The organism is Providencia sp. PROV024 (assembly GCF_032709665.1).
GTDB classification, from domain to species: domain Bacteria; phylum Pseudomonadota; class Gammaproteobacteria; order Enterobacterales; family Enterobacteriaceae; genus Providencia; species Providencia huashanensis.
In genome coordinates, this window is the sequence record NZ_CP120545.1 from 1,211,101 (window position 1) to 1,326,443 (window position 115,343).

At 40.3% G+C, this 115,343-nt stretch carries 107 protein-coding genes, 2 tRNA genes and 1 riboswitch (2 of these 110 only partly in view); of the genes, 70 read left to right on the plus strand and 39 right to left on the minus strand.

Annotated elements, in window-relative coordinates:
- From glnS to P3L56_RS05555, 7 genes are all read left to right on the plus strand, one after another.
- Positions 1-691 carry the 3' end of a glutamine--tRNA ligase gene (gene glnS, locus P3L56_RS05525; RefSeq protein ID WP_042848325.1) on the plus strand. 977 nt of this gene lie to the left of the window's left edge, so the window shows 691 of its 1,668 coding nt (coding positions 978-1,668); its start codon lies off the left edge, out of view; the stop codon is at positions 689-691.
- Between the two features lie 616 nt (positions 692-1,307).
- A complete protein-coding gene (locus tag P3L56_RS05530; protein ID WP_042848324.1) occupies positions 1,308-2,102 on the plus strand; it encodes a class I fructose-bisphosphate aldolase in 795 nt (264 codons plus the stop codon).
- 13 nt (positions 2,103-2,115) lie between these two features.
- Positions 2,116-2,673, plus strand: coding sequence for a glycerol-3-phosphate responsive antiterminator (locus tag P3L56_RS05535; RefSeq protein WP_042848322.1), 558 nt, complete (start codon positions 2,116-2,118; stop codon positions 2,671-2,673).
- A 38-nt stretch (positions 2,674-2,711) separates the two neighbouring features.
- The gene (locus tag P3L56_RS05540) at positions 2,712-4,265 is read left to right on the plus strand and encodes an FGGY-family carbohydrate kinase (RefSeq protein WP_166687358.1); all 1,554 of its coding nucleotides are present in this window, start codon (positions 2,712-2,714) and stop codon (positions 4,263-4,265) included.
- A gap of 15 nt (positions 4,266-4,280) precedes the next feature.
- Positions 4,281-5,042 carry an SDR family NAD(P)-dependent oxidoreductase gene (locus tag P3L56_RS05545; RefSeq protein WP_042848319.1) on the plus strand — a complete coding sequence of 254 codons (762 nt, stop codon included), beginning with the start codon at positions 4,281-4,283 and terminating at the stop codon, positions 5,040-5,042.
- A gap of 17 nt (positions 5,043-5,059) precedes the next feature.
- Positions 5,060-6,055, plus strand: coding sequence for a 2-hydroxyacid dehydrogenase (locus tag P3L56_RS05550; protein WP_272686251.1), 996 nt, complete (start codon positions 5,060-5,062; stop codon positions 6,053-6,055).
- A gap of 95 nt (positions 6,056-6,150) precedes the next feature.
- On the plus strand, positions 6,151-7,407 hold the full coding sequence (locus P3L56_RS05555; RefSeq protein WP_042848317.1) for a PTS galactitol transporter subunit IIC: 1,257 nt from the start codon (positions 6,151-6,153) through the stop codon (positions 7,405-7,407).
- A gap of 54 nt (positions 7,408-7,461) precedes the next feature.
- Here the strand turns inward: P3L56_RS05555 and P3L56_RS05560 are convergent, their stop codons facing one another.
- The 7 genes from P3L56_RS05560 to kdpF form a co-directional block, all read right to left on the minus strand.
- On the minus strand, positions 7,462-7,851 hold the full coding sequence (locus P3L56_RS05560; RefSeq protein ID WP_071547830.1) for a DUF5329 family protein: 390 nt from the start codon (positions 7,849-7,851) through the stop codon (positions 7,462-7,464).
- Between the two features lie 83 nt (positions 7,852-7,934).
- Positions 7,935-8,618: a two-component system response regulator KdpE gene (gene kdpE / locus P3L56_RS05565; RefSeq protein ID WP_071547831.1), complete on the minus strand. Its 684-nt coding sequence runs from the start codon at positions 8,616-8,618 to the stop codon at positions 7,935-7,937.
- A gap of 16 nt (positions 8,619-8,634) precedes the next feature.
- A complete protein-coding gene (gene kdpD, locus P3L56_RS05570) occupies positions 8,635-11,322 on the minus strand; it encodes a two-component system sensor histidine kinase KdpD (protein WP_042848311.1) in 2,688 nt (895 codons plus the stop codon).
- Positions 11,323-11,330: 8 nt separating this feature from the next.
- A complete protein-coding gene (gene kdpC, locus P3L56_RS05575) occupies positions 11,331-11,924 on the minus strand; it encodes a potassium-transporting ATPase subunit KdpC (protein ID WP_042848309.1) in 594 nt (197 codons plus the stop codon).
- A 10-nt stretch (positions 11,925-11,934) separates the two neighbouring features.
- Positions 11,935-13,998: a potassium-transporting ATPase subunit KdpB gene (kdpB, locus tag P3L56_RS05580; RefSeq protein WP_071547833.1), complete on the minus strand. Its 2,064-nt coding sequence runs from the start codon at positions 13,996-13,998 to the stop codon at positions 11,935-11,937.
- A gap of 13 nt (positions 13,999-14,011) precedes the next feature.
- On the minus strand, positions 14,012-15,715 hold the full coding sequence (gene kdpA / locus P3L56_RS05585) for a potassium-transporting ATPase subunit KdpA (RefSeq protein WP_042848305.1): 1,704 nt from the start codon (positions 15,713-15,715) through the stop codon (positions 14,012-14,014).
- Between the two features lies 1 nt (position 15,716).
- Entirely contained in the window at positions 15,717-15,806 is a 90-nt protein-coding gene (gene kdpF, locus P3L56_RS22625) for a K(+)-transporting ATPase subunit F (protein WP_042848304.1), read from the minus strand.
- Between the two features lie 422 nt (positions 15,807-16,228).
- Between kdpF and P3L56_RS05590 the strand changes: the two genes are divergently transcribed.
- Both P3L56_RS05590 and P3L56_RS05595 read left to right on the plus strand, forming a co-directional pair.
- The gene (locus P3L56_RS05590; RefSeq protein WP_042848302.1) at positions 16,229-16,435 is read left to right on the plus strand and encodes a YbfA family protein; all 207 of its coding nucleotides are present in this window, start codon (positions 16,229-16,231) and stop codon (positions 16,433-16,435) included.
- A 257-nt stretch (positions 16,436-16,692) separates the two neighbouring features.
- Positions 16,693-17,436, plus strand: a complete 744-nt coding sequence (locus P3L56_RS05595; protein WP_042848301.1) for a type 2 GTP cyclohydrolase I — start codon at positions 16,693-16,695, stop codon at positions 17,434-17,436.
- Between the two features lie 1,093 nt (positions 17,437-18,529).
- On the opposite strand, the gene P3L56_RS05600 is transcribed toward P3L56_RS05595, so the two are convergent.
- Complete coding sequence (locus P3L56_RS05600; protein ID WP_166687363.1) at positions 18,530-19,663, minus strand: multidrug effflux MFS transporter; 1,134 nt, start codon at positions 19,661-19,663, stop codon at positions 18,530-18,532.
- A gap of 134 nt (positions 19,664-19,797) precedes the next feature.
- Here P3L56_RS05600 and P3L56_RS05605 point away from each other — a divergent pair, with 134 nt between their 5' ends.
- Positions 19,798-20,556 (plus strand): AraC family transcriptional regulator, encoded by a 759-nt coding sequence (locus P3L56_RS05605; protein ID WP_129466784.1) that lies wholly within the window; start codon positions 19,798-19,800, stop codon positions 20,554-20,556.
- 63 nt (positions 20,557-20,619) lie between these two features.
- Here the strand turns inward: P3L56_RS05605 and P3L56_RS05610 are convergent, their stop codons facing one another.
- Entirely contained in the window at positions 20,620-21,906 is a 1,287-nt protein-coding gene (locus P3L56_RS05610; protein WP_042848298.1) for a citrate synthase, read from the minus strand.
- 672 nt (positions 21,907-22,578) lie between these two features.
- On the opposite strand from P3L56_RS05610, the gene sdhC reads away from it, so the two are divergent.
- The 21 genes from sdhC to P3L56_RS05715 all read left to right on the plus strand — a co-directional run bounded on the left by sdhC (position 22,579) and on the right by P3L56_RS05715 (position 42,594).
- Positions 22,579-22,968, plus strand: a complete 390-nt coding sequence (sdhC, locus tag P3L56_RS05615; RefSeq protein ID WP_004909059.1) for a succinate dehydrogenase cytochrome b556 subunit — start codon at positions 22,579-22,581, stop codon at positions 22,966-22,968.
- Complete coding sequence (gene sdhD, locus P3L56_RS05620) at positions 22,962-23,306, plus strand: succinate dehydrogenase membrane anchor subunit (RefSeq protein ID WP_042848297.1); 345 nt, start codon at positions 22,962-22,964, stop codon at positions 23,304-23,306. The genes sdhC and sdhD overlap by 7 nt, the downstream gene beginning before the upstream one ends.
- The gene (sdhA, locus tag P3L56_RS05625; RefSeq protein WP_042848296.1) at positions 23,307-25,073 is read left to right on the plus strand and encodes a succinate dehydrogenase flavoprotein subunit; all 1,767 of its coding nucleotides are present in this window, start codon (positions 23,307-23,309) and stop codon (positions 25,071-25,073) included.
- A 35-nt stretch (positions 25,074-25,108) separates the two neighbouring features.
- Positions 25,109-25,825 carry a succinate dehydrogenase iron-sulfur subunit gene (locus P3L56_RS05630; protein ID WP_042848294.1) on the plus strand — a complete coding sequence of 239 codons (717 nt, stop codon included), beginning with the start codon at positions 25,109-25,111 and terminating at the stop codon, positions 25,823-25,825.
- Between the two features lie 500 nt (positions 25,826-26,325).
- Entirely contained in the window at positions 26,326-29,139 is a 2,814-nt protein-coding gene (gene sucA, locus P3L56_RS05635) for a 2-oxoglutarate dehydrogenase E1 component (protein WP_042848293.1), read from the plus strand.
- 14 nt (positions 29,140-29,153) lie between these two features.
- Positions 29,154-30,365 carry a 2-oxoglutarate dehydrogenase complex dihydrolipoyllysine-residue succinyltransferase gene (gene odhB, locus P3L56_RS05640; RefSeq protein ID WP_042848291.1) on the plus strand — a complete coding sequence of 404 codons (1,212 nt, stop codon included), beginning with the start codon at positions 29,154-29,156 and terminating at the stop codon, positions 30,363-30,365.
- Positions 30,366-30,496: 131 nt separating this feature from the next.
- The gene (gene sucC / locus P3L56_RS05645) at positions 30,497-31,663 is read left to right on the plus strand and encodes an ADP-forming succinate--CoA ligase subunit beta (protein WP_042848289.1); all 1,167 of its coding nucleotides are present in this window, start codon (positions 30,497-30,499) and stop codon (positions 31,661-31,663) included.
- Complete coding sequence (gene sucD, locus P3L56_RS05650) at positions 31,663-32,535, plus strand: succinate--CoA ligase subunit alpha (protein ID WP_042848287.1); 873 nt, start codon at positions 31,663-31,665, stop codon at positions 32,533-32,535. Before sucC ends, sucD begins: the two co-directional genes overlap by 1 nt.
- A gap of 840 nt (positions 32,536-33,375) precedes the next feature.
- A complete protein-coding gene (gene cydA, locus P3L56_RS05655; RefSeq protein WP_042848286.1) occupies positions 33,376-34,944 on the plus strand; it encodes a cytochrome ubiquinol oxidase subunit I in 1,569 nt (522 codons plus the stop codon).
- A gap of 13 nt (positions 34,945-34,957) precedes the next feature.
- The gene (cydB, locus tag P3L56_RS05660) at positions 34,958-36,097 is read left to right on the plus strand and encodes a cytochrome d ubiquinol oxidase subunit II (protein WP_042848285.1); all 1,140 of its coding nucleotides are present in this window, start codon (positions 34,958-34,960) and stop codon (positions 36,095-36,097) included.
- Positions 36,098-36,108: 11 nt separating this feature from the next.
- Positions 36,109-36,222 (plus strand): cytochrome bd-I oxidase subunit CydX, encoded by a 114-nt coding sequence (gene cydX / locus P3L56_RS05665; protein ID WP_004909083.1) that lies wholly within the window; start codon positions 36,109-36,111, stop codon positions 36,220-36,222.
- Positions 36,223-36,227: 5 nt separating this feature from the next.
- Positions 36,228-36,515 (plus strand): cyd operon protein YbgE, encoded by a 288-nt coding sequence (gene ybgE, locus P3L56_RS05670; RefSeq protein WP_042848283.1) that lies wholly within the window; start codon positions 36,228-36,230, stop codon positions 36,513-36,515.
- 134 nt (positions 36,516-36,649) lie between these two features.
- Positions 36,650-37,045, plus strand: coding sequence for a tol-pal system-associated acyl-CoA thioesterase (ybgC, locus tag P3L56_RS05675; protein WP_042848281.1), 396 nt, complete (start codon positions 36,650-36,652; stop codon positions 37,043-37,045).
- Complete coding sequence (gene tolQ / locus P3L56_RS05680) at positions 37,042-37,725, plus strand: Tol-Pal system protein TolQ (RefSeq protein WP_042848280.1); 684 nt, start codon at positions 37,042-37,044, stop codon at positions 37,723-37,725. The genes ybgC and tolQ overlap by 4 nt, the downstream gene beginning before the upstream one ends.
- Positions 37,726-37,742: 17 nt before the next feature.
- Positions 37,743-38,165 (plus strand): colicin uptake protein TolR, encoded by a 423-nt coding sequence (gene tolR, locus P3L56_RS05685; RefSeq protein ID WP_004256786.1) that lies wholly within the window; start codon positions 37,743-37,745, stop codon positions 38,163-38,165.
- A gap of 51 nt (positions 38,166-38,216) precedes the next feature.
- Positions 38,217-39,335: a cell envelope integrity protein TolA gene (gene tolA / locus P3L56_RS05690; protein WP_042848278.1), complete on the plus strand. Its 1,119-nt coding sequence runs from the start codon at positions 38,217-38,219 to the stop codon at positions 39,333-39,335.
- A gap of 145 nt (positions 39,336-39,480) precedes the next feature.
- Positions 39,481-40,773 carry a Tol-Pal system beta propeller repeat protein TolB gene (gene tolB / locus P3L56_RS05695; protein ID WP_042848275.1) on the plus strand — a complete coding sequence of 431 codons (1,293 nt, stop codon included), beginning with the start codon at positions 39,481-39,483 and terminating at the stop codon, positions 40,771-40,773.
- Between the two features lie 45 nt (positions 40,774-40,818).
- On the plus strand, positions 40,819-41,316 hold the full coding sequence (gene pal / locus P3L56_RS05700) for a peptidoglycan-associated lipoprotein Pal (protein ID WP_004909091.1): 498 nt from the start codon (positions 40,819-40,821) through the stop codon (positions 41,314-41,316).
- Positions 41,317-41,338: 22 nt separating this feature from the next.
- Positions 41,339-42,121, plus strand: a complete 783-nt coding sequence (gene cpoB, locus P3L56_RS05705) for a cell division protein CpoB (protein WP_042848272.1) — start codon at positions 41,339-41,341, stop codon at positions 42,119-42,121.
- A 287-nt stretch (positions 42,122-42,408) separates the two neighbouring features.
- A tRNA-Lys gene (locus tag P3L56_RS05710) sits at positions 42,409-42,484 on the plus strand.
- 34 nt (positions 42,485-42,518) lie between these two features.
- Positions 42,519-42,594 (plus strand) — tRNA-Lys (locus tag P3L56_RS05715).
- A gap of 722 nt (positions 42,595-43,316) precedes the next feature.
- On the opposite strand, the gene P3L56_RS05720 is transcribed toward P3L56_RS05715, so the two are convergent.
- Positions 43,317-44,186 (minus strand): aminoglycoside 6-adenylyltransferase, encoded by an 870-nt coding sequence (locus tag P3L56_RS05720; protein ID WP_129466779.1) that lies wholly within the window; start codon positions 44,184-44,186, stop codon positions 43,317-43,319.
- 401 nt (positions 44,187-44,587) lie between these two features.
- Here P3L56_RS05720 and P3L56_RS05725 point away from each other — a divergent pair, with 401 nt between their 5' ends.
- From P3L56_RS05725 to P3L56_RS05745, 5 genes are all read left to right on the plus strand, one after another.
- On the plus strand, positions 44,588-45,427 hold the full coding sequence (locus tag P3L56_RS05725) for a hypothetical protein (RefSeq protein WP_166685370.1): 840 nt from the start codon (positions 44,588-44,590) through the stop codon (positions 45,425-45,427).
- A gap of 675 nt (positions 45,428-46,102) precedes the next feature.
- Positions 46,103-47,143 (plus strand): quinolinate synthase NadA, encoded by a 1,041-nt coding sequence (gene nadA, locus P3L56_RS05730; RefSeq protein ID WP_042846632.1) that lies wholly within the window; start codon positions 46,103-46,105, stop codon positions 47,141-47,143.
- A gap of 85 nt (positions 47,144-47,228) precedes the next feature.
- Positions 47,229-47,951, plus strand: a complete 723-nt coding sequence (pnuC, locus tag P3L56_RS05735; RefSeq protein WP_042846630.1) for a nicotinamide riboside transporter PnuC — start codon at positions 47,229-47,231, stop codon at positions 47,949-47,951.
- Between the two features lie 366 nt (positions 47,952-48,317).
- Entirely contained in the window at positions 48,318-49,373 is a 1,056-nt protein-coding gene (aroG, locus tag P3L56_RS05740) for a 3-deoxy-7-phosphoheptulonate synthase AroG (RefSeq protein WP_042846629.1), read from the plus strand.
- A gap of 361 nt (positions 49,374-49,734) precedes the next feature.
- Positions 49,735-50,757 (plus strand): hypothetical protein, encoded by a 1,023-nt coding sequence (locus tag P3L56_RS05745; RefSeq protein WP_198861178.1) that lies wholly within the window; start codon positions 49,735-49,737, stop codon positions 50,755-50,757.
- A 63-nt stretch (positions 50,758-50,820) separates the two neighbouring features.
- On the opposite strand, the gene P3L56_RS05750 is transcribed toward P3L56_RS05745, so the two are convergent.
- The 5 genes from P3L56_RS05750 to modE all read right to left on the minus strand — a co-directional run bounded on the left by P3L56_RS05750 (position 50,821) and on the right by modE (position 56,106).
- Complete coding sequence (locus tag P3L56_RS05750) at positions 50,821-51,561, minus strand: hypothetical protein (protein WP_042846627.1); 741 nt, start codon at positions 51,559-51,561, stop codon at positions 50,821-50,823.
- A gap of 178 nt (positions 51,562-51,739) precedes the next feature.
- On the minus strand, positions 51,740-52,492 hold the full coding sequence (gpmA, locus tag P3L56_RS05755; protein ID WP_042846626.1) for a 2,3-diphosphoglycerate-dependent phosphoglycerate mutase: 753 nt from the start codon (positions 52,490-52,492) through the stop codon (positions 51,740-51,742).
- Positions 52,493-52,673: 181 nt separating this feature from the next.
- Positions 52,674-53,501, minus strand: coding sequence for a CPBP family intramembrane glutamic endopeptidase (locus tag P3L56_RS05760; protein ID WP_042846625.1), 828 nt, complete (start codon positions 53,499-53,501; stop codon positions 52,674-52,676).
- A gap of 207 nt (positions 53,502-53,708) precedes the next feature.
- On the minus strand, positions 53,709-55,178 hold the full coding sequence (gene modF, locus P3L56_RS05765; RefSeq protein WP_210831617.1) for a molybdate ABC transporter ATP-binding protein ModF: 1,470 nt from the start codon (positions 55,176-55,178) through the stop codon (positions 53,709-53,711).
- Positions 55,179-55,317: 139 nt separating this feature from the next.
- Complete coding sequence (modE, locus tag P3L56_RS05770; RefSeq protein ID WP_129466774.1) at positions 55,318-56,106, minus strand: molybdenum-dependent transcriptional regulator; 789 nt, start codon at positions 56,104-56,106, stop codon at positions 55,318-55,320.
- A 215-nt stretch (positions 56,107-56,321) separates the two neighbouring features.
- Here modE and P3L56_RS05775 point away from each other — a divergent pair, with 215 nt between their 5' ends.
- Positions 56,322-56,474: an AcrZ family multidrug efflux pump-associated protein gene (locus P3L56_RS05775; protein WP_004256731.1), complete on the plus strand. Its 153-nt coding sequence runs from the start codon at positions 56,322-56,324 to the stop codon at positions 56,472-56,474.
- A gap of 90 nt (positions 56,475-56,564) precedes the next feature.
- Here P3L56_RS05775 and P3L56_RS05780 read toward each other — a convergent pair whose 3' ends face one another.
- Complete coding sequence (locus P3L56_RS05780) at positions 56,565-57,596, minus strand: ElaD/SseL family deubiquitinase (RefSeq protein WP_210831616.1); 1,032 nt, start codon at positions 57,594-57,596, stop codon at positions 56,565-56,567.
- 278 nt (positions 57,597-57,874) lie between these two features.
- On the opposite strand from P3L56_RS05780, the gene modA reads away from it, so the two are divergent.
- From modA to P3L56_RS05800, 4 genes are read left to right on the plus strand one after another with little or no spacing between them, the layout of a single operon-like run.
- Entirely contained in the window at positions 57,875-58,651 is a 777-nt protein-coding gene (gene modA / locus P3L56_RS05785) for a molybdate ABC transporter substrate-binding protein (protein WP_042846621.1), read from the plus strand.
- Positions 58,652-58,676: 25 nt separating this feature from the next.
- A complete protein-coding gene (gene modB / locus P3L56_RS05790; protein WP_042846620.1) occupies positions 58,677-59,366 on the plus strand; it encodes a molybdate ABC transporter permease subunit in 690 nt (229 codons plus the stop codon).
- Between the two features lies 1 nt (position 59,367).
- Complete coding sequence (gene modC / locus P3L56_RS05795; protein ID WP_166685367.1) at positions 59,368-60,435, plus strand: molybdenum ABC transporter ATP-binding protein ModC; 1,068 nt, start codon at positions 59,368-59,370, stop codon at positions 60,433-60,435.
- Positions 60,410-60,718: a hypothetical protein gene (locus P3L56_RS05800; RefSeq protein WP_129466772.1), complete on the plus strand. Its 309-nt coding sequence runs from the start codon at positions 60,410-60,412 to the stop codon at positions 60,716-60,718. The genes modC and P3L56_RS05800 overlap by 26 nt, the downstream gene beginning before the upstream one ends.
- 65 nt (positions 60,719-60,783) lie before the next feature.
- Here P3L56_RS05800 and P3L56_RS05805 read toward each other — a convergent pair whose 3' ends face one another.
- Positions 60,784-61,602, minus strand: coding sequence for a pyridoxal phosphatase (locus P3L56_RS05805; RefSeq protein ID WP_042846614.1), 819 nt, complete (start codon positions 61,600-61,602; stop codon positions 60,784-60,786).
- 287 nt (positions 61,603-61,889) lie between these two features.
- Here P3L56_RS05805 and pgl point away from each other — a divergent pair, with 287 nt between their 5' ends.
- Positions 61,890-62,876, plus strand: a complete 987-nt coding sequence (pgl, locus tag P3L56_RS05810) for a 6-phosphogluconolactonase (RefSeq protein ID WP_042846613.1) — start codon at positions 61,890-61,892, stop codon at positions 62,874-62,876.
- 180 nt (positions 62,877-63,056) lie between these two features.
- Here the strand turns inward: pgl and bioA are convergent, their stop codons facing one another.
- Entirely contained in the window at positions 63,057-64,325 is a 1,269-nt protein-coding gene (gene bioA / locus P3L56_RS05815; protein WP_198861181.1) for an adenosylmethionine--8-amino-7-oxononanoate transaminase, read from the minus strand.
- Between the two features lie 92 nt (positions 64,326-64,417).
- Here bioA and bioB point away from each other — a divergent pair, with 92 nt between their 5' ends.
- From bioB to uvrB, 5 genes are all read left to right on the plus strand, one after another.
- Entirely contained in the window at positions 64,418-65,455 is a 1,038-nt protein-coding gene (gene bioB / locus P3L56_RS05820; protein WP_198861182.1) for a biotin synthase BioB, read from the plus strand.
- Positions 65,455-66,612, plus strand: coding sequence for an 8-amino-7-oxononanoate synthase (bioF, locus tag P3L56_RS05825; RefSeq protein WP_129466770.1), 1,158 nt, complete (start codon positions 65,455-65,457; stop codon positions 66,610-66,612). The genes bioB and bioF overlap by 1 nt, the downstream gene beginning before the upstream one ends.
- A complete protein-coding gene (gene bioC, locus P3L56_RS05830) occupies positions 66,590-67,375 on the plus strand; it encodes a malonyl-ACP O-methyltransferase BioC (RefSeq protein ID WP_129466769.1) in 786 nt (261 codons plus the stop codon). Before bioF ends, bioC begins: the two co-directional genes overlap by 23 nt.
- The gene (gene bioD, locus P3L56_RS05835; RefSeq protein ID WP_210831615.1) at positions 67,368-68,048 is read left to right on the plus strand and encodes a dethiobiotin synthase; all 681 of its coding nucleotides are present in this window, start codon (positions 67,368-67,370) and stop codon (positions 68,046-68,048) included. The genes bioC and bioD overlap by 8 nt, the downstream gene beginning before the upstream one ends.
- Positions 68,049-68,676: 628 nt before the next feature.
- Positions 68,677-70,695: an excinuclease ABC subunit UvrB gene (gene uvrB / locus P3L56_RS05840; protein WP_048606492.1), complete on the plus strand. Its 2,019-nt coding sequence runs from the start codon at positions 68,677-68,679 to the stop codon at positions 70,693-70,695.
- A gap of 82 nt (positions 70,696-70,777) precedes the next feature.
- Here the strand turns inward: uvrB and glsA are convergent, their stop codons facing one another.
- From glsA to P3L56_RS05855, 3 genes are all read right to left on the minus strand, one after another.
- The gene (glsA, locus tag P3L56_RS05845) at positions 70,778-71,713 is read right to left on the minus strand and encodes a glutaminase A (RefSeq protein WP_048606494.1); all 936 of its coding nucleotides are present in this window, start codon (positions 71,711-71,713) and stop codon (positions 70,778-70,780) included.
- A gap of 43 nt (positions 71,714-71,756) precedes the next feature.
- On the minus strand, positions 71,757-72,689 hold the full coding sequence (locus P3L56_RS05850; RefSeq protein ID WP_129466766.1) for an AEC family transporter: 933 nt from the start codon (positions 72,687-72,689) through the stop codon (positions 71,757-71,759).
- A gap of 188 nt (positions 72,690-72,877) precedes the next feature.
- On the minus strand, positions 72,878-73,786 hold the full coding sequence (locus P3L56_RS05855; RefSeq protein WP_042846604.1) for a uridine diphosphate-N-acetylglucosamine-binding protein YvcK: 909 nt from the start codon (positions 73,784-73,786) through the stop codon (positions 72,878-72,880).
- A gap of 651 nt (positions 73,787-74,437) precedes the next feature.
- A riboswitch (molybdenum cofactor riboswitch) is annotated at positions 74,438-74,577 on the plus strand.
- On the opposite strand from P3L56_RS05855, the gene moaA reads away from it, so the two are divergent.
- From moaA to P3L56_RS05880, 5 genes are all read left to right on the plus strand, one after another.
- Complete coding sequence (gene moaA / locus P3L56_RS05860) at positions 74,567-75,547, plus strand: GTP 3',8-cyclase MoaA (protein ID WP_042846603.1); 981 nt, start codon at positions 74,567-74,569, stop codon at positions 75,545-75,547. (Overlaps the previous riboswitch by 11 nt.)
- A 24-nt stretch (positions 75,548-75,571) precedes the next feature.
- Entirely contained in the window at positions 75,572-76,048 is a 477-nt protein-coding gene (gene moaC / locus P3L56_RS05865; protein ID WP_042846602.1) for a cyclic pyranopterin monophosphate synthase MoaC, read from the plus strand.
- Positions 76,048-76,293: a molybdopterin synthase sulfur carrier subunit gene (gene moaD / locus P3L56_RS05870; protein ID WP_042846601.1), complete on the plus strand. Its 246-nt coding sequence runs from the start codon at positions 76,048-76,050 to the stop codon at positions 76,291-76,293. Before moaC ends, moaD begins: the two co-directional genes overlap by 1 nt.
- Before the next feature lies 1 nt (position 76,294).
- A complete protein-coding gene (gene moaE, locus P3L56_RS05875; protein ID WP_042846600.1) occupies positions 76,295-76,747 on the plus strand; it encodes a molybdopterin synthase catalytic subunit MoaE in 453 nt (150 codons plus the stop codon).
- Positions 76,748-76,881: 134 nt separating this feature from the next.
- Entirely contained in the window at positions 76,882-77,589 is a 708-nt protein-coding gene (locus P3L56_RS05880) for a Bax inhibitor-1/YccA family protein (RefSeq protein ID WP_048606499.1), read from the plus strand.
- Between the two features lie 208 nt (positions 77,590-77,797).
- On the opposite strand, the gene P3L56_RS05885 is transcribed toward P3L56_RS05880, so the two are convergent.
- The 5 genes from P3L56_RS05885 to cecR form a co-directional block, all read right to left on the minus strand.
- On the minus strand, positions 77,798-78,904 hold the full coding sequence (locus P3L56_RS05885) for an ABC transporter permease (protein WP_042846598.1): 1,107 nt from the start codon (positions 78,902-78,904) through the stop codon (positions 77,798-77,800).
- A 9-nt stretch (positions 78,905-78,913) separates the two neighbouring features.
- Positions 78,914-80,053 (minus strand): ABC transporter permease, encoded by a 1,140-nt coding sequence (locus P3L56_RS05890; RefSeq protein WP_042846597.1) that lies wholly within the window; start codon positions 80,051-80,053, stop codon positions 78,914-78,916.
- Positions 80,050-81,789 carry an ATP-binding cassette domain-containing protein gene (locus P3L56_RS05895; RefSeq protein ID WP_048606502.1) on the minus strand — a complete coding sequence of 580 codons (1,740 nt, stop codon included), beginning with the start codon at positions 81,787-81,789 and terminating at the stop codon, positions 80,050-80,052. Before P3L56_RS05895 ends, P3L56_RS05890 begins: the two co-directional genes overlap by 4 nt.
- A gap of 9 nt (positions 81,790-81,798) precedes the next feature.
- Entirely contained in the window at positions 81,799-82,794 is a 996-nt protein-coding gene (gene hlyD, locus P3L56_RS05900; RefSeq protein WP_042846595.1) for a secretion protein HlyD, read from the minus strand.
- A 151-nt stretch (positions 82,795-82,945) separates the two neighbouring features.
- Entirely contained in the window at positions 82,946-83,644 is a 699-nt protein-coding gene (gene cecR, locus P3L56_RS05905) for a transcriptional regulator CecR (protein WP_173424819.1), read from the minus strand.
- A gap of 283 nt (positions 83,645-83,927) precedes the next feature.
- On the opposite strand from cecR, the gene rhlE reads away from it, so the two are divergent.
- The 3 genes from rhlE to P3L56_RS05920 all read left to right on the plus strand — a co-directional run bounded on the left by rhlE (position 83,928) and on the right by P3L56_RS05920 (position 86,903).
- A complete protein-coding gene (rhlE, locus tag P3L56_RS05910; RefSeq protein WP_210832004.1) occupies positions 83,928-85,253 on the plus strand; it encodes an ATP-dependent RNA helicase RhlE in 1,326 nt (441 codons plus the stop codon).
- Between the two features lie 301 nt (positions 85,254-85,554).
- Entirely contained in the window at positions 85,555-86,496 is a 942-nt protein-coding gene (dusC, locus tag P3L56_RS05915) for a tRNA dihydrouridine(16) synthase DusC (RefSeq protein ID WP_048606503.1), read from the plus strand.
- Positions 86,497-86,654: 158 nt separating this feature from the next.
- On the plus strand, positions 86,655-86,903 hold the full coding sequence (locus tag P3L56_RS05920) for a GlsB/YeaQ/YmgE family stress response membrane protein (protein WP_042846591.1): 249 nt from the start codon (positions 86,655-86,657) through the stop codon (positions 86,901-86,903).
- 91 nt (positions 86,904-86,994) lie between these two features.
- Here P3L56_RS05920 and sseA read toward each other — a convergent pair whose 3' ends face one another.
- Together sseA and P3L56_RS05930 are read right to left on the minus strand one after the other, a co-directional pair.
- Entirely contained in the window at positions 86,995-87,834 is an 840-nt protein-coding gene (gene sseA / locus P3L56_RS05925) for a 3-mercaptopyruvate sulfurtransferase (RefSeq protein WP_042846590.1), read from the minus strand.
- Between the two features lie 37 nt (positions 87,835-87,871).
- Complete coding sequence (locus tag P3L56_RS05930; RefSeq protein WP_164975526.1) at positions 87,872-88,033, minus strand: hypothetical protein; 162 nt, start codon at positions 88,031-88,033, stop codon at positions 87,872-87,874.
- A gap of 249 nt (positions 88,034-88,282) precedes the next feature.
- Between P3L56_RS05930 and dinG the strand changes: the two genes are divergently transcribed.
- The gene (dinG, locus tag P3L56_RS05935; RefSeq protein ID WP_042846589.1) at positions 88,283-90,391 is read left to right on the plus strand and encodes an ATP-dependent DNA helicase DinG; all 2,109 of its coding nucleotides are present in this window, start codon (positions 88,283-88,285) and stop codon (positions 90,389-90,391) included.
- Positions 90,392-90,539: 148 nt separating this feature from the next.
- Here dinG and dps read toward each other — a convergent pair whose 3' ends face one another.
- Positions 90,540-91,043 (minus strand): DNA starvation/stationary phase protection protein Dps, encoded by a 504-nt coding sequence (dps, locus tag P3L56_RS05940; RefSeq protein WP_042846588.1) that lies wholly within the window; start codon positions 91,041-91,043, stop codon positions 90,540-90,542.
- A 326-nt stretch (positions 91,044-91,369) separates the two neighbouring features.
- Positions 91,370-92,257, minus strand: coding sequence for a threonine/homoserine exporter RhtA (gene rhtA / locus P3L56_RS05945; protein WP_042846587.1), 888 nt, complete (start codon positions 92,255-92,257; stop codon positions 91,370-91,372).
- A gap of 311 nt (positions 92,258-92,568) precedes the next feature.
- Between rhtA and P3L56_RS05950 the strand changes: the two genes are divergently transcribed.
- The 3 genes from P3L56_RS05950 to P3L56_RS05960 all read left to right on the plus strand — a co-directional run bounded on the left by P3L56_RS05950 (position 92,569) and on the right by P3L56_RS05960 (position 95,485).
- Positions 92,569-93,144, plus strand: a complete 576-nt coding sequence (locus P3L56_RS05950) for a TIGR00730 family Rossman fold protein (protein WP_210831671.1) — start codon at positions 92,569-92,571, stop codon at positions 93,142-93,144.
- Positions 93,145-93,177: 33 nt separating this feature from the next.
- The gene (locus P3L56_RS05955) at positions 93,178-93,636 is read left to right on the plus strand and encodes a GNAT family N-acetyltransferase (RefSeq protein ID WP_042846585.1); all 459 of its coding nucleotides are present in this window, start codon (positions 93,178-93,180) and stop codon (positions 93,634-93,636) included.
- Between the two features lie 250 nt (positions 93,637-93,886).
- Positions 93,887-95,485 carry an ABC-F family ATPase gene (locus P3L56_RS05960; protein ID WP_042846584.1) on the plus strand — a complete coding sequence of 533 codons (1,599 nt, stop codon included), beginning with the start codon at positions 93,887-93,889 and terminating at the stop codon, positions 95,483-95,485.
- 111 nt (positions 95,486-95,596) lie between these two features.
- Here P3L56_RS05960 and P3L56_RS05965 read toward each other — a convergent pair whose 3' ends face one another.
- The 3 genes from P3L56_RS05965 to moeA all read right to left on the minus strand — a co-directional run bounded on the left by P3L56_RS05965 (position 95,597) and on the right by moeA (position 98,118).
- Positions 95,597-95,932, minus strand: a complete 336-nt coding sequence (locus P3L56_RS05965) for a zinc ribbon domain-containing protein YjdM (protein ID WP_042846644.1) — start codon at positions 95,930-95,932, stop codon at positions 95,597-95,599.
- 186 nt (positions 95,933-96,118) lie between these two features.
- Positions 96,119-96,871, minus strand: a complete 753-nt coding sequence (gene moeB / locus P3L56_RS05970) for a molybdopterin-synthase adenylyltransferase MoeB (protein ID WP_370661212.1) — start codon at positions 96,869-96,871, stop codon at positions 96,119-96,121.
- 5 nt (positions 96,872-96,876) lie between these two features.
- Positions 96,877-98,118, minus strand: a complete 1,242-nt coding sequence (moeA, locus tag P3L56_RS05975; protein ID WP_042846582.1) for a molybdopterin molybdotransferase MoeA — start codon at positions 98,116-98,118, stop codon at positions 96,877-96,879.
- A gap of 261 nt (positions 98,119-98,379) precedes the next feature.
- Between moeA and P3L56_RS05980 the strand changes: the two genes are divergently transcribed.
- The 3 genes from P3L56_RS05980 to yeiB all read left to right on the plus strand — a co-directional run bounded on the left by P3L56_RS05980 (position 98,380) and on the right by yeiB (position 101,568).
- Entirely contained in the window at positions 98,380-99,561 is a 1,182-nt protein-coding gene (locus P3L56_RS05980) for a YbfB/YjiJ family MFS transporter (RefSeq protein WP_048606549.1), read from the plus strand.
- Between the two features lie 201 nt (positions 99,562-99,762).
- Positions 99,763-100,422, plus strand: a complete 660-nt coding sequence (gene folE, locus P3L56_RS05985) for a GTP cyclohydrolase I FolE (RefSeq protein ID WP_042846580.1) — start codon at positions 99,763-99,765, stop codon at positions 100,420-100,422.
- A 3-nt stretch (positions 100,423-100,425) separates the two neighbouring features.
- The gene (gene yeiB, locus P3L56_RS05990; protein WP_166686724.1) at positions 100,426-101,568 is read left to right on the plus strand and encodes a DUF418 domain-containing protein YeiB; all 1,143 of its coding nucleotides are present in this window, start codon (positions 100,426-100,428) and stop codon (positions 101,566-101,568) included.
- A gap of 41 nt (positions 101,569-101,609) precedes the next feature.
- On the opposite strand, the gene sanA is transcribed toward yeiB, so the two are convergent.
- Positions 101,610-102,314 carry an outer membrane permeability protein SanA gene (gene sanA / locus P3L56_RS05995; protein WP_042846578.1) on the minus strand — a complete coding sequence of 235 codons (705 nt, stop codon included), beginning with the start codon at positions 102,312-102,314 and terminating at the stop codon, positions 101,610-101,612.
- Between the two features lie 368 nt (positions 102,315-102,682).
- On the opposite strand from sanA, the gene P3L56_RS06000 reads away from it, so the two are divergent.
- From P3L56_RS06000 to P3L56_RS06020, 5 genes are all read left to right on the plus strand, one after another.
- The gene (locus tag P3L56_RS06000; protein WP_166685358.1) at positions 102,683-103,378 is read left to right on the plus strand and encodes a carbohydrate-binding family 9-like protein; all 696 of its coding nucleotides are present in this window, start codon (positions 102,683-102,685) and stop codon (positions 103,376-103,378) included.
- Between the two features lie 176 nt (positions 103,379-103,554).
- Positions 103,555-104,472 carry an N-acetylmuramic acid 6-phosphate etherase gene (murQ, locus tag P3L56_RS06005; protein WP_042846576.1) on the plus strand — a complete coding sequence of 306 codons (918 nt, stop codon included), beginning with the start codon at positions 103,555-103,557 and terminating at the stop codon, positions 104,470-104,472.
- Between the two features lie 61 nt (positions 104,473-104,533).
- On the plus strand, positions 104,534-105,892 hold the full coding sequence (locus P3L56_RS06010) for a PTS transporter subunit EIIC (protein WP_272686157.1): 1,359 nt from the start codon (positions 104,534-104,536) through the stop codon (positions 105,890-105,892).
- Positions 105,893-105,907: 15 nt separating this feature from the next.
- The gene (locus tag P3L56_RS06015; protein ID WP_042846574.1) at positions 105,908-106,753 is read left to right on the plus strand and encodes a MurR/RpiR family transcriptional regulator; all 846 of its coding nucleotides are present in this window, start codon (positions 105,908-105,910) and stop codon (positions 106,751-106,753) included.
- Positions 106,753-107,535, plus strand: coding sequence for a sulfite exporter TauE/SafE family protein (locus P3L56_RS06020; protein WP_042846573.1), 783 nt, complete (start codon positions 106,753-106,755; stop codon positions 107,533-107,535). The genes P3L56_RS06015 and P3L56_RS06020 overlap by 1 nt, the downstream gene beginning before the upstream one ends.
- A 17-nt stretch (positions 107,536-107,552) precedes the next feature.
- Here P3L56_RS06020 and P3L56_RS06025 read toward each other — a convergent pair whose 3' ends face one another.
- Together P3L56_RS06025 and P3L56_RS06030 are read right to left on the minus strand one after the other, a co-directional pair.
- Positions 107,553-108,440 carry a rhomboid family intramembrane serine protease gene (locus P3L56_RS06025; RefSeq protein ID WP_198861187.1) on the minus strand — a complete coding sequence of 296 codons (888 nt, stop codon included), beginning with the start codon at positions 108,438-108,440 and terminating at the stop codon, positions 107,553-107,555.
- 154 nt (positions 108,441-108,594) lie between these two features.
- Positions 108,595-110,292, minus strand: a complete 1,698-nt coding sequence (locus P3L56_RS06030) for an NAD-dependent malic enzyme (RefSeq protein WP_129466758.1) — start codon at positions 110,290-110,292, stop codon at positions 108,595-108,597.
- 428 nt (positions 110,293-110,720) lie between these two features.
- On the opposite strand from P3L56_RS06030, the gene P3L56_RS06035 reads away from it, so the two are divergent.
- Genes P3L56_RS06035 through P3L56_RS06045 form a run of 3 tightly spaced genes read left to right on the plus strand, consistent with a single transcriptional unit; the run spans position 110,721 to position 113,191 of the window.
- Positions 110,721-111,344, plus strand: a complete 624-nt coding sequence (locus tag P3L56_RS06035; protein ID WP_131680504.1) for a hypothetical protein — start codon at positions 110,721-110,723, stop codon at positions 111,342-111,344.
- Positions 111,345-111,403: 59 nt separating this feature from the next.
- Positions 111,404-112,096, plus strand: coding sequence for a hypothetical protein (locus tag P3L56_RS06040; protein WP_272686156.1), 693 nt, complete (start codon positions 111,404-111,406; stop codon positions 112,094-112,096).
- A 3-nt stretch (positions 112,097-112,099) separates the two neighbouring features.
- A complete protein-coding gene (locus P3L56_RS06045; protein ID WP_071547868.1) occupies positions 112,100-113,191 on the plus strand; it encodes a serine protease in 1,092 nt (363 codons plus the stop codon).
- A 110-nt stretch (positions 113,192-113,301) separates the two neighbouring features.
- On the opposite strand, the gene cdd is transcribed toward P3L56_RS06045, so the two are convergent.
- From cdd to P3L56_RS06060, 3 genes are all read right to left on the minus strand, one after another.
- Positions 113,302-114,189 (minus strand): cytidine deaminase, encoded by an 888-nt coding sequence (gene cdd, locus P3L56_RS06050; protein WP_129466752.1) that lies wholly within the window; start codon positions 114,187-114,189, stop codon positions 113,302-113,304.
- Between the two features lie 204 nt (positions 114,190-114,393).
- Complete coding sequence (locus P3L56_RS06055) at positions 114,394-115,089, minus strand: CidB/LrgB family autolysis modulator (RefSeq protein ID WP_042846566.1); 696 nt, start codon at positions 115,087-115,089, stop codon at positions 114,394-114,396.
- On the minus strand, positions 115,089-115,343 hold the 3' portion of the coding sequence (locus tag P3L56_RS06060; RefSeq protein WP_042846565.1) for a CidA/LrgA family protein. The gene runs 213 nt beyond the window's last position; only the last 255 of its 468 coding nucleotides appear in the window; its start codon lies off the right edge, out of view; its stop codon occupies positions 115,089-115,091. The genes P3L56_RS06055 and P3L56_RS06060 overlap by 1 nt, the downstream gene beginning before the upstream one ends.

A 115,343-nucleotide genomic window follows, 5' to 3' on the forward strand; every position in this document is an offset into this window, starting at 1 on the left:
ATCATTAGAGTCCTGTATTCGTGATGACCTGAATGAGTCAGCTCCGCGTGCAATGGCGGTTATTGATCCAGTGCGTGTGGTGATTGAAAACATGCCTGCTGGTGAAGAAATCTTAACGGCACCAAATCACCCAAATAAACCTGAGATGGGCACTCGCCAAGTGCCATTTAGCAATGAAATTTATATTGACCGTGCAGATTTCCGCGAGGAAGCAAATCGTCAATATAAACGTTTAGTTTTAGGTAAAGAAGTTCGCTTACGTAACGCTTATATCATCAAAGCTGAGCGTGTTGAGAAAGACGCAGAGGGCAATATCACGACTATTTATTGTACATACGATGCAGGTACATTAAATAAAGACCCTGCGGATGGGCGTAAAGTCAGAGGGGTTATTCACTGGGTTAGCGTAGCACACGCACTGCCAGCGGAAATTCGTTTGTACGACCGCTTATTTACAGTACCAAACCCGGGTGCAGAAGAGGATTTCCTGTCGGTAATCAACCCAGAGTCATTGGTTATTCGCCAAGGGTTTGTTGAACCAAGCTTAAAAGATGCTGCCCCTGAAAAAGCATATCAGTTTGAGCGTGAAGGGTATTTTTGTGCAGATAACCGTTTAAGTAGCGCGGATAACTTGGTCTTTAATAGGACGGTAGGGCTGCGTGATACTTGGGCTAAAATAGAGTCCAACTAAAAAATGTTGTAAGCCAATGCACATTAGGTGCATTGGCTTTACCCTCTAACCCTAGTCACATACATATGTATATTTCTAGGGGGGATTTTTTGTTTTCTCTGTGATATTGAATAGAGAATAATAAAAAATAATCAACAGAAAATGAGGTTATTTAATCAGTTATTACCCTTGTAAATAAAGTGGTTTATTACTGTATAGAAAGAACTACGCTAAATTAATTATGGTTTCTTGTGGTTATTAACCAATAATATCTGAAAATACTGAAATCAAAAATTGATTACGGGATTTAAATCACAAAACAATAAAATCGATTAGACAGTTTGAAAGATTGTATGATAAAGATATACTCCAGTTAAGATTAATAAAGATATATAACACACAAAGTGATTAATTTGTTTTTATTAATCTTAATAACTAATGTTTTTTCAGGTTAAATTGAAAAACCATTAGTTAGGTTAAATATAAATTAAATTTATATTTTTAAAAAAGATCAAATAATCTATTACTTGGTTTTAATAATTAAAAATATAAATAACAGGGTCAGTGAACTGAAAGCCCTCAGAGATCTTAATCAGATCTCTGAGGGCTTTTTTTGTTTTTATTCTAAGGAAATATTATGTCAAAACAACGTCGTTTATCTAAGATTTTTGCTCAGGATGGGAAATCCGTTACGCTAGCATTAGATGGTTATTTTTTCTCGACAAAAACAGAAGGTATCGATAATACAATAAAACAAATGCCAGAATTAGTCGCTAATGGGTTGGATTGTGCGCTGGTAACTTACGGTATGGCAAGGAATTACCAGAAGGAGTTTAAAGACATTTCGATTGTGCTGCGTGTTGATTCAACGGTGAATGTATATGATAACAGTGTACCTGACACGCAACAGGTATTTACGACAGAGGACGCACTAAAAATAGATGCTGATGGCATGGTTTGTATGACCTTTCCTGGCGCATTTAATGAAGAAAAAACCCACGCTATGGTCGCTAGATTGGTAAAAGAAGCAGAACAATGGAATATGCCTTTCATTGTAGAATCATTGCCTTATGGTTACCCAGTGACTAGTCCAGAATCCAATGAAGCCAAAGTTATTGCGGATGCCGCCCGTATTGCCGTAGAGCTGGGTGCTGATGTGATCAAAACGCGTTTTTCAGGTACCGAAGACGACTATCTGATTGTTGAAGCTTCGATGGTCCCTGTTTTAGCTTTGGGTGGACCAAAAACAGATACACTTGGCTACTTTAAATTTGTAGAGCATTGCATGAATATGGGGGCTAAAGGTGTTGCGGTTGGGCGTAACATTACACAAGACCCTAAACCTATCGCAATGGTTGCAGGTTTAAATGCCATTATTCACCAAGGGGCATCACCTGAAGAAGCTTATGCTCTATATCAAAATACAAAATAATTGGAATTAAATAATGAATTTAAATAACACCGTTATTCCATCAGTCAGAAATTACAAATATTTTGAGAAGGCATTAAATTGTCGTTCTGAATATATTTTATTACCAGATGCCGATATTGGTAATTTGCAATCTATGATTGGAAAATGCCATAAGGCAGGGAAAAAAGTTTTAGTCCATTTAGAATTATTAGGTGGATTTAAACCTGACCAATCAGGTATTACGGTGCTTAAAAACTTTTATAAAGTTGACGGTGTTATTTCTTCAAATTTTACAGCTCTACGTTATGCAAAAAAAGAAGGGTTAGACACAATATTCAGAGTATTACTAGTGGATTCTCGTTCATTAGAGCAAGCAAGTAATATGGTTAAAAACAATTCAGTTGATGTTGATGCTATTGAATTATTACCAGCTGAATATGCCTGTAGTTGTTTTGATTTATTAAAAAGAAGCTTTAATCAAAGTAATAAACCATTCATTGCAGGTGGATTTGTAAAAAGAAAATATATTGTCGATAAAATTTTCTATACCGGCTTTAACGGAATTACAACCAGTGAACATACCCTTTGGTAAACAACAATTATAAAAATCCGATTACAAAGAGGCTCATAATGAAAACACAATATGTCATGGGCATTGATAATGGTGGAACCGTCACCAAAGCAGCTATCTATAACCTAGAAGGCCAGGTCGTCTCTATTGCTTCAAATACGACACGAATGATCACTCCAAAACCTTTTTTCACTGAAAGGGATATTGCAGAACTTTGGCAATCAAATCTTTTAGTTATTAAAGAGGTGCTAAAAAAATCCGCTATAGATGCTGAGGATATTATTGGTATATCTGTGACAGGTCACGGAAATGGGTTGTACCTCGTTGATGAACAGGGAAATGCGACGCGTAATGGTATCGTATCCACAGATAATCGAGCAAAACAATATGTCGAAAACTGGTATCGGTCACCTCGATTTGAAAGTGATATTTTGCCAAAAACGATGCAGTCCATCTGGGCAGGGCAGCCTGTTGCGTTGCTTGCATGGTTGCGTGATCATGAACCTGAGAGCTTACAAAAAGCCCGTTATATTTTTATGGTCAAAGACCTGATCCGTTTTTATTTAACAGGTGAGGCATACCAAGAGCTGACAGATATTTCAGGGACTAACTTAATTAATGTACGTGACCGTTGTTATGACGATGAAATTCTTGAATTTTGGGGCGGTTTAGAGTGGAAAGACAAGCTGCCACCAATCAAATTATCAACGGATTGTTGTGGGTATATCACCCCCGAAATTGCTGAGTTGACGGGGCTAAGTGCGGGTACTCCTGTATCAGGGGGGATATTTGATATTTCAGCATCATCTTTAGCATCGGGTGTTAACCAAATTAATAAATTAGCGATTGTGGCGGGGACGTGGAGTATTAATGAATACGTAACAGACAAGCCAGTCGTTGATAAAAACCTATTTATGACATCTATTTATCCAATGGAAAATAGATGGCAAATTACAGAAGCCAGCCCAACCTCTGCCAGTAATTTAGAGTGGTTTATTACACATTTTATGGCAGCGGACAAACAACTCGAAGAATCGAAGGGCGGTTCAGTTTATGAGCTTTGTAATCAACTCGTTGCTGCAACAACACCAAGCGAAAGCCAACTCATGTTTTTTCCTTTTGTTTTTGGTTCCAATACCATTCCAGATGCAACAGCAGGGTTTGTTGGTGTCACTAGTTTTCATCATCGTGGGCACTTTTTGCGTGCTATCTATGAAGGGGTCGCGTTTAGTCATCTTTATCACGTTGAAAGGTTAAGAAAGATTAACCCACAACTCAGTGATGTGGTTCGTATTGCTGGAGGGATAACGCATTCCCCAGTTTGGCTACAAATTTTTGCTGATATCTTCCAGTGCCAGCTTGAAATTGTAGATGTTCAAGAACACGGCACACTGGGTGCGGCCATGACAGCGGCCGTGATGGAAGGGCATTTCCCAGATGTATTTGCTGCCTGTGAAGTGATGGTCAAAGTAGCCGATATCATCAAGCCGGATACAGCGAATAAAACCGTTTATCAGCAAAAGTACGCACTGTATAAACGCATGCTTGATGATATGCAAGCTACATGGAAATCCCATAGTCGTTCACCAATGCATATGCTAGCTACTGAATAATAAAAGGAATTAATTATGAAACTTCACTTACAAGGAAAAAACGCATTAGTGACAGGTGGGGCGACAGGGCTTGGACGTGAGTTTGTTCGTTCATTAGCACAAGAAGGCGTTAATGTCTGTTTTACTTACCGCAGTCATCCTGACGATGCAGAGTCATTAGTGAAAGAAATCAATGGGAAAAGTGGTGTAAAAGTCCAAGCCATTAGAACCGACTTAAGTGATAGCGAAGCTATCGATACCCTATTCGATAGTGGGTTAAGTGAGTTCGGGCAGTTTGATATTTTGGTCAATAACGCGGCTGTCTGGCTATCAGGTAAAGTGAGCGAAATCTCATTGGAGGATTGGGATAAGGTGATGAATGTGAATTTGAAATCAGTTTTTCATCTAAGCAAGTTATTTGTTAACCAATGTTTAGCTAAGGAAATAACAGGTTCGATTTTGAATATCACCTCACAAGCAGCTTTTCACGGTTCAACAACTGGGCATTCTCATTATGCGGCCAGTAAAGCAGGGTTAGTGGCTTTTTCAATCTCATTAGCTAGAGAAGTGGCAAAACAAAATATTAATGTGAATAACATTGCAGTAGGCATTATGGATACGGAGATGATCCGTGAGAATTTGCGCAATAATGCGGAATATTATCTTAATCGTATACCAAATGGTCGCGTCGCTTCTCCATCCGAAATTGCAGATATCGGGGTATTTTTAGTTTCACAAAAAGCGAGTTATATGACTGGTGCAACCATTGATGTGACCGGTGGCATGTTAATGCGTTAAGTAAAAGGGGAAAGAAAATGAAATGCCTTGCGATTGCCGATTTATTCATTAAAAAGAATACGATGGATTTAGGCTTAGAGAAATTACGTAATAATGGTATTGATGTGACGGTTAATCAGTGGACACACAGCTCCATCGAAAAGCTTCAAGAAGATAACTTACAAATTGAGCAGCATGGTTCAGAAGCGGTAATTTTACCCGTTGAACTGTATATAAGTGCACAAGATGCTGAATTAGTGGTCACCCAATTTGCGCCAATAAATAAAGCGGTGATTGATAGTTTGCCAAAACTAAAATATATCGGGGTACTGCGTGGCGGTATTGAAAATATTAATGTTGAATATGCGAAAAGCAAGGGAATTAAGGTGTTCAATACACCAGGGCGTAATGCGCGTAGTGTCGCTGAGTTTACTGTCGGGTTAATGTTATCTGAGACGCGTAATATTGCCCGAGCACATGACGCACTTAAAGATAAGCATTGGCGTAAAGATTTTCCTAATGCAGATGTTATTCCCGAAATAGGCGGGAAAATAATAGGGTTAGTCGGTTTTGGGCATATTGCACAGTTAGTTGCTAAATTTTTATCCGGTTTTGGGTGTACAGTTTTATATTATGATAAATATGTGAGCGATATTGCTGGGTTTACTAAAGTTGAAATCTTAGAAGAATTAGTTTCCCAAGCGGATATTATTTCCTTACATGCAAGGCTATCCAGCGAAACACAAAATTTAATTAATAAAAAACATTTTGATTTAATGAAAAAGACCACCACTATTATTAATACGGCGCGGTCAGGTTTAATTAATGAAAGTGATTTGATTGAAGCATTAAAGAATGGAAGAATCATGGGGGCGGCAATTGATACCTTTGATGATGAACCACTAAAAGATAATAGTGAATTTTATTTATTAGACAATATCACTATCACACCTCATATGGCGGGGAGTACTCTTGATGCATTTAGCAATACACCAAAATTATTTTCAGAGTTATTTCTGAAGAAAATAAAATAGAGTTATTAAATTAAAATAAAAATTTAATATTAAACGATAGAATGCGTGCTATTACCATGCATTCTATTTCAAATCCTTTTACGTGAGAAAATGCTATGGATATTATCAATAGTATTATAGGCCTTGGTGCATCTGTCATGATGCCCATTATTTTCTTTATTATTGCATTATGTTTTGGCGTAAGAGTAGGTACAGCATTTAAAGCAGGAATGCTTGTGGGAATTGGCTTCGTCGGCGTTGGATTGGTAATTAATTTATTATTATCTAATCTTGGCCCTGCATCGCAATCAATGGTAGAGAAAATGGGATTAAACCTAACGGTTGTTGATACAGGTTGGCCTACGGCATCAACGATTGGGTGGGGCTCTCCGATTATGTTACCGGTAGTCGTAGGCTTTATTGTGATAAACCTATTAATGGTTGTTTTTAAAATGACAAAAACCATTAATATCGATATTTTTAATTATTGGATCTTCTTACTTGTTGGTTCAGTCGTTTACGCAGGTACTGAAAGTTATTGGCTCTCAATTGGTATCACCTATGTTATTTTTATTTTAACATTAGTTGCTGCGGATATTACTGCGCCTTATTTACAGCGAAACTATAATTTAAAAGGAATTTCGTTTCCGCATTTAACTTGTATCATGTATGTTCCCTTTGGAATTGCAACTAACTATATTATTGAAAAAATACCGGGGGTTTCTAAAATTAATTTAGAACCCGAAACGATCAATAAAAAATTTGGTGTTTTTGGCGAGCCATTAACACTCGGGTTTATTCTTGGTTTAGTTTTAGCATTAATGGCAGGTTATAGCATTAGTGAGTCTGTTGCGTTGGCCGTTACTGTATCTGCTGCAATGTTATTGCTACCTAAAATGATCGAAATATTAGTTCAAGGTTTATTAATTGTACGAGATGCCGTTGAAGCTAAATTGAAAAAAGTATTTCCTAATCGAGACTTCTATATAGGAATGGATACCGCTTTATTAATTGGGGAGCCATCAGTATTAGCGACAGGGCTTTTACTCATCCCAATGGCAATTGTGCTCGCATTTATTTTACCGGGTAATAAAGTATTACCTTTCGTTGACCTTGCTTCATTAATGTTTTTATTAGCAATGGTTACGCCTTTCTGTAAGCGTAATATGTTTAGAATGTTTATTTGTGGAACACTTGTCCTTACATCTATTTATTATGTTGGGACAGATATTTCTAAAGAGTATACACAGGCGGCAGTTAATTCAAATATCCCTGTCCCAGAAGGTATTTCTGAAATGACAAACATTGTCGGTGGGGCAACAACACCAGCAGGTTGGGTGGCTGTTAAAGTCGGGGAGATGATAGCAAACTAGTCAATCATCCAGTAGGTGTTTTTATTTATGGTTAAAAACACCTACTGTGACTTCTTAATTTTTATCCACACTGTTTTTCAATAAATCATGTAAATATTGATTGGCAGGGAAAACATTACCTTGTGCATCCTTGACTTGGTATTCTTCCCCTGTAACCGATGATTTTGAAGCAACGTTATCGATAAATTGTTCAGTAGTATTGAGGCGTTTCTCAGTTTTACGCAGTTTTAATCTCAAGTGAGATTCAGCATCAGTTGCAGAATGCTCCGTACCATTACGAGTAAAAGTCAGGTTTTGTTGTTTACCGAGTTCTGCTAATAATGATTCAGTACGAATTTTTTCTTCAGGGCTTAATGCTAGAGCTTGAGTGGTGACAAAAACACTTAAAAAAAGCACTAAAGCAGAGGAAAAGCGGTTTGATAGTTGGGCTGTAAGTGATTGCACGAATTTCTCTCCATAGAAAAAAGGTGAGTAAATTATAAGCAGCCGTTTAATTTAAACTATCGGTAAGATTCCTAGAATTCAATTTAAGGCATAAAGCGATAACCAATGCCTGTTTCTGTAAGTAAATGAATTGGGCGAGTTGGGTCATTTTCTAATTTTTGCCGCAAATGGCCCATATAAATTCGCAAATAATGGTTATGCTCAATATAGCTCGGCCCCCATACTTGTAATAATAAATGCCGTTGGGTTAATACTTTGCCGCTGTTAGCAACTAACTCGCTGAGCAAGCGGAATTCAATGGGAGTAAGGTGTAATTCTTCATTTTGCTTAGTGACAACCCGATTAATAAAATCGACCGTAATATCACCAAATTGAAATTGTGAGTTTTCTTGTGCCGCTTTGCCAAAACGACGCAAGGCGACACGGACTCGTGCGAGTAATTCGCTGATGCCAAAAGGCTTAGTCAGATAATCATCAGCACCTGCATCAAGGGCGGCAACCTTTTGAGATTCGTCTTCTCGAGCGGATAAAACGATGATAGGAATACTGCTCCATTTGCGTAAATCACGAATTAAATCAAGCCCATCGCCATCAGGCAACCCAAGGTCTAAGATAAGCAAGTCGGGTTGCCGTGTCCCAGATTCAATCAACCCGCGTTGGTAGTTTTCTGCTTCAAAAACTTTCCAGCCTTCACCTTCCAGCGCAAGGCGAACAAAGCGGCGGATCTCTTTTTCATCTTCAACGATCAGGATTTGATGAGTACTCACAATAGTGGTTGTTCTCCTAAATTTCGGTTTCAATATCAGGTAGTTGTTTTAAAGGTAAAACAAAGTGGAAGCTGGCTCCACCTTTATTATTGTTCTGAGCCCATATTTCCCCTTCATGTAATTGAATAATGGCACGACAAATAGCAAGGCCTAAGCCAACTCCGGGAATGGCTGATTCTTTTTGCGCTCGAGAGAATTTATCGAAAATAGTTTTTTCTTGTCCATCAGGGATTGCATTGCTGGCATCCCAAATTTCAATATGAATTTTTTGCCCTTCAACCCTCGCCTTAATACCAATTGGGGTATCTTCATGGCTATATTTTACGGCATTTTCTAATAGGTTGATAAGCACCCGCTCTATCAAATTGGCATCACAATAGAGTAATAAATCAGCTGGGATATCAATATCTAAAGGATGACTATGTAAAGTATAGTCTAATGTTCTGACAGCGCTACTGGTAATTTCTTGTAGTGATTGCCACTCTAAATTAGGTTGAATGCCACCAGATTGCAGCCGTGCCATATCAAGTAAATTATTGACTAATCGCGAAGTACTCAGAACTTGTTGGCGCATTTTATTAACTTGCTCAGTAAGTGGCGAGTTTTCAGCAGACAAATTCAACATTAATATTTCAGTTTGCCCAAATAAAACGGTTAATGGTGTTTTTAGGTCGTGTGAAAGGGCCGCGAGTAATGAATTACGCAATTGCTCACGTTCAATATCTAATTTTGCGGATTCGGCTTGTTTGGTTAGCTCTAACCGAGCAAGGGCACTGGCAATTAACCCAGTGAAGGTTTGTAACATACGTTGTTGTTCTGGGATCAACAACTGGCGCATATTTCTAGGTTCAATCGCTAAGACGGCAAGTGTTTGATCTGCGGTTGTTATAGGTTGCAATTGATAGGGGACGCTGGGAAGAGTATCGGTGCCAGCTCCTGCGGGTTGGCGTTTATCAAAGCTCCATTTGGCAATTGCATTATCAATTTGCATTGCACTGTGCCCCTCACATTTTAAGGGCAATAATTGCCCCTCAGCATTGGGTATTAATAAACAGCTTTTGGCTTGGAACGCGTTATTAAGGAAGTGATAGCCTGTTCTGCCGATGTCATCGGTGCTGAGTGCTTGCCCTAATTCTTTTGTCATTTCATATAAATGTCGCGTTCGTTGTTCACGATAACGGGCAATTCGGGCTTGATAGCGCATGCCAGCAGTTAAATTCCCCACAACGACGCCAACAATTAGCATAACCGTAAAGGTGACTAAATATTGCATATCCATGATAGCAAGGGAAAAATGGGGCTGAACAAAGAATAAATCAAAGCTAATAACATTAATTAGTGCCGCAAAGACAGAAGGGCGCCTGCCATAAAATAGCGCGATAAGTACCACGCCGAGTAGATAGAGCGTGACTAAGTTGGCTTTATCTAACGCTAACAAAAATGTGCGTGAGAACACGGTAATTGCAGCACACATCACAATCGCCATCAAATAACCGTTCATGTCTGAACGCCATTTTTCAGAGAAAGGTTTTCTCTCTGGTTCTTTATCCCATTCGCTTTTTTCTTCTAGCGCGACGATCACCAAGTCAAGGTCTGGCCCTAATTTGCCAAGACGGTCAGCAAAGCCAGGACGTAAATTAAATATGGGCCATTTACGTTGCTTATCGCGACGACCAATCAGTATTTTGCCCAAATTATGTTCTCGAGCATAACGTAATATGGCTTTTTCTTCAGAAGGGTCAGATAACGTGGCGGTTTCAGCGCCTAAATCTTGAGCAAGACGTAATGCCTTTAAAATGGCTCTGCGCCGAGCCTCGGGTAATTGATGGAGCGCAGGAGTTTCCACATATACAGCATGCCATACACTGCCAAACTTTGCGGCAAGGCGAGCCGCGGTGCGAACCAACTTTTCATTACCCATATTATGACCAATACATAATAGAAGGCCATCCCGGGTATGCCAGACAGGGGCTTGCCCCTTGCCATCACGAAATTCCCGCATCTGGTCATCAACGCGATCGGCAGTTCGACGTAGAGCCAGCTCACGTAGCGCGATGAGATTCCCTTTACGGAAAAAATGTTCGATTGCTCGCTCTGCTTGCCCAGAGATATAAACTTTGCCTTCTTTTAGGCGTTGCCGTAAGTCATCAGGAGGCAAGTCAACTAATACGACTTCATCTGCGGCATCAAAAATATGATCAGGAACCGTTTCACGCACTCGAATACCAGTAATGCTTCCGACGATATCATTTAAACTTTCAATATGTTGAACGTTAATGGTCGTAAGGACATCAATACCAGCATTTAATAGCTCTTCGACATCCTGCCAGCGTTTAGGGTGTAGGCTGCCATTAGGATTACTAAATGCTAATTCATCCATTAAAATAATGGCTGGGTGCCTAGCAATTGCGGCGTCAATATCAAAAGCAGTTAAACGGCGTCCCCTATGTTGGATACGCTTTGGTGGTAACTGTGAGAGACCTTCAAGTAACGCAGCTGTTTCTTCGCGTTCATGGGTTTCTACTACACCAATAAGCACATCTAATCCTTGTGACCTTAGTCTTTGGGCTTCTTGAAGCATGGCATAGGTTTTCCCGACGCCAGCACAGGCGCCGAAAAAAATTTTTAATTTGCCACGGCCTGTTTCATTGGCCTTTACCAATAAATCGTCGGGATTAGGGCGACTAGGTTCCTGATTTTTCATAATAGGCCTTAGTGAGTTTGGCTATTGGCTTGTTGCTGATATTCATCAAGAGCAAGGTTTAACTTTAAGACATTAATAACAGGCTCACCTAAAAAAGCGAATACACTATTTTCAGTATGAGTATTAATTAATGATTTTACCTCTTCTAGTGGGATCTGTCTGTGTTTAGCAATTCGCGGGGCTTGATATAACGCCGCATCAACAGAAATATTGGGGTCTAATCCACTGGCAGAGGCTGTTAATAAATCAACAGGGATGCTCTTGTCAGCCGCTGGGTTTTCTGAGCGAAGTTGGGCACTTCGTTGTTCCATTGTTTGTAATAGTAATGGGTTGCTAACGGCTAAATTACTACCGCCAGATGCTAATGTATTATAAGGGGCTTCAGCGGTTGCAGAGGGCCGCCCATGAAAGTAATTTTCACTTTGTATATTTTGTCCAATCAGTTCAGAACCGATAACCTGATCATCTTGAGTGAGTAAGGAGCCATGAGCTTGCCAAGGGAAAAAGACATTAGCAAGCCCTGTCACCATCAATGGGTAGGCGATCCCTGTGAATAAAGTGAGAATTATTAACATAATAATAGAAGAGCGGATCATGTTCATTATCAATTCCTTATATCCCAAATAAGCGAATAAACATATCAATTAATTTAATCCCAACAAATGGCACTATTAACCCACCTAAACCATAGAGGCTTAAGTTACGTTGCAACAATGATTGGGAGCTCATAGGGCGATAATTGACCCCTTTAATCGCCAATGGGATCAAGAAAATGATAATTAAAGCGTTAAAGATCACCGCTGAGAGAATCGCAGATGCAGGTGAATGTAACTGCATAATATTTAATGCATTAAGTTGAGGCCAAGTGACAGCAAAAGCGGCTGGAATGATGGCAAAGTATTTTGCAATATCATTGGCTATACTAAAGGTTGTTAATGAGCCTCGTGTCATCAACATTTGTTTACCAATATGGACGACCTCAATTAATTTGGTTGGGTTAGAGTCTAAATCAACCATGTTACCTGCTTCTTTGGCCGCTTGTGTCCCTGAGTTCATCGCTACAGCCACATCCGCTTGCGCTAATGCTGGGGCATCGTTGGTACCATCACCCGTCATGGCAACTAGTCGGCCTTCTGATTGATATTGGCGGATTAATGCGAGCTTGGCTTCGGGGGTTGCCTCAGCGAGGAAGTCATCGACACCGGCTTCTGCAGCAATAGCGGCGGCTGTTAAGTGGTTATCTCCGGTGATCATAACTGTTTTGATCCCCATGCTACGCATTTGAGCAAATCGCTCTTTCATTCCCCCTTTAACAATATCTTTTAATGCTACAACACCGAGTACTGTTTGGTCGTCCACAACAACAAGAGGGGTTCCCCCTAAATGAGCGACTTTTTCAACTAATTGGTCGGCTTCTATCGGGAATTTACTGTGGTTTGCTTCAACGTAGCGGCGTATCGCATCCGCAGAACCTTTGCGGATCATTCTTTCTCCAATGTTGACACCGCTCATACGAGTCATTGCAGAGAACGGAACAAAGGTAGCATTCAGGCCATGAATATCTCTTTCACGTAAATTAAACTTTTGTTTCGCCAACACGACAATACTACGCCCTTCAGGGGTTTCATCGGCTAAAGAAGAAAGTTGAGCTGCATCTGCTAGTTGCTGTTCAGTCACACCCGTTAAAGGCAAAAACTCAGATGCTTGTCGGTTACCAAGGGTGATAGTACCGGTTTTATCGAGTAATAAGACGTCGACATCACCCGCAGCCTCCACTGCACGACCGCTGGTGGCAATCACATTTGCACCTAACATACGGCTCATCCCTGCCACACCAATAGAAGAGAGTAACCCGCCAATAGTGGTTGGAATTAAGCAAATTAATAAAGCAATAAGGACTAGAATAGAGACCGCACTACCTGCGCCTGCATAATCGGCAGCAAAAACCGTGAATGGGTACAAGGTGGCGCATACCAACACGAAAATAATCGTCAGGGCGGTTAACAGGATCGTTAAAGCGATTTCATTGGGGGTTTTACGACGTTGTGCACCTTCAACCATTGAAATCATTCGGTCTAAGAATGTTTCACCGGGGTTTACGGTACATTCAACAATTAACCAATCAGAAAGAACGCGAGTCCCTCCGGTGACTGAGGAAAAGTCACCACCGGATTCACGGATCACAGGAGCTGACTCACCAGTAATTGCACTTTCATCGACAGATGCACCACCTTCAAGCACTTCACCATCGCAAGGGATTGTTTCTCCAGCATGGATAAGCACGATATCCCCTTTACGTAACTGGCTTGAAACCACGATTTCTTGAGCCGCATCCATTGATGCAGAAGCCAAACGAGTTGCGTTACTTTGCTGTTTTACCCCTTTTAAACTTTGGGCTTGTGCCTTACTTCGCCCTTCAGCTAGCGCCTCGGCAAAATTAGCAAAGAGCAGTGTAAACCATAGCCATAGTGTCACCATTCCACTAAACCAAGCGTTACCCTCAGTGTAATGAGTTACCATTGCTAACCATAAAAGGGTGGTGATAATACTGCCGATATACACCACGAACATCACGGGATTTCGCCATTGTGCTTGCGGTGTGCATTTTTTGAATGCTTCAAAGATAGATTGTTTGATTAATTTATTATCAAATAATTTGATGTTATTACTTTTCATTTTCTTCCCCTCATTATCCCGCGAAACCGATGTGTAGTTGCTCTGCAATTGGACCTAACGCAAGGGCAGGTACAAAGGTCAGCGCACCAATGAGAAGTACAGTGAATACAAGCAGACCAATAAATAACGGACCTGTTGTGGGTAATGTTGCATTACTTTGCGCTTGAGGTTTCTTGCTTGCCATCGAACCTGCAATGGCGAGAACTGGCAGAATGACGCCAAAACGTCCTAAGAACATGGTGACCGCCAATAGCAGGTTGTAAAACGGTGTATTTGCGCTAAGTCCAGCAAACGCGCTACCGTTATTATTCGCTGCGGAGGAAAAAGCGTATAACACTTCACTAAACCCGTGAGCACCTGGGTTTAAGATCCCTGCACGCCCAGCTTCAGTCATTAATGAAAGTGTGGTACCCAGTAGTACTAAAGTGGGAGTCACTAAAATAGCCAGTGCAACCATTTTCATTTCGCGCACCTCGATTTTTTTACCGAGATATTCAGGAGTACGACCAATCATTAGCCCAGCAAGGAATACGGCGAGTAAAACAAATAGCAACATGCCATATAAGCCAGATCCCACACCGCCGAAAACCACTTCACCGATTTGCATTAACCACATCGGCACCATGCCACCCATCGCAGTAAAGGAATCATGCATTGCATTAACAGCACCGCAAGAGGCAGCTGTTGTTACAACAGCGAATAATGCGGAGCCTAAGATACCAAAGCGGCTTTCTTTTCCTTCCATATTGGCAGTGGTAGTCGCATGGAATTCACTTAAAAATGGATTACCAACATACTCTGCTTTGATAACCGCTATGGCAGCAACGACAAAAATAATCCCCATCACCCATAGCAGAGTGTGACCTTGTTTGTTGTTGCCAACGACACGCCCAAAAGCAAAACATAACGCTGTTGGAATTAGAAAAATGGCTAACATTTGTACGAAATTGCTTAATGCCGTTGGGTTTTCAAATGGGTGTGAAGAATTAGCTCCAAAGAAACCGCCTCCGTTAGTACCGAGTAGCTTAATTGCTTCTTGAGAGGCGACAGGCCCCATTGGTAATAACTGGTTGCTATTATTTAGGTTATTAACTAATAGGTAATCTGAGAAGTTTTGGATAACACCTTGGCTAACAAAAAATAGAGCAAAAATAATCGCTAATGGGAAAAGTAGATACACAGTAATACGGTAGATATCCACCCATGCATTACCAACCGTTTTACGACCATGGCGTGAAAATGCTCGGATAAGGGCGAAAACAACGGCAATCCCTGTTGCAGCGGAAAGGAAATTTTGTACTGTTAACCCAGACATCTGGCTTAGATAACTTAATGTGTTTTCACCGCTATAGGATTGCCAATTAGTATTTGTGACAAAGCTAATTGCGGTGTTAAAGGCTAAATCCCAACTCATTCCCGGAAATTGTTGTGGGTTAAGGGGCAAATGACCTTGGAATATTAATATAGAAAACAGCAATATAAAGCCTAAAATATTGAACAGTAAAATCGATAAGGCATATTGTAGCCAAGTCATTTCCGCCATTTCTCGCCCTGGCTTTTTTACGCCGCCTAAGCGCCAAAGAAGGGCTTCGCTTTTTATTAGCGTACTCGGTATATCGCTATCAATTAACCGAGCAATACCATTGCCTAATGGTTTTGCCAAAATAAACAGCACGAGTAAAAAGCTACCGATAATTAAAATTGTGGTAGTGGTCATATTAAAAATCCTCCGCGCTTAGCAGGGCATAGACCAGATAAACCAGCAGTAACACAACGAGAACTGCCCCAATAATGGAAAGTAATGACACAGTATTTTCTCCTTATTATTTCCATGCAATAAGGCTAAAACTTCCGTTGTAAAGAAGCTGATAAAAAATAGACCTTCGGTGTAAAAAAAGTATAAAAATGTATTTTTATACGAGGGAATAAAATAAAACAGGGATGGCGAGTTAAAGTGAATAATTGTTATGTAAATGTTGCTGGTTTGTTTGTTTTTGACGCAACCAGGTTAAATAATGTAATAAAACAACGGAATTTATCATTTTATTATGTAAATTTTAATTTATAGTGGTCAGATGAGTAGTTTTATTACACAGTTTGCGCTATGATATTGACAGTTAATTTTTATATTATCTGTTCGGTTTTAGTCGCTCTTCTAAACAGTCATTATTTGGGGTTTTAGAGCAATTCTGGAATCGACAAATAGAGTGGCAACTGAAGGAGGATACCGATGTCCACATATCGCGAATATTCCCGTAATCAGGTACTTGCACGCCGCACTGCTGCTGTTACAGCTGGCATTATTGCGTTTCCGGTTATGGTTTTTCATCCGCAACGAGCAAAATTTTATAGCCATTTACACAAAGTATGGGCTAAAACCAGCGATAAGCCCGTTTGGTTAGAGCGTTCAGAAGCCACGTTTGAAAGCCATCATTAATAATTGCTTTGCTTTTAAGTGGTAATGCCATATCCCTGCAATGACCTATTGTGGGGATATTGTTTTTTTTATCCCTCATCCTGTTTTTCTTTTCCTTATTGCCTTTCTTTATTACCTTTCTTTTTGGTTAGCATCCTTATTTACAGCAAATAACACAGAAAAAAAGCATGTTTCCGTTTATGCTTATTGATTATCAGTAAATTACATTCAAAATGATGGGGTTGACCCTATAGCGGTGTAGTAAAAAGGACCACATAATGCATAATTTAAGATTAGAAGAAATCATTAATGATGAGCTGAAAATTAGTGAATTCCAAGATTTTGCACCAAATGGATTGCAGGTTGAGGGGCGCCCTCATGTGCATAAAATCATCACCGGTGTAACAGCCTGCCAAGCACTACTGGACGTGGCAGTTGAAAAGAAAGCGGATGCTGTGATTGTTCACCATGGCTATTTTTGGAAAAATGAGCCCGCAATTATTAAAGGTATGAAAAAAAATCGCTTAAAAACATTATTAGCGAATGATATTAACCTTTATGGTTACCATCTTCCTTTAGATGCTCATCATCAATTAGGTAATAATACTCAGCTTGCGTATATCATGGGTGTGCAAGTAAATGGCCAAATTGATCCATTAATGCCATTCGGTTTCTTTGATCAACCGATTACACCACAGGAATTAACCCAGCGCTTAGAGTCCCGCCTTGGTCGCAAAGTGTTGCATTGTGGTGACAATGCTAAAGATGAAATTCGCCAAATTGCATGGTGCACAGGGGGCGGACAAGGCTTTATCTTACAAGCCGCCGAGTTTGGCGTAGATGCATTTGTGACAGGTGAAGTTTCAGAGCAAACAATCCATATAGCAAGAGAAATGGGGATCCATTTCTACAGTGCAGGGCATCATGCGACAGAGCGTTATGGGATTAAAGCGCTGACTAAGTGGCTAGTTGATCACCATGGGTTAGACGCAGAGTTTATCGATATCGATAACCCAGCCTAATTCTCGTCATATTTCGAGCTGTGGCGGTGTTGGCTACACTCGCGACCCCCTAGTCACATACTTGTGTATGCTCCTAGGGAGTCGCTCATTTGCCGCCTAGCCACAACTCGAACTATTTAGAGAATTAAATTTTCAAGCTAATCTTCATTGATTTTCTAAATCTAACCTCGGCGGTGTTGGCTACACTCGCGACCCCTAGTCACATACTTGTGTATGCTCCTAGGGAGTCGCTCATTTGCCGCCTAGCCACAACTCGAACTATTTAGAGAATTAAATTTTCAAGCTAATCTTCATTGAGTTTCTAATTCTAACCTCGGCAGTGTTGGCTATGCTCTTAGGGAGTCGCTCATTTGCCGCCTAGCTACAACTCGAACTATTTAGAGAATTAAATTTTCAAGCTAATCTTCATTGATTTTCTAATTCTAACCTCGGCGGTGTTGGCTATGCTCCTAGGGAGTCGTTCATTTGTCGCCTAGCCACAACTCGAACTATTTAGAGAATTAAATTTTCAAGCTAATCTTCATTGATTTTCTAATTCTAACCTTGGCGGTGTTGGCTATGCTCTTAGGGAGTCGCTCATTTGCCGCCTAGCTACAACTCGAACTATTTAGAGAATTAAATTTTCAAGCTAATCTTCATTGATTTTCTAATTCTAACCTCGGCAGTGTTGGCTATGCTCTTAGGGAGTCGCTCATTTGCCGCCTAGCCACAACTCGAACTATTTAGAGAATTAAATTTTCAAGCTAATCTTCATTGATTTTCTAATTCTAACCTCGGCAGTGTTGGCTATGCTCTTAGGGAGTCGCTCATTTGCCGCCTAGCCACAACTCGAACTATTTAGAGAATTAAATTTTCAAGCTAATCTTCATTGATTTTCTAATTCTAACCTCGGCAGTGTTGGCTATGCTCTTAGGGAGTCGCTCATTTGCCGCCTAGCCACAACTCGAACTATTTAGATAATTAAATTTTCAAGCTAATCTTCATTGAGTTTCTAATTCTAACCTTGGCGGTGTTGGCTACACTCGCGACCCCTAGTCACATACTTGTGATGTAAAATGCGTAGAAAATTATGTGTAATTAGTAAAATAAAAAGTTAACTCGTATAAATTCGATAGCGTAATGATGAAAGAACAAGAACCAACCCTGAAATGGTTAATACCAAGCCTAAGTGTTGGCTCCAGCCTGCGACCATCAAACCAATGGCGAGTCCGATATAGTAAAACAAACCTAAAATAGCCCCAGCAGTACCTTTTCTATCACTATAGCGATTTAAAGCATGTGCAAGGATATTAGGAATAGCAATTCCATATCCAATAACTACACCAATCACCGGTAAAATGAACCAAATAGAATCCATCAGAGCAAAAACCAAGCAACCACTTATCAAAGATATGATGCTAGAGAGCTTAACAAGTTGCTCAGATGTGTGTTTTTTAGCCAATAAATGACGATTAATGATTGACCCTAAGCCCACTCCAAGTGCTAATAAAATTCCAGTTAAACCAAATTGTTGCTGAGTGAGCATTAATCGTTCAAAACTGAAAGGTGCCAGCTGATAATAGCTAAATAAATTAATGTTGAAAAATGCTATCAAGATCACATTTCTAACAATTTCTTTATCTGTGATCATTCGTAAAAATGTCGCCATAAATGGGACTTTGATCACATTTTCAGGGCGTGTTTCTGGTAAACGGCAAGTAGACCAAATAAAAAGCACGACCGCGAGAAATGCCAAGCCAGTAAAAACGGCGAGATATCCGCCAAAACTAACTAACCCCGCACCGAATAACATCCCTAATGCAGGACTAATGGCTAGGGCAATACCCATAATTGAAAAAACTTTAGCTAATTCATGCCCTTGATAGCTATCACGCATTGCGGTTTGTGTTCCAATTGAACCGACGGCGGCACCAAATGCGGCAAGCATTCTCATTAACAGTAATAAATAAAAGTGTGTGATAAACAACGCGCAGATAGAGGCGATACCGTAGATCAACAGACCTGCCAGGATAGTCGGGCGGCGGCCTAGCGTGTCACACATTCTTCCCCAAAATACGACACCTAGCGCAAAAGCAAAGAAATAGAATGATAATGTTTGTGATGCTTGTTCAGCATCGACATTAAATGCGCTAGCAATGTTGGTCAATGCTGGGCTGTATATGGTTTCCACGATTTGTGGAAACATCATTAAGGCAACAGCAAGCCATAATGAAAGAGGGTGTTTCATACCAATTATCCTGCTTATATTAATAAAAAATAGATGGTGAAGATGAATACAACTATTCAATGACAAGCAGTTTAATGGTATTTTTAGTGTCCCATTACAAAAATAAAGACTATAAATATCAAAAAAGGGACATTATGGCTTGGCTAGAACAAACAGATGAATTTCAAACTCACTGGTATACAGCGCCAGTATTGGGAATAGCAGCTCAAATGGGGCAACATGATTCTGGTTTACATAGCCATGAAATGGGGCAGCTTTTGTTTACACAACAAGGGTGTATACGAATTTCACTTGAGAACCGAATTTCTCTATTACCTCCTGGAAGGGTGGCATGGATACCTCCATTTGTTTGTCACCGAGCACAAATGCGCGCATCTGTGGGCTATCGTTCGGTGTATTTAAGTGAACAATATGCTAAAAAAATAGCGAATGAAGTCGTCATTTTGAGCATTTCACCTCTGCTAAGAGAGGTACTTGAACGGATTGCAATTGCCCCGTTTGACAGTGATTGGCAACAAGGGCGCTTAGCAAATTTATTACCAGTATTTATCGATGAACTACAAAGTGCAACGACTGAGCCAACATTACTTGCACTTCCTCAAGATAGGCGCTTTAAAGGCCTCGATATCGAGCAATTACCACCTAATTTAAACCAACTTGCTCAAACGATTGGCGCAAGTGAAAAAACCATTACACGGGTTTTCTTAAAAGAAACCGGAATGACTTATCAAACATGGCGGCAACAATGGCGGTTTATTAAAGCGATTGAGTTATTGGCACAAAATCACCCATATCACTTTATTACTCAAGAGCTTGGCTTAGCCAGTGATAGTGCTTTTATCAGTTTTTTTCGCAAAATGAGTGGGGTAACACCGCGGGAATATCAACAGTAAAAGAGAAAAAGCCTCGATAAACCGAGGCTTGAGTATTTGTAGGGGGATAGATTTAATTGAATATTATTTTTTTGCTAATCCAGAGTTGAATTTACGTTGGCTGTAACCCGTATACAGCTGACGAGGACGAGCAATTTTCAGACCGTCATCATGCATTTCATTCCAATGGGCTATCCAACCAATTGTACGTGCAATAGCAAAAATAACAGTAAACATTGAAGATGGAATTCCCATTGCCTTCAATATGATGCCTGAATAGAAGTCAACGTTTGGATACAGTTTTTTCTCAATGAAGTACGGGTCATTCAGGGCAATACGTTCTAGCTCCATAGCGACTTCGAGTAAGCTATCGTTTAAGCCCAACTCATTAAGTACTTCGTGGCAAGTTTCACGCATCACAGTTGCACGTGGGTCATGGTTTTTATAAACACGGTGACCAAAGCCCATTAAGCGGAAAGAGTCATTTTTGTCTTTCGCACGTTCGATAAATGCAGGGATATGCTCAACGGTTTGAATTTCTTCCAACATGCGTAAACAGGCTTCGTTAGCCCCACCGTGAGCTGGCCCCCACAGAGACGCAATACCCGCAGCAATACAAGCAAATGGGTTTGCACCTGATGACCCAGCAGTACGTACGGTTGATGTTGAAGCGTTCTGTTCGTGGTCAGCATGTAGGATTAAAATCCGATCCATTGCACGTTCGAGAACTGGATTTACCACATATTCTTCACATGGTGTAGAGAACATCATATGCAAGAAGTTACCCGCGTACGACAGTTCATTACGTGGATAAACAAAAGGCTGGCCAATGGAGTATTTATAACACATTGCCGCAACAGTTGGCATTTTTGACAGCAGACGATAAGCTGTAATTTCACGGTGGCGCGGGTTGTTCACGTCCAATGCATCATGGTAGAACGCAGCCAGTGCACCTGTTACACCACATAACACTGCCATTGGGTGTGAGTCACGACGGAAGCCATTCAGCATGCGAGTGATTTGCTCGTGGATCATCGTGTGGCGAGTTACCGTATTTTTAAATGTGTCGTATTGCTCTTGAGTCGGTGCTTCGCCGTATAACAGGATATAACAAACTTCGAGGTAAGAAGCTTCGGTAGCGAGTTGATCGATCGGGAAACCACGATGCAGCAGAATGCCTTCATCACCATCGATATAGGTGATTTTTGATTCACAGGATGCAGTAGAAGTAAAACCAGGGTCATAGGTAAAGAACCCTTTTGAACCTAAAGTTCGGACATCGATAACGTCTTGACCAATGGTAGGGCTTAAAATATCGAGGTCAATATCACCCTTACTACCAGTCGTTAGCTTAGCTTTGTTATCAGCCATTTACGGTCTCCTTAGCGCTTGATAATCGACACCCAACAACCCAGAAGCTCAGCGTTATACTGTTTCTTCGTGCATTGTTCTACCGGTATGATTAGAAAATCAGCTAGCTATCACATAAAACCTGAAATCTGACGACCGACGACAATGTAATTAGGTTGTTTATGAGTGTGTAGATGTTATGTTCTTTTTGTTGTTTTACTTACAATATCATTATTTGTGGTAAGAGGAACAACTTTCATAACTTTTGTTAGTAATACCTGTCACAGTTCAAATTGGAAGGTACTTAACATTGCAACATTCATGTTTTTTATTTTTCAGTGAGGGAACGCCCACACCTTAAGATAATTCTGCTAGACCTATATGTAAGATAAATGTTGAATCATTGTCAAATAAGATAAGCACATTTATACAAAATGTTTAAATCGTGATCCTTCTCACTGTTCGGGCTAAATGTCCCCAAACATTTTGTGTGGGAATTGTAATGGCATTGTGAAGACTTTATACTAGCGGCAGGTCTCCGGATTACCCTGTAGTAGGAGTTCCCAGCGTGATCAGTATGCAACTTTATTTAAACATGATGGATTAGAGTTTGTGTTAAGTTGCATTTTGTACCCCCTGTCGCTGTCTGATTTCCACCCCAGGTCCGGAGGATGGAAAATAATAAAGAGCTGTGTGGGCAAAATTGTGAAAAAACAAAGACCTGTCAACCTTGATTTGCAGACGATTCATTTCCCGATCACTGCAATATCTTCGATCTTGCACCGTGTCTCTGGCGTCATTACTCTCATCGCAGTTGGTATTCTGCTTTGGTTGCTAGGGACATCTCTCTCCTCTCCAGAAGGTTTTCAATACGCGTCTGAAATAATGACTGGCTTTTTTGCTAAGTTCATTCTTTGGGGCATTCTAACGGCATTGGCTTACCACATTTGTGGTGGTATTCGTCATATGCTGATGGATTTTGGCTGTGTTGATGAAACCCTTGCTGCTGGTAACTCATCTGCAAAAATTACATTTGTTATCACCGTAATTCTGGCAATTCTGGCGGGGATCTTAGTATGGTAAGTAATGCTTCTGCTTTAGGCCGTACTGGTATCCAGGACTGGCTGTTAATCCGTGCTTCTGCGATTATTATCGTATTATACGTAATCTACATTGTTGGTTTTGTTGCTATCAATGATATTACTTATGAAGTATGGCGTGGTTTCTTCGCTTCTTCTGTGACGAAAGTATTTACTATCCTCACATTGTTCTCGATTCTTGTGCATGCGTGGATTGGCATGTGGCAAGTGCTAACTGACTATGTCAAGCCGCTAGCAATTCGTTTAGTGCTGCAGCTGGCTATCGTTGTTGGTCTGTTGGCTTATTTAATTTACGGAACAATTGTTGTGTGGGGTGCATAAATGAATCTGCCAATCAGAGAGTTTGACGCTATCGTTATTGGTGCTGGTGGCGCAGGTATGCGTGCAGCACTTCAAATTTCACAGTTGGGCCTGTCTTGTGCTCTGCTGTCAAAAGTATTTCCAACCCGTTCTCATACAGTATCAGCGCAAGGTGGTATCACTGTTGCTTTAGGCAACACTCACCCTGATAACTGGGAATGGCATATGTATGATACCGTGAAAGGTTCCGACTATATCGGTGACCAAGATGCAATCGAATACATGTGTAAAACAGGGCCCGAGGCTATCCTAGAATTAGAGCATATGGGGTTACCTTTTTCTCGCTTAGACGATGGCAGTATTTATCAGCGTCCATTTGGTGGTCAGTCTAAGAATTTCGGTGGCGAGCAAGCGGCACGTACTGCGGCTGCGGCTGACCGGACTGGTCACGCACTGTTACATACTTTGTATCAGCAAAACTTAAAAAATCACACAACCATCTTTTCAGAGTGGTATGCCCTTGATTTAGTTAAAAATCAAGACGGCGATGTGGTGGGCTGTACTGCAATTTGTATGGAAACTGGCGAATTAGTTTACTTCAAAGCTAAAGCGACCATTTTAGCTACGGGTGGTGCAGGGCGTATTTATCAATCGACCACCAATGCGCATATCAATACCGGTGATGGTGTTGGGATGGCAGCTCGTGCTGGTGTTCCTTTACAAGATATGGAAATGTGGCAATTCCACCCGACGGGTATCGCTGGCGCAGGGGTTCTTGTGACAGAAGGTTGCCGTGGTGAAGGTGGTTATTTGCTGAATAAAGACGGTGAGCGCTTCATGGAACGTTATGCGCCAAATGCGAAAGATTTGGCAGGTCGTGATGTTGTTGCACGTTCAATCATGATTGAAATCCGTGAAGGCCGTGGTTGTGATGGTCCTTGGGGTCCGCATGCCAAACTGAAATTGGATCATTTAGGGAAAGAAGTTCTCGAGTCTCGTTTACCGGGTATCCTTGAATTATCCCGTACCTTTGCTCACGTTGACCCAATCAAAGAGCCAATCCCAGTTATTCCAACTTGTCACTATATGATGGGTGGTATTCCAACAAAAGTGACTGGCCAAGCGATTCGCTATAACGAAAAAGGCGAAGACGAAGTTATCCCAGGTCTGTTTGCTGTGGGTGAAATTGCGTGTGTATCTGTACACGGCGCTAACCGTTTAGGCGGTAACTCATTGCTCGACTTAGTCGTATTTGGTCGTTCTGCGGGTCTACACCTAAAAGAGTCCATCATGGAACAAGGTTCAATGCGTGATGCTTCTGAATCCGATATTGATGCGGCGATGACACGCTTTAACCGTTGGGAAGGGGCTCGTACTGGCGAAGATCCAACTGAGATCCGCAAGGCACTGCAAACCTGTATGCAGCATAACTTCTCGGTATTCCGTGAAGGTGATGCGATGGCGAAAGGTCTGGAAGAGCTAAAAGTGATCCGTGAACGCCTGCAAAATGCACGTCTTGATGATACCTCAACAGAGTTCAACACTCAGCGTATTGAGTGTTTAGAACTGGATAACCTGATGGAAACCGCTTATGCGACAGCACAAGCAGCGAACTTCCGTACAGAAAGTCGTGGGGCGCATAGCCGCTTTGACTATCCAGAGCGTGATGATGCGAATTGGTTATGTCACTCATTATATTTACCGCAATCTGAAACGATGACGCGTCGTGAAGTCAACATGCAGCCAAAATTGCGTGAAGCCTTCCCACCGAAAATTCGTACCTACTAATGCGTGGTGTTAATCCAGTTGCGGAGAAATAAACTATGAAACTACAATTTTCGATTTATCGTTATAATCCAGATGTGGACAACGCCCCACGCATGCAAGATTACACCCTCGAAGTGCCAGAAGGGCGTGACATGATGCTGTTGGATGCGTTGATCCAAATTAAAGAACAGGACCCAACACTGTCATTCCGTCGTTCTTGTCGTGAAGGTGTCTGTGGTTCTGATGGTGTCAATATGAACGGTAAAAACGGGCTGGCGTGTATCACACCATTGTCCGCTTTAATCCGTGGTGGGAAAAAAATTGTTATCCGTCCGTTACCAGGTTTGCCTGTTGTGCGCGACCTGATTATCGACATGACTCAGTTTTATACCCAATACGAGAAAATCCGCCCATATCTTATTAATGATAATAAGAACCCACCTGCTCGTGAGAATTTACAAACTCCTGCACAACGTGAAAAACTTGATGGTTTATACGAGTGTATCTTATGTGCTTGTTGTTCGACTTCTTGCCCATCTTTCTGGTGGAATCCAGATAAGTTTATTGGGCCTGCGGGCTTGCTGGCAGCATACCGCTTCCTGATCGATAGCCGCGATACTGAAACGGATTCAAGATTAGATGATCTGAACGACGCTTTTAGTGTTTTCCGCTGTCATAGCATCATGAATTGTGTCAATGTATGCCCTAAAGGGCTAAATCCAACAAAAGCTATCGGTCATATTAAATCTATGTTGCTAAAACATACTGCCTGATAGTGAATATTTAACCCGTAGTGCTTAAGTGCTACGGGTTAAAATGGGAATAGCACAAAATAAATACATAACTTAAAAATAGGGCGTAAAGTAAAGTAGGGTTTTTAATTTAAATAGCGCTTAAGGTCACAAAAGCGCGAAAACGAAATACCCACAACGAGCATCAGAAAGTAACATTGTCATATATAAAATGTAGCACTTAATAAAACGTTGTCATAACAAAAGCGCAAAAAAGTGAAAGCAAAGAAAGTAACAGTAAAAAGTAGAAAAAATAGCCAACTGCAAAAAAAGATGAAGACGACAGCCCAAGCATAGGGGCCTTTAAAAACCGTAGCCAGTTTTTAAAGGTTCCTTAAAAGGGAAACCCTTACTGATAAAGGGCCTCCCAAAGAGAGAACATGCATAAAGCACGTCCAAGAGAACCTTTATCGAGGCCGCTTAAATGCGGTAATTAGTTAACCACGGCGAAAACTAAAGCTTTTAAAGCTTAAGGGATCACAATGCAGAACGGCGTAATGAAGGACTGGCTGGATTCAAGCTTTCTGGCAGGCGCGAACCAGACATATATAGAACAGCTTTATGAAGATTATCTGACTGACCCTAACTCTGTAGATGCCGAGTGGAAAGCCATTTTTGAGCAACTTCCTGGTGCTACTTTAGGTACTAGTGGTGAACAATTCCACTCCCAAGCGCGCGATTACTTCCGCCGCTTAGCAAAAGACTCTACGCGTTATCACACTTCTGTTAGCGATCCAGCTATCGATGCAAAACAAGTCAAAGTTTTGCAGTTAATAAATGCATTCCGCTTCCGCGGGCACCAGAATGCGAATCTTGACCCGTTAGGGCTTTGGAAACGCGAATCTGTTCCAGATTTAGACCCAGCATTCCATAATCTGACGAAAGAAGATTTCGACGAAACCTTTAACGTGGGTTCATTTGCTATTGGCAAAGAAACCATGAAACTCAGTGAGCTATATGAGCACTTGAAACGCATTTATTGCGGTTCGATTGGTGCTGAATATATGCATATCACAAATACTGAAGAAAAACGTTGGATTCAACAACGTCTTGAGTCAGTTGATGTTGCAAAAGTTTTCTCTAAAGAAGAAAAATTACGTTTCTTAGCGGAACTCACCGCCGCTGAAGGCCTTGAGCGCTATATCGGGGCTAAATTCCCAGGGGCTAAACGTTTCTCATTGGAAGGCGGTGATGCCCTGATCCCAATGCTGAAAGATTTAATTCACCACGCAGGCAAACAGGATACTCGTGAAGTTGTTCTGGGGATGGCTCACCGTGGTCGTTTAAACGTTCTTGTGAATATCCTAGGTAAAAAACCTGGTGAATTATTCGATGAATTCGCGGGTAAACATAAAGACCATTCAAGTGCGGGTGACGTTAAATATCACCAAGGTTTCTCGTCTGACTTTGAAACCGCCGGTTCTCGTGTTCACTTAGCGTTAGCATTTAACCCATCTCACCTTGAAATTGTTAGCCCTGTGGTAATTGGTTCAGTGCGTGCTCGTCGTGATCGCTTGGACGAAGGTCGCAGCAACATGGTGTTACCAATCACTATTCATGGTGACTCCGCAGTTACCGGTCAGGGTGTTGTTCAAGAAACACTGAACATGTCTCAGGCTCGTGGTTATGAAGTTGGCGGTACTGTACGTATCGTTATTAACAACCAAATTGGTTTTACTACTTCAAATCCGAAAGATACCCGTTCAACTGAATACTGTACTGATATCGTGAAAATGGTGCAGGCGCCTATTTTCCACGTGAATGCTGATGATCCTGAAGCCGTTTCATTTGTGACTCGCTTAGCGCTAGATTTCCGTAATACATTTAAACGTGATGTGATGATCGATTTAGTGTGTTATCGCCGTCATGGTCATAACGAAGCGGATGAGCCAAGTGCAACTCAGCCTGTGATGTATCAAAAAATCAAACAGCATCCAACACCACGTAAAATTTATGCGGATCGTTTAATTGCAGAGAACGTGTTGAGTGCTAATGATGTGACTGAAATGGTCAATCTGTACCGTGATGCCTTAGATGCAGGTAATTGTGTGGTTGAAGAGTACCGTGAAATGGGACTCAATTCTTATACATGGGCTCCGTATTTGAACCATGAATGGGATGAATCATACAAATCGACCGTTGATATCAAACGTTTAACTGAATTGGCAACTAAAGTTAGCACTATTCCTGAAGGTGTTGTTGCTCAGTCTCGTGTTGAGAAAATTTATGCAGATCGCGCTGAAATGGCGAAAGGCGAAAAATTACTCGACTGGGGTGCGGCTGAAACTTTAGCTTATGCAACATTGGTTGATGAAGGTGTTCCTGTTCGTTTGTCAGGTGAAGATGCGGGTCGTGGTACATTCTTCCACCGCCATGCGGTTATTCATAACCAAACTAACGGTTCTGTCTATGTTCCATTACAAAATATTCATAACGGTCAAGGCGTATTCAACGTTTGGGACTCTGTCCTAACAGAAAACGCAGTATTGGCATTTGAATATGGTTATGCGACGACTGAACCACGTGCTCTGACGATTTGGGAAGCGCAATTTGGTGACTTCGCAAACTGTGCTCAGGTTGTTATCGACCAATTCATTAGCTCTGGTGAGCAAAAATGGGGTCGTATGTGTGGCCTTGTAATGTTACTGCCACATGGATATGAAGGTCAGGGGCCAGAACACTCATCTGCACGTTTAGAGCGTTATCTCCAACTGTGTGCTGATCAAAACATGCAAGTATGTGTTCCATCAACACCAGCTCAGGTTTACCACATGTTACGTCGTCAGGCCTTACGTGGCATGCGTCGTCCTCTGATTGTGATGTCACCGAAGTCTCTGCTCCGTCACCCATTAGCAGTATCTAGTATGGATGAACTGGCGAATGGCAAATTCGAACCAGTTATCGGTGAAATCGATGAAATCAATCCGAAAAATGTGAAACGCGTCGTTCTGTGTTCAGGGAAAGTCTATTACGATCTGTTAGAACAACGTCGTAAGAATGAACAAACTGACGTTGCTATCGTGCGTATTGAGCAGTTGTATCCGTTCCCACACGATGATATCCAAAAAGCGTTGGCGCAATTTACTGATGTTAAAGACTTTGTATGGTGTCAAGAAGAGCCATTAAACCAAGGTGCTTGGTATTGCAGTCAACATAATTTCCGTGAAGCTATCCCAGCAGGGGCTACTTTACGTTATGCAGGTCGAGCTGCTTCTTCATCACCAGCAGTTGGCTATACGTCCGTTCACCAGGAACAACAAAAAGCCCTGGTTAATGACGCTTTGAACATTGAATAATTAAAGGATAGAAAATGAGTAGCGTAGAAATTCTTGTTCCCGATCTTCCTGAGTCCGTTGCAGATGCCACGGTTGCCACATGGCATAAAAAACCAGGTGATAGTGTTCAGCGTGACGAAGTCCTGGTTGAGATCGAAACAGATAAAGTGGTGTTAGAAGTGCCTGCAAGTGAAGCTGGTGTGTTAGAAGCTATCGTTGAAGAAGAAGGCGCGACGGTATTATCTAAACAACTGTTAGGTCGTATTCGTTTAGGTGATAGCTCAGGTATTCCTGCTGAAGTTAAAGATGCACAGGAAGCAACGCCAGCACAACGCCAAACTGCAAGCCTAGAGACTGAAAGTAATGACGCTCTGAGCCCAGCTATTCGTCGCTTGATTGCAGAACATAGCCTGAACCCAGCTGACATTAAAGGGACGGGTGTTGGTGGTCGTTTGACTCGTGAAGATGTTGAAAAACATTTAGCAGCAAATAAATCAGCAGCTCCAGCAGCAACAGCACCTGCTGCACCACAAGCGCCGTTAGCACACCGTAGCGAGAAACGTGTACCAATGACACGTTTACGTAAACGTATCGCAGAGCGCCTGTTAGAAGCGAAAAACACCACTGCAATGTTGACAACATTTAATGAAGTTAACATGCAACCAATTAAAGACTTACGGAAACAATATGGCGAAGCATTCGAAAAACGCCACGGTGTACGTTTAGGCTTTATGTCCTTCTATGTTAAAGCTGCGGTAGAAGCACTGAAACGCTATCCAGAAGTTAACGCTTCTATTGATGGCAGCGATGTGGTTTATCACAACTATTTTGATATCAGCATTGCCGTCTCTACGCCTCGTGGTCTGGTAACTCCAGTTCTACGTGATGTTGATGCAATGAGCATGGCAGATATCGAGAAAAAAATTAAAGAACTGGCTGTTAAAGGTCGCGATGGTAAATTAACTGTTGAAGACTTAAGTGGTGGTAACTTCACTATCACTAACGGTGGCGTATTTGGTTCTCTGATGTCTACACCTATCATTAACCCACCACAGAGCGCAATTTTAGGCATGCATGCCATTAAAGACCGCCCTATGGCTGTAAATGGTAAGGTAGAGATTCTTCCTATGATGTATTTAGCGCTGTCTTATGACCACCGTTTAATCGATGGTAGTGAGTCAGTGGGCTTCTTAGTCGCTATCAAAGATATGCTGGAAGATCCAACTCGTTTACTGCTGGACGTATAGCAACATAACAGGGTAGGAACAACCTGCCCGGTCTGAAGTAACCGATGCAACCCGCTTGCGGGTTGCTAAATCAGTAACAATTGCAGGAGGCGAATAAACGCCTCTTCAGACTCAATTATGGATAGAACATCATGAATTTACACGAGTACCAGGCAAAACAGTTGTTTGCACGTTATGGGATGCCTGCACCAACAGGTTATGCCTGTTCATCAGTCGCTGAAACCGTAGACGCTGCTAAAAAAATTGGCAATGGCCCATGGGTAATTAAATGCCAAGTACATGCAGGCGGACGTGGTAAAGCAGGTGGCGTTAAAGTCACTAGCGATATTAACGAAGTTAAAGCATTTGCAGAAAACTGGTTAGGTAAAAACTTAGTGACTTATCAAACAGACGCTAACGGCCAACCAGTAAACCAGATTCTTGTTGAAACAGCGACTGACATTGATAAAGAGTTGTATTTAGGTGCGGTTGTTGACCGTAGCACTCGTCGTGTTGTTTTCATGGCATCGACTGAAGGTGGTGTGGAAATTGAAAAAGTTGCTGAAGAAACGCCTGAATTAATTCATAAAGCAATTATCGACCCACTGACTGGCCCAATGCCTTTCCAAGGCCGTGAATTGGCATTTAAATTAGGCTTAACAGGTAAACAAGTTAGCCAATTTGCTAAAATTTTTATGGGTCTAGCAACTTTATTCCTTGAGCGTGACTTAGCTTTAGCAGAAATTAACCCTCTGGTTATCAGTACTGCGGGTGATTTAGTTTGCTTAGATGGCAAATTAGGCATCGACAGTAATGCGCTATATCGTCAGCCAGAAATCCGTGAACTACGTGATGAATCTCAAGAAGATGCGCGCGAAGCTCAAGCAGCGCAGTGGGAACTCAACTATGTTGCATTAGATGGTAACATTGGTTGTATGGTTAACGGTGCAGGCTTAGCAATGGGAACTATGGACATTGTTAAACTTCACGGTGGCGCACCTGCAAACTTCTTAGATGTTGGTGGCGGCGCAACTAAAGAGCGTGTAACTGAAGCATTTAAAATCATTCTTTCTGATGAAAACGTGAAAGCCGTTTTTGTTAACATCTTTGGTGGTATCGTTCGTTGCGACCTGATTGCAGACGGCATCATTGGTGCAGTTGAAGAAGTTGGCGTAAATGTACCAGTAGTTGTGCGTTTAGAAGGTAACAATGCTGAATTAGGTGCTAAGAAACTGGCAGACAGCGGCTTGAACATTATCGCTGCTAACAGCTTGACTGACGCAGCTAAAAAAGCAGTAGCAGCAGCGGAGGCTAAATAATGTCTATTTTAATCGATAAAAACACCAAAGTGATTTGCCAAGGTTTTACTGGTGGTCAAGGTACATTCCATTCAGAACAAGCGATTGCTTATGGTACAAAAATGGTCGGTGGTGTTACACCAGGCAAAGGTGGTACAACACACTTAGGTCTGCCGGTGTTCAATACAGTTCGCGAAGCGGTTGAAGCGACAGGTGCAACTGCGTCTGTTATCTATGTGCCAGCGCCATTTTGTAAAGACTCTATCTTAGAAGCTATCGATGCAGGCATTAAACTGATTATCACCATCACTGAAGGTATTCCAACTCTGGACATGCTGACTGTGAAAGTGAAGCTGGATGAAGCTGGCGTTCGCATGATCGGCCCTAACTGCCCAGGCGTTATCACTCCAGGTGAATGTAAGATTGGTATCCAACCTGGTCACATTCATATGCCAGGTAAAGTCGGTATCGTTTCACGTTCAGGTACGCTGACTTATGAAGCGGTAAAACAAACTACTGATGCAGGTTTAGGCCAATCAACTTGTGTTGGTATCGGTGGTGACCCAATCCCAGGTTCAAACTTTATTGATATCCTGAAAATGTTCCAAGCTGACCCACAAACTGAAGCGATTGTCATGATCGGTGAAATTGGTGGTAACGCGGAAGAAGAAGCTGCGGCTTATATTAAAGAGCATGTAACTAAACCAGTAGTTGGTTATATCGCTGGTGTAACGGCACCGAAAGGTAAACGTATGGGCCATGCTGGTGCAATCATTGCTGGCGGTAAAGGTACTGCGGATGAGAAATTTGCTGCATTAGAAGCTGCGGGCGTGAAAACCGTTCGTAGCCTTGCAGACATCGGCGATGCCGTGAAATCATTACTGAATAAGTAAATGATCCGCTAGGTAACTAGCAGCCGTAAGAGACGAAAGCCCGTGCTTATTTGAGTACGGGTTTTTTTATGGCTTTAAAAGCCGTTAGTGTAATTTCTGGAGAGAGGATAAGGATTTCTGGCAAAGAGTGTCTATACTTAAAAATATTAAAAGATACGAGTACAGGTACGGCTATCTGTGAAAATGCTCCATAGCTTTGGTGGGCTACAAAGCCCATTTTAAGCAAAAAACGAGAAAGTTGTGTCAGGTCAATTTTATAATTATTGGGGAAAGTTAATTAACCGAATATATGATTTTAGTTGAGATAAGTTCGTATATTAATAAAATTCATAATAGCTTTGAAATAAGATACTATTAGAAATTAAATATTCTTTTTTAGACTTCTTAATAAAAAGGTTATATTTTTTTGTTAATCTTTAGAAAAAATAAGAACATTTATATCAATACCAATAACAGTGCATTAACAAGTGAATAACTATTAATTGACTGGTATGCAAATCAATTAACAATAGGAAAAAAATTGACGTAAATCAATTTATTACCTCTAGCTTTATTTGTCGAAATTGCTTAAATTGGTGCACGATCAAATACTCTATTTTCTATTAAAGGGTATAATTATTGATGTAAATTCAGAATTCAAATCTGAGTCACGTAAAAGAAGTTTATTGTATGTGAAGATAGGCGTACTATTATTATAGTATTGTTCTTTCTTTTGGTTTTGTTAATTATTTGTTGTTTTGAGGCATTTTTTGCTGGTAGTTAAGAGGCTTTCTTCGAAATTTAATCTGGAAGCTGGGTTGCCGCAAGTCGGTGTCTTCCTGCTAGGAGCAAGGAGTCAAGATGTTTGATATTGTCGAACTGTCACGATTACAGTTTGCCTTAACTGCAATGTATCACTTCCTGTTCGTGCCATTAACGCTCGGTATGGCGTTTTTGCTTGCGATCATGGAAACGGTATATGTGCTGTCTGGCAAGCAAATTTATAAAGATATGACTAAGTTCTGGGGTAAGTTATTTGGTATTAACTTCGCCCTAGGTGTTGCAACGGGTCTGACCATGGAATTCCAATTCGGGACTAACTGGTCTTACTATGCTCATTACGTTGGAGATATCTTCGGTGCGCCTCTGGCAATCGAAGGTTTGATGGCGTTCTTCTTAGAATCTACTTTTGTTGGTTTATTCTTCTTTGGTTGGGATCGTTTAAGCAAAACTCAACACCTTGCTGTAACATGGTTAGTTGCTTTAGGTTCTAACTTCTCTGCTTTGTGGATTTTAGTGGCGAATGGTTGGATGCAAAACCCGATCGCAGCTGACTTCAACTTTGAAACAATGCGTATGGAAATGGTTAGCTTCTCTGAGCTAGTCTTAAACCCAGTTGCGCAAGTTAAGTTTGTCCACACAGTGGCTGCAGGTTATTGTACTGGTGCAATGTTTATCTTAGGTATCAGCTCTTACTACCTACTTAAAGGTCGTGATGTTGCTTTTGCTAAGCGTTCTTTTGCAATTGCTGCTAGTTTTGGTATTGCTGCGGTTCTATCTGTTATCGTTCTTGGTGATGAATCAGGTTACGAAATGGGTGACGTTCAGAAAACTAAACTCGCTGCGGTTGAAGCTGAGTGGGAAACCCATGCGCCTCCAGCTGCATTTAACTTAATCGCTTGGCCAGATACTGAGAAGCAAGAAAACAAGTTTGCTATCTCAATTCCTTGGGCGATGGGTATCATTGCAACTCGTTCTGTTGATACGCCAGTATTAGGTCTGAAAGATCTAATGAAACAACACGAAGTTCGTATCCGTAACGGTATGGTTGCATATGGTCAATTACAAGAACTGTTAGCTGGAAATAAAGATCCTGAATTGCGTGCTGCATTTGAAGCTAGCAAAAAAGATCTCGGTTATGGTCTTCTGTTAAAACAATACGCACCAAATGTTGTTGATGCGACAGAAGCGCAAATTCAAAAAGCAGTAAAAGACAGTATTCCTAACGTAGGGCCTCTGTTCTGGGCATTCCGTATCATGGTTGGTGTTGGCTTCCTGTTGTTATTAATTATTGGCTGGGCATTCCTGTCAGTAGTCCGTAACAAAATTGGTCAAAGCAAACTGCTGTTACGTATTGCACTGTTTGGTATTCCACTACCATGGATTGCAATTGAATCAGGTTGGTTCGTTGCAGAGTATGGTCGTCAGCCTTGGGCAATTGGTGAAGTATTACCGGTGTCGGTTGCTCATTCTAATTTAACGACCCATGACCTGATCTTCTCTATGGTATTGATCTGTGGTCTGTACACACTGTTCTTAATTGCTGAAATGTTCTTAATGTTCAAATTCGCTCGTAAAGGGCCTAGTAGCCTGAAAACTGGTCGCTACCACTTTGAACAGAAAAACACTTCTGCACACGACGTTCAGTAAATAGGAGCCACTTATGTTTGATTATGAAGTTCTTCGGTTTGTGTGGTGGATCCTTATCGGTGTATTACTGATTGGGTTTGCTGTCACGGATGGCTTTGACATGGGCGTTGGCTTCTTATTACCTATTTTAGGTAAAACAGATACCGAACGCCGTATCATGATTAATGCCGTTGCACCGCACTGGGATGGTAACCAAGTTTGGTTAATCACTGCGGGTGGTGCGATGTTTGCTGCATGGCCACAAGTCTATGCGGCATCATTCTCCGGTTTCTATATCGCGATGATTTTAGTGTTAGCTGCTTTGTTCTTCCGTCCGGTGGGTTTCGACTACCGTTCAAAACTGGAGAACCCAAAATGGCGTAACATGTGGGACTGGGGTCTGTTCATCGGTGGTTTCGTTCCACCATTAGTTATCGGTGTTGCATTTGGTAACCTATTATTAGGTGTCCCACTGCAAATTGATAACCAACAGTACTTAACCTATACAGGTAACCTGTTTGGTCTGCTGAACCCATATGGTCTGTTAGCGGGTGTGGTTGGTTTAATGATGATTGTTACCCAAGGTGCAACTTATCTGCAAATGCGTACCACTGGCGAGCTGTACCTACGTGTACGTAAAGCAACCTATATCTGTGCGTTAGTCACACTGTTAGCGTTTGCGGGTGCTGGTGTTTGGTTAGTAATGGGTATCGATGGCTATGTTATCACTTCAGCGATTGATCACCATGCGGTATCAAACCCACTGAATAAAACCGTAGAGGTTGTTTCAGGGGCTTGGTTGACTAACTTCAATACTTACCCAATCCTGTGGGCTCTGCCTGCACTGGGTTTAGCGCTGCCACTACTGACTATGCTGTTCAGTAAAGCAGACAAAAATGGTTGGGCGTTTGTGAGTTCTTCATTAACTATCGCTTGTATCATTTTAACTTGTGGTGTAGCAATGTTCCCATTCATCATGCCTTCAAGCATTATGCCAAATGCAAGCTTGACCATGTGGGATGCAACATCTAGCTTGTTCACACTGCAAGTCATGACAGTTGTCGCGGCTATCTTTGTTCCAATCGTACTGGCATACACCGCATGGTGTTACTACAAAATGTTTGGTCGTCTGGACAAAAACTTCATCGAAGGCAACAAGCATTCACTGTATTAAGGAGCATAACTATGTGGTATTTCGCCTGGATTCTCGGCACGCTGTTAGCTTGTAGTTTTGCAGTGATTGCAGCACTAGCATTAGAGCACTCTGAAGACTCTAAAGCAGCTAAAGATGGTGAGTAAATAAAATGCTGGTGGATAAAACCTATCAGCTATTGGATAAGGGGCCGTTAAGGGCCCTTATCCTTATTTTAGCTTTAGTTACAGCTGGTGCAGTGATGTGGGACCCATCTCTATTTGCTGCAAAAACCAGTTCATTCCAAATTTGGCAAGGGCTGTTATTAATTTGGGCAACTTGCAGTGCGATGATTTTTGGTGTTGGTTTCAAACCCCAAAAAGTCATTTGGCGTGCGATTTTCCATCCATTACCTGCTGCCATCATTCTTATTTGGGGACTTTTACAAGTCTTTAGATAATTCTAATTGCTAATTGTGGGTCAATGGACCCATAATTATTTTTGATATCTTTACTTTCAAAGTGATTCCAAACTGGCACTGTCTTGCGTATAGTGGCACCGTTAGTTAATTTAACCTAAGACGGAGTGGTTGTTATGTTATTTCGCTGGCCAGTTCGCGTGTACTATGAAGATACAGACGCGGGCGGCGTAGTTTATCATGCACGTTATTTAGCATTTTTTGAGCGAGCAAGAACCGAAATGTTGCGAAATAAAGGAATCAACCAACAAAGTATGCTTGCTGATAACCTTGGTTTTGTTGTGCGTAGCATGACAATTGATTTTGTAAAAGGGGCAAAGCTAGATGATCTGTTGGAGGTTGAGACGCAAATTGTTGAAATGAAACGTGCCTCATTAACTTTTCATCAAAGGTTAGTTGATTCACAAGGTAACCTGCTTTGTGGGGCTAATGCCCTAATTGCTTGTGTGGACACATCAAAAATGAAGCCGATTGCGCTTCCTAAGTCTATTGTCGCGGAGTTTAAACAGTGACTGACATGAATATCCTGGATTTATTCCTTAAAGCGAGCCTTTTGGTTCAGCTCATTATGTTCGTTTTGATCGGTTTTTCTATTGCATCATGGGCCATTATTATTCAAAGAACGAAAATTTTAAATGCTGCAACCCGTGAGGCGGAGGCATTTGAGGATAAGTTTTGGTCAGGTATTGAGCTATCGCGCTTATATAAAGAAAGCCAAGCTCGCCGTGATGAATTGAGCGGAGCTGAACAAATTTTCCACTCCGGTTTTAAAGAGTTCGTTCGTTTACATCAGGCAAATATTCACGCACCAGATGCGGTGGTTACTGGTGCATCACGCGCGATGCGTATATCAATGAATCGTGAATTAGAGTCAGTAGAAGCACATATCCCATTTTTAGGTACTGTTGGTTCGATTAGCCCATATATTGGTTTATTCGGGACAGTATGGGGAATTATGCATGCGTTTATTGCTTTGGGTGCGGTAAAACAAGCAACATTACAGATGGTTGCTCCGGGGATCGCCGAAGCACTTATCGCAACCGCGATAGGTTTGTTTGCAGCGATTCCTGCGGTTATGGCTTTCAACCGCTTGAACTTACGAGTCAATAAGTTAGAGCAAACTTACGATAACTTTATGGAAGAGTTTTTAGCCATCTTGCATCGTCAAGCATTCTCTGCTGATAAGAAATAAGTTGAGGAGATAAGCGAATGGCGCGCACTAGTCGCAGACGTGAGCTGAAATCCGAAATCAACATCGTTCCACTGCTGGACGTTTTGTTGGTGCTGTTACTGATATTTATGGCAACGGCACCCATTATTTCCCAGAGTGTGGAAGTTGAATTACCGGATGCAACAGATACACAAACCGTATCATCAAGTGACAACCCACCTATAATTTTAGAGGTGTCGGGTGTTGGGCAGTATAATATGCGGCTCGATGGTGAGGTATTAGAATTGCTTCCACCAGAACAGATTGCTGCTGAAGCGAAATCACAATTAGAGAAAAACCCAAAAGCGATTTTCTTAATTGGTGGTGCAAAAGAGGTGCCTTATGAAGAAGTTATTAAGGCTCTGAATATTTTGCACAGTGCAGGGATAAAATCTGTCGGCTTGATGACTCAGCCTATCTAGGCTGGGTTGTTGTGGTTTGAATAAGTCACAATTCTTTTTTTGGATACCAGAGTGGGAAAGTCAAAAGAGAAAAAAGATAACCTAAACCGTTCATTAGTGATGTCTGTTGTATTGCACATCATATTGATTGGCTTGATTGTTATAGGCTCTTTAGTTTCCGTCGTCAAACTTGGTGGTGGCGGGGAAGAAGGGACTGTCATCGATGCGGTGATGGTCGACCCTGGCGTGGTTGTTGAGCAATATGAACAAATGCAAAAACAACAAAACATGGTCAGACAAGCAGCTAAAGAGCGTAAAGAGCAAGAACAAAAACAAGAGGCTGAGCTAAGAGAGCAGCAAGAAAAGGAACAAAAACGTCTGCAACAGCTTGAACAAGAGCGTATCAAAACTGAACGAGATACCGCTAAGCAACAAAAACAAGCTGAAGAGCAACAGAAAAAAGCATTAGAAGCCGCTAAAAAAGCCAAGGAAGAGCAAAAAATAGCGGAAGAAGCTGCCGCGAAAGCGAAAGCTGAAAAGGAAAAATTAGTTAAAGAGCAGGCAGCTGAAAAAGCGAAAGCTGAAGCTCAAGCTAAAAAAGAAGCCGAAGCGGCTAAAGCTAAAGCAGAGAAAGAAGCTCAAGAAAAAGCAGAAAAAGAAGCCAAAGAAAAGGCTGATAAAGAAGCTAAAATAAAAGCAGACAAGGAAGCTAAGGCTAAAGCGGATAAAGAAGCGAAAGAGAAAGCAGATAAAGAAGCGAAAGCTAAAGCAGCGAAAGCGAAAGCGGAGGCGGCAAAAAATGCGGCTTCTGTAGATGATTTACTCGGCGATTTAACTGCTTCAGGGCCAAGTAAACAGGGCGGCCAAGCTTCTGCTGGAACTGGTGGCGGTAAAAAATCAGGGGCCTCAAACGCAGATGTTGATAACTATGCAGGTAAGGTAAAAGCGGCAATCCAAAGTAAGTTCTATGATTCAGATACTTATCGTGGGCGGACTTGCGAATTGCAATTGGTGCTCGCACGGGATGGCGCTTTGATGGGGATTAAACCTAAAAATAACCCGACGAACGACGCTGCGTTATGTGATGCGGCAATTCGAGCTGCGAAGTTAGCTTCGATGCCAAGACCCGATTCAGATAAAATTTTTGAAAGGGTTAAGAGGGAAGGTATCGTCGTTGATTTTAAACCTTGATTTAAGTAAGTCAGAGCTATCTGTATTGAAAAATCTATCGCATTAGAATAAATAGTTTGTGTGGTATCTAGTTTTGTTATTATACCTTTGTTAAAATTCAGCGAATTATTGCGGTGGTAAACAATCCGTAGTAAGGGAGACAAGAATGAAGCAGGCTTTTAAAGTAGTTTTAGGGTTCCTAATGCTATGGGCGACAGTGGCTCAGGCTGAAATACGTATTGAGATCACTGAAGGTGTTAATTCAGCTCAACCGATTGGTGTCGTACCCTTTAAATGGACAGGTGCTGGAGCACCCCCACAGGAAGTAGGCCAAATCGTAGGTTCTGATTTACGTAATAGCGGGAAATTTAACCCTATTGAACCAAGTCGTATGCCTCAGCAACCCGGTACAGCCTCTGAAGTAACTCCAGAAGCATGGACTGCATTGGGTATTAATGCAGTGGTTGTAGGGCAAGTGCAGCCAGCCGCAGATGGTAGCTTTGTTGTCAGCTATCAACTGGTTGATGTTGCAGCTAACCCAGGTGCTGTTTTATCTCAGAACCAATATAAAGTCACTAAAGAATGGTTACGTTATGCAGCTCATACTGCAAGTGACGAAGTCTTTGAAAAACTAACCGGTATTCGTGGTGCATTCCGCACGCGTATTGCTTATATTGTGGTTAACAAAGGCGGTCAGTATCCATATGAATTACGAGTTTCTGACTACGATGGGTTTAACCAGTTTACAGTTCATCGTTCACCAGAACCTTTAATGTCGCCAGCATGGTCACCAGATGGCGAAAAACTCGCGTATGTCACTTTTGAAAGCGGTAGTTCAGCGCTTGTTATTCAAACTCTTTCTACAGGAGCAGTCCGTCAGGTTGCATCATTCCCACGTCACAATGGGGCACCTGCATTCTCTCCTGATGGGACAAAACTGGCATTCGCACTGTCTAAAACAGGCAGCTTGAATTTATATGTTATGGACTTAGCGAGTGGGCAAATTCGTCAAGTAACAGATGGTCGTAGCAACAATACTGAACCAAGCTGGATGCCGGATAGCCAAACTTTAGTCTATACTTCAGATCAGGCGGGACGTCCGCAGATTTATAAAATGAATATTAATGGTGGCAGCCCTGAACGTGTTTCTTGGGAAGGAACACAAAATCAGGACGCTGATGTTAGTCCGGATGGTACTTTCTTAGTGATGGTCAGCTCCGGCGGCGGTCAGCAACATGTCGCCAAACAAGATCTGGCAACGAACAACGTTGAATTTTTAACGAAAACGTTCCTAGATGAAACGCCGAGTATCGCACCTAACGGCACTATGGTAATTTATAGCTCCTCTCAAGGCTTGGGGACTATATTGCAGCTAGTTTCGACCGACGGGCGTTTCAAAGCGCGTCTTCCGGCTACCGATGGACAGGTAAAATTCCCTGCCTGGTCGCCGTATCTGTGATGCATAATAATAATGTGTGGCAAAAAAATATTAAGGATCAAAACGATGCAACTGAATAAAGTGCTTAAAGGGCTGATGATCGCATTACCAATCATGGCAGTCGCAGCTTGTAGCTCTAACAAAAACAATGACCAAGATGGCGTAGATACTTCTACTAACCAAACTAACACTGGTCTGTCTGCGGAAGAGCTGGCACGTCAGCAAATGGAACAGCTGCAACAAAACAACACTGTTTACTTTGGTTTCGATAAATACAACGTATCTCCAGAGTATGCGGAAATGTTAGATGCGCATGCAGCATTCCTACGTAGCAACCCATCTGTACGTGTTGTTGTTGAAGGTCATGCGGATGAGCGCGGTACTCCAGAATATAACATCGCGCTGGGCGAGCGTCGTGCTAATGCAGTTAAAATGTATCTGCAAAGCAAAGGTGTTTCTGGTGACCAAGTTTCACTGGTTTCTTACGGTAAAGAAAAACCAGCTGTGTTAGGTCACACTGAAGCAGACTACGCGAAAAACCGTCGTGCAGTCATTGCATACTAATAGATAAGAGAAATTATCTATTATGAACAGTAACTTCAGACATCTAATTGTAGGTCTGTCGTTATTGGTTGGCGTAGCGGCCCCTTGGGCCGCTATTGCCCAAGCGCCAATCAACAATGTCGGATCTGGTTCAACAACAGACCGTCTTACCCAACTTGAGACTGCGGTTAATTCTCAAGGCCAAATCATGTATCAAATCCAGCAACAGCTTGCCGATAACCAACGCGACATAGATATGTTACGTGGTCAGATTCAAGAAAGTGAATATAAATTGAATCAAGTTATTGAGCGTCAAAAAGATTTGTATATGCAATTAAATGGCTCGGGTGACGGCAATTCTGCCAATACAGGTGAAACACCTGACACTAGTGCATCAAATGCATCTTCTTCAACTACACCTGCTGCATCAGCTAATACAGGTGGAAATGAGAAAGATGATTATAATGCGGCAGTTAAGCTTGCAATGGAAAGCAAATCAAAAGCCCAAATTGATGGGGCTATTAATGCGCTTCAAGGGTTTATCAAAACCTACCCTAAGTCTGGGTATCAATCTAACGCCAACTATTGGTTGGGGCAGTTAAACTACAATAAAGGCAGCAAAGATGACGCGGCTTTTTACTTTGCAACTGTAGTTAAGCAATATCCTAAATCTCAGAAAAGCAGTGAAGCTTTATATAAAGTTGGGCTGATCATGCAAGACAAAGGGCAAAAGGATAAAGCAAAGGCTGTTTACCAACAGGTGTTAAAGCAATATCCAAACAGTGCAGGCTCAAAATTAGCAGAAAAAAAGTTGAGTACACTTTAATTACTAACCCCGAAGCAATATTGCCGAATATTTCGGGGTTATCAGTATGATAAGTGCGCATTCAATCTATTTTAGTAAAAAAAACATTGCACCATCGTCAGAAATCAGTAATATAAGCCGCCGTTGATACGAGAATACGGTTAGCCGAAAACCTCGAGATACCAAAAATAAATATAGTTTTAGATGGGTCGTTAGCTCAGTCGGTAGATGATTGAGTTTTATTAAGATGGTTGCAGGTTCAACCCGAAGGGTAAGAAGCTGTGATTAGTTAGAAAAGTTATATAGATGGGTCGTTAGCTCAGTCGGTAGAGCAGTTGACTTTTAATCAATTGGTCGCAGGTTCGAATCCTGCACGACCCACCATCTAAAAGAAACAAACAATTCAAGCAATTCAGATGGGTCGTTAGCTCAGTCGGTAGAGCAGTTGACTTTTAATCAATTGGTCGCAGGTTCGAATCCTGCACGACCCACCATCTTAACAGCAGTTCAAGCCAATTCACTACCCCGTAAATACTCAGTCGGCTATCCATACCTCGGCAAGCTGGTTGCAGGTTCAGGCCGCAGGCTAAATTCGCAGAATTTAAATCCTGCACGACCCACCATCTCAACAGCAGTTCAAGCCAATTCATTACCCCGTAAATACTCAGTCGGCAATCCATACCTCGGCAAGCTGGTTGCAGGTTCAGGCCGCAGGCTAAATTCGCAGAATTTAAATCCTGCACGACCCACCATCTCAACAGCAGTTCAAGCCAATTCACTACCCCGTAAATACTCAGTCGCCAATCCATACCTCGGCAAGCTGGTTGCAGGTTCAGGCCGCAGGCTAAATTCGCAGAATTTAAATCCTGCACGACCCACCATCTCAACAGCAGTTCAAGCCAATTCACCGCCCCGTAAATACTCAGTCGGCAATCCATACCTCGGCAAGCGCGCAATGGTTCTAAGCATACCTTTAAAAAATGCATGAATTAGTTAGTGACTTAAATATGACTGAGATAAACTGAAAAGTGACAAGATAAAAAAATAGCCCCTGGTGTTGGGGCTCAAAAGGGATGGTTTATTTAACTGAGGGTAACTCTTGTATACAGTTATACCGTTAAATGAGTCATCTTTTGAAAGTCAAAATAAAAGAACTCATTGTTTTGTAAAGATAGTCATTAAATCGCCTTTTTTTGCTGTACTCTACGCTAATTAATTATAATCCTTCAGGTAGCAAGCCATTATCTTGTAAAAAGCCAATGACTAACATTTGCATTTTTTTTGCTAAATTATGCGCAGGAGAAAAGCCCTGTAACTTGGCAAGGTCGATACTCACCTCATCAAAACAACGCATTAAACATTGCAATGACAAGGCAGCTTTTTCTGAGGTACTGCAATTAAAAATGATTTCTAGTGCCTGTATGTACTTTTGTGGCATCCATTCATGGTACTTACGGCCATTATACCAAACATGCTTACCTTGTATGGTTACAAGGTGCTCAAGTAGCGTTAAGAAATAGTGCTTCATATCGGCACTTCTTGACCATGCCACCCATAATTCTTCACGGGTTAGTGCTATGGCGACTTGATGGGCTTCGTGCCAAAAGTCTGTGACAGTTTGTGAAAACTCAGTCTCTGTTAACGGTGTTGGTGCTAAAGATAGCAAATTGGCATCTTTTGGTAGCCCTTCAGTGATCCCAGTTTTATCTAACAAAACAATAAACCCGCGAGAGAATGTCGCATCTAACCCCTCACGTTTCATTTTATATAAGCGTTCAGGCTCAGCAAATGTGAAATCAACTTTGCGACCTTCCTCGTATATAACTAAACATGTCGGCCAATCTGGTGCGTCCTCTTCTTGATTGAGTAAATGTAGAACTGCTAAAGAGGAGCCAAAATGGTCAACCCAATGTTTTTGGTTAAATATTTCTGTCACACCGTGACCGATTAACTCAATGTCAATGTCGGAGTAATTATCAACATCTTGTTCTCTTCCTCGTGAGCCTGTGAGTACCACAGCTTCGATTCTTGGGTCGAGTAATGAAATGGATATAATTTTATTTATAATAGATACAGGTAATTCCATAACTGGCCTAATTAAATTTGATAAGAATGGCTACGATACCGATAAAATGAGTGAAAAGCTAAAGGACAAACGTAAAAAGTGTAGAAAAGGCACGAAAATGATTAAAGTCTATGCTTAGTAAGTGAAAAGCGAAGGTTATAGAGCAAAGTAGAGGAGACCTTATTGTATAGTCATCTCAAGTATTAATGTGGACTTTTGAAAAAGTGATATGGTTTTTCTCGACTATTCGCATTTTTACGAGAAAAATTTACATTAGGATAATGCATGACTTAAATTGAATTTAAGTCATGCATATAATTTAAAATTATTCTTCTTTATTTAACATAATAAAATAAAATTTGTATTTTATTTTAGGTTAATATAATTTAATCAGTATCATGTTTTTTTAAAAAGGAATTGAAATGAATGCTATTTTTCAGGGGAGCAATACTCAGGAAGATCGTAAAGAGGGTATTCGTGGAAGGAATAAAAGTTATTTAGAATTGAAGGAGAATTTTGAATATATCTATGAAAAAATACCAGCTTATTATAAAGAACTAAAATCATTAACTGAAGAAATATCAAATCTAAAAGAAACAATCGATAAACATGATGTAGCTAATGAATATATTGATAGGGTTAATGAATATATTGATAGAGTTAAGGGGGGATTGGACACATATATGGAACTAAAAGGTAAGTTGGAACCTTATCTTGATGAACCAGTGAAAATAAAAAATATTCCATCAGAGATAACAGGAATCTATAGTAATGTGGCATTAAGTATTCGTAATTATCCTACTATTAACTATTCTTTGTATAGGTTGCCATCTAAGTTTAAACAAAACTCCCCAAAAAAAACAAATCAAGCTAAAGATTATACATTAGATTTCCATACCTCTTTGGCCAAAATAAGAGAGCCAGTAGCATTAATATCTAGAAAAATAAATGAAATAAAAGATTATGAAGAAACAGGAGGGGAAGTTGGTGAGTTTGTTGAATATAAGCCTAAAATAATGACTGAAAATTTGGGTAATACTGATACGCCAAATGATAGTTTAAAAAAAGAATCATTAAAACAAGACAAATCAATCAAAGATAAAGATATGGAGAATTTAGGTTTTTATAATGAAGGAATTAAATTGATAGAAAATATTGTTAGTTTATATAGCAGTGAACAAGCATTGTTAAATAAAATAAGTGATAATATAAATATTAGTAATGGTGCTAAAGTACTAATTTCATTTCTACCTACAATGTAACTCGGCGGGTGGTGAAAATAAATTTTTACTCTACTTGTCGTGGTATTGAAGTCACATAGCTAATTTAGCCACCTGAATAGAGGAGGTATTATACACCTAAGGGTTTATAAGTAATATTATGGCAAAGTAAATTAAAACTTAAAGCCGCCTAACTAATCATTACCACAACTTTCTGCGGTTGATTTGCCTGTGCTCATAACATCAGCGTTGGTAAATCAATCACAGATAAATGGGGATGGCAGCCCTGAACCATTCTAGATATCCCAAAAATGCGTCAGTATCATCATATTAGAGCATCAAGTGAAGCAATGAGTTCTAGTTACTTCAATATAATGGCAGTTTAAAACTGATGAATCAGAACGATTATTTTGCGATATGCTAAAACTGTAGTCGAATTTTATAGTTCACTGCAATTCTTACCAAAAGTACAAGTGTAATGACCAATCAAGTAGGGCGTTATCGGCTTCTATCTAATTAAAGAATAATTTTCACTTTTATATCTTTTAAAGAAAAGCAACCGTAAGGGGAAAATGATGCTTGATAACTGAAAAAGGGTGGAGACTTCTTTCGTAAAGTGGGGTATCTTGTTTAGTATATAAAACAAAAAGCGGCTAATTTTGCGGTCTTAACTTATTTGAAGCATTAAAATCGCTTTATGCTAAACAGAGGCAAGAAATGAGCGTGTTTATCGATTTTGATCAGTCAGTATATCCATTTCCAGCAAAACCGGCACTATTAAGCTCGGATGAAAAAGCATTTTATCGCCAACGGATCAAATCTCTTTTGGTTGAAAAAAATGCAGTTATTGTTGCGCACTACTATACAGACCCAGAAATCCAGGCGTTAGCGGAAGAAACGGGGGGCTGCGTTGCTGATTCATTAGAAATGGCACGTTTTGGGGCTAAGCACCCAGCTTCAACTTTAGTCGTGGCTGGGGTAAAGTTTATGGGGGAAACCGCTAAAATACTCAGCCCTGAAAAACACGTATTAATGCCAACTCTAGATGCCCAATGTTCTCTTGATATTGGCTGCCCAGAAGAAGAGTTTATTCGTTTTTGTGATGCACATCCGGACAGAACTGTTGTCGTTTATGCAAATACTTCAGCAGCGGTCAAAGCGCGTGCCGATTGGGTGGTTACATCCAGTATTGCGGTAGAATTGATTGAGCATCTTGATAGCTTAGGTGAAAAAATAATTTGGGCTCCAGATCGTCATTTAGGTCGCTATGTACAGCAACAAACAGGGGCTGATATTTTGTGCTGGCAAGGTGCGTGTATTGTTCATGATGAATTTAAAACACAGTCATTGGAAAAAATGAAAGCGCTTTACCCAGAAGCAGCAGTGTTAGTTCATCCTGAGTCCCCACAAGCTATTGTTGACCTTGCTGATGCCGTCGGGTCAACAAGTCAATTAATCAAAGCGGCACAAGCACTACCTAACCCTTCAATGATTGTAGCGACGGATAAAGGCATTTTTTATAAAATGCAGCAAGCATGCCCTGATAAAGCGCTATATATTGCTCCAACTGCTGGTGAGGGCGCAACATGTCGTACTTGTGCACACTGTCCATGGATGGCGATGAACGGGTTACAGGCAATTGCAGAGGCTCTAGAAGGCCATACTCAAAATCATCAAATTGAGGTAAGTGCAAGTTTACGCGAAAAAGCATTGCTGCCTTTGAATAAGATGCTAGAGTTTGCCGAGAGTCTAAAATAAAAATAAGTTAGCGTGATATGTTAGCTATATTCTAATTCAGTACTGAGCAATACAACATTAACTATCAATCATAAAGGGTTTTGGGATGGATTTCTTTAGTACAGCCAATACATTAGTGCAAATCCCACTTTGGGGTTCTGTTTATGATTTGTCTTATATTGAAGCGGTGGGGACGGTTGCAGGGCTGCTCTGTATCTTACTGGCTAGTTTTGAAAAAACGATTAACTATCTATTTGGTTTAATTAATGTTTCATTGTTTGCTGTCATATTTTTTCAAATCCAATTATATGCAAACCTGCTCTTACAGATATTTTTCTTTGTTGCGAATATTTATGGTTGGTACGCATGGACCCGAGTGACCAGCTCACAACAAGCGGAGTTAAAAATTCGCTGGTTGAGCTTCCCAAAAGCCATGGTCACACTCGTGGTTTCTATTTTAGCTATCGTTTACTTAACATTTAATATTGATGCTGTATTTGGTGTGTTAGCGATATGGGCCGTTGAATTATTGAATTTATTTGGCGCAAACTTAGCAATGCCAGCCATAGAACCAGATGCATTTCCATTTTGGGATTCTGCAATGACAGTACTTTCCGTTGTAGCAATGATCTTGATGACGCGTAAGTATGTTGAAAACTGGTTATTGTGGGTCATTATTAACGTGATTAGTATCGTGATTTTCTTTATTCAGGGTGTTTATGCAATGTCTTTAGAATACTTAATTTTATTAGGTATCGCGGTTAATGGCTCTAGGCTTTGGATAAAATCAGCCAAAGAGAACGGCTCCTCACCAATATCACGAACTTAACCAGAAAAAATCGCTTAAAGCGGCTAAAGTGACATTATCGTCGTTTAGCCGTTTTAGTTATTTTTTGCTCTGTAAAATCGGTATTTAACCTATTTATCGTGCTAAATATCAACATTAAACCTCATTTTATAATCAGCCTACGGTAAAACCATGGTTTTATCGTGCGTTTGCCTGTTTACAGACGTCGGTTGAACAGTTAGATTAAAAATTCGATGCTAATTATCTTTTCAATTTTCAGTTAACTTTTGAAGCGCAGTGAAGGCTTTCATCTGCTTGCTTAATGCTTTGCTCTAGCGCGGGTAACTTGAAGAAACTTGGCATGCAAATCAACGACAGTAAAAAATAATAAACATTGGATATACGGGTATGAACTATCAGAACGATGACGTCAGAATTAAACAAATAAAAGAATTATTACCACCAATTGCTTTACTTGAAAAATTTCCAGCAACTGATAAAGCTGCGTTTACCGTTCATGAAGCACGACTTGCAATCCACAATATTTTAGCGGGTAAAGATGATCGTTTAGTGGTGGTGATTGGCCCTTGTTCTATTCATGATACTAAAGCGGCTTTAGAGTATGCAGAGCGTTTAGGTAAGCTACGCGAAGAATTAAAAGATTCACTTGAGATTGTCATGCGAGTGTATTTTGAAAAGCCGCGTACAACTGTGGGTTGGAAAGGGCTAATTAATGACCCTAAAATGGACCATAGCTTTGATATTAACGAAGGTTTACGTATAGCTCGTGAATTATTATTAACGATCAATAACCAAGGTTTACCTACCGCAGGTGAATTTTTGGATGTGATTAGCCCTCAGTACGTTGCTGATTTAATGAGTTGGGGAGCGATTGGTGCTCGCACCACTGAATCACAAATTCACCGTGAATTAGCATCAGGTTTATCCTGTCCTGTTGGCTTCAAAAACGGGACAGATGGGACGATTAAAATTGCGATTGATGCAATAAACTCTGCCCGTTCAGCCCACTGTTTCTTATCAGTCACCAAATGGGGGCACTCTGCGATAGTCAATACGAGTGGTAACCCTGATTGCCATATTATTTTGCGTGGCGGGAAAGAACCCAACTACAGTGCTAAGCATGTAAAAGAAGTCTGTGAAGGTTTAGAAAAAGCCGGCTTAGCACCCAGTATTATGATCGATTTTAGCCATGCGAATAGCTGTAAACAATTTGAAAAACAGATGGAAGTGGCTACCAATGTAAGTGAACAAATTAGTCATGGTGACCGCTCAATTACAGGTGTTATGATTGAAAGTAACCTTGTAGAGGGTAATCAAAATTTAGAGTCCGGTGAGCCATTAATTTATGGTAAAAGTGTCACTGATGCTTGTATTGGATGGGATGATACAGAAAAAGTATTACGCCAATTAGCAGATGCAGTGATTACCCGTCGTAACAAGTAATCAAGACCACGTTCACTCAATAAAGTTAAAGCGAGTTTATTTATTAAACTCGCTTTTTTTATGATATCAATCCATTTAAGTTGGGTTAGCACCTTAAATAAAAACTATCGGTTTTGCAGATAGAATCAAAGGGTTGTACCAAAAAACACCTTACCATTACAATATAGATGTTTTTATTAATATAATTTTATATTAATTCATTGTTTAATGTTTTTTTCCTTTTTTTAATTTTAAGTGATTTTTCTGTTGAATTCTTTTATTTATATAAAATAAAAATTTGTTTTTTTTATAGTAAAGTAATAGCTTGTTATTTTATGGATGCAAGGATATCACCTGTAAAACTAACATAATGGAGTATGAAATGATTATTAAGAAAGAAATTAGAGAAGAATTAAAATATCAAACGACTAAGTATAAAAAATCAGATGGTATCACGGTTGATCTTGGTTATTCTAATTCTAAGAATTTTATGGAGAAAGTAAATTATGAAATTAACTTAAATTATCAATTGTTAAAATCACTAAAAAAATCAGATTCACTCTATGAGTCCATTAAAGAAAGAAAATATAAAATAGGGTTAATGATAAAAAAATATGAGATTAAAAATAAAAATTCTCAGGGTAATGCTAAAGAATTGGAATCAAAACTAAATACGTTAAAAGTTGTTTATAAACATATAGAGAAACTTAAATCGGCTCATGGGTATTATCAGAGTATGATTTATGCAATGAAGGAATATATTGTAGAAAAGGATAATAGAGTTGATATGTATAAACAGTTAATGGAGGTCGATGAGATAATTAAAAAAGAGCCAATTTGTGTAGTTGATGAACTAGATAAAAATTTGGTTGGTGAGTTTAACTCAACTCTACCTAATGAAAATATAAAAGGGTTAGAATATAGTGAAGTTAATTTATTAACTAACACATATAAAGAGCTAGTTGATAACTTAAATGAGTTTTTGAATAATATTCAATCGTTTGAAGAAAATGAAATATATGATGGTGTTGATTTTATCAGTGACCTAGATGGCACCAGAAAAATGATTCAGAAATATAATAAATTAATCTCGAAAGAGAACGCGGTTTCACAGGGTAAAAAAAGAAATACAGAGAGTGAAAGTAAAATTAATGCCATGAAACAGGCTCGTGAAGATTTACAATATAGAGTTGTTCATACTGAGGATGCTTTAAAAAGATATTCTATTGAAGCTCAATATATGTTTTTTGTAGAAAAAGATTTTTCTAGTGATTCAATGAGCTTAGTTTGCGCTGTGGCTGTGTTTAATGCTACTAATACTATCTTGATGGAGGCGATGAATATAAATAATTTAGTTCCTAGATTATCAACGCTGACGCCCTTGAGCCCTATAAAAGTATTTTAAGTCATTATCCCCTTTACCTACATATTAAAGTAGGTAAAGGGGACGAATAAATTGCAGTCTCTTTTACTTTGGTATTTTGGCTAATAGTTCTTCTAGTTTCTTTTGCTCTTCAGGGGTTGCATTTGCTGGAGTAGCGGTTAGCTGCAATACCTCATTTGATGTTTGCACATTAAAATGCACTTTCCCTTTTTCACCCTTGGTATAAGTAACGTCTTTTAGTGGAATACGGTAACAATGAGCGAAAATATTTGGGCGAATATACAAGTGTGCATCTTTAATGGCTAAATAAACGCTATCAGCTGCTTTCTTGCCAAAATAACCAAGGAAAATGGTTAAGACGAATAGAAACATACCTAAACTTTGGCTAAGTAAGATAAAGGCAACACTGATAATACCTAGAGCAATGACAACAATACGATTATTACGTTTATTAAACTCGATTTTTGTTGCAAAGTCGATATTGATGGTGGTATCGAATGGCTCTAATTGGCGATAACGCCAGCGGATCGCAGAAAAAATCATCCCCATGACAAACACTATTGTGATAGGCATGAGTGCAACGCTACTGATGATAGCAAGGCCAATGGCGAGCCTTGGTTTATATTTCATGACCATCATGCTGACAATTTGAATAGGAAAGCTGATGCAAGCAATCGTCATCAAGGTTTTCATTAATTCATGGTTTGCTGCACCATTTGAACCATCAATGGCGAGCTCACCTGCATTGATCATATAGAGGAGTGAGCCCAAAATACTCGCGCTAAGAACCAGCCCTACCCACACGTAAATATTAAATTTGTTCATTTCTTTGCTCTATGCACCTTTTTATGTGTATTTCCCTATGATAATCCGTTATTCCTATTTCTAACACTAACTGTTTGTATTTTTTATTTTTGATAGAGGGGGAAATGAAAGGTATTTTGAAAAGAAAAAGGGATAAGCAAACGGCTTAACCCTTTCGTACTATAGATAAAGTAAGTAATTACTTCGCTTTACCTTGGTTCGCAACAGCTGCTTGTTTAGCCGCGATTTCGTCTTGGTTACCTAAGTAGTAACGTTTGATAGGTTTCATGTTCTCATCGAACTCATAAACCATTGGTACCGCAGTTGGGATATTCAAGTTCAGAATTTCATCTTCACCCATGTTATCCAAATATTTAACTAAGGCACGCAGAGAGTTACCGTGAGCTGCGATGATCACTTTTTCACCGCTAGCAACGCGAGGTTTGATCACTTCTTCCCAATAAGGAACAACACGCTCGATAGTGGTTGCTAAGCTTTCAGTAACCGGTAATTCTTTTTCAGAAAGTTTTGCGTAACGTGGGTCATGGCCAGGATAACGTTCATCGTCTTTAGTTAAATCTGGTGGAGTGATGGCAAAACCACGACGCCACAGTTTAACTTGCTCATCACCATATTTGGCCGCAGTTTCTGATTTGTCTAAGCCTTGTAGAGCACCATAATGACGCTCGTTTAATTTCCAGCTTTTTTCAACTGGCAGCCATTGCTGTTCAACTTGATCAAGGATGTTCCATAAAGTATGGATAGCGCGTTTTAGAACTGAGGTATAAGCGAAATCAAAAACAAAGCCTTCATCTTTTAGCAGTTGGCCTGCAATTTTTGCTTCTTCACGACCTTTATCAGACAGTTCTACATCAGTCCAACCTGTGAAGCGGTTCTCTTTGTTCCACTCACTTTCACCGTGTCTTACTAAAACCAGTTTAGTTACAGCCATAGCTAAAACTCCTATCAGTACACTCAAATTAAAAATGAATTATTGCTGACCTACATTATAGGGATAGTCAACTCGAACGCTAGTAGCAACTTACGTTTTATCGAAACCAAATCAAAAAACGGATAAACAATGGAAATATTCAAGCCATAATTTGGTTTGTAAGGGGAAAGTTGCCTTTTTATTATCCAGTTACCATTTTTACAGGGTAGGTAAAAAATAACAGATGAACTAAATTTAACCCGAAGTGAATCGATACAGCAAGCCATAATTTTCCACTCCACATCCATGCTAAGCCATAAATTAAGCCTGCAATGGCCGCAAAGAGAATTAAGAGTGGGCCGCCGGCAAAATGCACCCCACCAAATAAGAGAGCTGTAAGTATTAAAGCAAGGTAAGGGGAACCGAACCATTGGGTGAGTCTTTGTTGTAAATAACCACGAAATAGCGCTTCTTCAGCTAGTGAAACAAAAAGTAGATTACAGAGCACAAAAACAGGTAACCAACTAGGAAAATGCCATTCAAAGGCTAATCCGCCAGCAGTAGTCGCGACCAGCAATAAAAGAGGCACAGAAATAACCAGCAGTACCCATTGAACTTTAGTTGCATGCTTGGCTGGACGGCAGACAAATAACGTTGGTAAGCAGGCGAGTAAAATAAAAGGGACTAATGCCTTATCAAAATTAAAATACATAGTAAAAGGGGCGCTATGTGTGCCTACGGTGACTTTATCGAGATATTTCAGGTTATTAAACCCAGGAAATAAGTGAATAAATAGCCCTATAGCACAGGCAATTAACACAATCTCACTGCTTATTTTCAGCGCTAAATGGTGTTGGTAGTGTATGCGAATAAAAGAAACGGCTGCGACAACAATACAAAGTAAAAGGGCCGGCCAACTCATAATTCCAGACAATACTGCGGTAACAACCCCAAGCAACAACAGTATGAATGAAATCAATCGATGCGTAGCAAGTGTTGCAAGTGAAGAGGCTAATATTAACCAAGCCATAAATAATACCTATATTAATCTTTAAACTATTATGGGCGGCAGAGTTTAATCATTTTTAATGAGTTTGCTAATCGTAAAGAATTAAAAATAAAAAATATTATTAATAATCAATTCATTATATTATTATTTTGGTAGTTGGTTGGTTAATCACTAGATTAACTTCGCCAATAAATCCGAAATAGAGCTTATTGGCGAAGTGATCAAATTTTAAAGTTCATCAATTTCGTAGCGGTATTTTCCGCTATCAGGGACGAAGGTTAACCGGTGAGTAATACAGGCTGGAGCATCTTCTTGGTGGTGAGTGACAAACAGTAATTGTGTGTTGCCTTGGCTTAGCATGACATCAATAAACCTAAGGACTAACAAGCGGTTCAACCCATCGAGCCCCTGTAATGGTTCGTCTAAAATTAGCATTGCAGGGTGTTTGACCAGAGCACGCGCAATTAAGACTAAACGTTGCTGCCCCCAAGACAGGCTATGGAAAGGTTGCTGTGCAGTTTGGGCTGAAAAACCTAATAAGGTTAACCATTCATTAGCTAATTGAATTTGACGGTCAGACGGGGCTTGATATAAGCCGATGGAGTCATGAAAGCCAGATATAATGACATTTAGTACACTGGTTGCGACCCGGTACTCTTCATGGATACTGTTACTGACATAGCCTATATGGCGTTTGATATCCCAAATTGTTTCTCCTGTACCTCTGCGACGGCCAAATAAGGTGAGGTCATTACTATAGCCTTGTGGGTGATCCCCTGTAATTAGGCTTAATAATGTGGATTTTCCCGCCCCATTTTCGCCAATAATCTGCCAATGTTCATTTGGGTTAACTTGCCAGTTTAGGCCATGCAAAATAGGTTGGTCGTTATAGCTAACAGTCCCATTCTTCAAAATGATACGAGGAACAGTATCATCTAGTTTTTCATCAGCAGTCGGATCTTCCGTTTCGGGAATCGATAGTAATTTTATTTTTTCACTGTGCTGTAATTGGTTAATTAGCGTGTTAGCGAGTACTGACTCTTTATCTCCTGAAAGGGACAGTTTGCAGTCCGCGACGACCCCCATTTTTTCAACAAACTCAGGGAGTTCGTCAAAACGGTTTAAAATTAAGATTAAAGTTAAGCCTTTTTCAGACAAACTATAGAGTAATTCACTGAGGTTGCTTCTGGAATAGACATCCAGACCATCAAAGGGTTCATCAAGGATTAATAAGTCAGGATTACCCATTAATGTTTGACATAACAATACCTTGCGGGTTTCCCCTGTTGAAAGGTATTTAAAGCGACGGGAGAGCAAGTCACTGATGCCAAAGCGAGCAGCAAGCTCTAGGCAATATTCATTATCTTTATGGTTAAATTGAATAATCTCAGCCGCAGTATATCCAGTGTCTTCTTCGTCTTCACTCAGCATATCCGTATTATTACGTTGCCACTCTTCAGTAATAATTTTCTGTAACTGTTCAAAGGAAAGGCGGACAGGGGAAAGAAAGGTATTGGTGACAATACCAGAAAGGGGTTTTAGTTCATTAGATAGCACGCGAGCTAAAGAGGATTTACCGCTGCCATTGGAACCAATAAAAGCCCAGTTTTCACCTTTTTCAATATTGAGTTGTTGAATTTCAAGTGTTTGTGTTTCACTGAGCTTAAAGCTGCCATGTTGTATAGTTATTGAGCTCATTAAGCTTCCTTATCATCATTTATTTACCTTGTCATCTATCACAAATAATCAGGATTGAAGATAAAGTCAACAACTGTAGGTGGGAGGATGAAAAAAAGGTAAATGCTTACTTACTTATTTGGTAAGTAAGCAGCGGTGGTTAGCACAGGGTGGCAACAATAACTTGGTCTGCATTAAATAAGGCAGTGATAGCATCATTAACATTGAGTGACAGTGTATCAACCTCGCTATTTGGCAGGGTTGAGCAGAGTGTTTCCCCGCCAGTCAGGGTTACAATAACTTCACTATTATCTTTACCACGTTCTAACATGGTAATTTTACCTGCTAAACAGTTATCGAACTCGGTTGCTTGTGGTTGTTTGCTTAGTTTTACCCAAGGCGCTTTAATGAGAGCAAGTACTTCTTTACCTTCAACTAACCCCAAACGGTTAGCACTTTGTTCGGTTAATGCTGCATTAATCACGGTACTATTGTCCGCTAAACGAATTTGTACATGCTGTTGAACTTGCATGTGGTCGCGAGTGATAAGGGTGCCAAAAAATTGATTACGGGCGCTGGTTTGTAGTGAAAAGCGAGAAATCGCTGCCAGCAGGCTGTCTAAAGGTAGGTTATCTTCTTTTAAGACATCAAACGCTTTTTGTTGGATCTGAGCTAATAAGTCATATAACTGGAGCAGTCTTTCACCATAATGGGTTAATGTCGTACCGCCGCCTCCTTTGCCACCGGTTGCTCTGTCGACTAAAATATCATCGGTGAGTTGGTTCATCTCATTAATGGCATCCCAAGCACTTTTATAACTGATACCTGCAAGTTTGGCCCCTTGGCTGATAGAACCCGTCGCTTTAATTTGTTTGAGTAGCGCGATACGGCGTGGATCAGCGAATAAACTGCCTTGCAATTTAAGTGTGAGTAAGATTTCTGCCTGCATATTTTTCTCCCTTCCGGCTTGGTTGGTGGTGACAGAGGTAAAAAGCACGTTTAGTATGTCGTTAGTATAATATTTTGTCTAAAATAGTCTCCATTATAACGCTATTATGCGTTATTATTTTGATTTGATTTATAATCAAAAAATTGAGAGTCGAATTTCCCTCGTCAGCGTATCTTGTAGGCTGGTGGGTACAGTATCACTGAAGAGGCTTTTTTATGTTAGAACTGATTAAAAGTTTAGGTTTCGCCCTGATGATGGTTCCTGTTGTGATGTTTTTAATCATGGGCCTGATTTATGGTCTTGGTGCGTTTTTTAACTTGTTATCTAAAGCGCATGTGCCACATCACCACAATACAGAGAACAAGTAACTTTTAGCGAGTTTCTTTTCTGACGGATTATAAAACTCCCTGATAGCTTAATGAGTTATCAGGGAGTTTTTCGTTTAATCAAGTTCCCCTCTATGGATATAATGTATCATGGTAATTTCCATAGAGTTGTCTGCGGCTAGACTGGTTAAATTGTTGTTGTTCTGCTAAAGGTAACGCTAAAAAATTATTTTTGAAATTTTTCAGTGTTTCGACATAATTTTTTGTTGTTGTTTCAGCGAGTTGTTTAACGGCTTCAATGACAAAAAGGCCACAGCCATTTGGCACATTTTCTTGGATATTCCCTTCAATATATTCAATGTCGCTCTGTATTCCAGCTTCTTTAGCGCATTCTGTTATAGTTTGCTTAATTTCCGATGGTAATTGATGGTATGAATTAAAAACAAAGCTTTTAACTTTATTGTCAGTGACGTCGTGATAGAGCATAAATAGCACCCAATGAGCCCCTGTATTTATTGGAAATATTTCGGGCTTATTTAGAAAGTTGCTTTGTCTTTTTATTTCCTCAATAGTTATTTTTAGCAAAGCCGCGTTGTCCTCGCTGATATCTAAAGGGTAGTTAACTGAAAATAAAGCTAAATAATCATCACTGATTAAGTTTGAATAAAGTTCATCACTTTGCTGCATTCGGTTATCACACCATAAATTACTCTCAGCGAGTGGTTTCGGCGCTGCCGGTTTTATATTATCGGGTTCCATAAATAAACGCGTTAGGCTTAATTTATCTGCAATATTGTTTAATGCGGAGCCAATGATATACAGTAATTTCGATGGTTTAGACAATACGGCTTGGTGATGTGCTGATTGATATAAAACTTTGCTCGTTTCTTGTATTTCTTTATCTACACCTTTCTTCGCTGGCAATTTTCCGCTAAATAAATCAAACAAGATATTTTGTGCTTGTTTTCCTACACTGTCTTGTCGTAAAGCTAGGTTATGTAATAAATCAATACTATTTAAGTTCCCTTCTCCAGACGATTTAGCTAAAGAATCTAAGGTTTCTTGGGGAATATCTTTGTCAAATAGCCCATAAAATTGTTGAGTGGTTAAGCTGCCTGAGTAATGAGCATTAGTTGGAGAATGTACTGTAGGTTGAATTGCCATATTATCTCCTCTGCTTTTATATACTTGTAAAAAGTTGAATGAAATATTCAAAGACACACGATTTGTGCCGATAAAGTTACAAGGGAAATAAGTTATAAACTATACAAAAACGATTCTTCGTAAACTAAAAACATGGCGTGTCTCTTTACCATTTAGGATAACATGCAGAAAAATTACATCATTTCTTGAGCCAGCACACTTTTATCACGAGTTTGACTTTAAGTTATCGCTGTATCCTGATATATATAGCGTATTGATTAATACTATGGTGAATAAAAATGAAAAAAGGTTTGGTATCACTTCTCGCGGGTGCAACACTGACACTCACTATGGCTAGCCATAGTTTTGCTGCGGATAAAATAACGGTTTTCGCAGCTGCCTCATTAACTAACGCGCTGAATGAAATCTCTGAGCAATATAAGAAAGAGGCGAAAGTAGACGTTGTGGCATCTTATGCCTCTTCTTCAACATTGGCGCGTCAAATTGAGCAAGGAGCACCTGCTAATCTATTTATTTCTGCTGACCAGCAGTGGATGGATTATGCAATTGATAAAAAATTGATGGTGGATGATACTCGTTATACATTATTAGGTAATGAATTAGTGTTGATTGCACCAAAAGATTCTAAATTGGATAAAGTGGAAATCAATAAGCAAACAGATTGGAAAAAATTATTAGATGGCGGTCGTTTAGCCGTTGGTGATCCTGACCATGTACCTGTTGGTATTTATGCTAAAGAAGCATTGGGTAATTTAGGTGCATGGGAAACGGTTGATCCACTGTTAGCGCGTACTAACAATGTCCGCAGTGGTATGGCACTAGTTGAACGCCAAGAAGCACCTTTAGGCATTGTGTATGGTTCTGATGCGGTCGCTAGCCAAAAAGTAAAAGTGGTTGGTGTATTCCCTGCAGATACGCATAAACCTGTTGAATACCCAATGGCAATAGTTAAAGACCAAGATAATAAAGCGACTCGTGATTATTATGAGTATCTGAAAACTCCAGCAGCTTCTGAGGTTTTTAAACGTTATGGTTTCGAGCCACGTACCAAATAAACATTAAGAGATTATATTGTTGCAGATGTTAAGTCCTTATGAATGGGAAGCAATTTACTTAAGCCTAAAAGTATCAAGCGTAGCGGTATTATTCAGCTTACCGCTTGGGATATTAGTTGCATGGGTATTAGTTCGCTGTAATTTTCCTGGCAAAACATTGCTCGATAGTATTATCCACCTACCACTGGTATTGCCACCAGTGGTAGTGGGTTATTTATTATTGATCAGTATGGGAAAACGCGGTTTTATTGGTGAATGGTTATATAACTGGTTTGGTTTTAGCTTCACCTTTAGTTGGCGAGGGGCTGCGCTTGCTTCGGCCGTGGTCGCTTTTCCGTTGATGGTACGAGCAATTCGTTTAGCATTAGAAGCGGTAGATAGAAAGCTAGAGCAAGCGGCTAGAACATTAGGTGCCACGCCATTGCGCGTTTTTCTCACCATCACCATTCCGCTTTCTTTACCGGGTATTATTGTAGGCACAGTGCTTGCTTTCGCCCGTTCTTTAGGGGAGTTCGGTGCCACGATTACATTTGTATCAAATATACCTGGAGAAACTCAAACCATTCCATTAGCGATGTATACCTTAATTGAGACGCCGGGTGCAGAAGTTGATGCTGCACGCTTATGTATTATTGCGATCGTTCTTGCATTAATTTCATTATTAATTTCAGAATGGCTGACCCGTTGGGGTAAAAAGCGTTTGGGGGTAGCCTGATATGTTAGAACTCGACTTTTCCCAAAAGTTAGGGGACTTACAGCTGGAAGTGAATACACAATTACCAACAGAAAGCATTACTGCGGTTTTCGGGCTTTCTGGTGCAGGTAAAACCTCTTTAATCAATGTGATAGGCGGTTTAACTAAGCCAAATAAAGGGCGGATAGTGTTAAATGGTCGTACATTGGTTGATGTCGAAAAACGGATTTGTTTACCGCCAGAGCAGCGTCACATAGGTTATGTTTTTCAGGATGCGCGGTTATTTCCACATTACCGTGTCAAAAGTAATTTACGTTATGGCATGGCGCCAAAAATGAAAACACGCTTTGATGATATCGTTGAGTTGCTGGGTATCGAAAAGTTACTCAACCGTTATCCAATAACATTATCTGGTGGTGAAAAACAACGCGTTGCGATTGGTCGTGCTTTATTAACTGCGCCAGAAATTCTGCTGATGGATGAACCCCTTGCTTCTTTGGATCTACCCCGCAAACGTGAGTTATTACCTTATTTAGAAAAGCTTTCTCAAGATGTTAAAATCCCTATTTTATATGTCAGTCATAGTCTTGATGAAATATTACGCCTAGCGGATAAAGTCATTGTAATGGCTCAAGGGAAAGTTAAAGCATTTGGCCCATTAGAAGACGTCTGGGCGAGCAGTGCATTACGTCCTTGGTTACAGCAAGAAACATTGAGCAGTGTGGTGAGTGCAAAGGTACATAGTCAACACCCTGATTACGATATGACAGCGGTAATTGTCGGTGGTCAAAAGTTATGGGTTCCGCGAGTTGAAACGCAGCAAGGGGCTGAAGTACGTATACGTATCGATGCTTCGGATGTTTCTTTGGTTTTAGAAAAGCCGCAAGTGAGTAGTATTCGTAATATTTTAGCGGCAGAAGTTATTGAATGGATTGAAGATGGTGAGCAAGTTGATGTGAAGCTAGATTTAGGTGAAGAACATTATCTATGGGCTCGCATCACCCGCTGGGCGAGGGATGAGCTTTCTATTCGTAAAGGAAGAAAGGTGTTTGCACAGGTGAAAAGTGTCTCGCTTTCTCGTCAGCTATAGTGAGGCAAATAATTCGACAATGCAGCAAGCTATTTCACATATGGCACATGCAGCATCCAATATTTGTCGGGTATTTTTTCCTTCACGGCTGATTGTTTCAGGGCCATTTGTGAAAAACCCACAAATTTGGGCTGCATTTTGTGATAGTTTTCAACAGCAAAACCGTTTTTTTGGTCAGGCATTACCTGAACTTTCAATGAGCCAAATTAGCCGTAACTCACGGATTTATGGTGCGGCTTTACCTGTTTTGGAACAAACATTAATAGAGTTACTTGCTCAATAGCCTAACGTATTATTAGCTAGCCGAATAAAAAGAGCCGGTGTGCCTCCTTTTATTCGGCTAATGGCTTATAAAACGTACTTACGAATGACTTCGGCAATACCCGGTTCAGTGTTTACACGTGTCACCAGTTTTGCTTGTTGTTTGATTTCATCCACGGCATTGCCCATTGCTACACCTAAACCTGCGGTAGTAAGCATGCTTAAGTCATTGAAGTTATCGCCAAAAGCAACAACATCTTGCATTGTCATACCTTGAGATTCAACCCATTCTTTTAAACGTTGGCCTTTACTATTACCTTTGAGACCAATGTCCACTTGGTCAACCCATGACCATTCGCAGTCTAAGCCAAAGTCCGTTTCAATTTCATGAACGACTTGTTTTAATCGTTCTGTATCTGGGTAGCTAACGGCGAATTTCCATATAGATTCATAGTCATGCATAACATCAGCAAAGTCTTCCACAAACTCAATAGTTGGTCGTTGTGCTACAGGTAATGACTCCGCCCAATTTAAGGTACGTTTAATCCCTTCAGTTTGTGCGTTGTAGAGCATGGCATTATCGACATACATTAGATGTTGAATATCGGTTCCACGTAATTTATCGATCATTTGAGTGACAGAGTCGAGCGGCATCGGATCAGACTTTAACACTTTTTTACCCAAATAATCATATAGGTATGTACCGTTACAACAAATCGCGGGGGTATCAAGGTCTAAGGCTTGGTAAAACGGGTGGATCGCAACATGGTGGCGACCTGTTACTATGATAACTTTAACGCCTTGGCGTCGAGCTTCCTGTAAGACAGCTAAAGATTCAGGTAGGATTTTTTTTTGGTGATCTAGCAATGTTCCATCAAGATCGAGCGCAATAACGCGGTATGACATAAACGGCTCCACGTGATTTTACAGGTTGCCTATCTTAATCAAGTATAAAGATAGGAGGGAAGATGAATTAATTACAGCTATAAATTATCCATTCGAAAATAATTAGCTTAGTATGTTTTATCATCATAGCGTTAACTGAACCGTTTTAGTACCATTATTATCGATCCTTTTGGCTGAAACGGTGGTGCTATTTACTCGCAGCAATTTACTTAATATAGGGTATAGTTAAGCCAATGTAGTGGACTATAGATGCTGTTTAGTATTTTGTCATGAATTAAGGAGTCAGAATGAATCAGGTTGTTTATATTGCCAGCCCCGAAAGCCAGCAGATCCACGTATGGTCGATGAACGAAGTTGGGGAACTCACGCTTTTACAGACAGTAAAAACACCGGGTCAGGTACAACCAATGGTATTAAGCCATGATAAAAAACACCTTTATATCGGTGTTCGCCCAAATTTTCGTGTTGTGACCTATGAAATTGAGCCAAAGGGCACATTACGTTTAAAAGCGGAAACATCCATTCCAGGTACACCGGTTCATTTATCACTTGATAACAATGGCAAATATCTCTTTGTTCCTTCTTATCATCAACACAATTTATCTGTATTGACGATCAATAAAGAGGGCATTCCAAGCCAAGTTGTTCAGGTTATTGAAGGGTTGCGTAACCCTCATTCATCTCATGTTGATACTGATAATCAACAGCTTTGGGTGCCGTGCTTAGGGGAAGATCATATTCGCCTGTTTGATTTGCAAGAAAATGGCTATCTAACTGAAGCGACCGCGGATCAAATTACGACAGCACCGCAGTCAGGGCCTCGTCACCTTGCATTCCACCCTAGTGAGAAAGTGATCTACTGTATCAATGAGTTAGACTCAACCATTGGTGTTTACCGTAAGTTTACCCGTTATCGCACCATGCAAACATTAGCAAACTATCCTGCAGGAAATGAAAGCCAGCGTTGGGCCGCTGATATCCATGTGACGCCTGATGGCCGCCATTTGTATGCCAGTGAACGGTCAGAAAGCTATATTAGCCACTATCTTATTTCTGATGATGGCTGCGAACTCACTTTGGAAGCGCGTTACCCGACAGAAGCGCATCCAAGAGGTTTTAATATTGATAACACCGGCCGCTTTTTAATTTCCAGTGGGCAAAAGTCAGACCATATTTCAGTTTCTGAAATTGACCCAATTACAGGGAAACTAACGCAAATAGGAAGGTATGCGGTTGGGAAAGGCCCTATGTGGGTTATTTCAGTCATCCTTTAATCTTCGTCATACTTCGAGCTATAGCGGTGTTGGCTTCACTCGGCTACTTTTGGGTCACATACTGATGTATGCTCCCCAAGATACCCTCGATTGCCGCCTTGCTATAACTCGAAGTATTTAGAAGATTATCTAATTAAAAACTCAGTAAGGATCACTTCGATTATCATTGAATTTATTGTGTTATCCCAACACTTTTGCCATCGTATTCGTCACTTTACTGAGTTGCTCGGGAGTGATGATATACGGTGGCATCACATAAATCAGTTTGCCGAACGGGCGAACCCAAACGCCATTTTCAACAAATACCTTTTGTAATGCCGCTGTATCCACTGGCTGCTTCATTTCAATAACGCCGATGGCACCGAGGACGCGTATATCTGCGACGCTAGGGTGAGAGCGCAAAGGCATTAATTCAGCTTTGAGTTGTAGCTCAATATTGGCGATGGTTTGTTGCCACGGGCTATTGAGCAATAGTGATAGGTTTGCATCTGCAACCGCACAGGCAAGGGGGTTGCCCATAAATGTTGGTCCATGCATAAAACAACCAGCCTCGCCATTGCTTATGGTTTCGGCGACATGGCGAGTTGTCAGGGTTGCTGATAGCGTCATATAACCCCCAGTTAATGCTTTGCCGATACACATAATATCAGGTGAGATATTTGCGTGTTGACAGGCAAATAGTTTACCGGTGCGGCCAAATCCTGTCGCAATTTCATCTGCTATTAGTAAGAGGCCATAATGGTCGCATAAATCACGTACGCCTTTTAAATAGGCAGGGTGATAGATGCGCATTCCCCCAGCACCTTGAACAATGGGTTCTAGGATGATCGCAGCAATTTCATGGCTATTTTCTGCTAATTGTGCTTCGAGTGGATGTAAATCTGCGGGGTTCCATTCATCATTAAAACCACATTGTGGAGCTTCCACAAACACGTGGGGGGGCAAATACCCCTTGTACAGTCCATGCATGGAATTATCTGGGTCACAAACGGCCATAGCACCAAAGGTATCACCGTGATATCCGTGGCGTAATGTCAAAATTCGCTGGCGTTTTTCGCCTTTGGCTTGCCAATATTGCAGTGCCATTTTTAGTGCCACTTCAACTGCGACAGAGCCTGAATCAGCGAGAAATATGCATTCCAGTGGTTCAGGAGTGATAGCCACTAATTGTTTGCATAGATTTACTGCTGGTGGGTGAGTGATCCCCCCAAACATGACATGAGACATTTTGCTCAACTGAGTGGTAACAGCTTGGTTGAGTTCAGGGTGATTATAGCCATGGATTGCAGCCCACCATGAAGACATGCCGTCAATCAATCTTTTTCCATCAGGCATCACGAGTTCGACTCCTCGCGCTTCCATAATGGGATAGGCTGGAATGGGTTGGCTCATTGATGTGTAAGGATGCCAAATATGTTTGGCATCAAAAGTAATATCAGCATTGTTCATTTTTATCTTCGTCAACTTTTTATGATCATTTTAGTTGACATGATAATCGCAATATTTAAACTGGCAACAACTTTTTCAACTGGAGAGTTCCCGTGAGCCAATTAAAACAGTGGACAATAAAACAAGCTAATGAACTGTTTTCAATACCTTTTTTTGACTTGTTATTTCAAGCGCAGCAAATTCATCGGCAAAATTTTGATCCCCAACAAGTGCAAGTGAGTACGCTTCTATCAATTAAAACAGGGGCTTGTCCCGAAGATTGTAAATATTGTGCTCAAAGTGCTCGTTATAAAACGGGGCTAGAAACTGAGCGTTTAATGGAAGTACAACAAGTTTTAGAATCAGCTAAGAAAGCGAAGCAAGCAGGCTCAACGCGTTTTTGTATGGGGGCTGCATGGCGTAACCCTAAAGAACGGGATATGCCTTATCTTGAAATGATGGTTAAAGAGGTTAAATCGTTAGGGATGGAAACCTGTATGACACTTGGAATGATTGATAATACCCAAGCCCAGCGTTTAGCAGAAGCGGGCTTGGATTATTACAATCATAACCTTGATACTTCTCCTGAATATTACGGCAATATTATTACAACACGTACATACCAAGACCGTTTAGATACTTTAGAAAATGTGCGTGATGCGGGTATCAAGGTGTGTTCAGGCGGGATTTTAGGGTTAGGGGAAAAAGTGAGTGATCGTGCTGCACTCTTAGTGCAACTTGCCAATTTACCAAAGCCCCCAGAAAGTGTTCCCATCAATATGCTGATGAAAGTCGAAGGGACGCCGATGGCGGATAATGAAGATGTTGATGCCTTTGATTTTATACGCACGATCGCAGTGGCTCGGATCATGATGCCAACCTCCTATGTGAGGCTTTCTGCTGGTCGAGAGTATATGAATGAGCAGACTCAAGCGCTGTGTTTTATGGCTGGAGCGAACTCAGTATTTTACGGCTGTAAATTACTGACAACGCCTAACCCAGACGAGAACAAAGACCTCGCATTGTTTAACAAACTAAACATTAACCCAGAGCGAATTGAAACGGATGAGGGAGATAACCAGCAAGCGGCTAAACTAGCCGAAACGTTGCTAACCGCAGATAACCCACAATTTTATAACGCTGTTGTATAATGTCTTGGCAATCATTCATCGAAGAACAGATTGAACAGCGTAAACAAGCGTCGATCTGGCGGCAACGTCAATGTATTGACCGGGCTGATGGCCGGTCACTTTATCTGGCAGACAAAGAATATCTTAACTTCTCATCCAATGACTATTTAGGGTTAACTCACCATCCTAAGGTTGTTGCAGCTTGGCAAAGAGGAGCAAATCAATATGGGGTCGGTAGCGGTGGCTCAGGTCATATTACTGGTTACACCAAAGCACATGATGAGCTCGAAACGGCACTTGCTGAGTGGTTGGGGTATTCAAAGGCATTGTTGTTTATTTCGGGTTTTGCTGCCAACCATGCGGTGATCACGGCGTTGATGACACAAAACGACCGTATTTTAGCAGATAAATTAAGTCATGCTTCAATCATCGAAGCTTCGATGCATTCAGGGGCTAAATTACGTCGCTTTCATCATAATAATACATCATCTCTAGAACATCTAATCACTAAGCCTATTACAGGGAAAACTCTTGCTGTCACTGAAGGGGTATTCAGCATGGATGGCGATAGTGCGCCTTTGCGACAATTACAACAAATCGCCACAAAACACAAAGCTTGGCTGATGGTTGATGATGCTCATGGGATTGGAGTTAAAGGTGAGCAAGGACGTGGAAGCTGCTTTGAGCAGGGAGTTAAGCCTGAAATTTTAGTGGTGACGTTTGGTAAAGCATTCGGTTTAAGTGGGGCAGCAATACTTTGTGGCCAGCAAACCGCTGACTTTTTGGTGCAATCTGCACGCCACTTAATTTATAGCACGTCAATGCCGCCTGCACAGGCCGTTGCCATTTTATCGGCGATGCAACAAATCAAGCAAGCAGATGAAGCACGTTTTAATCTTAACCAACATATCGAATACTTTAGAAATAATGCGAATTTCAATGGGATGAAACTAGCCGACTCAAAGACGGCTATCCAACCATTAATTGTTGGTGATAACCAAGCTAGCCAACAACTCGCAAATTTTTTGCGTAATAGAAATATTTGGGTTCACGGGGTCCGCCCACCCACAGTGCCAGTGGGAAGTGCTAGGCTACGGATCACATTAAGTGCCGCCCATAGACGTCAAGATATTGATCAATTATTGGAGACTTTAGATGATTTCGTCTCTATGTCGTGAAAAGCATAAAATAGCGGCTGCTTTTGGCCGCGCTGCGAAAAATTACGATTCTGTTGCTAGCTACCAGCAAGCAACAGGAGAACAGCTGTTGAAGCAACTGACATCCGAATTAGCATTAATGCCACATTCAGCGCCATTACGGGTGTTGGATGCGGGGTGTGGCACGGGGTATTTCAGTCAAAAACTTACAGCTCAAGGTTACCAAGTCACAGCGTTAGATATTTCTGTAGGGATGTTAGATGTTGCAGAAGGGAAGTGTGCTGCGGATCATTATATCTGTGCAGATATAGAAACGATCCCATTAGCGGATCAAAGTGTTGATGTCGTGTTTTCCAATTTAGCACTCCAATGGTGCCAAGATATCACTCAAGCATTAAGCGAATTATACCGTGTGACTAAACGTGGGGGAATAGTGGTATTTACCACACTGGGAGAACATTCATTAAGTGAATTATCGAGCGCTTGGAAAGCATTAGATGATGCTCCTCATGTTAATGTGTTTTTGGGAGTTCAGCAAATGCGCAATAGCTGCCAAAGATGGAGAAATCAGCTAACTATTCAAAAAGATACATTGTATTTTTCTGGAATTACAGAGTTACTTCATTCATTAAAAGGGATAGGGGCAACTCATTTAACCGCTGGGCGCAAAACGGGGTTAATGACACGCCAGCGCCTAAAACAGCTTGCGGCTGTATATCCGATAACAGAACAAGGGTTACCTTTAACTTATTATACGGTATTTGGGGTACTTTATCGTGACTAAAACGTATTTTGTAACAGGAACGGATACCGAAGTTGGTAAAACGGTCGTAAGCTGTGCTTTATTGCAGTCTGCAAATTGCCAAGGTGTTAAAACAGCAGGTTACAAGCCAGTTGCATCAGGCAGTGAAATTACACCACATGGTTTACGAAATAGTGATGCATTACTATTGCAAGCAAATAGCGGGTTAACATTACCTTATAGCGCAGTTAATCCGATTGTATTTGAAGCACCAACATCCCCGCATATAATTAGTGATAAATTGCAGCAACCGATCGAATTTTCAGTGATCAATAAAGGCTTACAGCATCTACAATCGCAAGCGGATTGGGTATTAGTTGAAGGTGCTGGTGGTTGGTATACACCGTTATCCCATGAACAGACTTACGCTGATTGGGTTATCGAACAGCAATTACCAGTGATTCTAGTGGTGGGCGTTAAGTTAGGTTGTATTAACCATGCATTATTAACGATGAAAGCGATTATCGCTTCAGACTTATCAGTGGTTGGTTGGGTTGCTAATGAGGTAGAAACCCCTGGGGATTACCAAAAACAGTATTTAGAGACACTTAAACATATGATTAAAGCACCTTGCTTAGGTGTGATCCCGCATCGCAAAGATATAATGGGCTGCTCATTGGGGCAGTTTTTAGATCTTTCTTTACTAACATCTTGATCAAACATTTTAAAATGATGAATCAGCCCCTATATAGAAAGCGATAGTGGGCTGTAATAATTGTTAATTATATTGGCGATCTTTTTAACGTGATCAACCTAAATTTTGTCAAGTTTTTCACCTGAGATACCTGCTGGATCTTCGTAAAAAAGATAAAATCCCTTTTTCGTAGCGGATACTACGTAAAAATTTTTTCATCGAACTGCCATCTTATTGTCATTTAGCTATCATTTAACAAATTTTAGATATTGCGTGAAAGCATGAGCCCTAAGGGCTTCAAGAGTTATCCACTATTTCTGTGGATAACCTTGTGTATTAACGTTATAAAACAAGTTCTATGCTAGGTGACAAGCGGCTTTGCCTTTATTTGATGTGAATCTGGACTCGAAATTAATTTATTTTAAATTCAATTGGTTAAATAAAATCAAGCCTTCAATTTGTATTTAACATAGGGCGCAAAAAGGCAATAGCATAAAATATAAAGTTTAGAAAAGGTCAAGTACTTTTTTGGGGATAACATTTTTATAAACTTATTGGAATGGTTAATTACAGAAAATTTCATCTCAGGGCTTGAAGCTGGTTTTTTATCCAGTATTATAACGCAAGAGATAAGCTAAGGGGCGTTAATATGAGTAAGGATTTTAAACTGCATTCTGATTTCCAACCGGGGGGGGACCAGCCTGAAGCTATTCGAAAATTAAGGGAAGGGCTACAAGATGGTCTCGCTCATCAAACCCTATTAGGGGTAACAGGTTCGGGGAAAACCTTTACGATAGCTAACGTCATCGCAAAAGAAAATCGACCAACCATGTTGATGGCGCATAATAAAACCTTAGCGGCTCAGCTTTACAGTGAAATGAAAGCGTTTTTTCCTGAAAATGCGGTTGAGTACTTCGTTTCTTACTATGATTATTATCAGCCTGAAGCTTATGTACCAAGCTCGGATACCTTTATTGAGAAAGATGCCTCTGTTAACGAACATATTGAGCAAATGCGTTTGTCTGCGACTAAGGCTTTACTTGAACGTCGAGACGTCATTGTTGTCGCTTCGGTATCTGCTATTTATGGGTTAGGTGACCCCGATAGCTATTTAAAAATGATGTTGCATTTGACGGACGGTATGATTATTGATCAACGGTCGATTCTCCGTCGCTTGGCAGATCTACAATATACACGTAATGACCAAGCCTTTACCCGTGGTACGTTCCGTGTACGCGGTGAAGTTATTGATATATTCCCAGCTGAATCAGATGAATATGCTTTACGTGTTGAATTATTTGATGACGAAGTCGAAAGGTTATCCTTGTTTGACCCACTTACCGGTCAAATCCAACACCGTGTTCCTCGTTTCACCGTCTATCCTAAAACGCACTATGTTACGCCGAGAGAACGTATTCTTGAAGCGATGGAACAGATAAAAGTTGAGTTAGTTGATAGACGTAAAGTTCTATTGGAAAACCACAAATTAGTAGAAGAGCAGCGGTTAACTCAACGCACTCAGTATGATTTAGAAATGATGAATGAGCTCGGTTATTGCTCAGGGATTGAAAACTATTCACGTTATTTGTCAGGGCGAGCACCGGGTGAAGCCCCTCCAACCTTATTTGATTACCTCCCTGCTGACGGTTTATTAGTGGTTGATGAGTCTCACGTTACTATCCCGCAAATTGGGGCGATGTATAAAGGTGACCGTTCGAGAAAAGAAACTCTGGTTGAATATGGTTTTCGTCTACCTTCCGCATTGGATAACCGGCCAATGCGCTTTGAAGAGTTTGAAGCACTGGCACCTCAAACAATCTATGTCTCTGCAACACCAGGTAACTATGAGCTTGATAAATCTGGTCATGAGGTTATCGAACAGGTTGTTCGCCCAACTGGGTTACTTGACCCAATAATTGAAGTTCGTCCTGTTGCAACTCAAGTTGATGATTTAATTTCTGAAATTCGTATTCGTGTACAGAAAAATGAGCGGGTGTTAGTCACTACGCTAACAAAACGGATGGCAGAGGATTTAACCGAATATCTTGAGGAACATGGCGAGCGAGTACGTTATCTCCATTCTGATATCGATACAGTTGAGCGTGTTGAAATTATTCGCGACTTGCGTCTTGGTGAGTTTGATGTGTTGGTTGGTATTAACTTATTAAGAGAAGGCCTCGATATGCCTGAGGTGTCTCTTGTCGCTATTCTGGATGCAGATAAAGAAGGGTTCTTGCGGTCAGAGCGTTCATTGATTCAGACTATTGGCCGTGCCGCCCGTAACTTGAATGGTAAAGCTATTCTGTATGGCGATAGGGTCACAAATTCAATGCAAAAAGCGATTGCCGAAACGGAACGCCGCCGCGCTAAACAAATGGCTTTCAATGAAGAGCATGGCATTACTCCACAGGGGCTTAATAAGAAAGTCGGCGATATCTTGCAAATTGGTCACAAAGTGGGGGGCAAGGGCAAGAATCGAGCCAAAGATAACATCAAAAATGATGTTATGGCTGATGTGCAATCTATGTCGACAAAACAGTTGGAACAACGCATTTCGCAACTCGAAGCCCAAATGTATAAACACGCGCAAGATTTGGAGTTTGAAGCTGCGGCAAGGGTGCGAGATGAACTGCAAGCGATACGCTCTCAGTTTATTGCTAACTCATAAATATTGATTAAAAACAATTTGTTAAGATTACCCCGCCGCTTATTGGCAGCGGGGCTGTTCAATCAAGGCGGGGTATTATAGGCTAACGGCATTTGTATAAATTATAGCCTAAACTTTTGGCGAGTTTTGCGACCATCTTTTGCCCTCTAACGCTGTTTCCTATTGGGTCTAAAGGTGGAGAAAATGCCGCAATTGCCATCACTCCAGGTATTATCGTTAATATACCGCCTCCGACTCCGCTTTTGCTAGGTAGCCCAACGTTATAGGCCCAATTGCCTGAACTGTCGTACATCCCTTCCATGGTCATTTCAGCGAGTATTTTCGGGCAGTTATCAGGGTTAAGGACTTGCTCTTTGGTTATTGGGTTTTTCCCACCGGTTGCAATAGTTGCACCCATAGTGGCTAATTCTACCGTGGTAATAAGTGTTGAGCACTGACGAGTATATACATCACAAGCTTCCATTGTATCGCAATAAAGGTAGCCAGCGGCATATAATAGCCAAGCAATTCCACGATTATGAAAATTAGTCGCTTGTTCGGACTGGTTTAATTCCTCAGAAATAGTAATCTCTTTAGAGCCTAATTTTCGTTGCATCTCTAAAATACGTTGCCAGCGCTCATCTATTGATTGCGCTTTAATAATACTTGCCGCTGAAATTGCACCTGCATTGACTAAGGGGGACAAAGGTTTATCTCCATGTAATTCCAATGCCATCACAGAATTAAAAGGCAACCCTGTCGCAGATGCCCCTAACTTTTCTTGAATTACATCAGGGCTAAAGTCTTCGAGTGCTAAGGCGAGCGTACACACCTTAGAAATCGATTCAATAGCAAAACGGTATTGGGTATCACCTGCTGAAATAATATCCCCTTGAGCCGTCACCACGGCTAATGCGCAAAGTTGACTATCAATTTTGGCTAAAAATGGAATATAGTCTGCATTTGCTCCTTCCGTATCATGGCGGAATTCTTGGTAAATATCTTCGACAGTAACGCGCATTTTTTTTAGATCTAGCATAAGTGTTATTCCTTAATAAATATAAGTTAATTATTAAGCTCAGTTATATTGTATGGATAAAATATAAAATAACAGGGATATATAATAAATAAGTAAGAATAGAAAATGTTAAAGCTTGTGTTGCAAGTGTTATATCGGCTTTATATTTATTTGCTAAGATAACAGTCGTATTTGGAATAGGTAGTGAACAGACTAGTATTGTGACTTTTATCATCATTATTGGCATATTCAATAAATGGCCAAGTAATAAAACAACTAAAGGTGTAACAATAAACCTAAAAATAATAATCACTATAATAGGTATGGTTATTTTTAATGTTTTTAAGCCAGTAAGATAAATGATGACCCCAATAATCAGCATTGCGAGAGGTGAAGTCATGCCATTTAAATAGTCAAAAAAAGATGTTAATAAACTGGGTATCTTTATATGAGTTAATAATAGAAATACACCAATAATAAATGCGATTAGAGGCGGTGTGAAAATATTTTTTATTGTATCTATAACGTTAAATTTTTCGGTATTATTATCATTCTTAAGTAAATAGATGCCTAATGTCCAGTAGATAATGGTTTGTGCTATGTATGTCATTAATGCATAAGGTAATTGATGGGAACCATAAACGGCCATTGTGATTGGAATACCAAAAAAAACAGTGCTACTCATCGAGCAAAGGCCAATAAATAAGCCATGTTCTCCCCTTGGGATCTTCATTATAATAGCAACTATAAAGGAAATTAACATTAACAGTAAAATAGTGCTAAATGGGAGTATAATAGCTGGAATTAATGTTAAAAATTCTTTTTTTGAAAAGTCAGTAGTGATAGATAAAATGAGCGTTATAGGCAATGTGATATTAAGTAATAACTTTGTCATTGCACTATTACTATTTTCATTGAACCACTTTATTTTACCTAAAATAAATCCTATCCCAACAATCAGAAAAAGAATTAAAATGTTTGAATAATCATTTAGCATTTACGTTCCTCAATGGCATTATATGGAACCACATTTTGCTAGTCATAAATATTAAAAAGTTATCTTTATAAAATCATATATTAATAATATAGATGAAAACCTTGGAAAAGAGAAAAATAATTACGAAGTTTTTAGGAATAGAATTTAATTCCTCCTTAAAAAGAGGAACTAAATTCTTAAATGCTTAATTAAATTAATTGGATGGCAGCCTCAATGGCTTGTAATAGTAGTTTTCTATCGTGACGATAAGGGATGTCATCTGCCTCAAGAACACGTTGGATGATTTTACGCTCTCCACTAATATTATCTATTTGCGTGCGTGGCCCAAGGATCAATGCATCGATTTTTTTACAGCCAATATAATGCTCCATCATTTGTAACTTTTCAGGTAAAGAAAGGTTAGCGGCAGGGGAGCTTATTTCTTTTGCTAAGTTACCAATATAAATCATTGGTGCTTTACATTCATGCAATGCACTTGCAATTTCTTCTAACAATAAGAGTGGCATCAGGCTTGTAAAAAAACTACCGGGGCCGATGATGATCAAATCAGCTTGGTGAATAGCCTCTAAAGCTTCGCCTGTCGCTTTGACTGTTGGATATAAACGAAGTTCTTTCGGGACTTCACTCAGGGCATCGACATTCACTTCACCGTAAACCTCATTACCCATCTCATCAACAGCCATTAAGTCAACAGGCGATTCTGACATCGGGATTAACTGCGCATCGACTTTTAGCATATTACGGATGAGATTAATGGCTTCCAAAGGTCGCACGCTCAGATGATCTAATGACTTTAGCATCAAATTACCTAAGTTATGGCCAGATAGCTCACCATTACCACTAAAACGATATTCAAACATGGCAGAAGCAATTGAAGGCTCAGTGATCAATTGGTTCAAACAGTTACGCATATCTCCCCAAGCGATCCCACCTTCAGACCGACGAATTCGACCCGTAGAACCGCCATTATCAGTGGTGGTAACGATGCCGGTTAAACGAGAACCTAAAGAGGAAAGAGAAGACATCACGCGACCAAGCCCATGCCCGCCACCGAGAGCGACAACATGCCTGAGATCCGCCAGACTGCAATTCGGCATAGTGTTCCTATATCAATTAATTTTTAGCACCAAAAAATAACCAAATCGTTTACAACGGCAAAATTCATCCGATATGCCACTGCTATTTTTTATGCTGCACTTAAAAAGGGTTCTAAATAAATTGGGCATTAATCTATCATAAAACATCATTCTTAGCTTAAGTACTGTGATAAAAAACAATAAAAGAGAACATTCCGTATTGAAGTGTGCTTAATGCGGAAAAATACACCAGATAATCTTGCTATAAATCGTACTAAACTGGAAATGATAGGCTTCGGTATTGGGAGTCATAACATAATTGCAACTGCATTTGAGGTATTGAATTGCAATTAAATGGCCGTGTGAGTTTTGTTTACACTGGTTTAATGGCGAACTGGGCTCTTATTTTAGATCTACATCAATAAATGTTTAATTAAATAATAAGGTGTGTTAATCATTTTATGAGAAATTGTATTCATTGTTATAGCTCAAAACAAAAAATTATCAGTAATAATAATGGCTTCGAATCAATTACCTCATCTTATGTAAGTCGCTGTATAATATAATATATATCGAATTCTGATTCGCTTTTTCAATTTCTATCAGCTAGAATCCATACAGAAATTAAGTGAACAGAGTGGCTAATTTTATTTTTCAAAATCAGCGGCTAAGTTCCAAATAAAACTCCTAGCCTTTGCGTCTAAGTTTGCATAAACAAATATGATGCACTGGCCGTGGCATACAGCCACCAGGGTGTAAGATAGAAATGTCTGCATCTCCCGTATTTGGAAAGGTGTGATTATGCAACAACTCGTCGATCAATATGACCGGAAATTTTACTATCTTCGGCTTTCTATAACAGATGTTTGCAATTTTCGTTGCACATACTGCCTACCTGATGGCTATAAACCCAGTGGCCGCCATGAATTTCTAACACTAGATGAAATACGTCGCATCAGTACAGCATTTGCTGAACTGGGAACGGAAAAAGTGCGTATTACTGGTGGTGAGCCAACAATGCGTAAAGATTTCAGCGACATTATTGCCGCAATTAATGAAAATGACGCCATCAAAAAAATAGCGGTGACGACTAATGGTTACCGCATGGCGAGGGATGTACAAACATGGAGAGAGGCTGGTCTGAACGCGATTAATGTCAGCGTCGATAGTCTCGATCCTCGTCAATTTGCTGCAATTACAGGGCAAGATAAATTTTTCCAAGTGATGAAAGGCATTGATGCTGCTTTTGAAGCAGGCTTTGAGAAAGTCAAAGTGAATGCCGTACTGATGAAAAATATCAATGATATTGCGTTGAAATCATTTCTAAATTGGATTAAACATCGCCCAATTCAATTACGTTTTATTGAGTTAATGGAAACGGGGGATGGCAGCGATATCTTCCAACGTTACCATGTTTCCGGTGAAACGGTTCGTGCTCGCTTGATTGAAGAGGGCTGGTATATGTTGCCTCGCTCTCGTAGCGATGGCCCAGCTCAAGTCTTTAGTCACCCTGATTACCAAGGTGAAATTGGGCTTATCATGCCGTATGAAAAAGATTTTTGTCAAAGTTGTAACCGCCTACGTGTTTCCTCACTAGGAAATTTACATTTATGTTTATTCGGTGAAAATGGTGTTCCTCTACGGGATTTGTTGGCAGATGATAGCCAAAATGAAGACCTAAAAGCCCGCATACAGCGTGGGTTACACCATAAACGTGAAACTCATTTCCTACATATGGGTGATAGCGGCATTACACCAAATTTATCTGTTATTGGCGGTTAACCCTTTTAGATTTCAGGAGAAAATATGTCCCAACTGACTCACCTCAATGCGTCGGGCGAGGCGCATATGGTTGATGTTTCTGCAAAAACTGAAACTATCCGCGAAGCTCGTGCTGAAGCTTATGTCACGATGAACCCCGAAACGTTATCGATGATTGTTGATGGAAGCCATCACAAAGGGGATGTGTTTGCTACGGCACGTATCGCAGGTATTCAAGCTGCAAAAAATACTTGGCAGCTTATTCCTTTGTGTCACCCATTATTACTCACTAAAGTCGAAGTGACACTTACTGCAGAGCAGCAATATAACCGTGTTCGTATTGAGACATGCTGTCGTTTAACAGGTAAAACGGGTGTGGAAATGGAAGCGTTAACCGCCGCTTCGGTAGCGGCACTGACTATTTATGACATGTGTAAAGCTGTACAAAAAGACATGGTCATCGGCCCTGTTCGCTTATTAGAAAAAACAGGCGGGAAGTCTGGACATTTTAAGGTGGAATGATGATTAAAGTTTTATTTTTTGCGCAAGTACGTGAGTTAGTGGGGGTAGACTGTTTAGACATTACTGAACACTATCAGACGGTTGAAGATTTACGCTACGCGCTCTCTCAAAAAGGTGAACGCTGGGCATTGGCACTTGAGGATGGCAAGTTACTGGCGGCTGTTAATCAATCGTTTGTTCCGTTTACTCATCCGCTTACTGATAACGATGAAGTGGCATTTTTTCCTCCAGTCACAGGGGGATAAAATGGAAAATACCCATATCGCAGTACAGACAGATAACTTTAGTGTTGGCGAACAATATCAATGGCTTGCTGAATGTGATAGTGATGGCGCGGTGGTGACCTTTACAGGCAAGGTTCGTAACCATAATTTAGGGGACAGTGTAGCTGCCTTAACTTTAGAGCACTATCCTGGCATGACTGAAAAAGCCTTAACAAACATCGTCACTGAGGCGAGAGGCCGTTGGCCACTCCAAAGGGTCAGTGTTATCCACCGTATTGGTACACTGCAACCGGGAGACGAAATCGTGTTTGTTGGCGTCACCAGTGCTCATCGTAATGCTGCATTTCAAGCTGCTGAATTTATAATGGATTATTTAAAAACAAAAGCCCCATTTTGGAAAAAAGAAACCTTGCCAGAAAACGAGCGCTGGGTGGAAGCGAAAGAGAGCGATGAAACGTCTGCAAACCGTTGGTAATCGCATTTTTTTCCCTAAAAAATACGAATTTGCCGAATGGTATTGTCAAAATAATGTGTTAGACTTTGGTTAATTTTGTCCGATTGCAGTATTTTTACTGGGTCGATTTTTCTTTTAGCGAAAGGGTAACCATCATGGGTCAGTTTGATCAACGTAATGATTCTCTTGTCCAGAGGGCCAATACAGGCGTTCAGGCATTTATGTCGCAAGTATACGGCTGGATGACAGTCGGTCTATTGCTGACAGCATTTGTTGCGTGGTATTCAGTAAGCAGTGGTTTGTATTACACCATTGCAACGAATAAAATATTGTTTTTTGGAATGATTATCGCTGAACTTGGTTTGGTCATGGGGATATCATTCTTACTGCAAAAAATTAGCGGAATGGCAGCGACGGGCATGTTTATGCTTTATTCACTGCTAACGGGTTTAACTATTTCAGTGATCCTCGCTGCTTATACGGGCGAATCCGTCGCGGGTACGTTTGTAATTACCGCAGTGATGTTCGGTGCATTAAGCTTCTACGGCTATACCACTAAACGTAGCTTAACTGGGATGGGTAACTTCCTGTTTATGGCTCTAATTGGTATCGTTGTTGCTTCTTTAGTTAACATCTGGCTGCAAAGCACAATGATGTATTGGGTGATCACTTACGGTGGTGTGCTACTGTTTGCTGCGTTAACCGCATATGACACTCAAAAACTGAAAGAAATGGGTTCACAAATTGATGAAGATGACAGGGAAACCATGCGTAAGTACTCTATTATGGGTGCATTATCTCTGTATTTAGACTTCATTAACCTGTTCTTAATGTTACTGCGTATCTTCGGTGACCGTCGATAATTCATGTTTCTATCCATTAGTTAACATGTGGTCGCTTTAGCCGTAAAAATTCAAAACCCTTGTTACTTTGAGTAGCAAGGGTTTTTTGATCTAAATACTATCGTAAAATATGATTTGAATATTATTAGTTTGTTTGTAATTCAAGGCGTTATTGGTGTCTCTAGCATGTTCAATTGTGCTTCTAAAACGTAATGTTATATCTTTATGATCACGCTATTTTTTTCCTAAATAAATAATAAGCCGCTGAACTGGTGATTATCGCAATGATAAATAATGGCCAAAGGCTATGAAAAACTACGGAGAAATCTGCATCTTTAAGGTAGATTTGCTTGGTTATTTCTGTGAAATGGCGAATAGGGTTAATCCACGTTATTTCTTGTAGCCAAATTGGCATATTTTCAACTGGGGAAATATACCCTGACAACAAGACTGCTGGCATCATAAACACGAATACACCAATGAATGCTTGCTGTTGCGTTGAACATAATGCCGAAATTAATAGCCCAAACCCGACCAATGACAAGCCATAAAATAACATGGTGGCATAAAATAGCAGCAGGGAGCCAGCAAACGGAATTTGATAGCAAAAAATACCAATGACAAGTACTAGGGTTGCTTGCGCGGTAGCCACAATCAAAGCAGGGACCGCTTTACCGATAAATATTTGCCAAGTTGTTAGTGGGGAAACTAATAGTTGGTCGAGGGTTCCTTGTTCGCGTTCTCTTGCAATTGACAGCGATGTTACAATCAAAACGCCAATAGTGGTTATCAGAGCAACTAATGATGGAACGATAAACCATTTATAATCCAAATTAGGGTTATACCAATTACGGACAACTAATTCACTGTTATTGAGGGAGACCTGTGTTTGTGCCAATTCTTGTTGGTATTGCATCACAATTTGTTCAACATAGTTTGCAGCAATTTGCGCACTATTTGAATTACGTCCATCAAGCAGTAATAACATATTGGCATTTTGTTGTGTCGCAATATCAGCACTAAAGTTTTGGCTAAAACGAACGACGAGTAGTGCTTGGCGGTTATCAAGTACTTTGCGAACCTCTTTCTCATTTTTCACTAATAAAATATGAGAAAAAGCACTGGCTTTGGCGAGCCGTTGGGTTAGTTCTATAGAGTGTTTACCACTGTCTTGGTCAAAAATAGCAATCGTGGTATTAGTGACTTCTAATGTGGCAGCCAAGGGAAATAAAATCATCTGAAAAACCACAGGTAAAATCAAAATCATCCGCGTCTGTGGTTCTTGAAGTAATGATTGAAGTTCTTTCATAATTAAGGTGTATAAGCGATAAAACATAGTGACACCTCAATCAAGACGACGACGGGTTTTAAGCGCCGTTAAGCCAATAAATAAGATGGCTGATGCGATTAACAACAGAAAATCGGTCAGTAAAACGAGGTAGACATCCCCAGCAAGAAATAGTGTTTGTAAACTACTGACAAAATAGCGAGCTGGGATAAAATAAGTCACTACCTGAATGATTGCTGGCATGCTATCAATTTCAAAAATAAAACCAGATAACATTATTGCAGGTAAGAATGCGGCATTTAGAGCCACCATAGCAGCATTGAATTGATTACGAGTGATGGTAGAAATTAATAAGCCCATTCCAAGTGCGGTTGCAAGATAAAGACTGGTGATCACAAATAACACCAGTAATGAACCTCGATAAGGCACACCTAACACAAAAGTGGTGACAAACATGCATAAAACCATCACAAATGAGCCAAGCACTTGGTATGGCAGTAATTTTGAAAGTAATAATTCAGTTTTAGTAATTTGAGTAGAAAGTAACGCTTCCATTGTGCCACGTTCCCACTCCCTAGCAATGACTAGCGAGGTTAAAATAGCCCCGACAACAGTAATGATAATGCTGATTGCCCCTGGGATAATAAAATGCTGACTAATGGCCGCCTCATTAAACCAATAACGCATATCGACCTCAATCAAGGGGGAAATGGGTTTACCTTGGTTTTCCCCTTGTTGCATCTGCCATGTATGCCAAATACCTTTGGTATATGCTTGCACAAAATTCGCGGTATTTGGCTCACTACCATCGGTAATAACTTGGATAGCCGCATGGCCTTGTGCTTGCAATAATTGTGCTGAAAAATTAACAGGGATCACGACAATGCCGCGGATCTCACCAGCTTGCATTTTGTCTATCAAAAAGTTTCTATTATTACTAATAGTTGCATCAATAAATGGCGAGCCTGTAAAGGTATCGACTAATTCACGTGCTTGTGGGGTTTGCTGCTCAAGCAAAATACCAACGCGTAATTTACTTGAATCTAGATTGATACCATAACCGAAAATAAACAATAACATTAGTGGGATAACAACAGCGATTAATGCACTGCTTGGGTCACGGACAATTTGTTTAGTTTCTTTCCAACATAGCGCTTTGAGCCTACGCCATGAAAAATGGGAAGCTGATTGAGTCATTGAGCCTCCTGCTGTTTATCATAACGGTTGATCAAACCAATAAACGCATCTTCCATCGATGGGTCTGGGTTATCGTTAGTCACAACTTGTTGTTTTAGCTCGTCGGGGGTACCCGCAGCAATAATTTTGCCATGATAAACCAGCCCAATTCTATCGCAGTATTCTGCTTCATCCATAAAGTGTGTGGTGACCATGACTGTGACGCCTTTATCAACCATACCATTAATATGTAACCAAAATTCCCTACGGGTTAACGGGTCAACACCTGAAGTCGGTTCATCTAAAAATAAAATATCAGGTTCATGCATTAACGAGCAGGCCAGTGCTAAACGTTGCTTGTAACCCAAGGGAAGAGAGTCTGTGACCTGATTAATTATGGGAGTAAAATTGAAAGCATCGACCATTTCTTGAATTTTGCTTGATTGTTGTTTGTGATGTAAACCATAAACACCAGAGAAAAACTTTAGGTTTTGCCCAACTTTTAAATTGCCATATAGTGAAAATTTTTGAGCCATATAGCCAAGATGTTGCCTAACTTTATTTGAACTCGTTTTTAAGTCCATACCCAGTACCAATGCTTGGCCATCGGTTGGCTTCATTAAAGCACACATCATTTTAAATGTTGTCGATTTACCTGCACCATTAGGCCCTAGTAACCCAAAAATTTCCCCTCGTTTGACCTGAAAGTTGACCCTATCTGTTGCCGCAAATTGACCAAATTTTTTTGTTAAATTACGAGCTTCTATAACAGTTTCCTGCGGGTTAGCAGGTATTTGTGGCACGATAGCCGCTAATTCGGAACGATGGGATGGCCCGCCACCAAGCAAATCAATAAAAGCATCTTCAAAGCGGGGTTGTGCCTCAATCAGCTTTTTATCGCTCATATCTAAAGCTGCTAATAAATTTGCTTGGGATGCGTTAGGCTTTAAAATTAGGCGAATATAACGGCCTTGGATGACTCCATCGGTGGTTTCGGGTAATACGAGCGCATTTTGTAGCACTGTGCGTTTTTGGTTAGCTGGGGCATCAAGTAAATAGGAACGCCCAGCCATTTTTTGGGTTAATACTTCAGGTGCGCCAGAGTAAAGCTGCTTTCCTTTATTTAAAAGCAGTACATTTTTACATTGTTGGGCTTCATCTAAATATGATGTGCTCCAAAGGATTAACATACCGTCATCTGCAAGGGTATGCACCATTTGCCATAACTCGCGTCGTGCGATTGGGTCTACACCAACCCCCGGTTCGTCTAATAGCAGCACTTTAGGTTTACCTAATAATGTACAAGCTAAACCGAGCTTTTGTTTCATTCCGCCAGAAAGTTTACCCGCCAACCTTTTAGTAAAAGGGGCTAGGCTCGTAAAAGAAAGTAATTGCCGATAAGTAGATATGCGTTCTTCACCCACTATGCCTCTAAGGTCAGCATATAAGTCCAAATTTTCTTGGACTGTTAAGTCTTCATATAGCCCAAATTTTTGTGGCATATAACCAAGACTTGCACGCATCGCGATACTGTCTTCAATGGGGTCAAGCCCCATAACTCGAATTTTCCCCGAGTCTGGTTTTAATAAGCCGGCAAGCATTCGCATTAATGTGGTTTTACCTGCGCCATCAGGGCCAACAAGACCTGTCACAGAGCCACCATGAATATCGATTGTTAAGCTTTCAACCGCAGGGGCGCTAAGGCCAACAAACGTTTTTTCGACATTGACTAGGTGAATACTGTAATTATCACTCATTGCAAACTCTTATTGCTTATGATCAGTGAATTGAATGGTTACAGGCATTCCTTGACGTAATGCCTCATCTGCATCATTGACAACAATGCGTAGCCGATAGACTAAATCAGTTCTTAAATCAGGTGTCTGTACACTTTTAGGGGTAAATTCGGCGGTCGGCGAGACAAAACCAATGGTACCGTGGTAAGGCTTATCTGGCCGGCTATCAGTACGTAAAAGTACTTCTTTGCCCGGTACTGCCTCACCAAGATGGGGTTCACTGACATAGGCTCTGACCCAAACAGGGTTTGTGAGTGTCACGCTAAATACGGTATTGCCTGAATTAATGATAGTGCCAGGCTCAATAGCCCTAGTTAATATTGTACCGGTGGAGGGGGCGGTTAAAAGAGTATCTTGTAAGTCCAATTCAGCTTGTGCAACAGCAGCTTCAGCCTGCAACCATTCGCCCCTTGCGGCGGCTATTTCTTCTTGGCGAAAACCACTTTGATATTGATTGAGTTTATCTTGTGCGGCTTGGAGTGCGGCAAAAGCTTGATTGCGATTATTTTTTGCATTATCTAGCTCATTGGCTGAAATAACGCGTGAAGCTGCTAGCCCTTGCTGGCGCTTATAAAAATTATCCGCATATTGCCAAGCGGCTTGTTTCTGTGCGACTTCAGCTTCAACTTGAGCAATTTCTTGAGTACGGTAACCACTTTCTTTTAATGCTAACTGAGCCTTCGCGCTATCACGTACCCCTTTAGCTTTATTTAATGCATTGATATAAGGGGCATCATCAAGTTGACCTAGTTTATCCCCTGCAACAACGTGTGCACCCTCATCGACATTTAAAGACGCCAGTTTTCCAGGTACACGGAAACTAAGGTTAACGGTTCTAACATCAACATTACCATAGAGTGTCAATGTATTCTCTTGCTGAGATTGGTAATAGTAATAACCTCCAGCGGCAATACCGATTAATATGACAATAATTAGAACAACTGCGGAACGGTTTTTATTGTTCATAGCTAACCTTACTTAAGAGCCTGTGATATGAAAAACGGATATTGGTGTTAGAGGCTGTTGATTTTTGATGCTCGGTTTCTGTTTGAAAGACGGCGAAAATCATCAGCCTCTAGTGATAATCAACGTGAATATTTCACTTTAATTAATGATATCACTTTTCATGTTGTTTGCGATGACGTAAACCAGCTAAAAGTATATTAGTATGCTCAATAAGAACTTGATTAATAATTTCAAATTCATTTTCATTGATATGTTTCCAACCCGTTTGCCGTAACAATGTTTCCCGTGCAATGCGAAATGACAGGGTTTCACCAAGAATAGCATGGGTGTGGATAAGCGTCGTTAAATGGTTGGGGTCTGCACCAATATAGAGGGCGATAAGCCGGTTTAATCGTGAGTGTATTGGGCCTAAAGCATGTTCATGAATGATGGTATATGCTTCAGTTGGATTGAGCTGTTCGCGCGCTAATATACGCGAAAAACTCAAATTTTTCTTTTCGAGTTGAAAATAGTTATACGCAATTACAGTCCGTTGCAGTAAATCTAAAGCATCCTCAGGTTTTTGAGTTGCTATCGGTTTTTCTAAAAATTGATCAATTGCCAAGAAAACATCACTGAAATCATCTTTGATATTTTTGGCTATAAGGTGGGCAACGGCTAAGTAAAGCCCTTCTTTTGAACCAAAATAGTAAGATATTGCGGCGATATTTTGCCCTGAAGCTTGTGCAATTTTCCGTGTTGTTGCGCCATCAAGGCCTTGCTCTCCATAGACATCAGCAGCTGTGTGCAGCAGTTGTGTTTTTGCGTTTTCTCCCCGCAAAGTTTGCGATGAACCTGTATTCATAAACATTCCTTTTAAAAATCAGAATTAAATAACACCCAATAAGCTCTTAATTGGCTTTTATGTTTATAAGGGACAAAAAACGACATCTCATAGTATTGTGTAAGTATATATACTATATAGGGGGGATTTTATATTAATTTATTAACCAAACTAAATTAATATATTTATCATCTGCAAATAATGTTAGAATTTGGTGATGTCGCACGGCAGTTTGCGCTTTTTCCTCTGACTCACTTCCCCCATAACTGCCAAAATCTATTGAAAGCGGTGAAGCCCGGAGTAATTTAATTTGACTACTTTTTCAGACCTCGCATTAAACGAGGAAATCTTGCTTGCCATTAATGAATTAGGCTATGAAAGCCCAACGCCAATTCAACAACAAGCGATCCCAGCAGTGCTTGCAGGAAGCGACCTTTTAGCCAGCGCACAAACAGGCACCGGTAAAACTGCGGGTTTTACGTTGCCAATTTTACAAAAACTGGTTACTACTCCTCGTGCTGGGAATAATCGTAAGCCAATTCGCGCATTAATTTTGACGCCAACAAGGGAGCTTGCGGCACAAGTTGCTGAAAATGTAAAAGAGTATAGTCGTCATCTACGTATTCGTTCGTTTGTGGTTTTTGGCGGTGTAAGTATTAATCCTCAGATGATGAAGTTACGCGGAGGCGTGGATATTTTAATCGCGACCCCAGGGCGCTTGTTAGATTTAGCTCATCAAAATGCGGTTGATCTTTCTCAAGTAGAAGTATTTGTGTTAGATGAAGCTGACCGCATGTTAGATATGGGGTTTATTCATGATATCCGCCGAGTTATTAATAAATTACCTAAAAAACGTCAAAATTTATTATTTTCTGCTACTTTTTCAGATGAAATTAAGCAGTTAGCAAATAAGTTACTGAATAACCCAGTGACCATTGAAGTGGCTCCTCGTAATTCAGCTTCTGAACAAATTACTCAGTATGTTCATTTAGTTGATAAAAAACGTAAATCGGAATTACTTTCTTTTATGATTGGTCGTGAGAATTGGCAACAAGTTTTAGTCTTTACTCGGACAAAACATGGGGCTAATCGTCTAGCTGAGCATTTGAATAAAGACGGTATTAAGGCTGCGGCTATTCATGGTAATAAAAGCCAAGGTGCTCGTACACGTGCTTTAGCCGATTTTAAATCGGGGGATATTCGAGTCTTAGTTGCAACCGATATTGCAGCACGAGGCTTAGATATTGAACAACTGCCTTATGTTGTAAATTTTGAGCTGCCTAATGTTGCTGAAGATTATGTACATCGTATTGGTCGTACTGGCCGTGCTGAAGCGACAGGTATGGCGGTTTCATTAGTGTGTATTGATGAAGCTAAATTGCTTAAAGATATTGAAAAATTACTTAAAAAGCCGATTCCAAGAATGTCTGTAGAGGGCTACGAGCCGGACCCTTCTATTAAAGCGGAACCTATTCAAAAAACACCACAACGTGGTGAGCGCCGTTCGAGTGGGGCTTTTAGCAATAAACCTCGTCGTACCAATGTATCCACGGCTAAGCCTAGTACGGGGAAAACGTTGAGTTCGCCATGGAAAAATGCACAGAAAAAAGCTAAACAAGGTCGTCACGAAGGTTAACTGATTTAACTAGTCGTATTAAAAAAGTGGCTCAGCACGATGTTTATTACATCGGTTGAGCTACTTATTTTGATATAGCTTTCCCCTCGCTAAAACTCTTCGTTGCCATTTCCCCATTAAGACGCTCATTCTTATGATAATTCTTCTGCTTATTTACCAACGAAAATGTATTATAGGCGGCAATTGATTAGGTTAAGTTTTATGTCACACGTTAATATTAATATTCTAAAGGTGCTTTATTTAAGGCAATTAAATGTATGAAATTTCTTTTTACCTTATGGCGTTTTTGGGTGAGTAATTTATGCGTGTTTTATTAGCTCCGATGGAAGGGGTTTTAGATCCTCTAGTTCGCACTTTACTTAGTGAAGTTAATGATTATGACCTTTGTATTACCGAATTTATTCGAATAGTTGATACTTTATTGCCGGCAAAAACCTTTTATCGCCTATGCCCTGAACTAAAGTATAAAAGCCGAACTCCTTCTGGGACTTTAGTACGGGTGCAATTATTAGGGCAACACCCACAATGGTTAGCTGAAAATGCGGCTAGAGCTATAGAACTAGGTTCATATGGTGTCGATTTAAATTGTGGTTGCCCCTCTAAAACAGTGAATGGCCATGGCGGTGGAGCAACATTATTAAAACAGCCTGATTTAATCTATAACGCAGTCAAAGCGATGAGAGCAGCAGTACCTAAACCGTTACCGGTTTCGGCTAAAGTTCGTCTTGGCTGGGATAATAGTGACCTTGCTTATGAAATTGCAGATGCGGTTCAACAAGCAGGTGCAACAGAACTAACTGTTCATGGGCGAACGAAAGAAGATGGTTACAAAGCAGAGCGAATTAATTGGCATGCAATAGCTGAAATTCGTCAGAAACTTACGATCCCTGTTATCGCTAATGGGGAAATTTGGGATTATACCAGTGCTCAGAGTTGCCTTAATATTACAGGTTGTGATGCAGTAATGATTGGGCGTGGAGCATTGATCACCCCGAACCTGAGTCGTGTGATTAAGCATAACCATAAAAAAATGCCGTGGGAGCAGGTTGGGTTATTACTATTAAAATATACGGAGTTAGAAAAACAAGGGGATACAGGTAATTACCATGCAGCTCGTATCAAGCAATGGCTTGGTTATTTACGTAAAGAGTACCGGCAAGCAGACGAATTATTTTCCCAAGTAAGGTCTTTAAAAAATGCTCAACAGATAGCACAGGTCATAACGGAAATAGTTAGCCATTGATGATGAACACGAATAATTATCAGGAGTTAATAGTTGCTAAATTGGCTTATAGGGTCTTTACTTATTTGATATGGTAGTGGTTTAGTTAACTTATTTACTACTATTATATAAGATTTTTAGAATATTACTGTGCAACAACCTAGTCTAGGAGGAGTAAGATGGGAGTTATTGCTTGGATTATTTTTGGTTTAATTGCAGGTATCTTAGCTAAGTGGCTAATGCCAGGTACTTACCATATGGGGTTTATTATGACCACTGTGCTAGGGATCGTTGGTGCGGTTGTTGGTGGGTACATTAGCACCTTCTTTGGCAAAGGGAAGGTTGACGGCTTCAACTTTGGTAGTTTTGTTGTCGCTGTTATCGGGGCAATTGTGGTGCTGTTCTTAGCGGGTATATTTGTAAAATAACGCTTTCTTAGTTAGTAAAATCTATTATATAAGCCACTCAGACAAGTTAGTGGCTTATATCTTTTATGGGGTATCGAAAAAGGTTGATTAGTTATGGCTCTATAGGAAGGCCATTATCCTGCCCCCATTGTGCCCATGAACCATCATACAACCGTACATTATGGTTACCCAAAAGTGTAAGGGCCATCAACACTACAGCTGCGGTCATCCCAGAGCCACATGTTGTCATTGATGGTGCATTAATATCAACACCTTGCTCATTAAAAATGGCTTTCAGTTGTTCTGGGGATTTAAACATACCATTTTCAACCAGTAGGTCCCACGGGACATTTTTGCTGCCGGGAATATGCCCCATACGTAACCCTGGGCGAGGTTCTGGTGCTTGAGCTAGAAAGCGAGCAGTGGCACGGGCATCAATAATTTGGATTTTACCATCATGAACAATATCAAGTACTTGTTGCTGGTTCAGTGCATTACTGTCTTTACGTGAGGCTGTGAATTTTTTAGTTTCAGGAGGGGGAACCTCACCAGATTGAACAGTAAATCCTGCAGCTTTCCATGCATCGATACCGCCCGCTAAAATTTTAACGTTATTGCAGCCCATAGTGGTGAAAGTCCACCATGCTCTAGGCGATGAAAATAAATTATTTTGTGAGTAAATAATAACTTGCGTCTCATTGCCTATACCCATCATTCCAACGGCGTGGCTGAATACTTCAGCGCTTGGTAGCATATGAGGTAAGTCACAGGATTTATCGGCGATTTCATCTTGATGAAAAAACTGAGCGTTAGGAATGTGCTCTTCTAGATAACGTTGACGGCAGTCATAAGGAGCGGTTGGTGGGGGAGATGAGGCATCAAGTACAATGATATTGCCATCAAACAGATGTGCGTTTAACCATTGAGGGGTTACAAAATAGTCGTTGTACATAAGCTATCTCCATGCTGGTTTGATAAATGACTCTAAATTATTGCACTTGATTAGGTGCTGGTAATACTGAGGGGGATTGTTGTTGCCCCTGTTCAATAGGTGTCGTTGAACGAGTGTAAATATTCATGCCAGCTAAAACAATGCCGCCTACTGAGCCAAAAGCACATAATGCGCAAAGTGCGATAACAACCTTTTTCATTTTCTGTGGCCTGCGTAATCATAGTAGTAATAAGAACACAAAGTATAACTGGATGAGTGTTGCAAACAAGTTAAAAGCTGCTTTTTCTGCGTATGAGTTGGTGTTTTGCAAAAGGCTTCCCAATTTTTATGTATAATGGTGTTTAATACAGTAGTTTTGCGAAGCGCTTGGCAAACAAATTGTTTTGGCGTTCCCTTCTGTTTTCAGATTCATTATCTTTTATCTTAACTTTGGTCATCTGCATAACTTATGTCCCTGTCGAATAAAATTAAAGAACAAATAACCCAGTGGTATAAGGGGCTGTCATCACAAATTGATGGGTTTATTCCCCGAGCACCACAACGTCAGATGATAGCGGAAGTAGCAAAAAATTTGGCAGATGATGACGGTCGCCACCTTGTTATTGAGGCGCCGACAGGGGTGGGGAAAACGCTGTCTTATTTAATACCTGGTATTGCAGTGGGAAGAGCCGAAGGTAAAACGCTAGTCGTCAGTACGGCAAATGTGGCGCTGCAAGACCAGATTTATAGCAAAGATTTGCCGTTATTGAGCAAAATTATTCCTGATTTGAAATACACTGGCGCATTTGGCCGAGCACGTTACGTTTGCCCTCGCAATTTAGCCGCAATCTGTGCGGCAGAAGGCGAGCAAATTGACTTAATGCTATTAGTGGAAGATAAAACAGAGGTCGCAAATAGCGAAGAGCGGGCTATCTGCCAACAGCTTAGCCATGATTTCCAAAGTTTTGCATGGGATGGCCTAAGGGACCACCATAAGCGCTCTTTCAGTGATAACTTATGGCGTAAAGTCAGCACAGATAAAATGAATTGTTTAGGCCGAAATTGCCAATTTTACCAGCGCTGTCCATTTTTTATTGCTAGACGGGAAATTGAAGATGCAGATGTTGTGGTTGCAAACCATGCATTAGTGATGGCGGCGATGGAAAGCGAGTCGGTGCTACCTGATCCTAAAAAATTATTACTAGTACTTGATGAAGGGCACCATGTTCCTGATGTCGCAAGGGATGCCCTTGAAGTTGAAGGTGAAATTACGTTAGTTCAATTAACTGCTCAGCTTGATAATTTTATTCATCATGTAGGGCAATATATGGGGCAGTTTCGGCCAGTAAAGCCGCCAAAATTAGCTAATCCGGAGCGGCTACAACAACATGCTGAAAAATTACGAGAGTCATTTCGTGATTTTTCTATGTTAGCGAATGCTTTACTACCTGAAACGTCGAAAGAGAATGAATATTTATTTCCTCTAGGGGTACTACCAGAGCCAATGCAGTTAAGTTGCCAAATGCTCTTTAAGCAAACGGATGCTCTAAAAGGGTTAGCAGAAGCGATATTAAACGATTTAACTGAACAAACGGCAAAGCAAGACATTGTTCGCTTACATCGCTCTATTTTAACAACTAGTCGGGCTATGGGTTATTTTGAAAATATGGCAAAGCTTTGGCGTTTGGCAGCCTTAGACCAAAGCTCAGGGGCGCCAATATCTAAATGGCTAAGTCGGCGCTATGAAAAAAACCAATCACGCGTCTTTATGCATTGCGCGGGGATCCGCGTTAGCGAGCAATTGCAACATTTACTGTGGCGAAATGTCCCACATATTGTGATTACTTCGGCAACGCTTAGGTCTCTAAACAGTTATTCACGTTTTATGGAACTGACAGGGCTATCAGAAAAAAATGATGATCGTTTTGTCACCCTTTCTTCGCCTTTTAATCATATTGAGCAAGGGAAAATTATTATTCCTCAAATGGAATATGAGCCAACTATTCATAATGAAGCTCAGCATTTAGCTGAAATGGCGGCATTTTTCCGTGAGCAGTTTATAAAAGATACTCACCGTGGGGTCTTGGTATTGTTTAGCAGCCAACGTGCAATGGAAGGGTTCCTTGAGCATGTTAAAGACCTACGGTTACAGCTTTTAGTTCAAGGGGATCAGCCTCGCTATCGGTTAGTCGAAACACATTGTGAAAGAATTAACCAAGGGCTATCCAGTGCTTTGGTTGGTTTGCAATCTTTTGCGGAAGGGTTAGATTTAAAAGGTGAGTATCTTACCCAAGTCCATATTCATAAGATTGCATTTCCTCCGGTAACAAACCCTGTGATTATTACAGAAGGTGACTGGCTAAAGTCATTGAAACGTTACCCTTTTGAAGTACAAAGTTTACCAAGTGCTTCATTTAATTTAATCCAACAGGCAGGTCGGCTAATTCGTAGTCATGAATGTTATGGTGAAATAATTATTTATGATAAACGCTTACTGACAAAAAATTATGGAAAGCGTTTATTAAATGCTTTGCCTGTATTCCCTATTGAACATCCTAAAATGCCTGAAAAACCATAGGGAAGTCATTCGGTTTATATCGCTATTGGTCTATTTTAGAAAAATATCAATGGTGATATAAAAGTAGTAAATATTGGTTTTTAAGCAAAAATAAAAGGCCACATTGCTGTGGCCTTCGGTCAATTAAAATTGACTCTAGGGTACGACATTACTCAATATTTGCTTCTAAGAACCAAAGGAATTTATCCATATCACGGGAAGCTGCGGTAAACATATCAGCGGTGTCTTCATCTTCGACTTCATCAATGGCTTTACGGATATCATTTGCCACAACAGCATAGCGATCAGCTAAGGCTTTTAAGTGGTCTTGTACACTGTGAATATTGATAGGGTAAGCCTCTAAAGAGGTAAAACGATTAACCTCTTGGGTTGTACCGATTGCTACGCCACCTAATTGGACAGCACGCTCAGCAAATTCATCTAAGTGTTCCACAAGGGTTGACCTAAAGCCGTCTAACATTTCATGAACTGCAATAAAGTTACGACCACGCATATTCCAATGTGCTTGTTTAGTCATCAAAGAGAGATCGGTAAAATGGACTACCATAACATTAAGGATACCAATGGTTTCCAATTTTACGCTATCTTCCATATCATTACGGGTATATAAAAGTTCAGTTGAAGATGCTTTAAATAATTTAGCTGTGCTCATGATTCATCCTCTCTTAAATATGAATTTGTTTAATAACCTCATCTGCTAATAAATATAAAATATTAAAGTGTATTTGTCATAGCGTAATAAACGATTAATTTAATAGGTCTATCCGATATGCTTTAATTCATTGTGGATGTTGAGGATTAATTGTTTTTTGCAATAAGTGCTATAGATGTAATTAATGAATATTTAAATATTAAAATAAAAATAACAAATGATTATTTCAAACAGATGAATAAATCTTTACATCAAAAAAGGCTAATAAACACAGGAAAGACAGTCTTTATTAACCTAATGTACTAATTAGCCTATTTTACAATAGACTAAGAAACTTTCTCAATTTTTGATTTAGGCGTAGCGGTCGAGGTAGAGCCTATCGAAGCGCAAACGATACACAATAAAGCTAGCCATTGAGTCATTGTTAAGTGTTCTTGTAAGAAAACAATACCTAAAAATGCCCCCATACAAGGTTCAAGGCTCATTAGCGTACCAAATGTACGAGCTGGTAAGCGTGTGAGTGCAATCATTTCCAATGTATAAGGAAATGCGGTCGATAAAATGGCTACCGCTAATGCAAGAGGCAAAATAGAAGGGTCAAACATGACTTCAAACCCTGTTTGCATTAAACCTATCGGGAAGAAGATCATGGCCGAGATAAATGAACCGATAGCTACAGTTGCTGCGCCATAACCGGCTCCTGCTCGCTGACCAAAAATAATATAAATCCCCCAACAAACACCAGCTCCTAGCGCATAAATAGCACCTAGTGGGTCAATGGAATTAATATTATCGCCAATAGGCAGTAAGAATAATAACCCAGTTATAACAAGAGCTATCCAAAGGAAATCGATAGGTCGGCGAGATGAAAACATCGCGACCGCTAAAGGCCCTGTGAATTCTAATGCAACTGCTATCCCTAATGGAATCCGCTCTAGTGACAGATAAAATAGGTAGTTCATCGTACCTAAGGATAAACCATATGTGAGCAATGGGACGAGTGAGCTTCTTCTGAACTTTAAGCGCCAAGGCTTGAAAATAATAAAGAGTATAATTGTAGCCAGCAATAAACGTAAACCAGTAACACCGGGAGCGCCGATAACAGGAAATAAAGTTTTAGCTAAAGATGCACCGCTTTGAATAGAGGCCATTGCAAGCAGTAATAACCCTATAGGCAATAGCGGCAGAGCGCTCTTTTTTGTGTCGGCAGACATAAATAAGTAAACCTCGGAAAACGTAACTGAGTTGGTAATAAATATTTAGAAAATAAGTATTTGGTTATGAAAAATAATTTCTTAATGATTATCTCATAAAAACAAGAGGCTTTATATTTCTTTATTGCCAATAACCTTCTACCCTAGGGGATAAAGTGCTTTATAGCTAAGTTTAGATTAAGAGTAATGCTATAAGCAAAAATTTATAATAATTTCATTATGACAAATAATGTAGGGTTGAGCTTCTATATTAGGCTCGTATAATCCTCTTTTCTAAAAAAGTCATAATCAAAAAGGGAAATGAGGGTCAAATGGGAAAAATTAAAAGCGTTGCCGTCTATTGTGGTTCAAGCATGGGAAAACATGAAATCTATCAGCAAAAAGCGATAGAGTTTGCTAAAGAGATGGTTAAACGTGATATCACGTTAGTTTATGGTGGGGCGAGCGTAGGAATTATGGGAACCATTGCTGATACCATCCTTGCTTTAGGGGGGAATGTTGTTGGGGTGATCCCATCGTTATTAGAAGAGCGGGAAATTTCGCATAAAAATTTAACACATCTGTATAAAGTAGACACTATGCATCAACGAAAAAATAAAATGATTGAGCTTGCGGATGCATTTGTTGCTTTACCGGGGGGCTATGGCACTTTGGAAGAATACGCAGAAGTCTTCACATGGAGCCAAATTGGCTTACATACTAAGCCTTGTGCTCTGTTTAATATCAATAATTATTGGCAGCCATTAGTTGATATGACTAATAAGATGGCAGATGAAGGTTTTTTACATGAAAAATATCGTCATATGGCAATAGTTGATGATTCCCCAGAGAGGATACTAAATAGTTTTGAATCATATATTGCGCCGCCAGTTAAAACTTACGACTAACGTCTCTTCTTAATGCAATAAACGGAAAGAACGATGATAAGACTAGCGATAAAAAGCGATGTAGGGGCTATTTCATCACTTTATCAAATTTTATTTGCGGAAATGGCTGCATTTGACCCTGAACGGATTAAGCCAGCTCAGCAAGCTCTTGAGTTTATTGAGAATGCAATAACTGATGATAAATTTCATCTGTTAGTAGCTGAATTTGAAGGTGAAATTAAAGGGTTTTGTATTGCTCAACAACAATCTGCCGATCCTTATAATTGCATCGTCCCTAGAAACTTTGGTTATATCTTTGATTTGGTAGTTGCCCCGAATTTTCGTGGTAAAAAAGCAGGTCAAGAATTATTAAATGGCATGAAATCGTGGGCGAAGAGCAAACAATTTAGCCACCTAGAACTCTCAGTGCTGGCACAAAATCGCCAAGCCATTAAGTTTTATGAACGAGAAGGATTAACCGAGATCAGCCGGACAATGGGGATTAAACTTTAGTTTGGTGTTAAATCAACTTTTCCTTCTGTGTTATTAATCCGCTAAAAACAGCACAAGATCTAAGCGGCGTAATATGGCATAATGCGCCGCTATTTATACCTGCTGTAATCTATGTACTCAAATGACTGGCGTGTGAAATTTATTTTGTTATCCAAATACCCATTTTGGGGGATTTCCGTTCGCTTACGCTGTTGTCATATAAACTTATTCATCGCAGGTTATTTTACACCGTTTAATTTAAGGCATAGCAGTGTTAACAACGAACAATATCACTATGCAGTTTGGCAGTAAGCCGCTGTTTGAAAATATTTCAGTTAAATTTGGAACTGGTAACCGTTATGGTTTGATCGGCGCAAATGGCGCAGGTAAATCGACATTTATGAAGATCTTAGGTGGTGACTTAACGCCAACTTCAGGAAATGTGAGTACGACAGATCCAAATGAACGTATTGGTAAACTTCGCCAAGATCAGTTCGCATTCGAAGAATACACTGTGCTAGATACAGTAATTATGGGTCATATCGAACTGTGGAATGTGAAGCAAGAACGCGACAGAATCTATGCACTTCCTGAAATGAGCGAAGAAGATGGTTATCGAGTTGCTGACTTAGAAGTCGCTTACGGTGAAATGGATGGCTACAGTGCGGAAGCTCGAGCTGGCGAATTATTACTCGGTGTGGGTATTCCTGTTGAGCAGCATTATGGGCCAATGAGCGAGGTTGCTCCAGGTTGGAAATTGCGGGTACTTTTGGCGCAAGCATTATTCTCTGACCCAGATATTTTATTGCTTGATGAGCCGACGAATAACTTGGATATCGATACTATCCGTTGGTTAGAGCAAGTATTGAATGACCGCAATTGCACAATGATCATTATTTCCCATGATAGGCACTTTTTAAATACGGTGTGCACACACATGGCGGACTTAGATTACGGTGAATTGCGTTTATTTACCGGTAATTATGATGAATATATGATTGCTGCGACACAGGCTCGCGAACGCTTACTTTCTGATAACGCGAAGAAAAAAGCGCAAATTGCTGAACTACAATCTTTTGTGAGCCGTTTTAGTGCAAATGCTTCTAAATCGAAGCAAGCAACTTCACGGGCTCGTCAAATTGACAAAATTCAGCTTGATGAAGTTAAAGCTTCTAGCCGTCAAAACCCATTCATTCGTTTTGAGCAAGAGAAAAAACTATTCCGTAATGCGCTTGAATTAGAAGCAGTAACAAATGGTTATGACCAAGGTCCACTATTCAAAAATGTCAATTTACTGTTGGAAGTGGGCGAGAAAATGGCCGTGATCGGTGCCAATGGTATTGGTAAGACGACTTTCTTAAAAACACTGATGGGCGAACAACCAGCCACCAGTGGTGTGGTTAAATGGTCTGAAAACAGTAAGATAGGCTATTATGCACAAGACCATGCCGAAGATTTTGAAACAGACCTAACTGTTTTTGACTGGATGAGCCAGTGGAAAAATGAAGGTGATGATGAGCAAGCGGTACGCAGTATTTTAGGTCGCTTGTTGTTCTCTCAAGATGATATTAAGAAAAAAGTTAAAGTATTATCGGGTGGTGAACAAGGCCGTATGCTGTTTGGTAAGTTGATGATGCAACAGCCGAATGTGTTAATTATGGATGAACCCACTAACCACTTGGATATGGAATCTATTGAGTCATTAAACTTAGCCCTTGAAATGTATAAGGGGACGCTAATATTTGTTTCCCATGACCGTGAATTTGTAAGTTCACTAGCAAGTCGCATTTTAGAAATCAAAGAAGATAAAGTTATTGATTTCAAAGGAAGTTATGATGAGTATCTAACTAGCCAAGGCGTAGTGCTCTAATCATATTTTAACTTTTAGTATCGATTGAGTATGCTCAGTCACTAAAAAGCCCCCCAATTATTGGACAATCCATTTGGGGGGCTTTTTTATTTAAAGAAAGCTAATGCTTACTTAGTTCTTCTTAACAAATTCAGATTTCAGCTTCATTTGGCCAAAACCGTCAATCTTACAATCAATATTATGGTCACCTTCGACTAAACGGATCCCTTTCACACGGGTACCGATTTTCAGCATTGAAGAACTGCCTTTGACTTTAAGGTCTTTAACTACAGTGACAGTATCGCCATCAGCTAATAGGTTGCCATTGGCATCTTTTACAATGAGCTCATCAATATCAGCTTCAGGCTCGGCATCATTCCATTCATGCGCACACTCAGGGCAGATATACATATCATTATCAGTATAGGTGTATTCAGACTGACATTTAGGGCAAGGAGGGAATTGCATATTCATACTCTCAGTAACGTTATCAAAATAATAAACTGTGGTAACAGCGCTAGCCGTAAATGCCACAAAAGAGGGATAGTATAAGGTGAAAGGGCAAAAAAAATATTTTTTCAGATTATTCTTAATTTACTGCAAATGTAATGGAAAGGCGAGAAACTTCCCGCCTAATTGAACTTGGTTTGATTATTAGTGTTGACCGCATACTTCGCAATGTGGGTCTTTAGTTAGCTTAAATTGGCGAAAATCCATAGTCATAGCATCAAATAGCAACACTTTCCCCGAATTTACTTGGCCATAGTTAGCCAGTAATTTAATCGTTTCCATCGCTTCCAAGGTACCAATAGTGCCAACTAAAGGCGACATCACACCAGCCTCGACACAAGTTAAACTATTTTCTCCAAATAACCGGCTTAAGCAGCGATAGCATGGGGTATCATCTTGATAAGTAAAAACGGACAATTGACCTTCCATGCGAATAGCTGCACCGGAAATAAATGGTTTTTTATGAGGTAAACATAAACGATTTAACTGCTCACGAATGGCTACATTGTCGGTGCAGTCTAAGACCACATCATGGCGTTTAATTAATTCATCAAGCTGTTGGTCATCTAATTGCATATTAACTGTGTCAATACGAATATGCGGATTGATAGCACTAAGCTGCGATTTAGCTGAATTAACTTTAGGCTCACCAATAGTTGCATCGCGGTGCAAAATTTGCCTTTGCAAGTTTGATAATGACACCGTATCAAAATCAACCAAGGTTAAGTGACCGACTCCAGCTGCCGCAAGGTATTGGGTCGCTGCGCAACCTAAGCCACCTAGACCGATAACGAGCGCATGGCTGGATTTGAGTTTTTCTTGCCCGTCAAAATCAAACCCGCGTAAGATAATTTGGCGGTTGTAACGCAGCATTTCGTCATCACTGAGTTCTTGCACGATAATTATTCGCTTTTCAATAAGTAGTTAAACATTTCAACTTCGACCATTTCTCCCGCTTCAACTCGACCGCGTTCTCTTTCTAATACGATAAAACAGTTCGCTAAGCTAAATGAGCTAAATACATGCGACCCTTGGTGGCCAGTAGTGGCGACGTGTAATTGCCCTTGTTCGTCGGCCGTTAAAATACCACGTTGGAAATCAAGGCGGCCCGGTGTCTTTTTCAGTGGTGTAGTGACGGGTACTTTAAAACGCAGCGGTGTACACCATTGGCTGTGCCCTGAGAGGCGGGCGATCAGCGGTTGTACCAACTGATAAAAGGTTAATGCAGCAGAAACTGGGTTTCCTGGTAGACCGCAAAACCATGAAGAGCTGAGTTTGCCAAAAGCAAAAGGTTTCCCCGGTTTTATTGCCAACTTCCAAAAGCCAATCGAACCAAGCTCATCTAAAATTTGTTTGGTATAGTCAGCTTCCCCCACAGAAACACCACCGCTACTGATCACTAAATCTGCTTGTTGGTCGGCTTCGATAAAAGTCTGTTTTAGTTTCTCTGGGGAGTCGGGGATCACGCCAAAATCTAATATTTCACAGTTGAGTTTTTCGAGCATCAGGCGAACGGTAAAACGGTTAGTGTCATAAATTTGCCCGTCAGCTAATGGTTGGCCAACAGCCTGTAGCTCGTCTCCGGTGGAGAAAACGGCAACTTTTAAACGGCGATAGACGGTCACATCAGAAATGCCTAATGACGCAATAAGGGGTAATTGCGCTGTTGTCAGTAATGTGCCCGCAGGGAACACTGCGCTACCTTGGGCAATATCTTCCCCCGCTTTACGAATATTACTGCCTTTTTTAATTGGCTGTGTGAATATAATACCCTGCTCAGTTTGCTCTGTTGATTCTTGCATAACTACGGTATCAACGCCTTGGGGAATTGGAGCTCCGGTCATAATACGGATACAGCAACCTGCTTTAAGCTCCCCCTCCATCGGTTTACCTGCAAAAGATTTACCGGCAACTGGCAATGGGGTTTTGCCATCCCAATCAGCAAAACATAAACCATATCCATCCATCGCAGAATTATCAAATGGTGGAACATTAATCGGGGAAATCAGGTCAGTGGCGATAATACGTTGAGCTGAGCTGGTCAGTGGAATGATCTCTGTGCCTGTCACGGTTTTAGTGTTAGAGAGTAGCTTTTCTAATGCAAGCTCTAGAGAAATCAAATCGTTAGTATGACACTGATCCATAAATAATAACCCTCATTATTGTTATATGCCTTGAGGCTAAAAATGTGTTGGTAATGCATATTATGGCAGAAATACCTGATTGGGTGAATGAATAGAAATTGATTACAAATAGCTTTTAGTCAGATTTATATTAGTGAGCAATGAATTAAGCGATAATAAACTGCACGAAAAGCATACTTGATTTGTTGAAATGATGTTAAAAGTTAGAAATTGAATTATTCTATATAACAATAATATTCAGGCTTAATATGAGTGAATATAGTGTCAATAAAACCAATAACTTTTTCTCCAAGCCATAGCGCAAAGGCTTTTCATATCGCATTTACGGGGTTTCTCTCCTTAATCGTGGTGATGGGGATAGGGCGATTTACATTAACCCCTCAAGTGCCTTTAATGATCAAAGAACATCAGTTAACACTATCGACTGCCAGTGTTGTTGCTGCTTGTAATTATCTTGGTTATTTACTTGGCTCATTTGATGCGATGAGAGCACGCTCACACGTTGAAAAGCGCATGTGGTTAGGTGTTTGGGGCGCGGTAGTGATAACTCTGCTTAGCGCGTTGTTAAATGGGCCTATTTTACACAGCGTTGCCCGCTTTGTGATTGGTTGGGCGAGTGGAATAGCATTAGTTCTTGTCGCAGCATGGGCGAATGAAACCCTTGCTCGGTTAAATAGGCCAGCACTCAGTGTTGCTGTTTTTGCGGGCACAGGTGCTGGGATTTTTATTAGTGGTGTGCTGGCTGTTGCTATCCAAAGTTGGCATTTAACGGCTAGCCAAGCTTGGATTATTTATGGGGTACTAGCGCTGATCTTAAGCTTATATATTAGCCGATATTTACCCCGCAAAGGGCAGTGGGAAAGGCCTTCTGGTGAAATAAAAAAATTAATACTAACCCCAGAAATTAAACGTTTGGTTTGGTGTTATGGGTTGGCTGGTTTTGGTTATATTTTACCTGCTACATTTTTATCGCAAATGGCAGCACAGCGTTTCCCGGATAGCTTATTTGCTCAGTTTGTTTGGCCTATTTTTGGGGCATCAGCGGTTGTTGGGATTGTATTAGCCATGCTACTACGAAATTTGTCAACAACCCGTAATCGTTTAGCGATTAGCTTGTGGTTACAAGGGCTCGGTATTTTGATTGCGGAAGTGGTTCCCGACATTTCAGGTTTAGCATTTTCTGCGGTATTGGTCGGTTCAGGTTTTATGTGTACGGTGCAGTTAGCGCTTCAATTAGGGCGTGAACTTGCACCTGATCATAACCGTTTTATGGCAGGGTTATTGACAACATTTTATGCTATTGGGCAATTAATAGGGCCAACGCTATCATTTATATCCACGTCTTTAACAGGGCGATTGGAACCCGCGCTATATATCGCACTTATCGCCTTGGTAGTAGGCGGATTATTGGTTTATCGTTACCCTAAACGTGAGCTTCGTTAATAAATATTTAGTTCAGCATATTATATATGTGATAGTGATTTTAAATCATAGGATTACTATGGTGAAGAAAGTTGCCTATGGACATGCAAATATTTCACTCCCGCAGTTGAGGTTATACTGGATTATCTGTACCTGCTGTTTTAGAGTAAAGCGCACACCTGCATTTTTATAATAATAGTTACACCATTTGTGGAGGAACCCATGCCATCTCTGAGTAAAGAGGCCGAATTAGTTCATGCAGCTTTGGAAGCTAGAGGCTTAGAAACGCCTTTGCGTATCCAGCCGAAATCAGGCGAAGAGCGTAAGCAACTGATTGAAGGGCATATGACAGAGATCATGAAGCTACTGAATCTGGATTTATCTGATGATAGCTTAGCTGACACCCCTCGTCGTATTGCAAAAATGTACGTCGATGAGATTTTTTCAGGTTTAGATTATACTAATTTCCCAAAAATCACATTGATTGAAAATAAAATGAAAGTCGATGAGATGGTAACGGTACGGGATATCACATTAACCAGTACTTGTGAGCACCACTTTGTGACCATTGATGGTAAAGCGACGGTTGCTTATATTCCAAAAGATAAAGTCATTGGTTTATCAAAAATTAATCGTATTGTGCAGTTTTTCTCTCAGCGCCCGCAAGTTCAAGAGCGTTTAACTCAGCAAATTTTAGTCGCCTTACAAACGTTGTTGGGAACGACGAACGTTGCTGTTTCCATTGATGCCGTGCATTATTGTGTTAAAGCACGTGGTATACGCGACGCCACCAGCGCGACAACGACGACATCGTTAGGTGGGTTATTTAAGTCGAGCCAAAACACAAGGCAAGAGTTTCTACGTGCTGTTCGCCACTTATAAGTTATGGTAACAGCGGCATCGTCAAGGCGTATAGCGCAGCTTGACACTGTTCGTGGCATGGCAATTCTAGGTATTTTTCTTTTGAATATCTTTGGGTTTGCTTTGCCACAAGCAGCTTATTTAAACCCCTATTACACGTCAACGACCTCTCCTTCAGAAGCCTATATCTGGGTTGTTTTCAATGTGCTGTTTCAAGGCAAGGTTTTGGCCATTTTTTCTATTTTATTTGGGGCGACTTTAGCATTATTACAGTCGCGAACATTGAGATGGAATCATTGCCGGCTTTTTATCTTAGCTATCTTTGGAGTTATTCATGGTGTGCTTTTTTGGGATGGAGACATTCTTCTTGCTTATGCATTGACAGGGTTAGTCGCTGTGTATCTAATTAATTATTATAGTGACCGAGTATTGTTAAACCTCGCTGTTACCATTTATTTAGTTGGTTTGGTTATATTATTTATTTTAGGTAGTGGCGTTGACCCGAGCCATTTTTGGCAAATTTCAGCGCAACAGGTAGCTGATGAGCAAATGGTAAGAATTGCGGGGGGAATCGAAGGGGTTATTTACCGCACAACAGAAATGTTTATCATGGTAGAAATGCTGGTCATCCAATATGGCTGGCAATTATTAGCGCTAATGGTCATTGGGGCGTTATTAATTAAAAATGGTTGGCTTAAAGGGCAATTTAGTCCACAACATTACCGGAAAATAGCTAAATTATTTATTGTTCCTGCGCTGGTGGTGCAAATTATCGCGTTATATGCACAAAGCCAATTAAATTGGAGCTATTTTGCTACTTCAATTGTAGGGTACATTATTAATGAGTTAGTTACCCCTTTTCAATCATTAGGTTATATCGCATTAGTATATGGCTTTTGGGGTAAAATCCAGTCTAGTAAATTGGTTGATTACCTACAGAATGTGGGGCGAATGGCATTAAGTAACTATATTTTACAAACCCTGATTTGTACGACAATATTTTATCACCTAGGGTATTTTGGGGTATTCAGCCGTGTTGAATTACTGCTTTTTATTCCAATAATTTGGGCTATAAACTTATTATTTTCTCATTATTGGTTGCGAGTATTTCGCCAAGGGCCACTTGAATGGTGCTGGCGTACGTTAACTGAAAAGTTGTATCGTTAAGCGGTTATCGGCTTTAATGATGGCTTATTCACTTAGGTCAGTTAGTTTAATTTATTTATTTCTTCGGGTGAAACCGCTGGATAGCCTTTAATACCATCCGGCATTTTTATTGGAGCAGGTATAGATTCTTGCTCCCCTAAGAACTTTGGTTCGCGCTTTAAAATATATAAATCAGCTAATGCACCGAGCCGTGCGAACACTTCCCGAGCCCTGACTCTATACATTCCTTCGGGGGTGGGGACCGCTAAACATTGCGCATCAATACCTTTATGTTTTGCTATAAAGACCGCTCGCTCACAATGGAAACGTTGGGTAATGATAGTAAAATTATCGGTATCAAAAACCTTCTTAGTACGAACTACAGAATCCAGAGTCCTAAAACCTGCAAAATCAAGAACAATCTTTGACGCGGGAACACCTTCTTTAATAAGGTCTTTGCGCATATTGATGGGTTCATTGTAATTATGTGCACCATTATCACCACTTAAGAGCAAATACTTTACTTTGCCACTACGGTAAGCTTCTGCTGCACCTTTAATGCGATAGGAATAGTAGAGGTTAGTCACACCGGATGTGTAATATTTTGATGTACCAAGCACCATGCCAACATCGCGTGCAGGCAATTTTTCTATATCTTCATAGATATAGGGAGCGGTATCCCAGCTTATCCAGCGATCAAGCAAAATAATGGTCGTTATTGCTATCCCTGCAAGAATAAAAAGACCAATAATCAGACGTTTCCTCATGTCCTAGCCTTGAAAATAAAAAATCATAAATGAGATTGCTAGCCTTAATTGACCAGAGCTTCTAGGCTACTTGAGTTAAATAAGTGGCGCAAGTCACGTAACGTAAAGTCGTGTCAATGTTAGCCCTTTGTATAAGGTTGACGAATATTAAAGCGCATTATTGTGTGAAAAAACATCAGCGATTGGATGAAAAAATTGAAAGTTTGCCATTATAAACAGTGAGCAGTTTCACATCTCGGTAGTTTTTATGTCATAAGGCTATCTGTTATGAAATTTTAATTCTATATTTATGTTTTGTTGTGAAATTAAATTTCTTTAAATGTAGTCTATCTTTGATAATAAACACAGTAACCTGATAGGTGAAAAGCATGAAACTAACGACATTAATCGCGGCAAGTGCGGTACTGATTACTTCAAGCGTAGCAGCAAAAGATTACCAAATTAACCATACAGAACAGTTGAAATCACTGAATGATGCGACTAAAAGTGCTGAAATCTGGGAACAGGCAGAGGTATTGACGGACTTTACTTATCCATGGGAAAAAGAAGCCGCTCCGAAAACAGATTTTCGTGCACTTTGGAGTGATGACGCATTATATTTTCGTTTTATTGCCGAAGATAAAGACATACAGCTGGGAGATGACCCTGATAAAGACCAAGCAGTATTAGATTCTGATCGTGTAGAGCTATTTTTTGCTACCAGCCCTGAACTAAAGCCTTATTATACTGCTGAAATGGACCCTAAAGGGCGTACTTTTGACGCGAAGGCTAATTTTTATCGGGAGGTCGACCCTAGTTGGAATTGGGAAACGCTGCAAACCGTGGGTGAAATAACACCAAACGGCTATATATTAACAGGCAAGATTGACCTTGATGAGTTCAGCAAGCTTAATTTATGGCAAGACAAAGATAAGAAAACCCTAATGTGCGCTATCTTACGCGGGGAGTTTAGTACTGGTGAGCCTAAGCAAGTCCGTAAGTGGATTAGCTGGATCAAACCTGATTCTGTAAAACCTGATTTTCATATACCTTCTGCTTTTGGCACCTGTAAATTTGTAAAATAACGCTATGAGCGGCAGTATTTCACTGCCGCTTTTTCCCTTAGAACATGAATGAACTGTGAGAAAGATCATAATCATCACTTTAGTTGATTTTATTATTGTAATTTAAATTGAAATAAAAATTCATATATAGTAATTTTTATTGAAATTAAATTTCAAATGCAATGAGGGGTGTTTCAATGTCTCTAGCCGAAAGTACTCTGAGTGACTGTCTACAAAATGAATTCAATCAGGAAACCTTACAGTTTTCACGTTTGGAGACATTATCGATGGTTACACTAATTAACCAAGCGGATAGCACAGTTGCAGGGGCTATTCAGACCGTTTTACCCGCGATTGCAGAGGCGGTTGATGCTATTGCTGAGTGCTTAAAACAAGGCGGTCGTTTGTTTTATATCGGTGCGGGGACTAGTGGAAGGCTTGCAGTCTTAGATAGCGCGGAGTGCCCTCCAACTTTTGGTACCTCACCAGAATTAGTGCAATCAATTATTGCTGGTGGTCAAGATGCGATGCTAAAGGCAGTTGAAAATATTGAAGATTCACCTGAAGCAGCAATAGAAGAATTGAAAAAGCGCCAGCTTTGTGGAAAAGACGTTGTTGTGGGTATCGCTGCAAGTGGGCGAACTCCATTTACTTTAGCAGGGATTGACTATGCCAATGGGCTTGGTGCGTTAACCGTTGCTATCACGACCCGGGGCCGCGGGCTCTTAAGTCATATTGCAAAAATAGCGATTGCGCCAGATGTAGGGCCTGAAGTGCTATCAGGCTCAACGCGCATGAAGAGTGGTACCGCCCAAAAAATGATTTTAGGTATGTTAAGTACATGTGTTATGGGCCGCCTCGGCCGTATCCACACTAACTTAATGATTGATGTCGTTGCCAGTAATATTAAATTATTACGCCGTGCAGAACGAATTGTCAGTGAAGTTTGCGGTATTGATACACAAATAGCCGCAGAGTTATTAGTGCAAGTGGATTACCACCCACGACGCGCAATTTTAATGTATGAATTACAAATTAGTGCACAGCAAGCAACGGATATAGTTCAGCAGCATCCAAATACAACACTGGATAAAATGTTAGAAACTCACCGTTAATAAACCGGTATAGCATGATGGAGAGCCAAGCTATTGGCTCAGCCAACATCAGGGGAATAATATGGCTAATAAGATAGAACATCTGGAAGTACTCGCCAGAGAAATAGAAAAATATGCGGGCGGCTTTGAGAACGTGGCAACTTTAACTCACTGTATGACTCGTATCCGTTTAGTGTTAAAGGACAATAGCAAGTTTGATGCTGATGCGTTGAAGCAAATTGATGGTGTGAAAGGTGTTATTTTTAATGGTGAGCAACAGCAGGTGATTGTTGGTATGGGCACCGCAGCAAAAGTTTTTTCAGTAATGAATAAGCGAATGCAGGGTAGTGCATCAGCCACCACAGCCGAGCAAGCTCCTGTAGAGAAAAAAGCGTTTTCTATTCGTCGTACTTTAAACACCTTGGCTGCTATATTTGTTCCTACTATTCCAGCTCTGATTGGTTGCGGCCTTATTATGGGGCTTATCAATATTGTTCGTTTGGTTGCACCAGGGGTTGTAGAACAATTTCCAGAGCTATTCAAATTATTGAAATTAATCGGCAGTTCAGTATTTGTTTATCTATCAATTATGATTGGGGTAAATACGGCAAAGGAACTCGGCGCATCGACCTCAATTGGTGCGGTTATGGCGGGTTTGCTCTCCATGCCGGGATTGGCTGATATTACTTTATTTGGCTCCAAACTGGTACCAAATAGTGGTGGGATATTCGCCGTCTTGATGGTCGTTGTTTTTTCGTCAAAATTTGAAGTGTGGTTTCGAAGTATTATCAAAGAAAGCCTTGATTTGATAGTCACACCATTTGTTACGATCTTAGTATCAGCAATGGTTGCCATTATCGTATTCCAACCTGCTGGCCATTATTTGAATCAAATCTTGGCGCAAGGTGTTTCTGTTGCATTACTGGATAGTGGTGGTGCTGTAGCGACAGGTGGGGTCTTAGGCGGTAGTTTCTTATTTTTACTGTTAACGGGTCTGCACCAAGGGTTGATACCTATCCATGCGGAAATTTTACAAACCTTTGGTCTGAATTATTTATTCCCAATCTTAGCAATGGGCGGTATGGGGCAGGTAGGTTCTTGTTTCTGGGTGTATTTAAAAACTAAAAATCAACGGTTGAAAAAAACGCTAGTCGGGGCATTGCCGGTCGGTATTTTTGGGGTAGGTGAACCATTGTTATTTGGTGTGTCATTACCGCTAGGTAAGCCCTTTATAGCTGGCTGTATTGGTGGTGCTGCTGGTGGTGCATTAATGGCCTTTTTCCATGTTGGTATTATCATCCCATTTGGCACCGCTGGGTTATCGTTAATCCCATTAGTAGGAGATGGGCAAATACTGGACTTTCTAATTGCAGTTGCAGGCGCATGGATTGTCGGGTTCATTGCCAGTATGATAATAGGCTTCACTGATCCAGAAAAATAACTAGAAGGAATAGCCATGTCGACACTGACGGTAAAACTGGAAAGCTTACAAACTAGAGGTAAAGGCACTGAGCAGCGAATTGCCACATTTTTGTTGGATAATCGTGACAGTATGATTGCGATGAATGCCGCAGAATTAGCACAAGCTGCTGGGGTCAGTAGTGCGTCTGTTATCCGCTTTTCACGCCAGATGGGTTACCGTGGCTATCCTGAATTTAAAGTTGATTATTTGTCTGATGAAAAACAACATAAAGCGGAAAGCTTATACGGTAATCTGAGCCGTAATGATGGAACGGAGCAGATAATCGCTAAAACAGGGCAAATGTTTATTTCGGCAATTGAAAAGTCATTGGATTTACTAGAACCGTCAGTTATCGATGACGTTGCCCAAAAAATGAATAATGCGAAGCGGATTGTATTGTTTGGTGTGGGGTCATCAGCAATTGTTGCCAGTGATATTTACCATAAACTTATTCGTATCAACAAGCATGCATTATTCAGCTACGACTTACATGTTCAGTTAAGTTATTCTGCTAATTTAAACCAAGATGATTTAGCTATTGCAGTGACTGCTCGTGGGAATACTCAAGAAATCAACCAGATGTTGCGAGCTGCGAAAGAGACAGGCTGCCCGACGGTTGCTTTGACTCGTTTCGGGCAAGATGAAGCGGTGAAATTAGCTGATTTCAGTTTACCTTATTTTTATGATGAGCAGCATACACAGTTAGGGATAATTACCCCCCAAGTGTTACAGATGATCATCTTTGATACGTTGTTTTTTAAATATCTTACGTTAGTGGATAGTGATGCAGACTTAGCATTACAAAAAGGGCGACAAGCACTGATACAAGGCAAGAGTTAATGATTGTAACAGAGTTAGCAATAGGTGCTCTAATTGGGCTGATTATCAGTACAACGGGGGTTGGTGGTGGAGTGATTGTTCTGCCCATATTAACCTATTTTTTTGGGCTTAACGCATTAGCGGCTGTCGCGACAGCTAATTTTCTTTCGATGTTGATGAAAGTCTCTTCTTCCTATATGCATTTTCGGTTAGGCAATATTCCTTTTAAAGGGGCGATGATTGTTTTAGCCATTATGTTGCCGAGTACTTTTTTATCAAGTCTTTTAGTGACTTGGCTTGGGGGGTTGCCTGGGTATCAACTACAAGTCGAATGGGGGATTAACCTTTTAGTTGCTGCTGCAATTATTTTCTCGTTGTATTTATTTATTCAGAGAATGTTTTTTGTTTCAGTCATTAAGCAAAAAATGGTAGAAACCAACCAACTAAAAGCGATGGCGCTCCCTGCTATTCTAGCCGGCGTGGTGCTAGGTGCAACGGGGGTGGGTGGTGGTGTTGTTGTGTTACCTATGCTATTGCGATATATGCAGCTGAATATTAAACAGGCAATAGGGACATCAATTTTTGTGACGACGTTATTATCGGGTTCATCAGCTTTGGCTTATGCACAGGATGGCTATACCGATTTAAAATTGGCGTTGATATTATGTGCTGGGGCATTGATGGTGATGCCCCTTGCGAAATATTTATTGGTTCATTTGTCTGAGCGCACTTTCCAATATGTCACATTGTTATTGATTGCCTGTAGTGCGGTGATGATGACTATGAATTTATTTTCTTTTTAGTTTTATCGTGTTAGGGCTCAGCTTTGCCATTGATTGAGCTCTTTTTCCATTTCTTGATAAATAAATTGACGCTCATAGTTAAGTTCTTCATCTTCGGATGATGAATACTGATTAAGTGCAAAAAACAGTAAAATAGCCGCAATTAAAGTAATTAATATACTAGATGTAAATTTTCCTCGGTTGATTGCCTGTGGCGCAAGTACAAAAGCCCCACTAATAAATGCGCCAAGAACTGCACCGCCAATATGTGCCGCGTTATCAATCCCTGATTGCAAACCATTTACCAAAGTTAGACCTATCATGGCCATTATATTGTATAACGGGCGCTTTAACTGGTTTCGTTGTTCTATAGAAAGAGCAGGGTTATTGATGGCTTTTAAAAGGTAAATAACTGAGGCTGCGGCTAACCCCATAATGGCACCTGAAGCGCCAATACTAACAGTGATATAAACGGTATTATCGGGTAGATAAAGGCTGCTCCATGTATTTAATGAGGCTTGAGATGCCACTTCTTTTAATGCTTCTTGATATTGCCAATAAGCGCTGAAAAAGGCAGCTCCGATACCTGAAAATAGGTATATCGCGAGCATTCTAAATTTCCCATAGTTACGTTCGCATTCAATCCCAATAACAAACAAGGCCAACGTATTTAAAGCAAGGTGCATACCGCCTGAGTGCAATACCATACTGACTGGATAACGCCACCAATCCCCAGTTAATGAAAGTTGGTAAACATTGGCACCAAATAGCAATAAATTATTTTCTTGGGAATCGAGTGGGGCGGCATAATTGAGTTGATAAAAATAAACAACAATATTTAGCACCGCAATACAGAGCGTCAGGGCTATTGCCCATAGGGAAAATTTAGGTTTCTGCACAGTTGCTGCATTGAGGTCGCCAGTCATGTAAATATCCTATTAATCAGTCATGGACGTTATCTTAAATAAGTGATTTGTTTAGCGCAATTTATCATTATCTGAGAATACAGATTTTAGCTTTTTAGGGAATTGTAAAAACAAAAAAGGGGCCTAAGAGCCCCTTTCATACGCTTATTACGAATTAAAATGAAGTTCGTTTATAAGTGCGGTACTCCGGTTTCCAGAAATTACGTTCAATTGCTTCATCAAGTGCTTCATCCGAAGTTACGGTTGCAACACCTTGAATCTGTGCTTCTTTTGCAACTTGTTTAGCAATGATACGAGAAACGTGTTGGATATCAGAAAGCAAAGGTAATAACGCCCCTTTCCCTTCTTTTGCCAGAGGAGAACAGCTTGCTAACGCACGGCTGGCAGCCATTAACATACCATCAGTAACCCGTTTTGCTCCTGAGGCAATCACACCAAGGCCAATACCTGGGAAGATATAGGAGTTGTTACATTGTGCAATTGGGAACACTTGGTCTTTGTAAGACACTGGGCTAAATGGACTTCCTGTTGCGACTAAGGCCTTGCCATCCGTCCAATTGATAATATCTTCAGGGCGAGCTTCAACCCGCGAAGTTGGGTTAGATAACGGCATGACGATAGGACGTTCACAGTGCTTATGCATCTCTTTAATGATTTCTTCTGTGAATAACCCAGCTTGGCCAGACACACCAATCAATATGGTTGGTTTGGCATTACGCACCACATCTAACAGTGAAATTGAGTCACTGTTAACATCCCAGTCGGTTAAATTTCCACTGTTTTGGGTTAATTTCGCTTGGAAGTCCAGTAAATTAGGCAGTTTATCGGTTAACAGACCAAAGCGGTCAACCATATATATGCGTGAACGAGCCTCTTCGTCACTCAGACCCTCAGATTTCATTTGGGCAATGATTTGCTCAGCAATACCACACCCGGCTGAACCGGCGCCTAAGAAAGTGACGCGTTGGTCGCTTAACTTACTACCAGCAGCATGGCTAGCTGCAATTAAGCTACCAAGTGCGACGGATGCAGTACCTTGAATATCATCATTAAAACAGCAGAGCTCATCACGGTAGCGGTTTAACAACGGCATTGCATTCTTCTGTGCAAAATCTTCAAATTGCAGCAATACATTTGGCCAGCGGCGTTTTACCGCTTGTACAAATTCTTCGAGGAATTCGTTGTATTCATCGCCAGTGATCCGTGGATGACGCCATCCCATATACAGGGGGTCATTCAGGCGTTGTGGATTATTGGTCCCCACATCAATAACGATTGGCAGGGTATAAGCTGGGCTGATCCCCCCACACGCAGTATATAAAGAGAGTTTACCAATTGGGATGCCCATTCCACCGATACCTTGGTCACCAAGACCTAAGATACGTTCACCATCGGTTACAACGATGACTTTTACGTTTTGTTTGGTGGCATTTTGTAGCATGTCGTCGATGTATTCACGGTTCGGATAAGAAATAAATAAACCGCGTGCACGACGATAAATATCAGAGAAATGCTCACAGGCTTCACCCACCGTAGGGGTATAGATGATTGGCATGACCTCTGTAAGGTGGGCATCAATAAGGCGATAAAATAAGGTTTCGTTGGTGTCTTGAATATTTCTTAAATAGATATGCTTATCAATATCTGATTTAAAATCAATTAATTGGCGGTAAGCACGCTCAACTTGTTCTTCGATGGTTTCAACTTGTTCAGGCAGTAATCCATGTAAGTTAAAACTTGCGCGTTCTTCTTCGGTGAACGCACTTCCTTTATTCAGTAAAGGAAACTCAAGCAAAATTGGGCCAGCGTAGGGTATATAGAGAGGGCGTTTTGTTTCGTATTCATGTTCCATGAAATATCACTCTTCGGACGATTAATCAACAAAGTCAGGGTAGATCCTAAGCTAAACAGCAAATATGTACAGTAAATAATGATAAAAAAGCGTTAAAAAATTTACTGAAAAATATTGTGCATATGATAAGGAGTTTAAGCGCGAAAGGGAATGAAAGCTGTCAATGGTGTACTCATTACGGTGGGTAGATCACGGTTAGGCAAGTATGAATGAATTCTTTTTATCTCAACGGTTTTTTAAACAATGGTTTAACTTCCTGATGGATAAATTCTCTTAATGTTTTTTTCACTGTTTTTAATGAGTTAGTGAGTGAGTAAATTAGTTTACTGTAAGCGAAATTATATTTTCAAACATCATATATTGCTGCAAGTTTTAAATTTATATAAGTTGAATTTTATTTTATATTTCATTTTTCACTAAGGAGTTTTATGAATTTAATTAATGGGGTGTTAAGAAATAAGCGTATTTATATATTACTTATTATGGCATTTCTAGGAGGAATGAATCACTCAAGAGCAGACTATAACCCAAAAGAAACACTAAGGAATATTGACAACTATTTCTATGAAAACAAATATGGTTCATCAATTTTTGGTCGAGTTATAACAGATTATTTTTATTTGGTGATGAAAGAAAAAAACAAAACAATTAATAAAACATTGATAGACAAAATAAATTATGACCATGCATTAGAAATGCTTCAAGTATTGAAGCGAAAAGCGAGGAAACAGAGTACAGGTGAAAAAGTCTCTCATGATATGACCTATAAAGAAGCAGATGAAATACACTATCTGGTTATGTTACGTAATAAAATACCGGAAGAAGCTTGGGTTTTAGGTGTGGTATTTTCTGTATTAGATGAAAAAGAAAAAGAATTTTATTGGCAAAAAATTATGGCAGCTTCCGGAGACCGTGGCCATGAATTATCGGTAATATACAGCTTAATGAAAGTGATGTTAGAAAAGGAAAAGAAGGCCACTAAAAAACAGAAAATCATTATTAATAAATGGTATGAACGTATGAGTAAAACATTATCTTTTGCTAAATCATAGTTTTCATTTAAATAAGTTTAAAAATTAAATATTATATAAGTATTAAGGTGTCAATTATTATGAGATTATATTTTGGTTTGATTCTACCGTTATTATTATTCTCTCATATTTCTTATGGGGAAAACCGGCCCGGTTTTGTTTGTGGACAGTTTAATAAGAATATTATCGAAGTTCCTGCTGAGTATGTTTTTCCATTTGCTGAATATGAAGGGTATAGCTATTTTGATCCAAGGTTTGTTGAAAACAAAAAAGGGTGTGAGGCTAATTTTAGAATTCTGCCAATGAGGATGTCATGGCCAGAAATGAAACCAATTGATTCAAATGAAAATATAAAAATAATTAGAGTATCTATTGAACCACTAGATGGAGATGTTAATGGCTATCTAGAGTATAAAAGATACTTATATCTTGATAGAGGAGAGGAGAAAATAAAAGGCGAGGTATTGTATGATGAAAAAATAAATCTTTACTTTAGCGATGTTGAATTAAAGAGGATGAAAAAAAATATTGATCCGGAATATTATAAAAACAGATACTATTGGGAGTTGAAAAATAATGATGTAAATACTTTATTTGAATGTATTTGGATTCCATTTAGACAGGAGTATAGTGACTGTGATGCTATTTTTTTAATTGAAAACATTGGTATTAAAGTTAGGTTAAATATGATTTTTGATGATTTAATTATGTGGGAAGAAATAAAGAATGATATTGTTATATTTTTAAACCAGAAAATGATAAATAGGAAATGATAAATGAATAATGTAACTAGTAGAAAAGGGAATATGAAATTAAATTGGACTGATACGTCTAAGGCTTTAAAAATATTAATTTTAACTAAAAAACCAGAATTGATGTATGAATATTTAGAAAGCAAAGGGGATCGATATGCTCCGTTAGCTAATAGTGTGGTAAAAGGGGACTCTTTTTCAGGTGCTTTTGCGTTAAATTATTTAGAAGAAGTAACAATAGAAAATGGTAAAAAATTTAATGAGGATAAAGTTAACAATATACGATTCGATATGGCTTATGGTTATGTCAAAATTTTACGAGACAGATTCACTGAGGAAGGCATAGAAATAAAAGGTGATATAACCCATGAAGAAGCAATGAAATTTCATGAACGTGTTTTTAGTAAATATGGCTTACCTGCGGAATCCTGGACCTTACAACCTGTTTTTGATGTACTATCAAACGGAGAAATAAGGGAGGTGTATTGGCAAAAGGCATTGGATGCGGTAGGTAATACAGAAAAAGAAACTGAATTAAGTTTAAGAACTTTAAATATTATGTTTGAAAGTTTATATGATGCCCCTGCTAGTAAGCAACCTCAAATACACCGTTGGCTTAGAAGGGTTGTAGACATAGACAATGCTGTGGATGGAGTAACCATTAGTCTTAAAAAGACATATGGTTCCATTGTAACACCTACAATTAAAACTAATATAGATAATATTAATGCGCTAGTGTACGAAACAGGTAATCCATTAATCGATAGAGGAACTAATAGGTTTTCATTTTGGAATTTCCCATCTGGCGATAATAATCGACTTTCTGTACAAACAGATTGGCGTGGTCAAACGGAATTTACACATAAAAATCTATTGTCTGAATATTATTTAGAAAGACCTGACTATATATTACCAGAAACAGGCTTATTTAACTCACCATCAATTAATTACCAACCTAATATTAATCATTATGATCGTATGATTGATAATTTAAGAGACAATATGTCATCAATGAATTCATTCGATAGTTCTTTTAATAACTACTTCTCAGACAGAACAGCATCAAATATTCCCTCTCGATTTTCTAGCTATTCATCAAATTCATTTTTTAGTTAGTTACTGAATTAAAGTTTTATCAATTTATTAAAAACATATGAAACATAAAAAATGGTTATTGCCAATAATTAGCTTGTTGACAATAACCATACATGGAACATGAGAGAACATTAATCCAAATAAGCTAATTCAATATTTTGGCAACCTAGTGCCTGTAATGTATTTTCGGTAACACACCAATGTTTGATAATCGCATCTTGTTTTTCAACAAATTTAGCTTGGTCGATGGCATGAATATCTTTACCTGCAAGGTTAATCATAATTAAAGCGGCTTGCAGTGGCGGTAAACTTGGGTTGAATGCCGCATTCTCTGCGTAGCGGCCTGTAAACAGTGAGCCATCTTTCAACTGTAACGCAATACCTGAATGGGCCTTACTATAAGGTGCATGGGATTGGTTTGCAGCCTCAATTGCTGCACTTAATAACCGGTCACGGCTTTGGTTTTTATAACCATGGTCAACGGTATCTAGCAGTAGTGTAGTAATATTGAGGTCAGAGGGCCCAAATGAGTCTGGTAAATAGTGGTGTAGTACCGCAGGTGTGCGGCCTGGTAAATTCACCATAATTTTGCCACCTTCGCGTAATTCATTCATAAATTGGCGGCAGTGCCCACAAGGTGTGTAATTCACGGTAATTGAGGTAATTTGTGTTTCACCTTTCATCCATGAATGGGTTACAGCGCATTGTTCTGCATGAATGACTTGCCCCATTGATACGTGGCTAAATTCCATATTGGCACCAAAGTACAAATTACCACTTGCACCGCAAGCGATTGCACCAACTTGAAAATGGGAGATAGGTGTGACGGCATAGGCTGCGGCAAAAGGTAACAATGCAAAAGCTAATTCCGAATCGTTAATACCACTTTGTGTTTTAATATTTTTAACTTGTTCTGCGGTTAACATCCCCGAAAAATCGGACTTATCGATGATAGGTCTAAGTACAGACTGTAACTTTTCTGGAAGCTCGGCCCAAGCGGCCTTAAATCTTGAATGCATGAGTTACCCTCCCTATTTAATTGTTTTCATTCTATTCAATAATACGTAGAACAATATGTGACTAAAGTCACCATTTTAAATGAAACATATGAAACAAATTCTTGAATTGAGAGAAGTATCTCATGTTTTAATGTGCGCTAGTGAGTAAGAGGCTGATTAATTCCTCTTACTCATATGATTAGTTATTTTCTTAGTGAGTTAAGCTTAGCTAAAAAGATGTAAAATGACAGGAAATATAAACGGAGCAATAAGTGAAGTGATCACACCACAGGTCATTAGTGCTAGTGAGCTATAAGCCCCTTCAATATAATTCACTTCAGCGCAACGTGCGGTGCCTAAGGCGTGAGAAGCGGTTCCCATTGCAAGGCCTCTAGACGCGTGGGTTCGAATACGCAGCACATCAAATAAGCTATGGCCGAACATGGCGCCTAAAATCCCAACAAACAACACACAAGCAGCACTAATGGCAGGGACCCCACCAACCGAATCAGCAACAGCCATCGCAATAGGGGTAGTGACCGACTTAGGTAAAATAGAACCTGCGATATCAGGGGTTGCACCTAACCAGAGTGCAATGGCTGCACCACTGAACATAGCCACTAAGCTACCAGCAAAACAAATACTTAATAAGGATTTCCACTGAGCGCGGATCTGGTGCATTTGCTCATAAAGTGGAAAAGCAAGCGCGACGACTGCAGGTTGCAGTAAATCATTGAGTATTTTGCTACCTGCAAAATAGTGCTCATAGGATGTGTTAGTTAAAACTAATAGCGTAATAAGCACCGCTATTGTGACCAATAGTGGGTTTAAAATTGGTAATTTAAATTTTACTGACAGCTGGCGTGCTAAATAAAACACTACAATAGTCAGCGGCAATGACCACCAAATATGCGCTAGCATTAGTCCTCCCCCTTAGTTTTATCATTATTAATAACCGAAGAAATAGGTTCTTCAGGGGGTAACGGAACTTCATCTGGTTTAGCGCCAACGACAGGGCGTTCTTTATGGATATAGTTTGAACTGATAGCAACAACGACCATGACGATTAAGGTACTGACCACACAAGAAACGATGATAGGAACCATTTGTTGACTGATTAATTCATAGTAATTCATTATGCCAACACCAATAGGAACAAACAGGATGGTCATATT

Coding starts and splice junctions, on each gene's coding strand:
- P3L56_RS05530 (WP_042848324.1), top strand. CDS start 1,308: ATGTCAAAACAACGTCGTTTATCTAAGATTTTTGCTCAGGATGGGAAA.
- P3L56_RS05535 (WP_042848322.1), top strand. CDS start 2,116: ATGAATTTAAATAACACCGTTATTCCATCAGTCAGAAATTACAAATAT.
- P3L56_RS05540 (WP_166687358.1), top strand. CDS start 2,712: ATGAAAACACAATATGTCATGGGCATTGATAATGGTGGAACCGTCACC.
- P3L56_RS05545 (WP_042848319.1), top strand. CDS start 4,281: ATGAAACTTCACTTACAAGGAAAAAACGCATTAGTGACAGGTGGGGCG.
- P3L56_RS05550 (WP_272686251.1), top strand. CDS start 5,060: ATGAAATGCCTTGCGATTGCCGATTTATTCATTAAAAAGAATACGATG.
- P3L56_RS05555 (WP_042848317.1), top strand. CDS start 6,151: ATGGATATTATCAATAGTATTATAGGCCTTGGTGCATCTGTCATGATG.
- kdpD (WP_042848311.1), bottom strand. CDS start 11,322: ATGAAAAATCAGGAACCTAGTCGCCCTAATCCCGACGATTTATTGGTA.
- kdpC (WP_042848309.1), bottom strand. CDS start 11,924: ATGAACATGATCCGCTCTTCTATTATTATGTTAATAATTCTCACTTTA.
- kdpB (WP_071547833.1), bottom strand. CDS start 13,998: ATGAAAAGTAATAACATCAAATTATTTGATAATAAATTAATCAAACAA.
- kdpA (WP_042848305.1), bottom strand. CDS start 15,715: ATGACCACTACCACAATTTTAATTATCGGTAGCTTTTTACTCGTGCTG.
- P3L56_RS05590 (WP_042848302.1), top strand. CDS start 16,229: ATGTCCACATATCGCGAATATTCCCGTAATCAGGTACTTGCACGCCGC.
- P3L56_RS05595 (WP_042848301.1), top strand. CDS start 16,693: ATGCATAATTTAAGATTAGAAGAAATCATTAATGATGAGCTGAAAATT.
- P3L56_RS05600 (WP_166687363.1), bottom strand. CDS start 19,663: ATGAAACACCCTCTTTCATTATGGCTTGCTGTTGCCTTAATGATGTTT.
- P3L56_RS05605 (WP_129466784.1), top strand. CDS start 19,798: ATGGCTTGGCTAGAACAAACAGATGAATTTCAAACTCACTGGTATACA.
- P3L56_RS05610 (WP_042848298.1), bottom strand. CDS start 21,906: ATGGCTGATAACAAAGCTAAGCTAACGACTGGTAGTAAGGGTGATATT.
- sdhD (WP_042848297.1), top strand. CDS start 22,962: ATGGTAAGTAATGCTTCTGCTTTAGGCCGTACTGGTATCCAGGACTGG.
- sdhA (WP_042848296.1), top strand. CDS start 23,307: ATGAATCTGCCAATCAGAGAGTTTGACGCTATCGTTATTGGTGCTGGT.
- P3L56_RS05630 (WP_042848294.1), top strand. CDS start 25,109: ATGAAACTACAATTTTCGATTTATCGTTATAATCCAGATGTGGACAAC.
- sucA (WP_042848293.1), top strand. CDS start 26,326: ATGCAGAACGGCGTAATGAAGGACTGGCTGGATTCAAGCTTTCTGGCA.
- odhB (WP_042848291.1), top strand. CDS start 29,154: ATGAGTAGCGTAGAAATTCTTGTTCCCGATCTTCCTGAGTCCGTTGCA.
- sucC (WP_042848289.1), top strand. CDS start 30,497: ATGAATTTACACGAGTACCAGGCAAAACAGTTGTTTGCACGTTATGGG.
- sucD (WP_042848287.1), top strand. CDS start 31,663: ATGTCTATTTTAATCGATAAAAACACCAAAGTGATTTGCCAAGGTTTT.
- cydA (WP_042848286.1), top strand. CDS start 33,376: ATGTTTGATATTGTCGAACTGTCACGATTACAGTTTGCCTTAACTGCA.
- cydB (WP_042848285.1), top strand. CDS start 34,958: ATGTTTGATTATGAAGTTCTTCGGTTTGTGTGGTGGATCCTTATCGGT.
- cydX (WP_004909083.1), top strand. CDS start 36,109: ATGTGGTATTTCGCCTGGATTCTCGGCACGCTGTTAGCTTGTAGTTTT.
- ybgE (WP_042848283.1), top strand. CDS start 36,228: ATGCTGGTGGATAAAACCTATCAGCTATTGGATAAGGGGCCGTTAAGG.
- ybgC (WP_042848281.1), top strand. CDS start 36,650: ATGTTATTTCGCTGGCCAGTTCGCGTGTACTATGAAGATACAGACGCG.
- tolR (WP_004256786.1), top strand. CDS start 37,743: ATGGCGCGCACTAGTCGCAGACGTGAGCTGAAATCCGAAATCAACATC.
- tolB (WP_042848275.1), top strand. CDS start 39,481: ATGAAGCAGGCTTTTAAAGTAGTTTTAGGGTTCCTAATGCTATGGGCG.
- pal (WP_004909091.1), top strand. CDS start 40,819: ATGCAACTGAATAAAGTGCTTAAAGGGCTGATGATCGCATTACCAATC.
- cpoB (WP_042848272.1), top strand. CDS start 41,339: ATGAACAGTAACTTCAGACATCTAATTGTAGGTCTGTCGTTATTGGTT.
- P3L56_RS05720 (WP_129466779.1), bottom strand. CDS start 44,186: ATGGAATTACCTGTATCTATTATAAATAAAATTATATCCATTTCATTA.
- P3L56_RS05725 (WP_166685370.1), top strand. CDS start 44,588: ATGAATGCTATTTTTCAGGGGAGCAATACTCAGGAAGATCGTAAAGAG.
- nadA (WP_042846632.1), top strand. CDS start 46,103: ATGAGCGTGTTTATCGATTTTGATCAGTCAGTATATCCATTTCCAGCA.
- pnuC (WP_042846630.1), top strand. CDS start 47,229: ATGGATTTCTTTAGTACAGCCAATACATTAGTGCAAATCCCACTTTGG.
- aroG (WP_042846629.1), top strand. CDS start 48,318: ATGAACTATCAGAACGATGACGTCAGAATTAAACAAATAAAAGAATTA.
- P3L56_RS05745 (WP_198861178.1), top strand. CDS start 49,735: ATGATTATTAAGAAAGAAATTAGAGAAGAATTAAAATATCAAACGACT.
- P3L56_RS05750 (WP_042846627.1), bottom strand. CDS start 51,561: ATGAACAAATTTAATATTTACGTGTGGGTAGGGCTGGTTCTTAGCGCG.
- gpmA (WP_042846626.1), bottom strand. CDS start 52,492: ATGGCTGTAACTAAACTGGTTTTAGTAAGACACGGTGAAAGTGAGTGG.
- P3L56_RS05760 (WP_042846625.1), bottom strand. CDS start 53,501: ATGGCTTGGTTAATATTAGCCTCTTCACTTGCAACACTTGCTACGCAT.
- modF (WP_210831617.1), bottom strand. CDS start 55,178: ATGAGCTCAATAACTATACAACATGGCAGCTTTAAGCTCAGTGAAACA.
- modE (WP_129466774.1), bottom strand. CDS start 56,106: ATGCAGGCAGAAATCTTACTCACACTTAAATTGCAAGGCAGTTTATTC.
- P3L56_RS05775 (WP_004256731.1), top strand. CDS start 56,322: ATGTTAGAACTGATTAAAAGTTTAGGTTTCGCCCTGATGATGGTTCCT.
- P3L56_RS05780 (WP_210831616.1), bottom strand. CDS start 57,596: ATGGCAATTCAACCTACAGTACATTCTCCAACTAATGCTCATTACTCA.
- modA (WP_042846621.1), top strand. CDS start 57,875: ATGAAAAAAGGTTTGGTATCACTTCTCGCGGGTGCAACACTGACACTC.
- modB (WP_042846620.1), top strand. CDS start 58,677: ATGTTAAGTCCTTATGAATGGGAAGCAATTTACTTAAGCCTAAAAGTA.
- modC (WP_166685367.1), top strand. CDS start 59,368: ATGTTAGAACTCGACTTTTCCCAAAAGTTAGGGGACTTACAGCTGGAA.
- P3L56_RS05805 (WP_042846614.1), bottom strand. CDS start 61,602: ATGTCATACCGCGTTATTGCGCTCGATCTTGATGGAACATTGCTAGAT.
- pgl (WP_042846613.1), top strand. CDS start 61,890: ATGAATCAGGTTGTTTATATTGCCAGCCCCGAAAGCCAGCAGATCCAC.
- bioA (WP_198861181.1), bottom strand. CDS start 64,325: ATGAACAATGCTGATATTACTTTTGATGCCAAACATATTTGGCATCCT.
- bioF (WP_129466770.1), top strand. CDS start 65,455: ATGTCTTGGCAATCATTCATCGAAGAACAGATTGAACAGCGTAAACAA.
- bioC (WP_129466769.1), top strand. CDS start 66,590: ATGATTTCGTCTCTATGTCGTGAAAAGCATAAAATAGCGGCTGCTTTT.
- uvrB (WP_048606492.1), top strand. CDS start 68,677: ATGAGTAAGGATTTTAAACTGCATTCTGATTTCCAACCGGGGGGGGAC.
- glsA (WP_048606494.1), bottom strand. CDS start 71,713: ATGCTAGATCTAAAAAAAATGCGCGTTACTGTCGAAGATATTTACCAA.
- P3L56_RS05850 (WP_129466766.1), bottom strand. CDS start 72,689: ATGCTAAATGATTATTCAAACATTTTAATTCTTTTTCTGATTGTTGGG.
- P3L56_RS05855 (WP_042846604.1), bottom strand. CDS start 73,786: ATGCCGAATTGCAGTCTGGCGGATCTCAGGCATGTTGTCGCTCTCGGT.
- moaA (WP_042846603.1), top strand. CDS start 74,567: ATGCAACAACTCGTCGATCAATATGACCGGAAATTTTACTATCTTCGG.
- moaC (WP_042846602.1), top strand. CDS start 75,572: ATGTCCCAACTGACTCACCTCAATGCGTCGGGCGAGGCGCATATGGTT.
- moaD (WP_042846601.1), top strand. CDS start 76,048: ATGATTAAAGTTTTATTTTTTGCGCAAGTACGTGAGTTAGTGGGGGTA.
- moaE (WP_042846600.1), top strand. CDS start 76,295: ATGGAAAATACCCATATCGCAGTACAGACAGATAACTTTAGTGTTGGC.
- P3L56_RS05880 (WP_048606499.1), top strand. CDS start 76,882: ATGGGTCAGTTTGATCAACGTAATGATTCTCTTGTCCAGAGGGCCAAT.
- P3L56_RS05885 (WP_042846598.1), bottom strand. CDS start 78,904: ATGTTTTATCGCTTATACACCTTAATTATGAAAGAACTTCAATCATTA.
- P3L56_RS05890 (WP_042846597.1), bottom strand. CDS start 80,053: ATGACTCAATCAGCTTCCCATTTTTCATGGCGTAGGCTCAAAGCGCTA.
- P3L56_RS05895 (WP_048606502.1), bottom strand. CDS start 81,789: ATGAGTGATAATTACAGTATTCACCTAGTCAATGTCGAAAAAACGTTT.
- hlyD (WP_042846595.1), bottom strand. CDS start 82,794: ATGAACAATAAAAACCGTTCCGCAGTTGTTCTAATTATTGTCATATTA.
- cecR (WP_173424819.1), bottom strand. CDS start 83,644: ATGTTTATGAATACAGGTTCATCGCAAACTTTGCGGGGAGAAAACGCA.
- dusC (WP_048606503.1), top strand. CDS start 85,555: ATGCGTGTTTTATTAGCTCCGATGGAAGGGGTTTTAGATCCTCTAGTT.
- P3L56_RS05920 (WP_042846591.1), top strand. CDS start 86,655: ATGGGAGTTATTGCTTGGATTATTTTTGGTTTAATTGCAGGTATCTTA.
- sseA (WP_042846590.1), bottom strand. CDS start 87,834: ATGTACAACGACTATTTTGTAACCCCTCAATGGTTAAACGCACATCTG.
- P3L56_RS05930 (WP_164975526.1), bottom strand. CDS start 88,033: ATGAAAAAGGTTGTTATCGCACTTTGCGCATTATGTGCTTTTGGCTCA.
- dinG (WP_042846589.1), top strand. CDS start 88,283: ATGTCCCTGTCGAATAAAATTAAAGAACAAATAACCCAGTGGTATAAG.
- dps (WP_042846588.1), bottom strand. CDS start 91,043: ATGAGCACAGCTAAATTATTTAAAGCATCTTCAACTGAACTTTTATAT.
- rhtA (WP_042846587.1), bottom strand. CDS start 92,257: ATGTCTGCCGACACAAAAAAGAGCGCTCTGCCGCTATTGCCTATAGGG.
- P3L56_RS05950 (WP_210831671.1), top strand. CDS start 92,569: ATGGGAAAAATTAAAAGCGTTGCCGTCTATTGTGGTTCAAGCATGGGA.
- P3L56_RS05955 (WP_042846585.1), top strand. CDS start 93,178: ATGATAAGACTAGCGATAAAAAGCGATGTAGGGGCTATTTCATCACTT.
- P3L56_RS05965 (WP_042846644.1), bottom strand. CDS start 95,932: ATGCAATTCCCTCCTTGCCCTAAATGTCAGTCTGAATACACCTATACT.
- moeA (WP_042846582.1), bottom strand. CDS start 98,118: ATGGATCAGTGTCATACTAACGATTTGATTTCTCTAGAGCTTGCATTA.
- folE (WP_042846580.1), top strand. CDS start 99,763: ATGCCATCTCTGAGTAAAGAGGCCGAATTAGTTCATGCAGCTTTGGAA.
- yeiB (WP_166686724.1), top strand. CDS start 100,426: ATGGTAACAGCGGCATCGTCAAGGCGTATAGCGCAGCTTGACACTGTT.
- sanA (WP_042846578.1), bottom strand. CDS start 102,314: ATGAGGAAACGTCTGATTATTGGTCTTTTTATTCTTGCAGGGATAGCA.
- P3L56_RS06000 (WP_166685358.1), top strand. CDS start 102,683: ATGAAACTAACGACATTAATCGCGGCAAGTGCGGTACTGATTACTTCA.
- murQ (WP_042846576.1), top strand. CDS start 103,555: ATGTCTCTAGCCGAAAGTACTCTGAGTGACTGTCTACAAAATGAATTC.
- P3L56_RS06010 (WP_272686157.1), top strand. CDS start 104,534: ATGGCTAATAAGATAGAACATCTGGAAGTACTCGCCAGAGAAATAGAA.
- P3L56_RS06015 (WP_042846574.1), top strand. CDS start 105,908: ATGTCGACACTGACGGTAAAACTGGAAAGCTTACAAACTAGAGGTAAA.
- P3L56_RS06020 (WP_042846573.1), top strand. CDS start 106,753: ATGATTGTAACAGAGTTAGCAATAGGTGCTCTAATTGGGCTGATTATC.
- P3L56_RS06025 (WP_198861187.1), bottom strand. CDS start 108,440: ATGACTGGCGACCTCAATGCAGCAACTGTGCAGAAACCTAAATTTTCC.
- P3L56_RS06030 (WP_129466758.1), bottom strand. CDS start 110,292: ATGGAACATGAATACGAAACAAAACGCCCTCTCTATATACCCTACGCT.
- P3L56_RS06035 (WP_131680504.1), top strand. CDS start 110,721: ATGAATTTAATTAATGGGGTGTTAAGAAATAAGCGTATTTATATATTA.
- P3L56_RS06040 (WP_272686156.1), top strand. CDS start 111,404: ATGAGATTATATTTTGGTTTGATTCTACCGTTATTATTATTCTCTCAT.
- P3L56_RS06045 (WP_071547868.1), top strand. CDS start 112,100: ATGAATAATGTAACTAGTAGAAAAGGGAATATGAAATTAAATTGGACT.
- cdd (WP_129466752.1), bottom strand. CDS start 114,189: ATGCATTCAAGATTTAAGGCCGCTTGGGCCGAGCTTCCAGAAAAGTTA.
- P3L56_RS06055 (WP_042846566.1), bottom strand. CDS start 115,089: ATGCTAGCGCATATTTGGTGGTCATTGCCGCTGACTATTGTAGTGTTT.